Source organism: Streptomyces sp. NPDC017676 (assembly GCF_044329325.1).
Classification (GTDB): Bacteria; Actinomycetota; Actinomycetes; order Streptomycetales; family Streptomycetaceae; genus Streptomyces.
In genome coordinates, this window is the sequence record NZ_JBIRJA010000001.1 from 510,452 (window position 1) to 611,736 (window position 101,285).

A 101,285-nucleotide genomic window follows, 5' to 3' on the forward strand; every position below is an offset into this window, starting at 1 on the left:
CCCGGTCTCATCCCCGGCGCCAGCCAGGGCCGCGGCCTGGGCCTTGAGTTCCTGCGGCACGTGGAGCGGTGCAGCGTGCTGGTGCACGTGCTGGACACCGCGACCCTGGAGTCCGACCGTGACCCCGCCTCCGACCTCGACGTCATCGAGGAGGAGCTGCGGCAGTACGGCGGCCTGGGCGACCGGCCCCGCATCGTCGTCCTGAACAAGGTGGACGTGCCGGACGGCAAGGACCTCGCCGAGATGGTCCGCCCCGACCTGGAGGCCCGCGGCTACCGCGTCTTCGAGGTGTCGGCGGTGGCGCACATCGGCCTGCGGGAGCTGACCTTCGCCCTCGGTGAGCTGGTGGCGGGCGCGCGTGCCGCCAAGCCGAAGGAGGAGGCGACCCGGATCGTCATCCGGCCCAAGGCCGTGGACGACGCGGGCTTCACCGTCACCCGTGAGGAGATCGGCGGCGAGCCGCTGTTCCGGGTGCGCGGCGAGAAGCCCGAACGCTGGGTCCGCCAGACCGACTTCAACAACGACGAGGCCGTCGGCTATCTCGCCGACCGGCTCAACCGCCTCGGTGTGGAGGAGCAGTTGATGAAGGCGGGTGCCCGCGCGGGTGACGGCGTCGCCATCGGTCCGGAGGAGAACGCGGTCGTCTTCGACTGGGAGCCGACGGCCATGGCCGGCGCGGAGATGCTCGGCCGCCGCGGCGAGGACCACCGCTTCGACGCGCCCCGGCCCGCGGCACAGCGCCGCCGGGACCGCCAGGCCGAACGGGACGAAGCCAGCCGGGAGTTCGACGACTTCGAGCCGTTCTAGCCCACCGGCAGGGCGGCGGCAACGCGAGAGGGCGGGCCGGAGGTTTTCCTCCGCCCGCCCTCTCGCGTTGCCCCGTCCCGGTGTCAGGCGTTGTCGTCCGTCAGCTCCTGGCCGACGTAACCGCGGAGCCAGGTCCGGAAGTCCGGGCCCAGGTCTTCACGTTCGCACGCGAGTCTGACAATGGCACGCAGGTAGTCGCCGCGGTCACCGGTGTCATAGCGGCGGCCCTTGAAGACGACGCCGTGCACCGGGCCGCCGACCTTCTCGTCCTGCGCGAGCTGCTGGAGGGCGTCGGTGAGCTGGATCTCGCCGCCGCGGCCCGGCTCGGTCTTGCGCAGTATGTCGAAGACGTGCGGGTCGAGGACGTAGCGGCCGATGATCGCGTAGTTCGAGGGGGCGTCCGCCGGGTCGGGCTTCTCGACCAGTCCGGTCACCTTGACCACGTCACCGTCGGCGGTGGCCTCCACGGCCGCGCAGCCGTAGAGGTGGATCTGCTCGGGCGCGACCTCCATCAGGGCGACGACGCTGCCGCCGTGCTGCTCCTGGACCTCGATCATGCGCGCGAGCAGCGGGTCCCGCGGGTCGATCAGGTCGTCACCGAGGAGGACGGCGAAGGGCTCGTGGCCGACGTGCGGGGCGGCGCACAGCACGGCGTGCCCGAGGCCCCTGGGGTCGCCCTGGCGCACGTAGTGCATGGTGGCCAGGTCGCTGGACTCCTGCACCTTCGCGAGCCGTTCGGCGTCGCCCTTCTTCTCCAGCGCCGATTCCAGCTCGTAGTTGCGGTCGAAGTGGTCCTCAAGGGGGCGCTTGTTGCGCCCGGTGATCATGAGGACGTCGTCGAGCCCCGCCGACACGGCCTCCTCGACCACGTACTGGATCGCCGGCTTGTCCACGACCGGCAGCATCTCCTTGGGAGTGGCTTTGGTGGCCGGCAGGAACCGGGTGCCGAGGCCGGCTGCGGGAATGACAGCCTTGGAGATGGTGGGGCGGGAAGCCATGTGGTGCTCTTCTCTCTTTCCGTGTGTCAGGCGCCGATGAGGCCGCGCTCGCCGGTCGGCTGCAGCGGGATGCGTGCCTTGGCGAGGGTGGAGGGTGCGGGCGCCGGAGTGCGCTCGTGCAGGGGCACCACCGCGGGGGCGGCATCCTGACCGAGGAACAGGTGGCGCACCACACGCTCCGCCGCGTTCCCGTCGTCGAACTGCACGAACCGCTCGCGGAACGCGGCGCGCAGCTCGGCGGCCTTGTCGCTGTTCCAGGCGCCGGAACGGAAGACCTCGATCAGCTCTTCCTCGCTGGTCGCCGTCGCGCCCGGCGTCTCGCCCGGCTTGCCCGAGAGAATGTCGAAGTAGACGCCGCGAGCCCGCCGGTAGACCTCCCAGTCGTCCGCGTAGGTGACGATCGGGCGGTCGAGGCACGCGTAGTCGAACATGATGGAGGAGTAGTCGGTGATCAGCGCGTCGGCGGCCAGGCAGAGGTCCTCCACCACCGGATACCTCGACACGTCCTTGATCAGACCGCGGTCCTGCAGCGCCTGCAGCTGGGGGTCGGCGCCGTAGAAGTAGTGGGTGCGCACGAGTACGACGTAGTCGGGGCCCAGCTCGCGGCAGAACCGCTCCAGGTCGATACGGGGCACGTAGCCCTTCTGGTAGTCGCGCACCGTCGGGCAGTAGAGGATGGCCGTCTTGCCCTCCTCGATGCCGAGTTCGGCGCGGATCCGCAGGACGTCCTCACCGGTGGCCCGGAAGAAGACGTCGTTGCGCGGGTAGCCGTACTCGACCGCCTCGAACGCGCAGGGGTACACCCGCTCCCAGATCTCCGTGGAGTGCTGGTTGGAGGTCAGGCTGAGGTCCCACTTGTCGGCCCGCTCCAGCATCTTGGCGAAGCTCATGTTCTTGGCGGCCGCGGGGTACCGCTGCTGGTCGATCCCCATCTGCTTGAGGGGGGTGCCGTGGTGGGTCTGCAGGTGGACCTGCTCCGGGCGCTTGACGAAGTTGTTCGGGAAGTTGACGTTGTTGACGAGGTACTTGGCACGCGCCATGACCTCCCAGTACCGCGGTGAGTTCGCCACGACGTAGTCCACGCCCTCGGGGACGGTCTCCACCGCGTCACGCCGCACGATCCAGACGCCGTGGACGTCGGGAGCGAGTTCTTTCGCCTTCTGGTAGATGGCCGCGGGGTTGCAGGCGACGCCACGGTTCCAGTAGGCCGAGTAGACAGCCAGCTTCTCGTCGACGGGGCGTCGCAGGTGCAGCTGGTAGAGGCGGTTGTAGGCGGTCTTGCCGAGCTTGGTCTTGACCTTGGTGGCCCGCTTGATCACCTGGCGGCGGGTCTTGGTGGCGGCCGTCACCGCCGCGTACGCCGTGTAGGAACCCCGCTCCAGCAGCTGGAACCTGACGCCCTGCGAGCCCTCCGGCAGGACGAAGCCCTTCGGCTTGAAACGCTTGTAGTGCGCGGCCGCCAGCTTGAAGAACTCGGCGCGGTCCTTGGGGACGATGCGGTCCTCACGGGCCAGGGTGAACAGGAAGTGGCTGGCCGCGCGCTCGAACAGCAGCGCCCGTACCGGCTCCAGGTGGGGGCGCTCGTCGAGGAACTCGAAGAGCCGCGTGTACTGCTCGAAGATCCCGAAGTGCTTGCGGCCAGGCGTGCGCATGGAGTTGCCCTGGCGACGCTGTCGGTACTCGACGCACACGTGGTCGGTGGCGGCGATGCGCTCCGCGGTCAGCATGGTCTTGTAGACCATGAGCGCGTCTTCGTAAATGCCGTCGGTGAAGATGAAGTTGTTGCCGACGTAGAACTCACGGCGGTAAGCGCGGTTCCAGACCACGGCGAACATGGTGAGGAACTCGGGGCGCTCCAGGGCCGTGAAGACGTCCGTCCCCGCGCCGGCGAGCATTTCGCCGGCCGCACTCGCCTGAACACGGTTGTTCCAGTAGGTGCGGACGTGGTTGAGCAGCAGGATGTCGGGGTTGCCCGTGACCTCGAGACGGTCGGCTATCGCCTGCAACGCGCCCTCGGCGAGGGTGTCGTCACTGTCCAGGAACAGGATGTACTCGCCGCGCGACTTCAGGGCGCCGGCGTCCCGCGCCTTTCCGATGCCCCGGTTCTCCTCGAAGTGCACGGGTATGACGCGGCTGTCCAGGGCGGCGTACTCATCCAGTATGCGGCCGCAGGCATCGGGGGAGTGGTCGTCGATGGCGACGATCTCGAAATTCTCGAAGGACTGGCTGAGTATGGAATCCAGGCATGCACGCAGGTACCCCTGAACTTTGTAGACTGGGACGACAACGCTTATTTTCGGCGAAGCGTTTCCATTCTCAACGGGCATGCTTGGGGCTCCTGGACTGTCGCTCAGACTCGAACGCGCCCCGCAGCCGGGCGTACGGTGGCGGGACGCGAGAGGCACAAGGAGTGCGAGGTTAACGTTTGTAGAAGCGTATCGTACGTCTCTGTGCGGATGGTTCTACCGTATGCCCGGCCGTGGCTGGTCGGCCGGGGTGTGGCAAGGGTCACGGATGGCCCCGGTGAGGGCTGGACCAGGACCGTCCGGTGGTACGGACCGCACCGGGTGCCGGCCGGGAGGCGGGGTGGCTGCCGCAGCCCGCGCAGTCAGGTGGAGGCCGGGTACGTGCCGGAAATGGTGAAATCGATCCCGGTATTCACGATGCGCCGGAATCCGCAGAGGCATACGGAAGTGCGGCCGGCCACAGATCCGGGCTGCCGGCCGAAGCCCGGCTTCCGTCGGAATTCCGGGCGCACACTCCTGGTGTTCCCTCAGGCCTTGAGGTCCGTCCTGTCTCCCATCACCACGACAGGGTGCAGCCGGGGATCGAGGGTGCGCAGCAGGTACCGCATCGCCGACTCGGACTGGCTCACGCACGCCGAAGTGCCGCTGCCGTGGTCCATGTGCAGCCAGATGCTGCCGCCCTTCGACTGGCCCTGCGGCCTCGTCGGGTCGTTGGGCGCGGTGCCCTTGACGCGGTTGTAGTCGATGGCTATGACGTAGTCGAAGTCGTGCCAGTACGACTTCTTCCAGTAGTGGGGCGCCTGGAAGGCGGAGGACCGGGTGTACGGCAGCCTGGTCCCCGGTGCGGCGAGGACGCCACCCGCGTCGCTGAGCGTGAACACCCCCACAGGACTGCGCAGATCACCCTCGTGATGGTCCGTCGTCCAGCCCTTCCGCCCGTTGTGCGCCGCCCAGGAGCGTTCCTGCTTCCAGACGGCGCCGTGCTTGGTGAAGAGGGCGACGGTGGAGTCGGGGGAGTTCTTCCCCGCGCCGTACACCGCGACCACCTGACGGGAGTCGGCCGGTACCTGCCGCCACAGCCGGTCCCCGATGCCGGGTACGCGCTTGAGGGCCGTCTTCCGCGGCTGCGTGTCGTCGTCGGACCGGTCCCGCTGGGCGGTACTCCCGTGGCCCGAAGTACCGCACGCCGCGACCGACATCACCAGCAGCCCACCGAGAACCCCGCCCAACCCTGCCCGTGCCGAACCTCTTCTCCGCATGGGGTCCATGGTCGCAGACCGCCGCGAACGCGGCCGTTCCGCCCTCTCCGCCACCGGCCGAAGCCGGCGTGCGGACGGGCCAGTTGGGGTGGGGCCGGGCCGGGACCCTGGACGAGGTGGTGCCGTACGGCCGGAGGGCGGCGCGCGGGCGGCACTCGGCCAGGGCGGCCCCGGTGCCGGCGCTGACGGCACCCGCGAGGGCTTCGACGGCGTCGCCGGACCGGCCGGAGGTGACGTGGCGTCTCCGAGGACCAGGGCGATCCAGGCTGGGCGGCCGTCCACGGGGAGGTGCCTCGTCGGGGTGACACCGGCGGGTCCCCGCCCGGGACTGTCCGGCGGTTGAGCAGCGCGGGCACGCCGTGCCCGGCTTCCCGTAGATTGAGGACGCCGGGAAGCACGGTGCCGGACGCGCACGTGAAGGAGACGGACCGCAGGTGGCAAGGGCAAGGCAGGCCGTGGGCGAGGCCCGCAGGATCGTCGTCAAGGTGGGCTCCTCCTCGCTGACCACCGCCGCGGGTGGCCTGGACGCCGACCGCGTCGACGCGCTGGTCGACGTCCTCGCCAAGATCCGCAGCGGTGGCGAGAAGGAGATCGTGCTGGTCTCCTCCGGCGCCATCGCCGCCGGCCTCGCCCCGCTCGGTCTGCGCCGCCGCCCCAAGGACCTCGCGCGCCAGCAGGCCGCCGCCAGCGTCGGCCAGGGCCTGCTCGTCGCCCGCTACACCGCCTCCTTCGCCCGCTACGGCGTCCGCGTCGGCCAAGTCCTGCTCACCAGCGACGACATGAGCCGCCGCGCCCATCACCGAAACGCCTCCCGCACCCTCGACCAGCTGCTCGCGATGGGTGCCTTCCCGGTCGTCAACGAGAACGACACCGTCGCCACCGACGAGATCCGCTTCGGCGACAACGACCGCCTCGCCGCCCTCGTCGCCCACCTCGTCCACGCCGACCTGCTGGTCCTCCTCTCCGACGTCGACGGCGTCTACGACGGCGACCCCAGCAGGCCCGGCACCTCCCGGATCGCGGAGGTGAAGGGCCCGGAGGACCTCGCCGGCGTCGAGATCGGCAGCGCGGGCAAGGCCGGCGTCGGCACCGGCGGCATGGTCACCAAGGTGGAGGCCGCCCGGATCGCCGCCGCCGCCGGCATCCCGGTGGTGCTGACCAGCGCTGTCCACGCGGCCGAGGCCCTGGCCGGCGGCGACACCGGCACCTATTTCCACGCCACCGGCAAGCGCTCCGCCGAGCGGCTCCTCTGGCTCCAGCACGCCTCCACCCCGCAGGGCGCCCTGATCCTGGACGACGGCGCGGTGGACGCGGTCGTCAAGCGGCGCACCTCGCTGCTGCCCGCCGGGATCGCCGCCGTCGAGGGCGAGTTCAGCGCGGGCGACCCCGTCGAGCTGCGGGACACCACGGGCCGCGCCGTGGGCCGGGGACTCGTCAACTTCGACGCCAAGGAGATCCCCCGGCTGATCGGGCGTTCGACCCGCGAGCTGGCACGTGAGCTGGGCCCGGCGTACGAACGCGAGGTCGTACACAGGGACGACCTGGTCCTCCTGCACCCCTGAGGCCCGCGGAAGGCCCGTGAAACGGGGCCTGTGGGACGCCCCCGGTGGGGGACGTTCCGTAAAACCGCCACGCGGAGCCCTGCGGCCTGCTCAACTTTGTCTGGGGGACATGTTGAAGGGACGGGTTCCGTCAAGGGGCCGAGCGAGCCATACGAGCATGCGAGCCGTGCGAGCCACGTGAGCCGTGCGAGCCATGCGTGAAGGAGGCCGTCGTGAGACGAGTGCGCCCGGGGGCGGCGTCCCGTGGTGCTCTGACGAGCGTCGCGGCCGGGGACACCTATGAGGAGCCCAAGGACCTGCCCAGGCTGTGGCACGTCACCCTCAGCGTCTCCGGGGAGAAGGTCCCGCTGCCCGAACTGCGGCGGGCCCTGGAACAGCTCGCCCACGACCATCCCTTCCTGCTGACCAGCAGATACGCGACCGACCACGCCGAGATCCGGTACTGGGAAGAGGCCCGCGACCTGCACGACGCCGCCGCCGTGGCGCTGCGCCTGTGGGGCGAGCACCGGCAGAGCGCCGGCCTGCCGCCCTGGGAGATCGTCGGCCTGGAGGTCATCGACCGCGAGACCTACCACCACCGCATCGCCGAGGGCTACGGCCCCGCCCCGGCGACACCGGTGGGGGTGCACCCGTTCTGAGCGGGGCGGGCCGGGGCGGGGCTGGTGCGGTGGGGCCGCTCGGGTGCGGGGAGCCCGGATCGGCTGTCGGCTGAGCGGGTGCCACGTGGGTGCACCGCGCCGGAGCGAGCGGTCCGGCCGTTCCCCCGCCCAGGAAGGTTCACCCCTTTTGGGGTGTCTCGGGGTGTGGGACGACCGCTGAACCGCCGGGCCCCGCGCACTACCCTTCCCTCATGACCACGCTCTCGCCGTACGACTCGATGTCCCCGGTCACCCAGGCCGCCTACCGGGCCAAGGCCGCCGCCGCCGACCTCGCGCCGCTCCCGCGCGCCGTGAAGGACGACGCGCTGCTCGCCATCGCCGACGCCCTGGAGGTCCGGACCGCCGAGATCGTCGAGGCCAACGCCAAGGACGTGGCCAAGGCCCGGGAGAACGGCACCAGCGAGGCCATCGTCGACCGGCTCACCCTCACCCCGGAGCGGGTCCGCGCCATCGCCTCCGACGTCCGCGACGTCGCGAAGCTGCCCGACCCGGTCGGCGAGGTCGTCCGGGGCTCCACCCTCCCCAACGGCATCGACCTGCGCCAGGTCCGTGTCCCGCTCGGTGTCGTCGGCATCATCTACGAGGCCCGCCCGAACGTCACCGTGGACGCCGCCGCCCTCTGCCTCAAGTCCGGCAACGCGGTCCTCCTGCGTGGCTCGGCCTCCGCCTACGAGTCCAACTCCGCCCTCGTCCGGGTGCTCCGCGACGCCGTCGGCGGCGCCGGGCTGCCCGCCGACGCCGTGCAGCTGGTGCCCGGCGAGAGCCGCGACTCCGTCCGCGAGCTGATGCGCGCCCGCGGCCTGGTCGACGTCCTCATCCCGCGCGGCGGAGCCTCCCTGATCCAGACCGTGGTCAACGAGTCCACGGTCCCCGTGATCGAGACCGGCACCGGCAACTGCCACGTCTACGTCGACGCCCAGGCCGACATCGACACGGCCGTCGAGATCCTGATCAACTCCAAGGCCCAGCGGGTCAGCGTCTGCAACGCCGCCGAGACCCTCCTGGTCCACCAGGACATCGCCGCCGAGTTCCTGCCGCGCGCCCTGGACGCCCTCGCCGAGGCCGGCGTCACCGTCCACGCCGACGAGCGGGTCATGGCCTACGCCAAGGACTCCACGGCCACCGTGGTCGAGGCGACCACCGAGGACTGGGAGACGGAGTACCTGTCGTACGACATCGCCGCCGCGGTGGTGGACTCCCTGGACAAGGCCGTCGAGCACATCCGGCTGTGGACCTCCGGGCACACCGAGGCCATCGTCACCACCTCCCAGCAGGCCGCCCGCCGCTTCACCCAGCTGGTCGACTCCACCACTGTCGCCGTGAACGCCTCCACCCGCTTCACCGACGGCGGCCAGTTCGGCTTCGGCGCCGAGATCGGCATCTCCACCCAGAAGCTGCACGCCCGCGGCCCCATGGGCCTGCCGGAGCTGACCAGCACCAAGTACATCGTCACCGGCGACGGACACGTCCGCCGCTGAGGATCACCCGTCCGGCCGCGGGCCGCTGTCCCGAGCCCCGTCCCGCGCCCGTCCTGCGGCCCGGCCCCGAAGGCGTCTCACCAGGCAGACGAATTTCCGTACCGTCTGCCCAAATTGACCCCCCAGGTCTACTCTGGACACGTGCCGGAGGACGTGGGGGGCACGCCGTTCCCTGACGGCTGGGAGCCCGACGACGACCACGACCACGGGGTGTCGGACGAAGAGTTCGCCTCCGTGGTCTTCGACGAGGCCTTCGTACAGGCGGCCACCTTCCACGAGCCGACCGCCGTGGAGCGCCTTCTGGCCGCGGCCCAGGCCAGAGCAGAGGCATCCGAGGCCGAGGCCCGCCGCGCCCGCGCCCGAGGCGAGCGCTACGACGACGGCTACGGCCCCGAGGGCACCGTATTCGGCCGGGATCACGACGATGACGAGCTGGACGACACCTACGGCCTCGGCGACCACCACGGCCCCTTCGGTGCCTACGGCAAGCAGGTCCGCTGGCACCGGCCCGTGGCCTGGGTCCTCGCCGTCGTGATGGGCATCGGCATGGTCGCCCTGGCCTTCGCCGCCGTCTACCGGGGCGGCTCCTCGGGCACCCGCGACCGCGTTCCCGCCCCCGCCTCCACCGGCCTCGAACAGGGCAGCGCGTCCGCCCCCGGCTCCGCCACCGACCGCTCCCGGCCGGCCGTCTCGGCCATTCCGCCCTCCCCCTGAGCGCCCCGCCCGAGCTTGGTGAGAACCTGTCAGAAGTTGTCGTCCGGCGGGGCGTTTACCCGGGGCTCACGAGACCTACTCTGAAGGTATGGGCGGGCCTGGAGACCCACCGGAGGGGACACCCGAGGGCGGCCCCGGCGGTGCGGAGGACGAATACCGATCCGTCGTCTTCGACGAGTCGTTCGTCCGTGCTGCCCGCCTCCAGGAGTTCTCCGCCGAGGAGCGGATGGCCGACCACGCCCCCGCCGTCCGCCGCCGCCCGCCCCTGCACCGGGGCCTCACCCGGCAGGTCCTCGTCCTGGTCCTGCTGATCGCCGTCGCCTTCGCCACCGCGATCTACATGGGCGTCCGCCACCCCTACGGCTCCCCGCAGACCCGGCGGCCCGTGGAATCCCTCAGGATGACCGTCATCCCGCTCGCCCCCCAGGGCAAGGTGCCCGGCGCCACGGACCCCGAGAGGCTCTACGCGCACAGCCCCGCCGCCCCGTACGAGACCGGCGCCGAGGGCATCCCCCTGCCGGCCTCGCGCGGCACCGCCCACTTCTCCGACAGCCAGGTGGTGACCGCCCTCACCACCGCCAAGGACTACATCGTCCGCTCCTCGCTCTACCCCGAGGTGCTCAGCGGCCGCGAGGTCAGCCCCGCCCGCGCCCTGATCGACTCCGACCAGCTCGCCCAGTTCGACCAGAGCTTCGACCACCCGGCGGCTGACGGCCGGCACGCGGCCACGGGCTGGGTGGTCCGCATCGACCCCGCCCGCGCCCAGCTCGCCGACGGCAGGATCCGCGTGTTCGGCAGCCTGCACGCGGCCGAAGCCGACTCGGCGACCCTGGAGGTCACCGCCGACCACACCTTCGTCTACGCCCTGCGCCCCATCGGCGCCGCCGCCGACGCCCCCGCCTCCCTCTTCACGGTCCGCCGCGAAGTGACCTTCCGCTTCGACCGCGACGACCTGCGCACCCACCAGGTCCAGCTGGTCACGTCCTACGTCCAGGCGGGCCCCCTCGCCTGCGCCGAGGACGCCTCGGCCTACCTGCGTCCCCTCCTGGCCGGCCAGACGGCCCGGTCGGGCGGCCCCGCGGGCACCAATCCCTACGAGACGGACAGCGCCACGGCCCTGTGCGGGACGCTGGCCACCGGGGCCCAGCCGAAGGTGTGAGGGGCGCGGAGGGGAAACGGCGCCGCGCCGAAGGCCGTGGCCCCCTCCGCCGGCCTGGCGGCTACTCCTCGCCGCCGCCCGGGGCGTCCCCCTTGGCCGGCGGCGGGCTCCGGAAGCCGTCGAAGCCCCGCCGGACCCGGCCGCCCAGGTCGCCCGCGCCGCCCGCGAGGTCCGTGACCAGCTTCATCAGCGGGTCCTTGGAGGTCTTCACATCGCTCGCGTAGCTGGCCGCCGACTCGCGGAAGGAGTCGCTGACGGAGGCGTCCCCGTCCTCGCTGCGCCGGGGGTAGTGCCCGTCCATGATCCGCTGGTAGTCCCGGGACTCGGCCCACTTCTTCAGCTCGGCGGCCCGCACGGTGGTGAAGGGATGCGAGCGGGGCAGCACGTTCAGGATCTTCAGCACCGAGTCGCGCAGATCGCCCCCGGAGTCGTACTCCTCGGCCTGCTCCAGGAACGCGTCCACGTTCATCTCGTGCAGATGGTTGCCGCCCGCTATCTTCATCAGCCCCCGCATCGAGGCCCGGACGTCCTGGCCCACCAGCAGGCCCGCCCGGTCGGCGGACAGCTCCGACTTGCGGAACCACTCCCGCAGCGCCGTGACGATCGCCATGATCGCCAGGTTGCCCAGCGGGATCCAGGCGACCTTCAGCGCGAGGCTCGTCAGGAACAGCAGGATGGTGCGGTACACCGAGTGCCCGGACAGCGCGTGCCCCACCTCGTGCCCGACGACCGCCCGCATCTCCTCCTCGTCGAGCAGCTCCACCAGCCCCGTGCTGACCACGATGATCGGCTCGTCCAGGCCGATGCACATCGCGGTCGGCTGCGGGTCCTGCGTGACGTACATCGGCGGAACCTTCTGCAGGTCCAGGATGTAACAGGCGTCCAGCAGCATGTCGTGCAGGTGCGAGAACTGCCGCTCGGAGACCCGCACCGAGTCGGACAGGAACAGCAGCCTGAGGCTCCGCTCCGGCAGCAGCCCGCTGAGCGCCTTGAAGACGGTGTCGAACCCGCTCAGCTTGCGCAGCGCGACCAGGGCCGAGCGGTCGGCGGGGTGCTCGTACGCGCGCGTGGAGATCCCCGGGAAGCGTCTGCGCTGCCTGCTCGGCACCCGCTCGTGCCCCGTGTGCTGGTGGCCGTCGTCGGACATGTCTTCCCCCATGTGCGTGTGAGTGCCCACTGTGCCCCCGAGGCGGGGCCCAGCCTAGGCGGAGATACCTTGGACGGGCAGTACACCCGAAGGAGTCCACGTCATGGAGCACCACCCCGCAGCCGCCTGGCTGACCGAGGCCGCCACGAGCGCCGTCCAGCAGCACGGGTCAGGGAACCTGCTCCGCGTCGTGCTGATCGTGATGGTCCTCGGCTGCGTACTGACCGCCTGGTTCCTCCTGCGCGGCTACAAGCGGAAGGACGACTGACGGGCGGCGAAGGTTCCCCGCCGCCGGGCACCGACCGCTCCCCGCCGCGCGTGAGCCGCCGGCGCCCTCCGGTCGCAACGGCGGAGTCGGCGTGATCGCCGCACGGCCGCCCGCTTACGATGGGCCGACATCTTTATTCCGCCCACACGCGATAGGTCCTGCCGAAGATGAGCCTCCACAGCGCAGCAGCCCAGTTGGTCACCCTTGCCGCCGAGGGCGAGCAGCACGGCGGAAACCACAACAGCCTGAACCCGGCCCTCACCGGCGGCGGCGCCCTGTTCATCCTGCTCCTGCTGCTGTGGATCACCACGCGCTTCAACCGCGACCGCTGAGCGGGGAACCCGTCCCCGGCCGGACGTCCGAGGCCGGGCCGGTAGGGTCTGCACGCATGGGAGAGCAGGACATGCCTACCGGTCCGGCGCACGAGACCGCCGACGACACGGTGAAGCACCCGCAGCACGGACCGGGCAACGGCCCCGCCCACACGGGCAAACGGCGTCTCGGCGTCATGGGCGGAACGTTCGACCCGATCCACCACGGGCACCTCGTGGCGGCCAGCGAGGTCGCCGCGCAGTTCCACCTGGACGAGGTGGTGTTCGTCCCCACCGGCCAGCCGTGGCAGAAGTCCCACCGCAAGGTCTCCCCGGCCGAGGACCGCTACCTGATGACGGTCATCGCGACCGCGGAGAACCCGCAGTTCTCCGTCAGCCGCATCGACATCGACCGAGGCGGTCCCACCTACACCGTCGACACCCTGCGCGACCTGCGCGCCCTCAACCCCGACACCGACCTCTTCTTCATCACCGGCGCCGACGCCCTCGCCCAACTGCTGACCTGGCGCGACTCGGAGGAACTGTTCTCCCTCGCGCACTTCATCGGCGTCACCCGCCCCGGCCACAACCTCACCGACCCGGGCCTGCCCGAAGGCGGAGTCTCGCTCGTCGAGGTGCCCGCACTCGCCATCTCGTCCACAGACTGCCGTGCGAGAGTCGCCAAGGGAGACCCCATCTGGTACATGGTGCCGGACGGAGTCGTGCGCTACATCGACAAGCGCGAGCTGTACCGCGGCGAGTGAGCCGAGAGGGGCACCGGTGAACGACCGATACGACGCGGGTGACGCAGGCTACGGAGGCGGCCCGTACGAAGTCGTCGGCTACGACGAGTACGGCCGGCCCGTGTACGGGCAGGTCCCGGCACAGCAGGCCCCGCAGTCCCAGCAGGCGGCCTACGACCCGTACGCCCAGCAGCAGGGTTACGGCTACGACCCCTACGCCACCGGCCGGCAGCCGCAGCCGCCCTCCTACGGCCCGGTCCAACAGCCGCACGCCTACGACCCCTACGGCACCCAGGCGCCGTACGACCCGTACGCCACCGGCACCCAGGAGGCCACGGGCTACGACCCCTACGGGCAGGCGGCGAGCAGCGGACAGCAGCCCCGGGTCGCCGAGCAGACCGCCTACATCCCGCAGCAGGCCGGCCCCGCGGAGAACATCCGCGTCCCGGAGGGCACCCCGGTCCAGCCGGACGCCCGGACGCCGGGGGACACCGATCCCGCCACGGCGGAAGAGGACCACCACACCGAGCAGTTCGCCTTCGTCGAGGAGCCCGACGGCGACTCCGAGGACGTCATCGACTGGCTGAAGTTCACCGAGAACCGCACCGAGCGCCGCGAGGAGGCCCGCCGCCGCGCCCGCAGCCGGATCATCGCCCTTCTCGTCGTCCTGGCCCTCGTCGCGGTCGGCGGTGTCGGCTACCTCTGGTTCGCCGGGAAACTGCCCGGTCTGTCGTCGTCCGACGGCAAGACCGGCACCGCCACGCCGGTCACCGCCCAGAAACGCGACGTGATCGTCGTCCACCTGCACAACACCGGCAAGAGCGGCACCTCCACGGCGCTGCTGGTCGACAACACCACCACCAAGCAGGGCACCACGGTTCTGCTGCCCAACTCCCTCGCGCTGACCGACGACGACGGCTCCACCACGACCCTCGCCAAGTCCGTGGACGACGACGGCGCCTCCGGCACCCGCGACCAGCTCGACACGGTCCTCGGCACCAGCATCCAGGGCACCTGGCGCCTCGACACGCCCTACCTGCAGAACCTCGTCGAACTCGTCGGCAACATCGAGATCGACACCAACACCGACGTGCCCGACCCGGACACCAAGAAGAAGGGCACCGCCCCGCTCGTCCACAAGGGCCGGGGTCAGACGCTCAGCGGCAAGATGGCCGTCGCCTACGCCACCTACCGCGCCGCCGGCGAGTCCCAGAACGCCCAGCTTGAGCGGTTCGGCCAGGTCATGCAGGGCGTGCTGCGCAAGATGTCCTCCGACCCGTCGTCCGCCACCACCACCGTGCAGACCCTCGCGCAGATCCTGGACCCGCCGCTCACCGACAAGGACCTCGGCGGCTTCCTCGCCAAGCTCGCCGACCTCGCCAAGAGCGGCGACTACCGGACCGCCCTGCTGCCCGTGCAGTCCGACGGCACCCTCACCGCGCAGACCAGCGACAGCGTGGTGAAGGACATCCTCGGCGGCACTGCCAAGAGCCCCGACGCCGGCTCCTCGGTCCGGGTCTCCGTCCAGAACGCCACCGGTGTGAAGGACGACACGGAGAAGGCGCGCGTGGTGCTCCTCAACGGCGGCTTCACCTTCCTGGAGGGCGGCACCGCCTCCGGTACCCAGGCCGCCTCGAAGGTGCTGTACGCGGACGCCGCCGACAAGGCGAACGCCACCGAGGTCGCCAAGACCCTCGGGCTGCCCGCCGGCTCCGTCACCAAGGGCAGCGTCTCCTCCGGCGCCGACGTCTCGGTGATCCTCGGCAGCGACTACGAGCCGTCCTCCTCCTGAGCCCGAGCCGCCCTCTTCCTGCCCTGGAGCCGCCTTCCGAACCGGGGCGCGGCCGGGGGCACCCCACGTGATGCCGTAATCACGTGGGGTGCGCCGGGCGGTCCGTGAGACCCTTGATGACAAAAGACCGCCGACGGAAAGCCATGTAGTGACCGCCACCGACCGTTCCCTTGAGCTCATCAACACCGCCGCCCAGGCGGCGGCCGACAAGCTCGCCCACGACGTCATCGCCTACGACGTGAGCGACGTGCTGTCGATCACGGACGCCTTCCTGCTGGCGTCCGCGCCGAACGACCGCCAGGTCAAGGCCATCGTCGACGAGATCGAGGAGCGCCTCCTGAAGGACCTCGGGGCCAAGCCGGTCCGCCGCGAGGGCGACCGGGAGTCCCGCTGGATCCTGCTCGACTACGTCGACATCGTCGTCCACGTCCAGCACAGCGAGGAGCGGGTCTTCTACGCCCTGGAGCGGCTGTGGAAGGACTGCCCCGAGCTGGAGCTGCCCGCCGACGCCAAGGCCACCCGAGGCAAGGCGGAGGAACACGCCAGGGCGCAGGCCGCCGAGGCCGACCAGGAACCGGGCGGGGCCTGGTGATGAGCGCCACCGGCGAGGTGACCGACCGCAAGGGACGGGGCCGCCGCATCATCCTGTGGCGGCACGGCCAGACCTCCTGGAACGTGGAGCGCCGCTTCCAGGGCACCACGGACGTCGAGCTGACCGAGACGGGCATCGGCCAGGCCCGCCGCGCCGCCCGGCTGCTCGCGTCCCTGAGGCCCGACGCGATCGTCTCCTCGGACCTGCAGCGGGCCGCGCACACGGCCGCCGAGCTGGCCGCCCTCACCGGCCTTGACGTCACCCGCGACGAGGGGCTGCGCGAGACCTACGCGGGCGTCTGGCAGGGGCTGACGCACGAGGAGATCATCGCCCGCCACGGCGAGGAGTACGCCGCCTGGAAGCGCGGTGAGGCCGTCCGCCGCGGCGGCGGCGAACTGGAGACCGAGGTCGCCGACCGCGCCGCCCCCGTCGTGCTGCGGCACGCCGAGAAGCTGCCCGAGGACGGCACGCTCGTCGTCGTCAGCCACGGCGGCACCATCCGCACCACCATCGGCCGACTCCTCGGCCTGGACGCCCGGCACTGGGAGAGCCTCGGCGGGCTCTCCAACTGCTGCTGGTCCGTGCTCGGCGAGGGTGCCCGTGGCTGGCGCCTGCTGGAGCACAACGCGGGCACCCTCCCGGAGCCCGTCCTCGGCGACGACGACTGACCGTCCCGAGCCCCCGACCCCGGATTTCACTTTCTGGCAGGTCACAGGCTAAAGTTCTTCTTGTTCGCCCCGCCGAGCGGGAAGAACGTGAGGGGCTATAGCTCAGTTGGTAGAGCGCCTGCATGGCATGCAGGAGGTCAGGAGTTCAATTCTCCTTAGCTCCACTGATCGACACTCTGTTGAGTTGTCAAAGATCGGTGATGAGGATCCCGTCCCCACAGGGGGACGGGATTTTCTGCGTCCGGCTGCCTTCAGTTCCGTGCGGCTGCCTCCAGTTCTTCAGTGCTCGGCGGCCACAGCCGCTCCCTTCGCTCCCGCAGCACCGCGATCTTCGCCCGCGTCTCCTCGTCCTCCGGCGTGTAGACCACGATCCGGCACTCGGGCATCCCGTCGATGGACAGTGACTGCGAGGTCATCCGCATCTCGCCCACGGCCGTGTGGCGGAACATCTTCACCCGAGGCCCTGGAGGCACCACCTCACCGCTCGCCCACAGCTCGGCGAACCAGGGGCTCGCCGCCGACAGCCCGCGTATGTACTCCTCCCAGGCCTGCTCGCCCACGTGTCTGCCGTAGGACGACCGCAGGGTCGCCACCATCCGCGGCAGCTCCTTCTCCCGGTGCACCAGCGGACAGACTTCGTCCGGCAGCGTGAACAGCGTCCACAGCACGTTCGGCACGCCGGTCGCGAGCGTCTTGGGGACCAGGAACAGGTCCCGGTAGGCGGCGTTGGTGGCCAGGACGTCGTACCGCGCGTTGTAGACCGTCGCCAGCATCGGGTCGAGGGCGTCGACGATGCCCTGCACCTCCGGGCTGATCCGTCGGGTCAGTCCCTCGGGCGCCGGCTCGAACGGGACCTCCGCGAGCCGGTACAGGTGCTCCCGCTCCGCCGGGTCCAGCCGCAGCGTCCGCGCGACCGCGTCCAGCACCTGCGGTGAGGCGTTGATCGGCCGGCCCTGCTCCAGCCACGTGTACCAGGTCACGCCCACGCCCGAGAGCTGGGCGACCTCCTCCCGGCGCAGCCCGGGAGTACGCCGCCGCAGGCCCGGCGGCATCCCCACGTCGGCCGGTGTGACCCGGGCCCGCCTGCTGCGCAGGAAGGCGGCCAGTTCGGGCCTGCGTCGCTGTGTCCTCGTCCCCATCGTCATCCCCCGTCGTCCCGCGTCGTTCCCCGTCGTCCCCGTCTCATGGTCGGCACCCGGTCCCGCCCCTGCCAGGTGCTGGCAGTACCAGCATCGGCAGGCACTCGGCACCGGTACCGGCCCGTCGTCACGCTCGACGCCATGACGACGACATCCCGTACCGGTCCGGGCCCCGGCCCCGTCCCGAACCCTGCGACCAGTGAAGCACTCGCCACTGACAGTGACGTCACGGCCGTGGATCAGGCCGCCTCACCCGTCATGGACAGTGAACCACCTGCCACCGACAGTGACGCCCCGACCGCCGGCCGGCCTGCCTCACCCATCACGGACAGTGAAGCACCCGCCACTGACAATCGGCCCCGGCTGCTGCTCGGCGTGCTGCTCGCCGCTCTGTTCATGGCGGCTCTCGACGTCTTCATCGTGAACGTCGCGGCCCCCACGATCGGTTCCGACCTGCACGCTTCCGGCGCCGACCTGCAACTGGTCATCGCCGGCTACACCATCACGTACTCCGTGCTCCTGATCACCGGGGCACGGCTCGGCGACCGGCTCGGCCACGGCCGGGTCCACTTCGCCGGACTGGCCCTGTTCACCGCGGCCTCGCTCGCCTGCGGGCTGGCGTGGGGCTCGACCGAGCTGATCGTGTTCCGGCTGGTGCAGGGCGCGGGCTCGGCCCTGATGATCCCGCAGGTGCTCAGCCTCATCCAGCGCGGCTTCACCGGGGAGGCACGGGCGCGGGCGCTGGGCGCCTACTCGGCGGTCCTGGCCGTGGGTGCGGCGGCCGGGCAGGTCGCCGGCGGGCTGCTGGTCAGCGCCGACCTGTTCGGTACCGGCTGGCGGCCGGTGTTTCTGGTCAACGTGCCGGTGGGCGCCCTGCTGCTCGTGCTGGGCCGGCGGGTCCTGCCGCTGGGCCCGGCGGTCGGTCGGGAGCGCTCCCGCGCGCTCGATCTGCCCGGACTGGTGCTGCTCGGCGCCGCCGTGTCGTTGCTGACGGTGCCGCTGGTGCTCGGGCAGGAGGAGGACTGGCCGCTGTGGGCCTGGCTGTCGCTGGCCGCCGCCGCTGTGCTGTTCGCCCTGTTCTGCGGCTACGAGTCCCGACTGGCCCGGCGTGGCGGCGCCCCCCTGATCGCGCCCCGCGTACTGCGGCATCCCGGCATCGGTCTCGCCGTCTTCCGCATCCTCGCCGTGATGTCGGTCAACGCTGGCTTCCTGTTCGCGCTGACCCTGCACGTCCAGGGCGGCCTCGGCCACAGCGCCCTGCGGGCCGGACTGGGTTTCGTGCCGACCGCGGCCGTCTTCGGCGCCGTCAGCCTCACCTGGCGGAAGTGGCCGGCGGCCTGGCAGCGGACCCTGGTGCCGGCCGGGTTCGCACTCACCGCGGTGTCCGTCGCGGTCGTCGGGCTCGCCTTCCACGGCGGCGGTGACGGGGGAGCGGTCCTGTACGCGGGGTACGCGGGCACGGGTGCCGGGCTGGCGCTCGCCTTCAGCCCGACGCTCACCGGGGCCCTGGCCACCGTGCGACCCGAGGACGCGGCGGACGCCAGCGGCCTGCTGGCGACGGTCGCGCAACTCGGTCAGCTGATCGGCGTCGCGGCATTCGGCACACTGTTCCTGAACCGGCTTGAGTCATTCGGGGCGCTGCGCGCGTATCCCTCCGCGGAGGCGTTCTCCGTGGTCGCCTGGGCGCTGGCCGCAACGGCCGCGGCGGGAGCCGTGTCCGGACTGGTACTGAGGCGTCGCTGACCGTATCGGTCCGGTCGTGGCAGAATCAAACGGCCGGAAGGGGGCGCGGCCCGACGGGAGGGAGTAGCGATGCCTGCGAGCATCCTTGAGGAGGTCGGCCACCTCCTCGGTGCGGCGTTGATACGGGACACGACCACCCGGCTGAGCTGCCCTTCCTGCGGTTCCGCGCATGTGGCGCAGGTCCTCGGCGACAACGGCGGAATCTCCTACGTGTGCACGGCCTGCGGCCACAGCTGGAGCTGATCGATGGGTGCACACAGGCGAAAGTGCGACTGGTGCGGGAGCGGTACCCCGATCGTGCGTGACATGGAGCCGATCAATCCCGATTACCAGTACTGGTGCGAGGAATGCGCGCGGGCGCTGATCATAAAAGGTGACCCGATCGAGACATACCGGGAGCTGGAGGGCGAGCCGATCTACGGTCGCCTCCTGGAGGAGCACTGCACGCTCAAGAGGTTCTACCAGTTCGTCACGGCTTGACGCGGAGCCCGCCCGGCCCGGCCTTCGGCAACGATGTCCGGGCCAGCGCGAGGAAGACCGCGCCGACGCCCCCGTAGACGGCCGACAGCGTCAACTCCGTGCTCGACTGGTGCAGTTCCGGCCGCCCGGTCCCGTGCGGCACCCACCACGGGGCGTACGAGCAGAACACCAGCAGGGTGCCCAGGGCCGCCGTCCGCTGCCCGCGCGTCCACAGCAGCAGCACCAGCGGCACGCACCACACCCAGTGGTGCGTCCAGGAGACCGGGCTGATCAGCAGGGCGGTGACCGCGCAGACGCACACCGCCCAGGCCCGCTGCCCCAGCAACTCCGCCCGGACGGCCACGGCGAGGCCCAGGACGGCCGTCGTGGCCACGCAGATCATCCAGAGGGCTCCCGGCTCGGGTGTGTGCAGTAGGCGGGCCAGGATGCCGCGCAGGGCTTGATTGGCGGTGTCCTCGGCACGCCCGACCCGGCCGGCGCGGAACAGCATCTCCGTCCAGAACCGCCAGGAGTCGTACGGCAGGACGGCCGCCGCCAGCAGCGTCGCCCCGGCGAACGCGACGGCCGCCCCGCGCGCGTGCCGCAGCCACGGCTCGCCGTGACCGCCCCTCAGGCGGGCCACCAGGCCCGTGGCCAGCAGGAACACCGGGAACAGCGCGGGCGTCAGCTTGACGGCCGCGGCCAGCCCTAGGCCCACCCCCGTCCAGCGGTCGAACCCGCCGGCGGGGCGGCGGGTCAGATCCCACAGCACCAGGACTGCCAGCAGCAGGTTGATCTGGCCGTAGCGCACGGTCGTCCACACCGGCTCGCACCACACGGCCGTCGCCGCGACCCACCACGCGGTCTCCACGCGCGCGTGGCCGACGAGTTTCAGCGAGAGCCGGACGAACACCACCAGCAGCGCGAGGTTCCCGGTCGTCGCCAGCGCCCGCAGGAGCGCGGTGTCCAGCAGAGGCAGCGGGGTGAACAGCAGGGCGGCGAACGGCGGGTAGGTGGTGGGCAGGTGTGCGGCCGTGGCGCGCAGCGCGTACAGGTCGCCGCCGGCGCGCACGGTGGCTCCCTCGGCGCGGTAGACCATCAGATCGATCATGGACACGTGCGCCGCCCGCTGAGCCGCCCAGAAGGCCGCGAAGGACGCCAGGCACACGCCCAGCGCGACCGGGACCCTGTGGTGGGCTGAGGGTGACACGATCATGGCCATGAAAACCGACATTAGCGGGCGAATCGGTGCGGAGCCGAAACCGATTTTGTGCTGCGCCCTCCGCCCTGTAATGTTTACGTCGTCGCCGGGGGAACCGGGCGAAACAACAGAACAAGGGGCTATAGCTCAGTTGGTAGAGCGCCTGCATGGCATGCAGGAGGTCAGGAGTTCAATTCTCCTTAGCTCCACAGAAGTCGAAGGCGGACCATCCCGACGGATGGTCCGCCTTCGGCGTGTTGCGGCACGGCGTGGCCGGGCGAAGGGGGCGGGTCACCCCGTACGGGTGACCCGTCCCCTTCGCGTGTGCTCAGCGGCCGAGCGCGCGCCGGCCGCGGCCCTGGGAGAGGACCGGCAGGTTGCGCGACGGCGCCTGCCCGCGCGTGTCCTCCTCGATGCGCAGGGCCAGTGCCGGGCAGCGGCGCACCGCGCGCAGTGCCTTGGCCTCCGCGTAGCGCGGCACCTGCGCCTGGGCCACCGTCGGGAAGCCGTCGGCGCCGAGCTCGAACACCTCCGGGAGGATGTCCGCGCACAGCCCGTGCCCCCGGCAGAGCGTCCAGTCGACGTAGATCTTCTGGCGGCTGGCGCCGGTCTCCGCGGGCTCTGCGCCGCCCGGCACGCCCGTGGGCGCCCTGCCTCCCTCGAAGAGCGGCAGGACGCCCTCCACGGGCCGTCCGCAGCCGTTCCCGAGGACGTGCGCGGCCAGGTCGTCGGTGAACGCCTTGATGGTCGACTCCAGGAACATCGCCGAGCCGTCCGGGTGCGAACACGCCCCGCGCCGCTTCACGTTCTTGGCGACCTGCTTCAGCGCCTCCAGGGCGGCCGGTCCGCCGCCGTTCAGGATGTCCTCCAGCCCGCGCGCGGCGGCGGGCAGTCCCAGGTAGCAGGGCCCGCACTGGCCCGCGCTCTCCTCGGCCAGCCACTGCGCGACCCGCAGCGACTCGCCCAGCGGGCACGTCTCCTGGCTGATCGGCAGGATCGCGCCCGCGCCCAGCGAACCGCCCACCGCGTCCAGAGAGTTACGGGAGACGATCGCCTCGTTGACGGTCGCCGCGTCGATCCACTTGCCGTGGTAGCCACCGGTCAGCACACCCTGCGGGACCGGCGGGGCGCCGGCCAGTTGCAGCACGTAGCGCAGCGGCACGCCCGTGGGGACCTCGATCACCATCGGACGGGCGACCGCGCCGGACACCGTGAGCATCACGGTGCCCGGTTCGTCGTACAGACCGGTGTTGCCGTAGCGCTCCGGGCCGATGCGGGCGGCGATGGCCAGCTGCGCGAACGTCTCCGCGTTCGACAGCAGCGTGGGCGCGCCGCCGACGCCGCTCTGCGAGGCGCTGATCTTGCGGCCGGGCGGGATGGCCGGGCCGCCGTCGACGGAGCGGATCAGCGAGGCGGCGGCGCCGGTGACCATGCGCACCGGATTGCGCTGCACCCACGCGCGCAGCGCGGATCTACGGCTGTTGCTCAGCCCGCGTTCGGCGAGCGCGGCCTCCATGGAGCGCTGCGTGGACTCCCGGGTGACGCCGATGACGAGCGTGCGGGCGCCGAGCGCCTCGGCGCACAGCAGCGCGCCGTCGAGGATGAGGTGCGGGGCGCGGTTGATCAGCACCGTGTCCTTGCGGCAGGCCGGTTCGTCCTCGCTGCCGTTGACCACGACGACCGGCCGCACCCCGCGCTTGATCGCCGACTCGGCGACCGAGCGCAGCTTCTTGTGGAAGGGGAAGCCGGCGCCGCCGCGGCCCTTGAGGTTGATGCTTTCGGCGAGCTGGGCGAGCTGCTCGCCGCCCAGCGGGTCGAGCGGCCCGTGCACCTTCAGGTGCATGGCCAGATCGAGCCGCTCCACAAGGTCGAAGCCCGACGTGAGCTGGGGAAGCCCGACCACGCGGACTTCGGGGACGTCGGGCAGGGCCTCGTTCACTTAAAGCCTCCGGAAGGCGTGTTCCAAGGTTCGCCCGAGCCCGGTGTCTCGTAGGACGAGCCGGGCAGCGTTTCGGTGGCGGGACCGCTGTTGAACGTGTCACCCGGGTTGTACGTGCCGTAGAGGCCGTTTGTCTCACCGGTGTCGTACACGTCACTTCCGCCGTATCCGGGTGTGTCCGGATTGCCGTAGACCGGGATGGTGTATCCGGTGTCCTGGAGCGGGTCGTAGGCGGACGGCGGGGCCTCGCCGACCGGTGGCGGGGACGGGATCGGCCAGCTGCCCGAGGTGCTGGAGGGGCCGTCGACGCGCGGGATGGCCTCCGTGGGCCGCAGGTCCGTCGGCAGGTCCATGCGGGCGGTCTGGTCGGCCATGTAGGGCTGCTGGGGGCGGCCCGGCGTGGAGACCGCGCGGTAGGCCGCCGCGAAGCCGGAGTCGGGCTCGGCGGCGGGGGCGACCGGGGTCTGGTAGAGCGGGGATGCCACCGTCTCGGCGGACGCCGTGCGGGGATCGCGACGGCTCTCGAAGCCGGGCAGCGCCGACTCGGCCACGCGCGAGCGGCTCGCGTCCAGCTCGTCGAGTCCGGGCCGCTCCGAGCTGCCGAACAGGGACACCAGCCGGTCGGCGACCTTCCGCTTGACCGGGCGCGGGGCGGCGCGCAGCGCCAGGGCGCCCATCACGCCGAGCAGGGACAGGCTGTAGAGGATCACGAAGACCGGCTTGGCCGAGCGACCCGCGTAGAGGCCGTGGATCAGCGCCGCGCACCAGGCCGGGTAGGCCAGCATGTGCATGGCCCGCCAGCGGGCGGCGACCGGGGCCGGGGTGGCGAAATTGCTGCGCAGGGCGCCGGTGATGCCCACGAAGATCATCAGCAGGCCCGCGAGCGAGCCCAGTCCGATCAGGCCGGCGATTCCGGAGACGCCGAGCGAGAAAGGAATGATCGCGGCGATCAGCTTCGTGTGACCGAGCGCGATCTTCGTGGTGATGTGCAGCAACAGGAACGCGATCGAGGCGACCGCGGTCGTCCGGTGCACCGCCTGGCCGATGATCCGCTGGCGCGTGTTGAGGAAGATCCGGTCCTGGGCGAACAGGCCCCAGATCACCGAGCAGCTCAGGGAGACGAGGGACAGCACGCCCGCGCCGAAGTTCAGGAACTCGCGGAACTGGCTGCCTCCGACCAGCACGACCACGGGTATGAGCAGCAGGACGACAGCGGACGCCACCCCATAGGCCGAGCGGCCCGGTTTGGGGAGCGAGCTGGTACTACGACGAGGGTTCATGGGGGCAACTCCGAGCAGTTTCGGGAAAGCGGTCCCGCTGCCGCACTCTAAGTGGCGCCATACCGATCAGTACGGGGTTTGAGTTATTGCGTTGTTATCAACGGACCATGCGACTGGGGGAGGTGTCCCATAGGGGACGTTACGCGAAGTAATCGTTTGACCTTCGTTCAGTTCTGGCGGGCTTCGTGACATGTCCACCAGGGATACGGAAGCGCCTCGCGGCTTGCTCAAGGGCTGCGGTACCCTAACGCCATGCGTGCCGTACGCCTTCTGCTTAGCGGGCCGCGCTGATCAGTACCGACCCCGGTCCACCCGTGAGGTCGGCATCGGCGCGGCGTCCCCTCCTGTGCGAGGGGTTTTTTCGTTTCTTTGGATGTCACAGCCGCAGGCAGAGACGATCGATGGAGCTTTGAGGATCATGAGCGAGACGAACCCCGCTGCCACCGCCGCGTCGGCGGAGGCCGCGCCGCACCGCTACACGGCCGCCATGGCTGCCGAGATCGAGGCACGCTGGCAGGACTTCTGGGACGCCGACGGCACCTACGCGGCGGCGAACCCCACGGGCGACCTGGCGGGCGATCCCGAGCTGGTCGCCAAGCCCAAGAAGTTCATCATGGACATGTTCCCGTACCCCTCCGGCGCGGGCCTGCACGTCGGCCACCCGCTGGGCTACATCGCCACCGACGTCTACGCCCGGTTCCAGCGCATGACCGGCCACAACGTCCTGCACACCCTGGGCTTCGACGCCTTCGGCCTGCCCGCCGAGCAGCACGCCGTCGCGACCGGCGAGCACCCGCGGATCACCACCGAGGCCGCCATCAACAACATGAAGTCCCAGCTGCGCCGGCTGGGCCTGGGCCACGACAAGCGCCGGTCGTTCGCCACGATCGACCCGGACTACTACAAGTGGACCCAGTGGATCTTCCTGCAGATCTTCAACTCCTGGTACGACGAGGAGGCGCGCAAGGCCCGCCCGATCTCCGAGCTGATCGCACAGTTCGAGTCCGGTGAGCGCGCGGTTCCGGGCTCCACGCGTGCGTGGAGCGAGCTGACCGCCACCGAGCGCGCCGACATCCTGGGCGAGTACCGCCTGGCCTACGCCTCCGACGCGCCGGTCAACTGGTGCCCGGGCCTGGGCACCGTGCTGGCCAACGAGGAGGTCACCGCCGACGGCCGCTCCGAGCGCGGCAACTTCCCGGTCTTCAAGGCCAAGCTGCGCCAGTGGAACATGCGCATCACCGCCTACGCCGACCGGCTGCTGGAGGACCTGGAGGAGCTGGACTGGCCCGAGGCCATCAAGCTGCAGCAGCGCAACTGGATCGGCCGCAGTGAGGGCGCCCGCGTCGACTTCCCGATCGACGGCGAGCGCATCACGGTCTTCACCACCCGCCCCGACACCCTGTTCGGCGCGACCTACATGGTGCTGGCGCCCGAGCACCCGCTGGTCGAGAAGTTCACCCCCGAGGCGTGGCCCGAGGGCACGCACGAGGTGTGGACCGGCGGCCACGCCACCCCGGCCGAGGCCGTCGCCGCCTACCGTGCGCAGGCCGCCTCGAAGTCCGACGTCGAGCGGCAGGCCGAGGCCAAGGACAAGACGGGCGTCTTCACCGGCGCGTACGCGACCAACCCGGTCAACGGCGAGCAGGTCCCGGTCTTCATCGCCGACTACGTCCTGATGGGCTACGGCACCGGCGCGATCATGGCCGTGCCCGCGCACGACAGCCGGGACTTCGCCTTCGCGCGCGCCTTCGAGCTGCCGATCCGCTGCGTGGTCGAGCCGACCGACGGCCGTGGCACCGACGCGTCCACCTGGGACGACGCCTTCGTCTCCTACGACGCGAAGATCGTCAACTCCGACAGCGACGACCTGCGGCTGAACGGCCTGGGTGTGGTCGAGGCCAAGGCGCGCATCACCGCATGGCTGGAGCGCGAGGGCATCGGCGAGGGCACTGTCAACTTCCGGCTGCGCGACTGGCTGTTCAGCCGCCAGCGCTACTGGGGCGAGCCCTTCCCGATCGTCTACGACGAGGACGGCGTCGCCCACGCGCTGCCCGAGTCGATGCTGCCGCTGGAACTGCCCGAGATCGAGGACTACAGCCCGCGCACCTTCGACCCGGACGACGCCGACACCAAGCCCGAGACGCCACTGTCGCGCAACGAGGAATGGGTCCACGTCACCCTGGATCTGGGCGACGGCCCCAAGAAGTACCGCCGCGAGACCAACACCATGCCCAACTGGGCCGGTTCCTGCTGGTACGAGTTCCGCTACCTGGACCCGCACAACGACCAGAAGCTGGTCGACCCGGAGATCGAGCGGTACTGGATGGGGCCGCGCGAGGGCCGGCCGCACGGCGGTGTCGACCTGTACGTCGGCGGCGCCGAGCACGCCGTGCTGCACCTGCTGTACGCGCGCTTCTGGTCCAAGGTCCTGTACGACCTGGGACACGTCTCCTCCGCGGAGCCGTTCCACAAGCTGTTCAACCAGGGCATGATCCAGGCCTACGTCTACCGCGACAGCCGTGGCATCGCGGTGCCGGCCGTCGAGGTGGAGGAGCGCGACGGCGCCTACTACTACCAGGGCGAGAAGGTCAGCCGGCTGCTGGGCAAGATGGGCAAGTCCCTGAAGAACGCGGTGACTCCGGACGAGATCGCCGCCGAGTACGGCGCCGACACGCTGCGCCTGTACGAGATGGCCATGGGCCCGCTGGACGTCTCCCGCCCGTGGGACACGCGCGCGGTGGTCGGCCAGTTCCGGCTGCTGCAGCGGCTGTGGCGCAACATCGTCGACGAGAACACCGGCGAGGTCACCGTCACCGACGCCGAGGCCGACGAGGAGACCCTGCGCGCCCTGCACAAGGCGATCGACGGCGTGCGCCAGGACCTGGAGGGCCTGCGCTTCAACACCGCCATCGCCAAGGTCACCGAGCTGAACAACCACCTGACCAAGGCCGGCGCCGCCGTGCCGCGGTCCGTGGCCGAGCCGCTGGTGCTGATGGTCGCCCCGCTGGCCCCGCACATCGCCGAGGAGCTGTGGCGCAAGCTGGGCCACACCGACTCGGTCGTCCACCGGGACTTCCCGGTCGCCGACCCGGCCTACGTCGTGGACGAGTCCGTGACCTGTGTCGTGCAGATCAAGGGCAAGGTCAAGGCCCGGCTGGAGGTGCCGCCCACCATCTCCGAGCAGGAACTGGAGAAGGTGGCGCTGGCCGACGAGAAGGTCGTCGCGGCGCTGGACGGCGCGGGCATCCGCAAGGTGATCGTGCGGGCGCCGAAGCTGGTCAACATCGTCCCCGCGTAACAACCGGAGGATTTTCACCGGCTCGGGGTAGTCCCCTACGGGCAGGTTCGGGGTTCTTCCGGAACTCCGGACCTGCCCGCTGCGTTTACCGTGGAGAGCACAGCGGCTTGCGCCGTGCCGGCCGGAGGAGGAGCGTCATGGAAGTCGTGCTGACCGTGTTCGCCCTGCTCTTCCTGCTGTTCGTCGCCCTGGGCGCGTACGCCACGGTCAAGGCGGTCGGCGCCGCCAAGCGCGGCGTGGACCGGACCATCGCGCAGGCCCGCCGCACCGTCGAGGACCACACCCTGCGCGCCAAGTCCTTCGCGCAGATCGGCCCCGCCGGCGAGATCGCCCAGCTGCGGCTCGCGCTGCGCACGTCCATGCGCGCCACACAGGACGCGCTGCACGCGGGCGTGGCGGAGGACGAGTCGCTGAAGGAGTCCCTCGGCCTCTTCGAACGGCTCAGCGCACACGGACACGAGCTGGACGCCGACCTCAAGCGTCTGGAGTCCGAGCCGGACCGGGCCACGCTCACCGCACGCCTGCCCGAACTGCGCAGCCGCACCGAGCGGATCACCAAGTCCGCCGACTCCCTGCGCTGGGCCGTCCGCGACCGGGCCCGCCGATTCGCCGACGACGATCTGGGCACCCTCAGCGCACAGATCGACATCGAAGCGGACGCCCTGCGCCACTGGACGCGGGCCGAGCCCGGCCAGGCGCCCCCGCCGTGGCCCGACGCACCCGCCACCGTCGACGGCCGGACCACGGAACAGACCTGGCCCAAGGCCGCCGGGGCTCCCGCCGCCGAGGAGCCGGCTCCCGAGGCGATCGCCCCGCCGTCCTGGCGCCCCACCGCCCCATGGCAGAAGAAGCCCCGCCCCGAGAGCACCACATGAGCGAGCCGCACCCGGGCCTCGGGACAGGGGCCGGGCTGCCGAGTGAGCACTACGCCAGGTAACCTCCAGCTCATGTCCCGCCATGTCGCGATCGTCACCGATTCAACGGCCTACCTGCCGCCCCGGGCGATGGAGCGTCATGGCATCACCGCGGTCCCGCTGACCGTGGTCCTCGGCGACCGGGCCCTGGAAGAGGGCACCGAGATCTCGACCCGCTCCCTGGCCCAGGCACTGCAGAAGCGACGCCCTGTCACCACGTCCCGCCCCAGCCCCCAGGTGTTCGCGGAGACCTACCGCAAGGTCGCCGAGTCCGGCGCGAGCGGCATCGTCTCCCTGCACCTGTCCGCCGAACTGTCCGGCACCTACGACGCGGCGGTCCTCGCGGCGCGCGAGGCACCGGTGCCCGTGCGGGTGGTGGACACCGGAATGGTCGCGATGGCGCTCGGCTTCTGCGCGCTCGCCGCGGCCCAGGCCGCGGAAGCGGGCGGCACGGTGGACGAAGCCGTCACGGCCGCCGAGAAGCGCGCGGACGGCACCTCCGCCTTCTTCTACGTCGACACCCTCGACTATCTGCGCCGCGGCGGCCGTATCGGTGCCGCGCAGGCACTGCTGGGCTCCGCGCTCGCCGTCAAACCCCTGCTCCAGCTGGACGGCGGCCGTATCGACCTGCTCGAAAAGGTCCGTACGGCGTCCAGGGCGATCGCGCGCCTGGAGGAACTGGCCGCCGAGCGGGCGGGCGGCGCCGAGGTCGACATCGCCGTCCATCATCTTGCCGCCCCCGACCGCGCCGCCGCGCTCGCCGACCGGCTGCGGGCGCGCGTCCCGGGCCTGGCGGACCTGCATGTCAGCGAGGTCGGAGCGGTGATCGGAGCGCACACCGGGCCCGGGCTGCTGGGCGCGGTCGTCTCGCCTCGCTGACAACGGCGATCCCGGGTACGGCCTGATTCCGTTGATGCCGAGGGCCGGCCCGTTTCACCCGTGTGAGTGGCGGGGTTTTCCACAACCGGGCGGTCGTCCACCGGAATTCACCAAGATCATCGCGATCGGGTGGAATGCCCCATCCTCGTCGCATGGCACTTCGATCTCGCTCACGCACAGCAACCGCGACCAGCGGCCCCGGCCGTGACCCCGCCTCCGACGGCCGTGTCCGGCAGCGCCGCCCCGCCGGCCGTCGCCATGTCCGCCGCCACCCGTCCGCGCCGGCGGAGGAACTGCGCCGCCGAGCAGAACTCCTCTTCGGCGAACGGGCCGTGCAGTGGCGGGAGTCGGGGAACGCGCCGCCGATCCGGGACGGCTCCGGGGACACACCGACGGCAACGGTGACCGGCCTGGCACCCGGCCTGAGTTCGCCTTCGGGTTCCAGGCGGACGGTGACAGCGGTCACGTCGGTGTCGGGCGGGATCCGGTCGCGGGCAGCGACTGTCACCGCGCCTGAACCGGGCGGTGCGGTGCGGTTGCCGGAGCGGGAGCGGGAGCCCGAATCGGAGCCGGTGTCGGTGTCGGAGGAGCCCAGGGCCCCTGGCTGGCGGCAGCGGGCCGGGCTGGCGCTGCGCGAGCGGATGCCGGTGTGGCTCCAGACCCGGTACGCAGTGGAGCGGCGGGGAGCCGTGGCGCTCGCGGTGGTGCTCGTGGCCGCCGCTGTCTTCGCCGTGCAGCACTTCTGGGCGGGTCGGCCCCAGCAGGTGAGTGCCCCTCAGGTGGTGCGTGCTCAGGCGCCCTTCACCAAGAAGGGTGAGGGAGCGACCGTCGCACCGGCCGTCGGCACGTCGGCGACACCCGGCGCGGAGATCGTCGTGGACATCAGCGGCAAGGTCCGGAAGCCGGGGATCCGGCGGCTGCCGGCCGGTGCCCGGGTGGCCGACGCGCTGCGGGCGGCGGGCGGGGTCCGGCCGGGCGTGAGCACGGAAGGACTGAACCGAGCCCGCTTCCTGGTCGACGGCGAACAGGTCGTCGTCGGCACCCCTGCCGAGGCCGCCGCTTCGCCTGCCCCGGGAGGAGGTTCGCTCACCGGAACCACCGGCACGGGCCCGCCGGCGCCGGTCTCCCTGAACACGGCCACGGCGGACCAGCTCGACACCCTGCCCGGAGTCGGCCCGGTACTGGCCCAGCACATCATCGATTACCGCACCCAGCACGGCGGCTTCCGCTCGGTGGACGAACTGCGCGAGGTCAACGGTATCGGCGACCGCCGGTTCACCGATCTGCGCGACCTGGTACGGCCATGAGCCGCGTGCTCGACGTGACCGGCCCGCGCTCCGAGCCCGAGCGGGATGACACCGCGCGCACCGACCGGAGCGGTCCCATGGACCTGCGCCTGGTACCGCCGGCACTCGCGGCCTGGGCCACGGCGGCCCTGACCGTGGACGCACCGGGGGCCTGGACCGCGGCGATCGCCGCCGTCTGCCTGGTCGGCGGGCTGCTCCTGCTGTCGGTGCGGAGGCCGGGAGGGGCGGGCGGCGCCGGACGGGCTGAGACGGATCTGCCGGCCGATGACGCGGTCGGTGCTCGGCGGACGGCGTCGACAGGGACGGCGGCGACGGAAAGGGCGGTGACGGTCAGGGCTGCGACAGGGACGGCGGTGACGGGGAGAGTTGCGACAGGGACGCCGGTGACGGGAAGGGCTGCGACAGGGAGGGCGGTGACGGGCACGGCGGTGGCGGGGCAGGGGCGCCGGACGGGGCTGGCCCGGTGGGTGCGCGCTCGGTTCGGATGGGCGCGTGCCGCCGTCGCCACGGTGTTGCTCTGCATCGCCGCGGCAGCCGCCTCCGCCGGGCTGCACGGGGCCGACGTGCGACGTGGGCCGGTGCCCGAGCTGGCCCGGCGGTTCGCGACCGTGACCGCCGAGGTCGAGGTGACCGGCGATCCCTGGCTGAGCAGGCCACACGTCCGTGGTGATCACGCGGCCCCCGCCGCGGTGCTGGCCCGGGCCGAGGTGCGCAGTATCGAGGAGGCTCACGGAAGACGTGCGCGGACGCGGACCCCCGTACTGCTGATCGTCGACCCGGATGTCCCAGCACCGGAGGAGAGCGCCGGGGGAAGACGGAGTTCCGGGCCGCCGCCGGACCGTGTCGAACGGAGCGTGGCGGCTGGGCGAGCCGCCTGGCTCGGGCTGCTGCCGTCCACGCGGCTGCGGGTGGCCGGGCGGCTGGCGCCAGGGCTGGCGGGCGGTGACCGGATCGCGGCCGTGCTGCGGGTGCGCGGCCGTCCGGAGCCGCGGATCGTAGCCGGGCCGAACGGGCCGCAGCGTTTGGCGGGACGGCTCCGAGCCGGCCTGCGGGACGCGACCGAAGACCTGCCGGAAGACGCGCGGGCGCTGCTGCCGGGGCTGGTCGTCGGGGACACCTCGCGGATCACGCCCGAGCTGGACCACGCCTTCCAGGAGACGGACCTGGCGCACACGCTCGCCGTCTCCGGCAGCAACCTCACCGTCCTGCTGGCGTTGCTCATCGGCCCGCCCGGCCTGGCCCAACGGGCCGAGCGCCGTGGCCTGGCACCACGCCTGGGACTCTCCCTGCGGGCGACGGCCCTGCTCGCGGGGGCGCTGACACTGGGCTTCGTGGTCGTCTGCCGGCCCGACCCCAGCGTGCTGCGGGCCGCCGCCTGCGGCGCGGTCGCGCTGCTCGCCCTGGCCACCGGGCGCCGGAGATCACTGGTGCCGGCATTGGCCACGGCCGTCCTGCTGCTGGTGCTGTACGACCCGTGGCTGGCCCGCAGTTACGGCTTCCTGCTGTCCGTGCTGGCCACCGGTGCGCTGCTGGTGCTGGCGCCGGGCTGGAGCGAGGCGTTGCGGCGGCGCGGAGTGCGTCCGCGGCTCGCCGAGGCCCTGGCGGCGGCCGCCGCCGCGCAGGCCGTGTGCGCGCCCGTCGTGGCGGTGCTGTCGGCCAGGGTGAGCCTGGTGGCGGTGCCGTGCAACCTGCTGGCCGAGGTGGCGGTGGCGCCGGCGACGGTCCTGGGATTCGCGGCGCTCGCGACGGCGCCGGTGGCGATGCCGGTGGCCAAGGTGCTGGCCTGGTGCGCGAGTTGGCCGGCGCGGTGGATCGCCGGCGTCGCCCGGACCGGGGCGGCGCTGCCGGGCGCGGGAGTGGACTGGCCCGGGAGCTGGCCGGGCGCACTGGCGCTGGCGGTGGTCACCGCGGCCCTCGTCCTGGCCGGCCGGAGACTGCTGCGGCACCCGGGCTGGTGCGCCCTGCTCGGCGTGCTGCTCATGCTGCTGGTCACGCGGCCGGCGCCGCTGACCCGGATGATCATCGGCTGGCCACCGCCGGGCTGGCGGTTCGCGATGTGCGATGTCGGGCAGGGTGACGCGACCGTGCTGGCGGCGGGCGAGGGTGCCGGCGTGGTGGTGGACGCCGGCCCCGATCCGGCGCTGGTCGACGACTGCCTGCGACGGCTGGGCATCACTCGTGTCCCCCTCCTCGTCCTCACCCACTTCCACGCCGACCATGTGGCGGGCCTGCCCGGCGTCCTGCGGGGCCGTGCGGTGGCCGCGATCGAGACAACGGCGTTCGCGGAACCCGCGGAGCAGGCCGAGTTCGTCCGGAGAGAGGCGGCCGAGCGGCACATCCCGGTCACGACCGCCGTCGCGGGAGAGGAGCGGCGCACCGGACCACTCACCTGGCGGGTGCTGTGGCCACCGCCACCGCCAGCACAGGGTCCACGTGTGCCTCCGGTGTGGCAGGGCGCGGGCGCCGGGTGGGAGCCGGAGGGCCCGAACGACGCCAGCGTCGCGCTGCTCGTGCGCACGGGCGGACTGCGGCTGCTGCTGCTCGGAGATCTCGAACCCCCGGCCCAGCAGGCGCTGGTGCGGTCCCCGGCGGGGGAGGAGCTGGCCGGAGTGGACGTCCTGAAGGTGGCCCATCACGGCTCGGCCTATCAGGAGCCGGAGTTGTTGCGCCTGGCGGCACCCAGGGTGGCGCTGGTGTCCGCAGGTGCCGGCAACCCCTACGGTCACCCGGCCCCGGCGACCATGGCCGCGCTGCGGGCCGGCGGCGCGGTGGTCCTGAGCACCGACCGGGACGGCGCGCTCGCCGTCACCGGGACCGGAGGGAGGCACGGGCGGATAGGGGTGACGAGAGAGGACTGACGACGAAGTCAGACGCAGGGAGACGACGGAGGGGACGGAGACGACGGAGGGGACGGAGAGGACGGAGAGGACGGAGGACTGAGAGGAAGGAGAGGAGGCAGAGGACGGAGACGACGGCGAGGACTGGGGACAGGGCGGCGGCGAGCCCCGGAAAGGGCCGGCCCGGGGAAGGGGGGAAAGTAAGGAGGGCCAGGAGAGACGTCGGAGAAGGGACGGCCCGGTGAGGACGGGAAGAGGCTGGAGCAGACTGGGCCCATGACCTCCGTACAGATCGACGCCTATCTCCGTCGACTCGGCCTCGCGCGCCCACCGCAACCCACCAGCGAGGCGCTGCGCGAGCTGCACCTGCGCCATCTGCGGACCGTTCCCTTCGAGAACCTGTCCGTCCACCTCGGAGAGGAGATCACCCTGGAGGAGAAGCGGCTGCTGGACAAGGTGACCGAGGCCCGCCGGGGCGGCTTCTGCTACGAACTGAACGGCGCGTTCGGGACGTTGCTCGCCGCCCTCGGCTACGAGGTGGAACTGCTCGCCGGACGCGTGTACGGGGACGAGGGGCGGCTCGGGATCCCGTACGACCATCTGGCGCTGCGGGTGCGGGCGGCGGACGGGGACACCTGGCTCGCCGACGTCGGGTTCGGGGCGCACAGCCACTGGCCGCTCGCCTGTGCGGAACGCGGGGAGCAGGACGACCCCGGTGGCAGGTTCCGGGTGGTGGACGCGGGACCGGACCCGGCCGGGGTGCGTGGTGGTGCCGCGCCGGGTACCGGGGATGTGGACGTCCTGCGGGACGGCAGGCCGCAGTACCTGCTGGAGACCCGCCCCCGGGCGCTCGGGGACTTCGCGGCCGGCGCCTGGTGGCACAGCACGTCGCCGCGGTCGCACTTCACCCGGTCGCTGGTCTGTTCGCGGCTCACGGAGGACGGCGGGAGGATCACGCTCAGCGGGCGCAGGCTGAGGACGACCACCGTGGACGGCACGCAGGAGACGCGGGAGCTGGAGACGGACGAGGAGGTGCTGACGGTCTACCGGGAGCGCTTCGGCATCGAGTTGAGCTGTGTGCCGACGGTGCGCGACTTCGACCTGAAGGGCTGACGTGCCGAGGGTGCCGAGGAGTCGAGGCGCCGCCCAGCCGGGCTGCCGAAGCCTCGTCGTACGCCTCGTACCTGGTACCTCGTAGGCCTCGTACGCCTCGCTCCCGGGGACCGACCTGCCCCTTCGTCTCACCCCCGGTGCCGGAGAATGGCCCCGTGAGTGATGTGAGACATGTGCTGGTGCTGCCCGATCGCGACGCCGCCGAGGAGGCGGCCGAAGCGCTCGGGGAGAGGTTCGGGATCGACGAGGAACCCCGGCTGGTCCGGGACGCGCTGGCCGGCGAGGACGACGCCGAGGACGCCCAGTGGCTGGTGGTGCTGCGGGACGAGGGCAAGCGGCTCGACCCGGCCGAGCTGGACGCGTTCGCGGGGGAGTGGGACGGCTGGCGCGAGGAGCCGTGACCCCGGAGCCCGGCGCGGCGCTCGCGTCGGGGCCGGCCCCGAGACGTACTCAGGGTCCGCTCCGGGACCGGTCAGGGTGCCGGGAGCGCTTCGTTGTCAGTACCGCGTGGGATGCTGTAAGCGATGGCCAGGAAGACTGCGAATGACGACCCTCTCGCCCCGGTGACCCTCGCCGTGGGCCAGGAGGACCTCCTGCTCGACCGTGCCGTGCAGGAGGTGGTGGCCGCCGCCAAGGCCGCCGACGCCGACACGGACGTACGCGACCTGACCCCGGACCAGCTGCAGCCCGGCACACTCGCCGAGCTGACCAGCCCGTCGCTCTTCGCCGAGCGCAAGGTCGTGGTCGTACGCAACGCGCAGGACCTGTCCGCCGACACGGTCAAGGACGTGAAGGCGTACCTCGGTTCGCCCGCCGAGGAGATCACGCTGGTGCTGCTGCACGCCGGCGGCGCCAAGGGCAAAGGGCTGCTGGACGCCGCGCGCAAGGCGGGGGCGCGGGAGGTGGCCTGCCCGAAGATGACCAAGCCGGCGGACCGGCTGGCCTTCGTGCGGGGGGAGTTCCGTTCGTCCGGGCGGTCGGCCACGCCCGAGGCGTGCCAGACGCTCTGTGACGCGATCGGGAGCGATCTGCGGGAGCTGGCCTCGGCGGTCTCGCAGTTGGTCGCCGACGTGGAGGGGACGATCGACGAGGCGGTCGTCAGGCGGTACTACACCGGGCGTGCCGAGGCGTCCAGCTTCACGGTCGCCGACCGGGCCGTGGAGGGCCGGACGGCGGAGGCGCTGGAGGCGCTGAGATGGTCGTTGGCGACGGGCGTGGCGCCGGTGATGATCACCAGTGCGCTGGCGCAGGGCGTGCGGGCGATCGGGAAGCTGTCCTCGGCCCGGGGCGGCCGGCCGGCCGATCTGGCGCGTGAGCTGGGCATGCCGCCGTGGAAGATCGACCGGGTACGGCAGCAGATGCGGGGCTGGACGCCGGACGGGGTCGCGGTGGCGCTCAGGGCGGTCGCCGAGGCGGACGCCGGTGTGAAGGGAGGCGGGGACGACCCCGAGTACGCGTTGGAGAAGGCGGTCGTGACGATCGCCCGGGCCGCCCGCTCCCGCGGACGCGGATAGCCACAGCCGGGACCAGCTCCGCGAGGAGCGTGGAGAAAGGCGACTTCCTCCGGGCCCGATCCCGGAGGAGGCGGCCAAACCCCTGGGTCCCGGCCCGCGAGGGAGTGGTCAAACCCCTGGGCCCCGGCCCGTGAGCGAGAGCGGCCGACCCCTGGCCCCACTGCCGGGGGGGAGGGCCCCCAGCCCTGGAGCTGCGCCCCGAACGCTCCGCATACCCCGCATACCCAGGCCGGCCTCGCCCCGGAACAGCCAGCCGACCGCCCCGGGGCAGGCTCCCCCTGAGCCCCGCCCCCGATCCGCTGAGCTCCGCCCCCGATCCGCGCCCTAGATCCCTGTGCCCGACCTCCGCCTCTGATCCTCTCCCCGAAGCCCCCGACCCCCGCCCCGAAAAGGGAAGCCACCCACCCCCTGGGCTTCCGTTCCGGCAGAGGCAGGAGACAGCCGAAAACCCCGGCCCCCGCCCTGGGGAAGGGCGAGGGGACCGGGGTTCTCGGGTCAAAGCTGGTGAGCCCGTTCCCGCGTGGCGAACGCAGGCCGCGAACAGGCTCGGGGTGCCGGGCGGGAGCGGATGAGAGAGGGCCCGCTCTGGGTCCTTCCGGCGGTCAGATCAGAAAGGGGTTCAGCCCTTGAGGGACGCGACCTTGGAAGCAAGCGCCGACTTCTTGTTGGCGGCCTGGTTCTTGTGGATGACGCCCTTCGAGACGGCCTTGTCGAGCGCACGCGCGGCAGCGCGCTGCAGCTCGGTGGCCTTCTCGACGTCACCCGCGGCAGCGGCCTCACGGGCCTTGCGGATCGCGGTCTTCAGGGAGGACTTGACGGCCTTGTTGCGCAGCCGAGCCTTCTCGTTGGTCTTGATCCGCTTGATCTGGGACTTGATGTTCGCCACGAAGGAGCCTTTTCAGGTTCAGGCGCGGGGCCGCGGGGGTCCCGTACCGGTGATCCAAAATTATCTGTCGTGCCTCGCGCTGAGAGGGCATGAGGCACAGCCATCTACAGTACCAGTGGCCCTCCGGACGGCCCAAAACGGCCCCCGGTCCCTGCGCGTGGGACCATGGAGACTACGTAACGATCCGACCCGAGGCATAAGGCGCCTCAAGAGACAGGACCCTGCGTGCCCGCGACCCCTAACCATGTGCCCGAGCCGAGCCGTACCGACCCGGCTCTGATCCGCAATTTCTGCATCATCGCGCACATCGACCACGGCAAGTCCACTCTCGCCGACCGGATGCTCCAGCTGACCGGTGTGGTCGAGCAGCGGCAGATGCGTGCTCAGTACCTCGACCGGATGGACATCGAGCGCGAGCGCGGCATCACGATCAAGTCCCAGGCGGTGCGTCTGCCCTGGGCCCCGACCGAGGGCCCCGACCAGGGCACGACCCACATCCTCAACATGATCGACACCCCGGGGCACGTCGACTTCACCTACGAGGTCTCGCGGTCGCTCGCCGCCTGCGAGGGGACCATCCTCCTCGTCGACGCCGCCCAGGGCATCGAGGCGCAGACCCTCGCCAACCTCTACCTGGCGATGGAGAACGACCTCACGATCATCCCGGTGCTGAACAAGATCGACCTGCCGGCCGCCCAGCCGGAGAAGTTCGCCGAGGAACTGGCGAACCTGGTCGGCTGTGACCCGGCGGACGTGCTCAAGGTCTCCGCGAAGACCGGGCTCGGCGTGGACGCGCTGCTGAACAAGGTCGTCAAGGAGATCCCGGCGCCGGTCGGGGTCGCCGACGCCCCCGCCCGCGCGATGATCTTCGACTCGGTCTACGACTCCTACCGGGGTGTCGTGACCTACGTCCGTGTCATCGACGGCCAGCTCAACAAGCGCGAGCGCATCCGGATGATGTCGACCGGCGCCACGCACGAGCTGCTGGAGATCGGTGTCAACTCGCCGGAGATGCTGCCGGCGGACGGCCTGGGCGTGGGTGAGGTGGGCTACCTCATCACCGGTGTGAAGGACGTCCGGCAGTCGAAGGTCGGTGACACCGTCACCAGCCAGCACAAGGGCGCGACGGAGGCGCTCGGCGGTTACAAGGACCCGAAGCCGATGGTCTTCTCGGGTCTGTATCCGCTGGACGGCTCCGACTACCCGGAGCTGCGCGAGGCGCTGGACAAGCTCCAGCTCAACGACGCCGCGCTGGTCTACGAGCCGGAGACCTCCGCCGCCCTCGGATTCGGCTTCCGCGTCGGCTTCCTCGGCCTGCTGCACCTGGACGTGATCCGGGAGCGGCTGGAGCGGGAGTTCGGCCTCGACCTGATCGCCACCGCCCCCAACGTGGTCTACCGCGTGATCATGGAGGACGGCACCGAGCACACGGTCACGAATCCGAGCGAGTTCCCCGAGGGGAAGATCGACGAGGTCTTCGAGCCGGTGGTGCGGGCGACGATCCTCGCGCCCACCGAGTTCATCGGCGCGATCATGGAGCTGTGCCAGACCCGGCGCGGCACGCTGCTCGGCATGGACTACCTCTCCGAGGACCGGGTCGAGATCCGCTACACGCTCCCGCTCGCGGAGATCGTCTTCGACTTCTTCGACCAGCTGAAGTCCAAGACGCGCGGATACGCCTCGCTGGACTACGAGCCCACGGGCGAGCAGTCGAGCAGCCTGGTCAAGGTCGACATCCTGCTGCACGGCGACAAGGTGGACGCGTTCTCGGCGATCACCCACAAGGACCAGGCGTACGCCTACGGCGTGCGGCTCGTCGCCAAGCTCAAGGAGCTGATCCCGCGGCAGAACTTCGAAGTGCCGGTGCAGGCCGCCATCGGTTCCCGGGTGATCGCCCGCGAGACCATCCGCGCCATCCGCAAGGACGTCCTCGCCAAGTGCTACGGCGGTGACATCTCCCGTAAGCGGAAGCTGCTGGAGAAGCAGAAGGAAGGCAAGAAGCGGATGAAGATGGTGGGTTCCGTGGAGGTTCCGCAGGAAGCCTTCATCGCCGTGCTGTCCAGCGATGACAGCGCGGGGTCGGCCAAGGGCAAGAAGTAACCAGGGGTAACTACTGGTGACGCCCGTAAACCGGGCATGTGGGGGCCCGTCGTGCGAAAGTGCGGCGGGCCCTACGCGTGCGTAACGTCGCTCTGAGTGGAAAGTGACAGGCCGAGGCCCCTTACGCAGCGGGCGGTCGCCCCTTACCCTGATGCCTGCTCGATAGTTACTCGCGAGTTAAACAACAGCCCGAAACCCCACCGTGAGTTAACCCAGCCGCACCGAGTCAGCCGCACCGTCGCGGGCCCCCGGAGGATGTCGTGAGCGACACACAGACCCTGATCGAGAACCGTCCGCCGTCCGTGGCGGCCCTCTTCCTGGAGCGCGTGGCGGCGACACCCGACGCCGAGGCCTACCGCTACCCCGTCCCGCCGTCCGCCGGGCAGGGCCCCGACGACTGGCAGTCGCTCAGCTGGGCGCAGGCGGCCGACCGGGTGTACGCGATCGCGGCCGGGCTCATCGACCTGGGCGTCGAGCCCGAGCAGCGGGTGGCGCTCGCCTCCTCCACCCGCGTCGAGTGGATCCTGGCCGACCTCGGCATCATGTGCGCCGGCGGTGCCACCACCACCGTCTACCCGCAGACCAACGCCGACGAGTCGGCGTTCATCCTCTCCGACTCCCAGAGCCGGGTGCTGATCGCCGAGGACGCGGCCCAGCTCGCCAAGGCCGTCGAGAAGCGCGCCGAGCTGCCGGACCTGACGAAGGTCGTCGTCATCGACCCGGCCGGCGTGGAGACGGACGACTGGGTGATCACCCTCGCCGAGCTGGAGCGGCGCGGTGCCGCCTACCTGGAGCAGCACCCCCAGCTGATCAAGGAGCGGGTCGGCGCGATCGGCAAGGACCAGCTCGCCACCCTCATCTACACCTCCGGCACCACCGGCCGCCCCAAGGGCGTGCGGCTGCCGCACGACAACTGGGCCTACATGGCGAAGGCCATCGCCGCGACCGGTCTGATCAGCGGCGAGGACGTGCAGTACCTGTGGCTGCCGCTCGCGCACGTCTTCGGCAAGGTGCTCACCTCCGGGCAGATCGAGGTCGGGCACGTCACCGCCGTGGACGGCCGGGTCGACAAGATCATCGAGAACCTTCCGGTGGTGCAGCCGACGTACATGGCGGCCGTGCCGCGCATCTTCGAGAAGGTCTACAACGGCGTCGCGGCCAAGGCCCGTGAGGGCGGCGCGGCCAAGTACAGGATCTTCCAGTGGGCCGCCGAGGTCGCCCGCGAGTACGCCAAGGCCAGCCAGGACAACTTCCGGCGCACCGGCACCGCCTCCGTGCCGTTCGGGCTCGCCGCCAAGCACAAGGTCGCCGACACCCTCGTCTACGGCAAGCTCCGCGAGGCCTTCGGCGGGCGGCTGCGGGCCTGCGTCTCCGGCGCCTCCGCGCTCTCCCCGGAGATCGGCTACTTCTTCGCCGGCGCCGGCATCCACATCCTGGAGGGCTACGGCCTCACCGAGACCTCCGCGGCCTCCTTCGTCAACCCCGGCGAGGCCTACCGCACCGGCACGGTCGGCAAGCCGCTGCCCGGCACCGAGGTTCGCATCGCCGACGACGGCGAGATCCTGCTGCGCGGCCCCGGCGTCATGGAGGGCTACCACAAGCTGCCCGAGAAGACCGCCGAGGTGCTGGAGTCCGACGGCTGGTTCCACACCGGGGACATCGGCGAGCTCTCGCCCGACGGCTACCTGCGCATCACCGACCGCAAGAAGGACCTCATCAAGACGTCCGGCGGCAAGTACGTCGCCCCGGCCGAGGTGGAGGGGCAGTTCAAGGCGGTGTGCCCGTACGTCTCCAACATCCTCGTGCACGGCGCCGACCGGAACTACTGCACCGCCCTCATCGCCCTGGACGAGATCGCGATCCAGGAGTGGGCGAAGGAGAACGGGCTGGAGGGCAAGTCGTACGCCGAGATCGTCGCCGCGCCGCAGACGGTGGAGATGGTCGACGGGTACGTGCGGGAGCTCAACTCCGGGCTCCAGCGCTGGCAGACCATCAAGAAGTTCCGGCTGCTGCCGCGGGACCTCGACGTGGAGCACGGGGAGATCACGCCGAGCCTGAAGCTGAAGCGGCCGGTGGTGGAGCGGGAGTACAAGCACCTCATCGAGGAGATGTACGCCGGTACGAAGGAGGCGTAGCGCGGTCCCGGAGGGGTGGCTCGGGGGCCGTCGGCCGCCGCGTGCGCGTCGTGGTTGTCCGCGCGGTTCCCCGCGCCCCTTTTCCTGCTCGCCCGCGCCCGAAACGTTCCGTCTTCTGGTCACTTCCGTGACTCAGTGCTTATAGGTGCCCCCTGTCTGTCACCCTGACCGCATGGATATGGCGGCCATACCCACGCAACGGGACAGCGGCACCCAGCCCGGTGAGACGCGGGGGCGGGCCACGCTGCCCGGGAGCCCCCTCGCTCCGGGCACGGCCCGCGCGCTCGTGCGGGCCGCGCTGGACGCGATGCCCGGGGTCTGCGCGCGGCTCGCCGACGACGCCATGGCCGTCGTCAGCGAGCTGGTCACCAACGCCGTCGTGCACGCCGGCACCGAGGTGCAGGTCGAATGGCGGCTGGAGGACACCGGCGCGCTCGTGGTCGAGGTGCGCGACCAGCACCCGTCCCGCGCCCCGCGGGACGCCACGAGCGGCGAGGCGCCGTACGACACCCCTGAGTACGGGCGCGGACTGCGCCTCGTCGCCACGCTCGCCGAGTCCTGGGGCGTCACCTACCGCACCGGCGCCAAGACCGTCTGGGCGCGGCTGCCCCCGGGCGGCAGCGAGGCCCTGGACGGACCCGGCCCCGACCCCGCCCTGGAGGTCGCCGAGGACCTGGCCCCGCAGCCGCACCGCGCCGAGGGCGACCGCGACTGGCTCGGCCGGGGCGCCCTGTCCTTCCTCGCCGAGGCGTCCGACCTGCTCGCCGGACAGCTCGACGAGAACCTGGTCGCCGCGCTCACCGGCCAGCTGATCGTGCCCCGGCTCGCGGACTGGTGCGCGGTCTGGCTGGAGGACGAGGCGACCGTCCGGGGCGGCGCCGGTGGCGGACCGGCCCGGGTCTGGCACGCCAGCGAGACCCGGATCGAGGAGCTGCGGTGCGCCCTGGAGAAGGAGCCGCCGTGCCCGCCGGGCGGGCTGCGCTCCGGCCCCGAGCCCTACCCCTGGCCCGGCCACGCGCTCGGCCCCCAGGGCGCCCACGGGACGGCGCTGTCGTACCGGCTCATCGCGGGCGGCCGACCGCTCGGCACGCTGGTCATCGGCCGGTGCGGGCTGATGGGCTTCCCGGACGAGATCACCGGGCTGGTGGAGGACCTCAGCCGCAGGGTGGCCCTGGCCATCGGCGCGGCCCGCCAGTACGCCCGCCAGGCCACCATCAGCGCCGTCCTCCAGCGGGGCCTGCTGCCCGGCGCCGTCGCCGAGATCCCCGGCGTGCGCAGCGCGCTGGTCTACGAGCCCTGCGACAAGGGCGGCCCCAGCGGCGACTTCTACGACCTGTTCCCGGCGGGCGACGGCCGCTGGTGCTTCGCGGTCGGCGACGTCCAGGGCAAGGGCCCGGAGGCCGCCGTGGTGATCGGCCTCGCCCGCCCCTGGCTGCGCCTGCTGGCCCGCGAGGGCTACCGGGTCGCCGATGTCCTGGACCGCCTCAACCAGCTCCTCCTGGACGACGCCACCGAGGCCGCCGACGCCGCCGCCCGCGCCCTGGTCGCCGTCGGCGGGCGGCCGCTGGCCACCGGGGAGGGCCCGCAGACCCGCTTCCTCTCCCTCCTCTACGGCGAGCTGACGCCGTACGACGGCGGGGTCCGCTGCACCCTCGCCTCGGCCGGCCACCCGCTGCCGCTCGTCCTCAGCCCCGACGGCACCGTGCGCACCGCCGCCCGCCCGCAGACCCTGCTCGGCGTGGTGGAGGACGAGACCTACACCAGCGAGACCCTCGACCTGCGCCCCGGCGACAGCCTGCTGTGCGTCACCGACGGCGTGACCGAGCGGCGCTCCGGCACCCGCCAGTTCGACGACGGCGACGGCCTCGCCCGCGCCCTGTCCGGCTGCGCCGGGCTCGGCGCCGAGCTGATCGCTGAAAGGATCCGCCGCCTGGTCCACGACTTCGGCGGCGGCCTGCCCGAGGACGACCTGGCCCTGCTGGTGCTGCAGGCGGAGTGACGCCCACGGTCGCTCCAGGCGGAGCAACGCCCACGGTGCTGGACAATGGAAGGCATGCCTTCCGCACTCCCCGACGGCGAGCCCGTCCCCACCGACGGCGCGCTGCCCGCGCACGCGCTCGCCGGGGCCGCCGACCGCCCGCTCGGTTTCTACCTGCACGTCCCGTACTGCGCGACCCGCTGCGGCTACTGCGACTTCAACACCTACACCGCGACCGAGCTGCGCGGCACCGGCGGAGTGCTCGCCTCCCGCGACAACTACGCGGACACGCTGACCGACGAGATCCGGCTGGCCCGCAAGGTGCTGGGCGACGACCCGCGCGAGGTCCGCACGGTGTTCGTCGGGGGCGGTACGCCGACGCTGCTGGCCGCCGACGACCTCGTACGGATGCTGGGGGCGATCCGGGACGAGTTCGGGCTGGCACCGGACGCGGAGATCACCACGGAGGCGAACCCGGAGTCCGTCGACCCCGCCTACCTCGCCACCCTCCGCGCGGGCGGCTTCAACCGGATCTCCTTCGGCATGCAGAGCGCCAAGCAGCACGTGCTGAAGGTCCTGGACCGCACGCACACCCCCGGCCGCCCCGAGCGGTGCGTCGCGGAGGCGCGGGCGGCGGGCTTCGAGCACGTCAACCTCGACCTGATCTACGGCACGCCGGGCGAGAGCGACGACGACTGGCGGGCCTCCCTGGACGCCGCCCTCGGTGCCGGCCCCGACCACATCAGCGCCTACGCGCTCATCGTGGAGGAGGGCACCCAGCTCGCCCGCCGCATCCGCCGGGGCGAGATCCCGATGACCGACGACGACGTCCACGCCGACCGGTACCTGATCGCCGAGGAGATGCTGGGCGCGGCGGGCTTCGACTGGTACGAGGTCTCCAACTGGGCCATCTCCGAGGCGGGCCGCTGCCTGCACAACGAGCTGTACTGGCGGGGCGCGGACTGGTGGGGGGCCGGGCCGGGGGCCCACTCGCACGTCGGCGGGGTCCGCTGGTGGAACGTCAAGCACCCGGGCGCCTACGCGGCGGCCCTGGCCTCCGGCCGCTCCCCGGGCGCGGGCCGGGAGCTGCTGTCCGACGAGGACCGGCGCGTGGAGCGCATCCTGCTGGAGCTGCGGCTGCGGGAGGGGGTCCCGCTGTCCCTCCTGAAGGAGGAGGGGCTCGCGGCCTCCCGGCGCGCGCTGGCGGACGGACTCCTCCAGCAGGGCCCGTACGAGGAGGGGCGGGCCGCGCTGACCCTGCGCGGGCGGCTGCTGGCGGACGCGGTGGTGCGGGACCTGGTGGACTGATCACCCCGGCGGGTGAATCCCCCCGGAACGCCGGTTCGGTCCCTAACCTGGTTCGTAGGCTGCCGCCGATGGGACGCGGCGGATGTGGAGGCCACGGAGATGACCGCTGTGGACGAGCGTGGGATGGCCAGGTACCTCGACGAGTTCGAGCCTCCCGAGGGCGTCAAGGCCGAGCTTCTCCGAGGAGTCATCGTGATGATGGCCAGCCCCGATCTGGTGCACAACCTGATCGTGCTGCACACACAGCGGCAGATGCCCCTTGAGCGGTGGTACCCCCTTCAGACCCAGGACGTCGACATCGCCGGTGAGTCGAGCGAGCCGGTGCCGGACCTGGTGGTCCTCTCGCCCGACGTCCTGCCGAGTTCGGGGCGGCTGCTGCCCAGTCGGCTGATCACGATGGTGCTGGAGGTCGTCTCGAAGTACAGCGTCCACCAGGATTACGTGGTCAAGCGCTCGATCTACGCGGCGGGGAAGATCCCTGCCTACCTCGTCGTCGACCCGATCATGGCCCAGTGCGTTCTGCTGACGAAGCCGGCGGGCCAGGGGGAGGACGCCGACTACCTCAGCCAGGAGATCGTCAAGTTCGGCGATCCGGTGTCCCTGGAGGTTCTCGGGGTCGAACTGGACACGACCGAGTTCGGAACGTTCCCCGACGTCAGGCCCCACCGCTACCCGTGACGAAGTCGATCAGCTCCTCCACCCGCCCCAGCAGTTCCGGCTCCAGGTCCTTGTAGGACCCCACCCGCTTCAGGATCGCCTGCCACACCGCCCCGGTGTTCTCCGCCGGCCAGCCCAGCGCCCGGCACACGCCCGTCTTCCAGTCCTGCCCCTTCGGCACCGTCGGCCACGCCTCGATGCCCAGGGCCGCCGGCTTCACCGCCTGCCAGATGTCGATGAACGGGTGGCCGACCACCAGCGCGTGTTCGCTGGTCACCGACTGCGCGATGCGCCACTCCTTGGTCCCCGGCAGCAGGTGGTCGACCAGGACGCCCAGACGCGCGTCCGGGCCCGGGGCGAAGTCGGAGACGATCGACGGCAGGTCGTCCACGCCCTCCAGGTACTCCACGACCACGCCCTCGATCCGCAGGTCGTCTCCCCACACCTTCTCGACGAGCTCGGCGTCGTGCCGGCCCTCCACGTAGATGCGCCCGGCGCGGGCCACGCGCGCGCGTGCCTGGGGGACGGCGACCGAGCCGGAGGCCGTACGGGTGGGACGTACCGGCGCCGAGGAGGTGGGGCGGACCAGCGTCACCACGCGGCCCTCCAGCAGGAAGCCGCGCGGCTCCAGCGGGAACGCGCGGTGCTTGCCGAAGCGGTCCTCCAGGGTCACCGTGCCCGCCTCGCAGCGGATCACCGCGCCGCAGAACCCGGTGCCGGGCTCCTCCACCACCAGACCCGGCTCGGCCGGGACCTCGGGGACGGACTTCTGCTTCTTCCAGGGTGGGGTGAGGTCGGCGGAGTACTGGCGCATTCGGATGACGATAGGAGAAGCCGGTTCCGAAGGCCCACGACACGCCGGGAACCGATGGGAAGAGCCGCTCAGATCACGCCGAACCGCGTTGCCAGGGCGTCCCGTTGGCGGCGGACGAACCCCGCGTCCACCACCGCGCCGTGACCGGGCACGTACAGCGCGTCCTCGCCGCCGAGCGCCAGCAGCCGGTCCAGGGCGTCCGGCCAGCGGGACGGGACCGCGTCGGGGCCCGCCTGGGGCTCGCCGGACTCCTCCACCAGGTCGCCGCAGAACACCACCTCCGGATCGCCCGGGACCAGCACGGCCAGATCGTGCGCCGTGTGGCCGGGACCCACGTTGGCCAGCAGCGCCTGGCGGCCGTCGCCGAGGTCCAGCGTCCACTCGCCGGAGACCGCGTGGCGGGGCGGGACCAGCGCGTCCACCGCCTCGTCGGCGTCGGCCGCCGGCAGCCCGTTGCGGATCGCGTCGAGCCGCAGGTCCGCGCGCTCGTACGCGAACACCGCGTCCAGGCCCACCGCCCCGTACACCTCGGCCCCGGCGAACACGGCGGCGCCGAAGACGTGGTCGAAGTGGGGATGGGTGAGCGCGAGATGGGTCACACGGCCGCCCGCCAGCTCCTCGGCCCAGCCGCGCAGCCGCGCCCCCTCCGCGAGGCTCGAACCGGCGTCCACGAGCAGTGCCGTACCCTCCCCGAGGACCAGTCCCGCCGTGCAGTCCCAGCCCGGCAGCCGGCACCGGCCCACCCCCGCGGCCAGCCGCTCCCACCCCAGCTCTTCCCAAGTCACGGTCATACCCGCGACGCTAGCGGTACGAGCCGGTACGGCGGCACGACCTTGCCCAGGGTGTACCCGGCAGCCGTACACTGGGCCGGGGAACGCTGGCACTCGCGAGGGAAGAGTGCCAGGCGGACGACCCGCAGGGACGAGGGGACGACGTGCTGGAGGTGCGCGCGAATGCTGAGTGAACGCAGGCTTCAGGTTCTGCGCGCCATCGTCCAGGACTACGTGGGCACCGAGGAGCCGGTCGGTTCCAAGGCGCTCACCGAGCGACACAACCTCGGCGTCTCCCCGGCGACCGTCCGCAACGACATGGCGGCCCTGGAGGAGGAGGGGTACATCGCCCAGCCGCACACCAGCGCGGGGCGGATCCCCACCGACAAGGGCTACCGGCTGTTCGTGGACAAGCTCGCGGGCGTGAAGCCGATGACCGCGCCGGAGCGGCGGGCCATCCAGAACTTCCTGGAGGGCGCCGTCGACCTCGACGACGTCGTGGCAAGGACCGTGCGGCTGCTCGCGCAGCTCACCCGGCAGGTCGCCGTCGTGCAGTACCCGTCCCTGACCCGGTCCACGGTCCGGCACGTGGAGCTGCTGTCGCTGGCTCCCGCGCGCGTGATGCTCGTGCTGATCACGGACACCGGCCGGGTCGAGCAGCGGATGGTCGACTGCCCGGCGCCGTTCGGCGAGGCCTCGCTGGCGGATCTGCGGGCGCGGCTCAACAGCCGGGTCGCCGGCCGCCGGTTCACGGACGTGCCGAAGCTGGTCGAGGACCTCCCGGACGCCTTCGAGCCGGAGGACCGCGGTACGGTCTCCACGGTGCTCTCCACTCTTCTGGAGACACTCGTGGAGGAGAACGAGGAGCGGTTGATGATCGGCGGCACCGCCAATCTGACCCGCTTCGGACATGACTTCCCCCTCACGATCCGGCCCGTCCTGGAGGCCCTGGAGGAGCAGGTCGTGCTCCTCAAGCTCCTGGGCGAGGCGAAGGATCCGGGCGTGACCGTGCGCATCGGCCACGAGAACGCCCATGAGGGACTCAACTCCACCTCCGTCGTGTCGGTCGGCTACGGTTCGGGCGGCGAGGCGGTTGCCAAGCTCGGCGTGGTCGGACCGACCCGCATGGACTACCCGGGAACGATGGGAGCGGTACGCGCAGTGGCACGGTACGTCGGACAGATCCTGGCGGAGTCGTAAGTGGCCACGGACTACTACGCCGTTCTCGGCGTGCGCCGCGACGCGTCGCAGGATGAGATCAAGAAGGCGTTCCGCCGGCTCGCGCGCGAGCTGCACCCGGACGTCAACCCGGACCCGAAGACCCAGGAGCGGTTCAAGGAGATCAACGCCGCTTACGAGGTGCTGTCGGACCCGCAGAAGAAGCAGGTCTACGACCTCGGCGGCGACCCGCTCTCCCAGTCGGGCGGCGCGGGCGCGGGCGGCTTCGGGGCCGGCGGCTTCGGCAACTTCTCCGACATCATGGACGCGTTCTTCGGTACGGCGTCGCAGCGCGGGCCCCGCTCGCGCACCCGGCGCGGCCAGGACGCGATGATCCGGATCGAGGTCGAGCTGGACGAGGCGGCCTTCGGGACGACCAAGGACATCCAGGTCGACACGGCCGTCGTCTGCAACACCTGCAACGGCGAGGGCGCGGCGCCCGGCACGTCCGCCCAGACGTGTGACATGTGCCGCGGCCGGGGTGAGGTCTCCCAGGTCACCCGGTCCTTCCTGGGCCAGGTCATGACCTCCCGGCCGTGCCCGCAGTGCCAGGGCTTCGGCACGGTCGTCCCGACCCCGTGCCCGGAGTGCGCCGGCGACGGCAGGGTGCGCTCGCGGCGGACGCTCACCGTCAAGATCCCGGCCGGTGTCGACAACGGCACCCGGATCCAGCTCGCCGGTGAGGGCGAGGTCGGCCCCGGCGGCGGCCCGGCCGGCGACCTGTACGTCGAGATCCACGAGCTGCCGCACCCGACGTTCCAGCGGCGCGGCGACGACCTGCACTGCACGGTCACGATCCCGATGACGGCGGCGGCCCTCGGCACGAAGGTGCCGCTGGAGACGCTGGACGGGCTGGAGGAGGTCGACATCCGGCCCGGCACCCAGTCCGGCCAGTCGATCCCGCTGCACGGCCGGGGCGTCACGCATCTGCGCGGCGGCGGCCGGGGCGACCTGATCGTGCACGTCGAGGTGACCACGCCGACCAAGCTGGACCCGGAGCAGGAGCGCCTGCTGCGCGAGCTGGCCAAGCTCCGGGGCGAGGAACGGCCACAGGGCCAGTTCCAGCCTGGTCAGCAGGGCCTGTTCTCGCGGTTGAAGGACGCGTTCAACGGGCGCTGACGTGGGCCGCGGGAGTGGCTGGGGGTCCGGGGGTGTCCCCCGGGCAGGCCGCTGAGCGGGGTCGTGCGGGGTGCTTCGGCGCCCCGTATGCCGTGGGCATGTGCCAGGGGATGCCCGGATTCGGACTTGTCCGGAGGACGTGACAACATGCGGTCATGTCCTCCGCGCTGACCGATCTCTTCCCCCACCCGATCGTGCAGGCCCCCATGGCGGGCGGTGTCTCCGTCCCGCAGCTCGCCGCCGCCGTCTCCGAGGCCGGTGGCCTCGGGTTCCTCGCCGCCGGGTACAAGACCGCCGACGGCATGTACCAGGAGATCAAGCAGCTGCGCGGGCTCACGAGCCGCTCCTTCGGCGTGAACCTCTTCATGCCGCAGCCCGAGCACGCGGAGTCCGGGGCCGTCGACCTCTACGCGCACCAGCTGGCCGGCGAGGCCGCCTGGTACGAGACCGAGCTGGGCGACCCGGACAGCGGCCGGGACGACGGCTACGACGCCAAGCTGGCCGTCCTGCTCGACGACCCGGTGCCGGTGGTCTCCTTCCACTTCGGCGTGCCGCGGCGCGAGGTGTTCGACAAGCTCCACCGCGCCGGCACCTTCACCCTGGTCACCGCCACCACCGCCGAGGAGGCCCGCGCGGTCGAGCGGGCCGGGGCCGACGCGGTGATCGCGCAGGGCGTGGAGGCCGGCGGACACCAGGGCACCCACCGGGACCTCCCGGAGAACGACGGCGCCGGCATCGGGTTGCTGTCGCTGGTCGCGCAGGTCCGGGAGGCCGTGCGCATCCCGGTCGTCGCCGCCGGCGGCATCATGCGCGGCGGCCAGATCGCCGCCGTCCTCGCGGCGGGCGCGAGCGCCGCCCAGCTGGGCACCGCGTTCGTCGCCACCCACGAGTCCGGCGCGCACCCCCTGCACAAGCGGGCGCTGACCGACCCGCTGTTCCCGCGCACCGAGCTGACCCGCGCCTTCACCGGCCGCCCGGCCCGCGCCATGGTCAACCGCTTCCTGCGCGAGCACGGCCCGTACGCGCCCGCCGCCTACCCCGAGGTCAACCACCTCACCGCGCCGCTGCGCAAGGCCGCCGCCAAGGCCGAGGACGCGCAGGGCATGGCGATGTGGGCCGGGCAGGGCCACCGGATGGCCCGGGAACTGCCCGCGGGCCGGCTGGTGGAGGTGCTGGCGGCCGAACTCGCCGAGGCCCGGACAGCGTTGTCGGCCGGGGGTGGTCCCCGATGACCGCGCCGGTGTTCGTCGTCGACTCGCTGGACGGCGTGGGCCCCGGCTCGGTCGTCGACGTCCAGGGCCCCGAGGGACGGCACGCGGTCTCTGTACGGCGGTTGCAGCCGGGCGAGAACGTGGTGCTCACCGATGGCAGGGGCCGGGGCGCGGCCGGCGTCGTCGTCAGCGTGTCGGGGAAGGACCACCTGGTGGTCGAGCCGTTCGAGTTCCCGGTGGAGCCCGAGCCCAGCCCCCGTATCACCGTCGTACAGGCCCTGCCCAAGGGCGACCGCGGCGAGTTGGCCGTGGAGACGATGACGGAGACCGGCGTCGACGCGATCGTGCCCTGGCAGGCCGCGCGCTGCATCACCCAGTGGAAGGGCGACCGGGGGGCGAAGGCGCTCGCCAAGTGGCGTGCCACCGCGCGGGAGGCCGGCAAGCAGTCCCGCCGGCTGCGCTTCCCGGAGGTCGCCGACCTGGCGGCCACCAAGCAAGTCGCCGCGCTGCTCGGCGCGGCGGACTTCGCCGCCGTGCTCCACTCCGACTTCGACCACGCCGGCGAGCCCCTGGCCACCGCCGAACTCCCCACCGAGGGCGAGATCGTCCTGGTCGTGGGTCCGGAAGGCGGTGTGTCACGGGACGAGTTGGCGCTCTTCGAGGAGGCGGGCGCGAGGGCCTGCGTCCTCGGCCCCACCGTCCTGCGCACCTCCACCGCCGGCACCGCCGCCGTGGCCCTGCTGCTGGGCCGCACCGGCCGCTGGTCCTGACCGCCTGGGGGCACCGTGGAACTCGCCCAGGTCCGGCTCCTGGTCACCGACTTCGCCGCCTGCTACCGCTTCTACGCCGATGTCCTCGGCCTCAAGCCGCAGTCCGGCGCGGTGGAGGGGCCGTACGAGAAGTTCAGCCCGCACGCCGGTTCCGCCGGGATCGCGCTCCAGGACCGCGCGATGATGGCCGAGCTCCTGGCCGAGCTGGGCGACACCGCCACCGGCCACCGGTCCCTGGTCGTCCTGCGCGTCGACGACCTCGACGCCTACTGCGCTCAGGTCACCGCCCGGGGCGCGACCCTGCTGCACGGACCGGCCCCCATGACCGACCGCATGCGCGTGGCCCACCTCAAGGACCCGGAGGGCAACCTGGTGGAACTCCAGGAGTGGCTGCTGCTGCGCGGCTGACGGCGGGCAGCAACGCCCACCCGTCCACGTCACCGGTCACCGGCCCGCGGCGACCCCGCAGTTCGTCGACGAAGGCCCGGACGACGCGAGGTTCATGCAGGTTGACGGTGTGTCCGTGCCGGTCGAAGACCAGACCGGAGTGTCCGTAACCGCCTTCGACCACGCCGGGGAACACGATGCGTGTCACGGTCCCGTCCCGCTGCAGCGAGAGCACCTCCGTGCAGGGTCCGCCGTGGACGTGCCGGTGCCGGACCCTCCACCGGTACTCGGTTCCGTCGGGCAGAACGAGCCGTCTGAGTCTGCGTTCACTGCGCATCGGGCCAGAGTAGACAGCGGCCCCCCGAACGGGTGAGTGGCCGTATCCGGGCTTCCCCGCGGCGGGGGCCGGTGGCACGCTGCCCCGCATGGGGGTTTCGAGGCGGATACGGCGTCGGGCGCGAGTGGTGGCCGTGGCGGGGCTCGTCGTGGTGGGCGGCGGGGCAGTCGTGGCCTGCCGGCCCGGTGGGGGGCTCGGGTCGGCGAGCGTCGCCTACACCACCGACCAGACCGCGACCGCCGCGCTGGAACACCGGCACGTGAACGTCAACTGGCTCACGTGCACCGGCGGTTACCGCGACGACGGTGCGCGCGGCGGCACACCCGCGCCGAGCGAGACCACCGTCGTCTCCGTCGACTGCCGGGGCGAGACGGACGACGGGCGGAAGATCGTCGTCGCCGGGCTGGTCACCAGGGCCGTCGACGGTGCCTGTGTGCGCGGGGACCTGACCGCCGAGGTCGACGGCAGACGGGTGTTCCGCGTCAGCGGGCTCGGCAACTGCTCCGCCCCCTCCGGGCCGACGTACCGGCCGACCACCGGGGGACGGCCGACCGTGCCGTCACCGTCACCCGCACCGTCTGGCCCGTGCCGGGCAAGTGACCCGAAACCGGGAGCGGAGGTACCCGGTCGCTGCGTAGAGTGACGGCGTGACTCAGGGTGCTTCGACGGGAACCACGGCAGACTCCGCCTATCTCCGCTTCCCCCATCTGCGCGGCGACCTGGTGACCTTCGTCGCCGAGGACGACGTCTGGCTCGCGCCGGTCGACGGCGGCCGGGCCTGGCGGGTCAGCGCCGACAACGTGCCGGTGACCAGGCCCCGCGTATCGCCGGACGGCCGGCACCTCGCCTGGACCTCCACCCGGGACGGCGCCCCCGAGGTGTATGTCGCCCCGCTCGACGGGGGCCCCGCCCAGCGGCTGACGTACTGGGGCAACGGCCGTACCGAGGTGCGCGGCTGGACCCCGGACGGACGGGTGCTCGCGCTCGGCGCGCAGGGCCGGCACAGCTTCCGGCACACCTGGGCGCACGCCGTCCCGCTGGACGGCGGACCCGCCGAGACCCTGCCGTACGGCCCGGTCGGCGATGTGGCCCTCGGCCCGGCCACCGTGCTGCTGTCCGCGCCGATGGGCCGTGAGGCAGCGCACTGGAAGCGCTACCGGGGCGGCACGGCGGGCAAGTTGTGGATCGACCGCGAGGGCAGCGGCGAGTTCGTCCGGCTGCACGAGGACATCGACGGGAACATCGAGTGCCCGGTGTGGGCCGGGGACCGCATCGCCTTCCTCTCCGACCACGAGGGCACCGGCGCGCTCTACTCCTCCCTCGCCGACGGCTCCGACCTGCGCCGGCACACCCCGCATGGGGGCACCTCCCGCGCGAGCGAAGCCGAGCGTGGGGGAGGTTTCTACGCCCGCCACGCGGCCGGTGACGGCACCCGCGTCGTCTACAGCTCGGCCGGTGAACTGTGGCTCCTGGACGACCTGGAGGGCGCCGAGCCGCGCCGGCTGGACGTACGGCTCGGCGGACCCCGCGTCGACCTGCGGCCGTACCCCGTCAACGCCTCCCGCTGGTTCGGCGAGGCGGCCCCGGACCACACCGCGCGCGGCAGCGCCGTCTGCGTGCGCGGCGGCATCCACTGGGTCACCCACCGCTCCGGTCCCGCCCGCGCCCTGGCCGCCACCCCCGGCGTGCGCGCCCGGATGCCGCGCGTCTTCCGCGCCGACGGCGAGGAGTGGGTGGTGTGGGTGACGGACGCCGAGGGCGACGACGCCCTGGAGTTCGCGCCCGCGACCGGCACCGTGCCCGGCGCCCCGCCGCGCCGGCTCGCCGCCGGACAGCTCGGCCGGGTCCTGGAGCTGGCCGTGGCACCCGACGGCAGCCGGGCCGCCGTGGCCGCGCACGACGGCCGACTGCTCCTGGTCGAACGCGAGACCGGCGAGGTCCGCGAGGTCGACCGCAGCGACGACGGCGAGGTCTCCGGCCTCGCCTTCTCCCCGGACTCAGCCTGGCTCGCCTGGTCCCACCCCGGCCCCCGCCCGCTGTCCCAGCTGCGCCTCGCCCACACCACCGACCTGTCGGTGACCGAGGCGACCCCGCTGCGCTTCCAGGACTACGCGCCCGCCTTCACCCTGGACGGCAAGCACCTCGCGTTCCTGTCCAACCGCGCCTTCGACCCGGTCTACGACGAGCACGTCTTCGACCTCGCGTTCGTGGTGGGCGCCCGCCCGCACCTGATCACGCTGGCCGCCACCACCCCCTCGCCGTTCGGCCCGCAGCGCCACGGCCGCCCCTTCGAGACCTCCGACAAGGACGAGACCCCCGACGGCGAGGGCACGCCGACCACCCGCGTCGACCTGGAGGGCCTGGCCGACCGCATCGTCCCCTTCCCGGTCGAGGCCGGCCGCTACTCCACGCTCCAGGCCGCCAAGGACGGCGTCCTGTGGCTGCGCCACCCCGTGCAGGGTGTCCTCGGCGCCTCCCGCGCCCACCCCGAGGACCCCGATCCGCACACCGAGCTGGAGCGCTACGACCTCGCCCAGCGCCGTCTGGAGCACCTCGCCTCCGACGCCGACCACTTCGAGGTCAGCGGCGACGGCAAACGCGTCCTGCTGTGGGCCGACGGCCGGCTCCGGGTCGTACCGAGCGACCGCCGCACCGGCACCGACGACGACGGTGACACCAGCGTCACCGTCGACCTCGGCCGGGTCCGGCAGACCGTCGACCCGGCCGCCGAGTGGCGGCAGATGTACGACGAGACCGGCCGCCTCATGCGCGACCACTTCTGGCGCCCCGACCTCGGCGGCACCGACTGGAACGGCGTCCTCGCCCGGTACCGTCCGCTGCTGGCCCGCCTCGCCACCCACAGCGACCTGGTCGACCTGCTCTGGGAGGTGCACGGCGAACTGGGCACCTCGCACGCCTACGTCATCCCGCGCGGCGGTTCCGGCCGCCGCGCCCGGCAGGGCCTGCTGGGCGCCGACATCTCCCGCCACGAGGACGGCAGCTGGCGCATCGACCGCATCCTGCCGTCGGAGACCTCCGACCCGCAGGCCCGTTCCCCGCTCGCCGCGCCCGGTGCCGCGGTCCGTCCCGGTGACGCGATCATCGCGGTCGCCGGTCACCAGGTCGACCCGGTGACGGGCCCGGGCCCGCTGCTCGTCGGCACGGCCGGCCAGCCGGTGGAGCTGACCGTCTCCCCGGCCGGCGGCGGCGAACCCCGGCACACGGTCGTCGTCCCCATCGCCGACGAGGAGGCCCTGCGGTACCACGCCTGGGTCGCCGATCGCCGTGCCCATGTGCACGCGGCCTCCGCGGGCCGCCTCGGCTACCTCCACGTCCCGGACATGCAGGCCCCCGGCTGGGCCCAGATCCACCGTGACCTGCGCGTCGAGGTGGCCCGTGAGGGCCTCGTCGTCGACGTCCGCGAGAACCGCGGCGGCCACACCTCCCAGCTCGTGGTCGAGAAGCTGGCCCGCCGGATCATCGGCTGGGACCTCCCGCGCGGCATGCGCCCCACCAGCTATCCGCTGGACGCCCCGCGCGGCCCGGTCGTCGCCGTCGCCAACGAGTTCTCCGGCTCCGACGGTGACATCGTCAACGCGGCCATCAAGGCCCTCGGCATCGGCCCGGTCGTCGGCACCCGCACCTGGGGCGGCGTCATCGGCATCGACAGCCGCTACCACCTGCTCGACGGCACCCTGGTCACCCAGCCGAAGTACGCGATGTGGCTGGAGGGCGTGGGCTGGGACGTGGAGAACCACGGGGTGGACCCCGACGTGGAGGTCGTACAGAGGCCCCAGGACTGGGTGGCGGGCCGCGACGCCCAACTGGACGAGGCGATCAGGCTCGCGCTGGAGGCGCTGGAGACCAGTCCCGCGAAAACACCGCCGGGTATGCCGACCTGACCGACTACGATGCCCACCGTATTGATCACAGGAGGCACACCCATGGCCGGAGAGCCGCAGAACGACTGCCTGTTCTGCAAGATCGTCGCGGGCGAGATCCCGGCGACGATCGTCCGCGAGACCGAGACGACCGTGGCCTTCCGGGACATAAACCCCCAGGCCCCGACGCACGTCCTGGTGATCCCCAAGGCCCACTACGAGAACGCGGCCGAGCTGGCCGCGGGCGCCCCGCAGCTCGCGGCCGACGTGCTCGCCGAGACCAAGGCCGTCGCCGACGAGGAGAAGCTGGACAGCTACCGCCTCGTCTTCAACACGGGCAGCGGCGCCGGCCAGACCGTCTGGCACGCCCACGCCCACGTCCTCGGCGGCCGTGGCCTGCAGTGGCCGCCCGGATAGGCAGCCGTGTCCGTCCGTGAACTGGTGGTCCTCGGCACCGCCAGCCAGGTCCCGACCCGGCACCGCAACCACAACGGCTACCTGCTGCGATGGGACGGCGAGGGCCTCCTGTTCGACCCCGGCGAGGGCACGCAGCGGCAGATGCTGCGCGCCGGGGTCGCCGCCCACGACCTGAACCGGATCTGCGTCACGCACTTCCACGGTGACCACTCCCTCGGCCTCGCCGGGGTCATCCAGCGGATCAACCTCGACCAGGTGCCGCACGAGGTCACCGCGCACTACCCGCGCTCGGGGCAGCGCTTCTTCGACCGGCTGCGTCACGCGACCGCCTACCGCGAGACCGTCGGCCTGACCGAGGCCCCGGTCGCCGCCGACGGCATCCTCGCGGTGACCCGGTCGTACACCCTGGAGGCCCGCAGGCTCTCGCACCCGGTCGAGTCCTACGGCTACCGCCTGATCGAGCCCGACGGCCGCCGCATGCTGCCCGACCGGCTGGCCGCGCACGGCGTCAGGGGCCCGGACGTGGGCCGCCTCCAGCGCGAGGGGCGGCTCGGGGACGTGACGCTGGAGGACGTCAGCGAGGTGCGGCGCGGGCAGCGGTTCGCGTTCGTCATGGACACCCGGCTCTGCGACGGCGTGCACGCGCTCGCGAAGGGCTGCGACCTGCTCGTCATCGAGTCCACCTTCCTCGACGAGGACGTGGAACTCGCCATCGAGCACGGACATCTGACGGCGGGGCAGGCCGCCGCCGTCGCCCGGGACGGCGGCGTGCGGCATCTCGTGCTCACCCACTTCAGCCAGCGCTACACCGACCCCGGGGAGTTCGAGCGGCAGGCGCGGGCAGCCGGGTTCGAGGGGGAGCTCACCGTGGCCTACGACCTGCTGCGGGTGCCGGTTCCGAAACGGCGGTAAAACACCCGTACGATGCTTTGATGCCCCTCCCGAAAGCAGAATTGCACCTCCATATCGAAGGCACGCTGGAGCCGGAGCTGGCCTTCGAGCTGGCCGCCCGCAACGGCGTGGCCCTCCCGTACGCGGACACCGACGCACTCCGCGAGGCCTACCGGTTCGAGGACCTCCAGTCCTTCCTGGACCTCTACTACGAGCTGATGGCCGTCCTGCGCACCGAGCAGGACTTCGCCGACCTGGCGAACGCGTACCTCGCGCGGGCCGCCGCGCAGGGCGTGCGGCACGCGGAGATCTTCTTCGACCCGCAGGCCCACCTGGCCCGGGGCGTGGCGATGGGCACGGTCGTGGAGGGGCTGTGGCGGGCGCTCGGCGGCAGCGAGGCCGCCCACGGCGTCTCCACCAAGCTGATCATGTGCTTCCTGCGGGACGAGTCCGCCGAGTCGGCGCTCGCCACCCTGGAGGCCGCGAAGCCGTACCTGGACCGGATCACCGGGGTCGGCCTGGACTCCGCCGAGGTCGGGCACCCTCCGCTGAAGTTCCGGGAGGTGTACGAGGCCGCCGCCGCGCTCGGGCTGCGCCGGGTCGCGCACGCCGGCGAGGAGGGGCCGCCGGAGTACATCACCGAGGCGCTGGACATGCTCGGCGTGGAGCGCGTCGACCACGGCCTGCGCTGCATGGAGGACCCCGCGCTGGTCGAGCGGCTGGTGCGGGAGCGGGTTCCGCTGACGCTGTGCCCGCTGTCCAACGTCCGGCTCCGGACCGTCGACACGCTCGCCGGCCATCCCCTGCCCGCCATGCTCGACGCCGGCCTGCTGTGCACGGTCAACTCCGACGACCCCGCGTACTTCGGCGGGTACGCGGGCGACAACTTCGCGGCCGTGCACGAGGCCCTGGGACTGTCGCGGGACCGGCTGCGCGACCTGGCCCGCAACTCCTTCCTCGCCTCCTTTCTGGAGGACGACGAGGAGCGCAGGGCCCGCTATCTCGCGGAGGTCGACGCGTACGAGTTCGGGGACGCCGTCTCGTAGGCGCGCTGAGCGGGTACAGCGGGCGTGTCCACCGGGACTTCGACGACCGGGACATCGGTGACCGGGGCTCCGGCGGCCGGGGCTCCGGCGGCCGGGACGTCCACGGCCGGCAGGGGGCGCCTGCCCGTCCGCAGCGCGACCGCCGTCATCGGTACGGCGATCAGCAGCAGCCCGGCGCCGAGCACCCGCCCCATCGCCGGGAAGCCCGCCCCGGCCGCCAGCACACTGCCCGCGAGCGGTCCCGCCGCGGTGCCCAGCGAGGACGCCGAGCCGACCAGGACCGTCCAGCGGCCGCGCGGGTCCAGGGACGCGGCCAGGGCGATGACGTAGGACAGCACGACCGGGTAGAGCAGGTTCCAGGCGATCTCGCCCGCCGCGAACGCGGGCAGGTCCGTGGCCGCCGCGCTGAGCGCGACGCACCCCGCGATGAGGGCGGTACCGGCGCCGATGGGCAGGGCCCGGCCCAGCCGCGGGCCGAGCGCGCCCGCGCCCACCACGCCGAGGAGTCCGGCGCCGAGCGCGACCGCGAAGACCGCGCCGACCGTGACCTCGCTGAGGTGGGCCTGGTCGAGGCCGATCCGGCCGCTGACGCCCCACAGGGCGTTCTGGGCGAGGGACCAGCAGGGCATCGCGGCGGCCAGCAGCAGGCCGGCGCGCCGGTGGGGGAGGCGGTCGTACCCGACGGCCGGGCGGGCCGGGGCGGTACGGCCGGACAGGCGGCCGGTGAGCGGCCAGACGGCGAGCGCGGTCAGCGCGAGGGCGGCGAGCGGGAGGCCGTGTCCCGGGCCGAGGTGAGGGATCGTCAGGTACAGCGCGCCCGCGAGGGCGGAGACGCCGAGCAGGCCGAGGGTGGTGACCCGGTGCGGGTCGCGCTGTCCGGCGATGCCGCTCGCGGCCACCGCCGTGACCGTGCCGGAGCCCAGGCCGCCGACGACCGCGCCCGCGACGACGGCCGGTACGGCGCCGGTGAGGGCGGCGCCGCCGTAGCCGAGGGCGGCGAGCGCGAGGCCGGCGCGAGCCAGGACGCGGGGCCCGGTCCGGTCGACCCGGGAGGCCAGCAGAAAGCCGGAGGTCGCCGAACTCAGCAGCAGGGCGCTGCCGGTGGCCCCCGCCTGGGTCGCGGTGAGCGGGAGTCCGCTGTCGAGTCTGCCGACGGTGGTGGGCAGCAGGTACGGGGCGAGGTACCCGGCCGCGAACAGGGCGACGAGGGGCCGGGGCAGGGTGCGGGGGGCGGACACGGGCGTTCCCAGGGCAGGCGGAAGTGCGGCTCGGTGAAGGGGAGATGGCTGCGGCCGTCGACGGACAGGAACGCGCGAGCAAGTTGTATCAAGCACGCGGTTCCGGAAGAAGTCCGGTGGGTGTGATCCGGACCACGGTTGTGTTTGGGGGTGGTGCGCGGGGGTAGGAGCTTCTAGCCTCTGTTCTCATATGTGGATGTCATTCACAAGAGGAGATGGCCAGATCGGCGGTGCCCGGCCCCGCCCGACGGCTTCCGCGTCGTCGGCCTGAAGGCCCTCCTCGCCGCCGGACCCGACCTCGTAGGAGCCTCCCCGTGACCCGTGACCTGACCATCGCCGAGGTGCGGCTGACGCCGATCCTGGTCGCCGACCCGCCGCTGCTCAACACCCAGGGCGTGCACCAGCCGTACACCCCCCGGCTGATCGTGGAGATCGTCACCGCCGACGGGACCACCGGGCTCGGCGAGACCTACGGCGACACCAAGTACCTGGAGCCGGCCCGGTCGCTGGCCGAGCGGCTCACCGGACGGTCGGTCATGGACGTGAACGGGCTCTTCGGGATCGATCTCGCCGTGGACGCCTCCCGGATCGAGGGCCAGGCGGACGCGGGCGGGCTGCGCGGGGTGCAGACCGCCGACAAGCTGCGGCTGTCCGTCCTCTCCGCCTTCGAGGTCGCCTGCCTCGACGCCCAGGGCAAGGCGCTCGGGCTGCCCGTGCACGCGCTGCTCGGCGGCAAGGTGCGGGACGCGGTCGAGTACAGCGCCTACCTCTTCTACAAGTGGGACGGGCACCCCGCGGGCGTCCCCGCCGAGCCGGACGAGTGGGGCGCCGCGCTCGACCCGGCCGGTGTGGTGGAACAGGCGCGCCGGCTCCAGGAGCGGCACGGCTTCGGCTCGTTCAAGCTCAAGGGCGGGGTGTTCCCGCCCGACGAGGAGATCGCCGCCGTCCGCGCCCTCGCCGCGGCCTTCCCCGGCCACCCGCTGCGGCTCGACCCCAACGGCGCCTGGTCGGTGGAGACCTCGCTGAAGGTCGCGAAGGAACTCGGCGACGTCCTGGAGTACCTGGAGGACCCTACGCTGGGCACGCCCGGCATGGCAGAGGTCGCCGCCGGCACCGACGTTCCCCTCGCCACCAACATGTGCGTGACCACCTTCGGCGAGATCAAGGAGGCGTTCACGAAGGACGCCGTGCAGGTCGTCCTCTCCGACCACCACTACTGGGGCGGACTGCGCAACACCCAGCACCTCGCCGCGATCTGCGCCGCCTTCGGGGTCGGGGTGTCCATGCACTCCAACACCCATCTCGGCATCAGCCTCGCCGCGATGACCCAGGTGGCGGCCACGGTCCCCGACCTCCACCACGCCTGCGACTCCCACTACCCCTGGCAGTCCGAGGACGTCCTCACCGAACGGATCGCCTTCGACGGCGGCCGGGTCGCGGTGTCCGACGCGCCGGGCCTCGGCGTCGAACTGGACCGGGACGAACTGGCCCGGCTGCACCGGCGGTGGGCCGAGGACGACGGCTCGCTGCGCGACCGTGACGACGCGGCGGCGATGCGCGCCGCCGAACCGGACTGGAGGACACCGGCGATGCCCCGGTGGTGACCCGGCGCCGCACGGCATCCCGGTGCGTGACCTGGTGCACACTGGCCAGAACCGCACCACGCCAGGGAGCGCACCGTGACGCCGTCGCACACCCTCACCGGAGAGGAACCGGAACACCTCACCCAGGCAGCGCGCTGCCAGACCCAGGTCGACCCGCTCGCCGCGCTGCGCGCCCCCGGTGACCCTCCCTGGGACGTCTACCTCACCGGCACGGTCTTCCTCGACATCATCTTCACCGGCCTGGAGTCGGCGCCGGTGCGCGGCACCGAGTCCTGGGCCCGGGGGATGGGCTCCAGCCCCGGCGGGGTCGCCAACATGGCCGCCGCCCTGGCCCGGCTCGGCCTGCGGACCGCCCTCGCGGCGGCCTTCGGCGACGACCACTACGGCGAGTACTGCTGGGACGCGCTGGAACAGGGCGAGGGCATCGACCTGTCCGCCTCGCAGACGGTGCCCGGCTGGCACTCGCCGGTGACCGTCTCCATGGCCTACGAGGGCGAGCGGACCATGGTCTCCCACGGGCACGAGCCGCCGGCGGAGGCGGTGCTCCTCCAGGAGGAGGCCACCGCCCGGCCGCCCCGCGCGCGGGCCGCCGTCGCCTCCCTCACGCCCGGCCGCAGCGCGCCCTGGATCGCGCAGGCCGCCCGCGCCGGCACCCGCATCTTCGCCGACGTCGGCTGGGACGAGACGGGAGCGTGGGACCTGTCCGGGCTGGCCGACCTGGAGCACTGCGAGGCCTTCCTGCCCAACGCGGAGGAGGCCAAGCGGTACACCGGCACCGACTGTCCGCGGCTCGCCGCGCACGCCCTGACCGAGTACGTGCCGGTCGCCGTGGTCACGCTGGGCTCGGACGGCGCCTACGCGGTGGACCGGCGGACCGGGGAGACGGCGGAGGTGCCGGCGATCGAGGTGGAGGCGCTGGACCCGACCGGGGCGGGGGACGTGTTCGTCGCCGGGTTCGTGACCGGGTCCCTGGCGGGGTGGCCGCTGGCCGACCGGCTGGCCTTCGCCGGGCTCACGGCCGCGCTGTCGGTGCAGGAGTTCGGGGGGTCCCTGTCGGCGCCGGGGTGGTCGGAGATCGGGGCGTGGTGGCGGCGGGTGCAGTCCCTGCCGGGGCAGTCGCCTGCGGCGCTCCGGCGGTACGAGTTCCTGGAGGGCCTGGTGCCGGAGGAACTGGACCGGCCGTGGCCGCTGCGGCGGGCCGTGCCGACCATCGGGTTCCGCCGGTCCGGCTGACGTACCAGGGGGCTCCGCCCCCTGGACCCCCGTCTGCCCACCCACCCACCCGACTCGGCCGACTGGGAGGTGACCCACGGGCGTGCGGCTCGGTGGGCTGGAAGGCCGGCGGGGTGTGGCTCGGATGGCGGAGAGTGGGGCCAGGGCGACTCGACCGGCCCGGGGCGAGGCTCGTCGGGTGTGGCTCGGGCGGCTGCGGCGTCGCCGACGTGTGGTTCGGGTGCGCCGTGTGCGGGCTGTCGGGGGGTGGTCGTATGAAAAGCCCTACGGTGTTGTCAGCCCCCCGTCGTACTCTTGGGAGTGCGAGGCCGCCCTCAGCTACGCGGCCGTGACGAGGAGGAAGCGCAGGCCTTAAGAGCCGGCCCATGACACAGACACCCACAGCTCACACCCCCGCGCAGGAGCAGGCGAGAGCGCAGTTCACCGTCCCCGCCCAGCACCCCATGGTGACCGTGCTGGGTTCCGGCGACTCCCTCCTGCGTGTGATCGAGAGGGCCTTCCCGGCGGCCGACATCCACGTCCGGGGCAATGAGATCAGCGCGGTCGGCGACCCGGTCGACGTCGCCCTCATCTCGCGCGTGTTCGAAGAGATGATGCTGGTGCTCCGCACCGGGCAGCCGATGACGGAGGACGCAGTGGAACGCTCGATCGCCATGCTGAAGGCGAGCGAGGCAGGGACGAGCGACGGCCTGGAGACCCCGGCCGAGGTGCTGACGCAGAACATCCTGTCCTCGCGTGGCCGTACGATCCGCCCGAAGACCCTCAACCAGAAGCGGTACGTCGACGCGATCGACAAGCACACGATCGTCTTCGGCATCGGACCCGCCGGTACCGGCAAGACCTACCTGGCCATGGCCAAGGCCGTGCAGGCCCTCCAGTCCAAGCAGGTCAACCGGATCATCCTGACCCGTCCGGCGGTGGAGGCGGGCGAGCGGCTCGGCTTCCTGCCCGGCACGCTCTACGAGAAGATCGACCCGTACCTGCGCCCGCTGTACGACGCGCTGCACGACATGATCGACCCGGACTCGATCCCGCGGCTGATGGCGGCCGGGACGATCGAGGTCGCGCCGCTCGCCTACATGCGCGGCCGCACGCTCAACGACGCCTTCATCATCCTGGACGAGGCCCAGAACACGAGCCCCGAGCAGATGAAGATGTTCCTCACCCGCCTCGGCTTCGACTCGAAGATCGTGATCACGGGTGACGTGACGCAGGTCGACCTGCCGAACGGGCAGAAGTCGGGCCTGAGGCAGGTGCAGGAGATCCTGGAGGGCGTCGAGGACGTCCACTTCTCCCGGCTGTCGTCCCACGATGTCGTACGGCACAAGCTGGTGGGCCGTATCGTCGACGCGTACGAGAAGTACGACAGCAAGTACGGCACCGAGAACGGCGCCCCCAAGGGCGTGCGTGGCAAGTCCGGCGCCAAGGGCACCAAGGGGAAGTAGACCAGCACGACCATGTCGATCGACGTCAACAACGAGTCCGGCACCGAGGTAGACGAGCAGGCGATCCTGGACATCGCCCGCTACGCGCTCGCGCGGATGCGCATCCACCCGCTCTCCGAGCTCTCGGTGATCGTCGTGGACGCCGACGCCATGGAGCAGCTCCACATCCAGTGGATGGACCTGCCCGGCCCCACCGATGTCATGTCGTTCCCGATGGACGAACTGCGCCCGCCGTCCAAGGACGACGACGAGCCGCCGCAGGGGCTGCTCGGCGACATCGTGCTGTGCCCGGAGGTCGCCGCTAAGCAGGGGGCGGAAGCCCCGACGCGGCACTCCATGGACGAGGAGCTCCAGCTGCTCACCGTCCATGGCGTGCTGCACCTGCTCGGGTACGACCACGAGGAGCCTGACGAGAAGGCCGAGATGTTCGGGCTCCAGGCCGCCATCGTGGACGGATGGCGGGCCGAGCGCGGTCTGACCGGGCCGTCCCCGGCCCCGACCGTCTCGTAAGCGGGCCGTATGTCTCCGCAGATCGTGATCGGCGCGATCGCGCTGGTCGTCGTGGCCTGGCTCGCCGCCTGCGCGGAGGCGGGCCTCGCCCGCGTCTCCAGCTTCCGCGCCGAGGAGGCCGTGAAGTCCGGCCGGCGCGGCAGCGCCCGGCTCGCCCAGGTCGCCGCCGACCCCACCCGCTATCTGAACGTGGCCCTGCTGGTCCGCGTGGCCTGTGAGATGGCCGCCGCGGCCCTGGTGACGTACGCCTGCCTCCAGGAGTTCGCCGCCACCTGGCAGGCCCTGCTGGTCGCCATCGGCGTCATGGTCCTCGTGTCCTACGTCGCCGTGGGGGTGTCCCCGCGCACGATCGGCCGCCAGCACCCGGTCAACACCGCGACCGCGGCGGCCTACGTGCTGCTGCCACTGGCCCGGATCATGGGCCCGATCCCCTCCCTGCTGATCCTCATCGGCAACGCCCTCACGCCCGGCAAGGGCTTCCGGCGCGGGCCCTTCGCCTCCGAGGCGGAGCTGCGCGCGCTGGTCGACCTCGCCGAGAAGGAGTCGCTGATCGAGGACGACGAGCGCCGGATGGTGCACTCGGTCTTCGAGCTGGGCGACACGCTGGTGCGCGAGGTCATGGTGCCGCGGACCGACCTGGTCACCATCGAGCGCTTCAAGACCATCCGGCAGGCCCTCACCCTCGCCCTGCGCTCCGGTTTCTCCCGCATCCCGGTCACCGGCGAGAGCGAGGACGACATCGTCGGGATCGTGTACCTGAAGGACCTGGTCCGCAAGACGCACATCAGCCGGGACGCGGAGGGCGACCTGGTGTCCACGGCGATGCGCCCGGCCGTGTTCGTGCCCGACACCAAGAACGCCGGCGACCTGCTGCGCGAGATGCAGAAGGAACGCAACCACGTCGCCGTCGTCATCGACGAGTACGGCGGCACCGCCGGGATCGTCACCATCGAGGACATCCTGGAGGAGATCGTCGGCGAGATCACCGACGAGTACGACCGGGAACTCCCGCCCGTGGAGGATCTCGGCGACAACCGCTTCCGGGTCACCGCCCGCCTGGACATCACCGACCTCGGCGAGCTGTACGGCCTGGAGGAGTACGACGACGAGGACGTGGAGACCGTCGGCGGGCTGCTCGCCAAGGCACTCGGCCGCGTTCCCATCGCCGGGGCCTCCGCCGAGGTCGAACTGCCCGACGGGCGCAGCCTGCGCCTGACGGCGGAGGCCGCGGCCGGCCGCCGGAACAAGATCGTGACGGTGCTGGTGGAGCCCGTGCCCGTGCCCGTCGTCGAGGAGGAGCCGGCCGAGTGACGCCCCAGGAGCTGCGCGCCTTCTGCCTGTCCTTCAACGCGGCCGTGGAGGACTTCCCGTTCAGCCCGGAGATCTCGGTCTTCAAGGTGCTGGGCAAGATGTTCGCCCTGACCCACCTGGACGCGCGGCCCCTCACGGTCAACCTCAAGTGCGACCCGGAGGACGCCATCCGGCTGCGCGGCGAGCACGAGGGGCTGATCGTCCCCGGCTGGCACATGAACAAGCGGCACTGGAACACCGTGACGGTCGACGGGGAGTTGCCGGACCGGCTGGTCCGGGAGCTGATCGAGGACTCGTACGACCTGGTGGTGGCCGGTCTGCCCCGGGCCGAGCGGCTGCGGCTCGACCGTCCGTGAGCGCACCCGTGCCGGGCGGGCCTCCCGGGGCTTCGTATGCTCGGGGCATGACCGAGAGCAACGCGCTTGATCCCGAGGACCGCAAGATCGTCACCCTGGCCCGTTCCGCGCGGGCCCGCAACGGCGTGCCCGAGGGCGCGGCCGTGCGGGACGAGACCGGGCGCACCTATGTCGCCGGGTCGGTGGAGCTGGCCTCGCTGCAGCTGAGCGCGCTGCGTACGGCGGTTGCCATGGCGGTGGCCTCGGGGGCGCGGTCGTTGGAGGCAGCGGCGGTGGTGAGCGACGCGGATTCCGTGCCGGGCGAGGACAGGGCCGCCGTCGCCGACCTGGGTGGTCCCGAGACGCCGGTCTTCCTGGCCTCACCCGACGGCACTGTGCGGGGCACCGTTTCCGCCGGCTGAGCGATTTCCCAAACGCCTGCCCGCTGTCGGCTGACAGGCCGCCGCCGGGGTGCTGACCGGGACGCTGCTGGTCAGAGCGCGTCGGGTCCGCGCTCGCCGGTCCGTACCCGGACGACCGTCTCCACGGGAACGGCCCACACCTTGCCGTCCCCGATCTTCCCGGTCCGCGCGGCCCTGACGACCGCCTCGATCACGTCGTCGGCGGTGGCGTCCTCCACCACGACCTCGATGCGCACCTTCGGCACCAGGTCGACGCGGTACTCGGCCCCCCGGTAGACCTCGGTGTGGCCGCGCTGCCGGCCGTAGCCGCTCGCCTCGGTCACGGTCAGCCCGTGCACGCCCAGTTCCTGCAGGGCGGTCTTGACCTCGTCCAGCCGGTACGGCTTCACGATCGCGGTGATGAGCTTCATGCCTCAGGACTTACCTTCTGGGCGGAGAGGGAGAGGACGGACGAGCTGACCGGGGCGCCATGACCCAGGACGCCGTGATCGTATGCGGTCTCGGCGTGCACCGTAAGGTCCAGGCCGGTGTGCTCCTGCTCCTCGCTCGCCCGGAGGCCCAGCGCCTTGTCGAGCAGCTTGCCCAAGCCGTACGTCACGGAGAAGGCGTACACCGCGACGACCACCACGGCGAGAAGCTGCTTGCCGAGCGGGGCGAGCCCGCCGCCGTAGAACAGGCCCTCCGCCCCGCCGGTCATCGCCTTCTCGGCGAACAGGCCGATCAGCAGGGTGCCGATGACGCCGCCGACCAGGTGGACGCCGACGACGTCCAGGGAGTCGTCGTAGTTCAGCTTGAACTTCCAGCTCACCGCGTAGGAGCAGACGACACCCGCGGCGAGGCCCACGACCAGGGCGCCGAGCAGGGAGACCGTGCCGCAGGACGGGGTGATGGCGACCAGGCCGGCCACCGCGCCGGAGGCGGCGCCCAGGGTGGTCGGGTGGCCGTCGCGCCGCTGCTCGACGAAGAGCCAGCCGAGCAGGCCGGTGCAGCCGGCGGCGAGCGTGTTGAGGAACGCGGCGGCGGCCAGGCCGTTCGCGCCGAGCGCGGAGCCGGCGTTGAAGCCGAACCAGCCGAACCAGAGCAGACCGGCGCCGAGGACGACCATCGGCAGGTTGTGCGGGCGCATGGCGTCCTTCTTGAAGCCCAGGCGGGGGCCGAGGACGAGGCACAGGGCCAGTCCGGAGGCGCCGGAGGTGATCTCGACGGGCAGACCGCCCGCGAAGTCCAGGGCGCCCAGCTTGTCGAGGATCCAGCCACCCGGGCCCCACACCCAGTGGGTGACCGGAACGTATACGAGGAGCGTCCAGAGCGGTACGAAGACCAGCCACGCCGAGAACTTGGTGCGGTCGGCGACCGCGCCGCTGATCAGGGCGGCCGTGACGACCGCGAAGGTGAGCTGGAAGGTGGCGAACAGGAGGGCCGGGACCGTGCCGTGCACGCTGTCCGGGCCGAGCCCGCGCATCCCGGCCTGGTGGAGACCGCCGATCAGCCCGCCGCCGATGTCGTCGCCGAAGGCGAGGGAGTAGCCGGCCGCCAGCCACACCACCGTGACCAGGGCGATCGACACGAAGCTCATCATCAGCATGTTGAGGACGCTCTTCGTGCGGACCATGCCGCCGTAGAACAGGGCCAGGCCCGGGGTCATGAGCAGGACGAGGGCGGTGGCGGCGAGCAGCCAGGCGGTGTCGCCGGTGTTCACATGGTCTGCGGCGAGGGTCACGGGCGTCTCCAACGGGTGGGGGCTGCGTCAGAGGGTCACCGGTGTGCGTTTCCGGTCGCGTACGGGTGTGTTTCCGTGACGTTTCGTTGCGTGCGGGTTTCCGGAAGCTCACCGCCCGGGGTGCGCGGTGGGCGTGGTGCCGTGCCGCTCTGTGGATCAGGGAGAATGGGCGGCATGAGCGTTCGCACCCAGACTTCCGAGCAGCCGGCCGAGACCGCCCACCGCGCCGGCTTCGCCTGCTTCGTGGGCCGCCCCAACGCGGGCAAGTCCACCCTCACGAACGCTCTGGTCGGGCAGAAGGTGGCGATCACCTCCAACCGGCCCCAGACCACCCGGCACACGGTGCGGGGCATCGTGCACCGGCCCGAGGCCCAGCTCATCCTGGTCGACACCCCCGGGCTGCACAAGCCGCGCACGCTGCTCGGCGAACGCCTCAACGACGTCGTGCGCACCACCTGGGCCGAGGTCGACGTGATCGGCTTCTGTCTGCCGGCGGACCAGAAGATCGGCCCGGGCGACCGGTTCATCGCTAAGGAACTGGCGGGGATCAGGAAGACCCCGAAGGTCGCCATCGTGACGAAGACCGACCTCGTCGACTCCAAGACCCTCGCCGAGCAGCTCATCGCCATCGACCAGCTCGGCAAGGAGCTGGGCATCGAGTGGGCGGAGATCGTGCCGGTGTCCGCGGTCGGGTCCAAGCAGGTGGACCTCCTGGCCGACCTCCTGATCCCGCTGCTGCCGGAGGGGCCCGCCCTCTATCCCGAGGGCGACCTGACGGACGAGCCCGAGCAGGTGATGGTGGCCGAGCTGATCCGGGAGGCCGCGCTGGAGGGCGTCCGGGACGAGCTGCCGCACTCCATCGCGGTCGTCGTCGAGGAGATGCTGCCGCGCGAGGACCGGCCCGCCGACCGTCCGCTGCTGGACATCCACGCCAACGTCTACATCGAGCGCCCCAGCCAGAAGGGCATCATCATCGGCCCCAAGGGCAAGCGCCTGAAGGAGGTCGGCATCAAGTCCCGCAAGCACATCGAGGCGCTGCTGGGAACGCCCGTCTTCCTGGACCTGCACGTGAAGGTGGCCAAGGACTGGCAGCGGGACCCGAAGCAGCTGCGCAGGCTCGGGTTCTAGCCGACGGCTTCCGTGGGGGTCATGTCCTGCGTCCCCACCACCCGCAGCAGTTGCAGCCTCTCGTGCGACTCGGTGCCGGGCCGGGCCGTGTGGATGATGAGGTGGTGGTGGCTGTGGTGGCTCAGCAGGACCTCGCAGTCCAGTTCCAGCAGGCCCACCACCGGGTGCCGGAAGCGCTTGGTGCCCGGGCGGCGCAGGGACACCTCGTGTGCCTCCCAGAGCCGGGCGAACTCCTCGCTCTCCGCGCGGAGTTCGGCCACCAGAGCCGCCGGTTCCGGGTCGTCGGGGCGGGCCGCGGCCACCGCACGGAGGTTGGCCACGTGGTCCCGGGCGTGTGCCGGAAGGTCCTCCGGCGGGAACAGCGCGCGAGCCGTGGGGTCGAGGAAGAACCGGCGGGTGAGGTTCCGCTCGCGCGGCGGGCGGGCGAGCATGTCTCCGACCAGCGCCTTGGCCAGCGCGTTCTGCGCCAGAACCGCCCCCAAGTCCGTGACCACCTGCGCCGGTGAGTCGTAGAGCCGGTCCAGGACCAGCAGCAGTCCGGGCCGGACATGGGCCGAGGCCGCGTCCCGACGCGGCGGCTCCTCGCCCACCAGGTGGAACAGGTGGTCCCGTTCGTCGTCCGTCAGCCGCAGCGCCCGGGCGAGCGCCGTGAGCATCTGCCGGGACGGGCGCGGACCCCGGGACTGCTCCAGGCGCGTGTAGTAGTCGACCGACATCCCGGCCAGCGCCGCGACCTCCTCCCGGCGCAGTCCGGGGGTGCGGCGGCGGGCGCCGGGCGCCAGGCCCACGTCGGACGGTTCCAGACGGGCGCGGCCACGGCGCAGGAAGTCGGCGAGTTCGGCTCGGTTCACCCCTCCAGGCTGCGGCAGACCGGCCGGCTTATCCAGGGACTGTCGATCCCCCGATCAGGAGGTCTCTCCCGTCGGCGCCGCCCGCCGCCGAGGCTGGGCGCACCGAACGAGACGCGATCGAGAAGGAGCACCACCATGCTGACCCTGGTCACCGGAGCCACCGGACAGGTGGGCCGTGGATTCGTCCCCCGCCTGCTCGCCCAGGCCCGGCCCGGCGAGCGGGTGCGGGTGATCGTCCGCGACGAGGCCCGCGCCGCCGCCCTCACCGAGCGCGGCGCCGAGGTCGTCGTCGGCGACCTGCGCGACACCGACGTCCTCGGCAAGGCGCTCACCGGAGTGGACGCCGTCGTGAACGTCGCGGCCTCCTTCCGGGGCGTGACCGACGAGGAGATGCGGGCCGTCAACCGGGACGCCGCGCTGGAGCTGGGCCGGGCGGCCGTCGCCTCCGGGGTACGGCGGTTCGTGCAGACCAGCACCATCCTGGTGTACGGCGCCGGACGCGGCCGGCCGCACGTCGAGGACGACCCCACCGTGCCCGGCGGCCCGATGTGGATGACGTACCCCGAGTCCAAGCGGGAGGCCGAGCAGGGGCTGCTGGCGCTGGACGGGCTGGACGTCCGGATCGGCCGCCTCGCCTTCGTCTACGGCGAGGGCGACCCGCACCTGCCGGGCATCACCCGCTGGACCGCGACCCAGCCGGCCACCAAGCGGCACCACCTGGTGCACGTCGCCGACACCGCCCAGGGCCTGCTCCGCCTGCTGTACGCCCCCGGCGCCGACGGCCGCGTCTACAACATCGCCGACGACGTCCCGGTCACCGCTCTGGAGATCCACCAGCTCCTCGGCGAGGAACCGCCGGCGGACGGACCCGACCCCGACCCCTGGTACGGGATCGCCTCCACCGACCGCATCCGCCGCGAGCTGGGTTACCGGCCCTCCTTCCCGACCCTGTGGTCCGCGCGGGACGCCGGAGCCCTATGAGGGCGGGCGCTGGTCCCTCAGCAGCTCCCGGAACCAGTGGTAGGAGGCCTTGGGCGTGCGCTCCAGCGTCTCGAAGTCGACGTGGACCAGGCCGAACCTGCGGGCGTAGCCCTCGGCCCACTCGAAGTTGTCCATGAGGGACCACACGAAGTACCCGCGCACGTCGACGCCGGCCTCGATCGCCCGGTGCAGGGCCCGTACGTGGGCGTCCAGGTAGGTGATGCGGTCCTGGTCGTCGACGCCCTCGTAGGAGCAGCCGTTCTCGGTGATGACGACGGGCGGGAGCCGGTCGCCGTAGCGCTCACGGAACCCGGTGAGCAGTTCCGTCAGCCCTTCCGGTACGACCGGCCAGCCGAAGTCGGTCACCGGCCGGCCCTCGATCTCCCGTACGGAGAAGGGGAGTCCGGCCGGCACCGTCAGCCCGCCGAACTCGGTGTCGGTGCCCTGCGGGGCGCCCACCCGGGTCGGGGCGTAGTAGTTGACGCCGTACCAGTCGACCGGCTCGGCGATCACCTTCAGATCGGCCTGGACGTCCCCCGGCATCAGCTCGCCCATGCCCTCGGGGTACGTCCCCAGGATGACCGGCTCGGCGAACAGGCGGTTGAGCAGGAGGTCGTAGAAGCCGGCCGCCTCCACGTCCGCCGGCTCCGGTGAGGCGGGCCAGGCCGGGCCGTGGGAGTTGGCGATGCCGATGTCCGTGGCGCCGGCCGCGCGCAGGGCCCGTACCGCGAGGCCGTGGGCGAGGAGCTGGTGGTGGGCGACCGGGAGGGCGTCGAAGAGGAGTCGCCGGCCGGGGGCGTGGACGCCGATCGCGTGCCCCAGGAGGGTGTGTTCGGCGGGCTCGTTGAGGGTGATCCACGTGTGCACCCGGTCGCCGAGCCGGTCCGCCACCACCGACACGTGGTCGGCGAACCGGGCCGCCGTGTCCCGGTCCAGCCAGTCCAGGTACGCCGGCAGGTCCCAGTGGAAGAGGGTCGGGACCGGTCGTACGCCGGCCGCGCACAGCTCGTCCACCAGGCGGTCGTAGAAGTCCGCGCCGCCGGGGGAGTTCACCCGGGGCCAGGAGACGGAGAAGCGGTAGGCGTCCACGCCGAGACCGGCGAGGAGGGCCACGTCCTCGCGATAGCGGTGGTAGTGGTCGCAGGCCACCGCAGCCGTCGAGCCGTCCTTGACCCGCCCGGGCTCGGCCGTGAACACGTCCCAGACGGACGGTTCCCGCTCCTCGGCCGCGCCCTCGATCTGGTGGGCGGAGGTCGACACGCCCCACAGGAAGCCGGGCGGGAACCGGGGGATCGCCGTGCCTGCGTCAGTCGCCATGGCCGGATCATCCGTACCGGCGGTAACGGAAGTCAACGCCCTTGCGCCGGACGGCCGTTACGCGCCCTCCTTCAGCACCCGGGAGACCAGCTCCCGCTGGGCCTCGGTCAGCCGGGGATCCGCCGCGTACACCGTGCGGCCGTCCACGGTGATCTCGTAGTGGAAGCCGTCCGGGACGCCCGGCTCGGGCGCGCCCCGGCCGGACGCGAGGGCGCGTTCGGCCAGGGACTGCCACTCGTGGGCGTCGGGCCGGCCCGAGGTGTCCACCTCGGCCCGGCGCTCGATGCCCGCGAAACCGCCCGTGCGCCGCACTCGAATACGCATGGGTCCCTGTGTAGTACGGAACTACAGCGTCCGCACCCCCACCTGTTCCCACGCCTTCTGCACGGCCTGGAGTTCGTCCCCGGCGCCGTACCGCTCCCGGGCCGCCTTCACCGTCAGCGTGGCGAAGTCGGCGAAGAGGGCGTCCTCCTTCAGCTCGCCGCCGGTCAGCACGTCGTACCAGATCTGCCCGGCCTTCTCCCAGGCGTAGCCGCCGAGGGCGGTGGCGGCCAGGTAGAAGGCGTGGTTGGGAATGCCGGAGTTGATGTGCACGCCGCCGTTGTCGCGGCCGGTGCGGACGTAGTCCTCCATCTTCGCCGGCTGCGGGTCCTTGCCGAGGACGTCGTCGTCGTACGCGGTGCCCGGGGCCTTCATCGAGCGCAGGGCGGTGCCGGTGACGCGCGGTGCGAGGAGCCCGGCGCCGATCAGCCAGTCGGCCTCGGCGGCGGTCTGGCCGAGGGTGTACTGCTTGATCAGCGAGCCGAAGACGTCCGAGACCGACTCGTTCAGGGCGCCCGACTGGCCGTAGTACTCCAGGTTCGCGGTGTGCTGGGTGACGCCGTGGGTCAGTTCGTGCCCGATGACGTCGACCGGGAGGGTGAAGTCGAGGAAGATCTCGTTGTCGCCGTCGCCGAACACCATCTGCTCGCCGTTCCAGAAGGCGTTGTCGTAGTTCTCGCCGAAGTGCACGGTGGCGTCGAGCGGCATCCCGTTGTCGTCGATGGAGTGCCGGCCGTAGATCTTGAGGTACAGCTCGAAGGTGGCGCCGAGGCCCGCGTAGGCGCGGTTGACCGTGGCGTCGGAGCCGGGCTCGGAGCCTTCCTCGCGGACCTTGGTGCCGGGCAGGTCCTGGGTGTGCCCGGCGTCGTAGACGGTGCGGTGCGGCTTGTCGGCGGCGGCACCCGCGGGCGGGGCGGCGGAGGTGGCACCGATCACCGTGGTCAGGCGGCGCTTGGTGCGCTGGTAGGCGTCGTGCTCCAGGGACCGGCGGGCCGGGCCGGAGAGCGCGGGGTCCTCGTTGCGGGCGATCCTGTCGAGGACGTGCGGCGGCACGATCGTGCAGAAGACGGGCTGGAAGCCCCCGTTGGTCGTCATGTTCCGCACCATTGCACTGTGTGACCTGACTGTCACTACCTGCCACCATGATTGGTGAAATACCAGGACACGAAACGCAACAGACTGTGACGGTGTGGTAGGGCGATGTGGTGCGGCGCACGTTTTGTCCCTTTTTGCCGCGCGGTCCCGCATACTGGGACAGGCCCGCGCGCCCGGAACGGCTCGGCTAGGCTGCGGAACATCATGCGTTCCTGGCTGCTTCTTCTTAGCTGCCGCGGCGAGGGCCTGTAGTCGAGGCCGACTCCCTCCCCGCGGAGCTTGGCGTTGCGTCGTCGGCCGTCCACTCGGATACCCGGACATCCTGAGGAGCCCACGCCATCATGGCCAACCGCCAGCAGCCCAGCCCCATGCCGATCCACAAGTACGGCCGCTACGCGCAGGTCGACATCCCGGACCGCACCTGGCCCGACAGGCGGATCACCACCGCCCCCCGCTGGCTCTCCACCGACCTGCGCGACGGCAACCAGGCCCTGATCGACCCCATGTCACCCGAGCGCAAGCGGCGCATGTTCGACCAGCTGGTCAAGATGGGCTACAAGGAGATCGAGGTCGGCTTCCCCGCCTCCGGCCAGACCGACTTCGACTTCGTGCGCTCGATCATCGAGGAAGAGGGCGCGATCCCCGAGGACGTGACGATCTCCGTCCTCACCCAGGCCCGCGAGGACCTGATCGAGCGGACCGTGGAGTCCCTGAAGGGCGCCCGCCGGGCCACCGTCCACCTGTACAACGCCACCGCCCCGGTCTTCCGCCGGGTCGTCTTCCGCGGCTCCAAGGACGACATCAAGCAGATCGCCGTCGACGGCACCCGGCTGGTGATGGAGTACGCCGAGAAGCTGCTGGGCCCGGAGACCGAGTTCGGCTACCAGTACTCCCCGGAGATCTTCACAGACACCGAGCTGGACTTCGCGCTGGAGGTCTGCGAGGCGGTGATGGACGTCTACCAGCCGGGTCCGGGCCGCGAGATCATCCTCAACCTGCCCGCCACCGTGGAGCGTTCGACGCCGTCCACGCACGCGGACCGCTTCGAGTGGATGCACCGCAACCTCTCCCGCCGCGAGTACGTCTGCCTGTCCGTCCACCCGCACAACGACCGCGGTACAGCCGTGGCCGCCGCCGAGCTGGCCCTGATGGCCGGCGCCGACCGCGTCGAGGGCTGCCTGTTCGGACAGGGCGAGCGCACCGGCAACGTCGACCTGGTCACCCTGGGCATGAACCTGTTCTCCCAGGGCGTCGACCCGCAGATCGACTTCTCCGACATCGACGAGATCCGTCGTACGTGGGAGTACTGCAACCAGATGGAGGTCCACCCGCGCCACCCGTACGTGGGCGACCTGGTCTACACGTCCTTCTCCGGCTCCCACCAGGACGCCATCAAGAAGGGCTTCGACGCCATGGAGGCCGACGCGGCGGCCCGCGGGGTCACCGTGGACGACCTCGAATGGGCGGTGCCGTACCTGCCGATCGACCCCAAGGACGTCGGCCGCTCCTACGAGGCCGTCATCCGCGTCAACTCGCAGTCCGGCAAGGGCGGCATCTCCTACGTCCTGAAGAACGACCACAAGCTCGACCTGCCGCGCCGGATGCAGATCGAGTTCTCGAAGATCATCCAGGCGAAGACCGACGCCGAGGGCGGCGAGATCACGCCGAAGGAGATCTGGGCGGTCTTCCAGGACGAGTACCTGCCGAACCCCGAGAACCCGTGGGGCCGCATCCAGGTCAGGACCGGCCAGTCGACCACCGACACCGACGGCGTGGACACCCTCACCGTCGAGGCCACCGTCGACGGCGAGGACCGGGTCCTGACCGGCTCCGGCAACGGTCCGATCTCGGCCTTCTTCGACGCCCTCCAGTCCGTCGGCATCGACGTACGCCTGCTGGACTATCAGGAGCACACGATGAGCGAGGGCGCCTCCGCGCAGGCCGCCTCCTACATCGAGTGCGCGATCGACGACAAGGTCCTGTGGGGCATCGGCATCGACGCCAACACGACGCGTGCGTCGCTGAAGGCGGTCGTCTCCGCGGTGAACCGCGCGACCCGCTAGCGCTTCGCCGGCCGGCGGACCAGAGGCATCCGCCGTCGGGCGGGTGCGGTGCCGTCGAGGCTGCTCGCGCCCGCGCGGCGGAGCCGCATGTCAAGCAGGGGACCGCGCCCCGTCGGGGCGCGGTCCCCTGGTCGCTTTCCGGCCAATGGTCGGTGCAGGTCACAGAAAGGTCTCTTACGGGGTACTGACTCCACCTCGGTGATGTGGCTAACATCACGCCAGCACGGCGATGTTGCCGTGCGGTTACGGAGGTGCGACGTGCTGCCAGTACGGGGACGAGACGGCCGTGCCGCCAGGGCTGTGCGCATCCTGGGCACCCGCACCGCATGGACACCCGTGGGAGACGGCGAGTTCTTCTGCCCCGGCTGCGGCGGAGACCGCAACTACCAGCGGCTCACCGGACGACGCCGGCTCACCCTGCTCGGGGTGCCCGTGCTGCCGCGGGGGACGGCCGGACCGGTGGTGGAGTGCGCGGCCTGCGGGCACCACTTCGGCACCGAGGTGCTCGACCACCCCACCACCCGCCGTTTCTCCGCGATGCTCCGCGACGCCGTGCACACCGTCGCCCTCGCCGTGCTCGCCGCGGGCGGCACCTGCTCCCGTACGGCCCTGGAGACGGCCGCCGCGACGGTCCGCGCGGCCGGCTTCGCCGAGTGCACCGAGGACCAGCTGGCCGCCCTGGTCGACGCCCTCGCCGCCGACACCGGCCGGTACTTCGAGCAGCCGTGCGGGGCCGGGCTGACCATAGAGCTGCACGAGTCCCTGGACCCGCTCGCCCCGCACCTGGCCCCGGCCGGACGCGAGTCCCTGCTGCTCCAGGCCGCCCGCATCGCCCTCGCCGACGGCCCCTACACCCCCGCCGAACGCGACGCCCTCGCCACGGTCGGCGCGGCCCTCACCATCTGCTCCGACGACGTGACCCGGCTGCTGGCCGCGGCCCGGACCCCGTCCTGACCACCTGTCCCGGCCACCCGTCCCGACCATCCCTCCTGATCATCCGGACGGAGTAAGGCCGCGCCGGTGATCGTGGGCAGCATCAGGGCGTGACCCCGCGCAGCCGCTCCCTCCTCACCAGCCTGGCGCTCCTCGCCTCGCTCACCACCGGGCCGCCCGCCCACGCGGCGCCCGCCGGCTGCGTCTCCTCGGTGCCGTACGTGTCCGGGCGGGGCGGGTACGCCGTCTACCGCATCCCGGCCGTGGTGACGACCCGGCACGGCACCGTCCTGGCCTTCGCCGAGGGCCGGCGCGACGGCGCGGGGGACACCGGTGACATCGACGTCGTCCTGCGCCGCTCCACCGACGGCGGCTGCACCTGGGGCCCGCTGACCGTGGTGGCCGCCGGGCGGGGTCACACCCGGGGCAACCCGGCGCCCGTGGCCGACCCGCGCACCGGCGCGGTCGTCCTGGTCACCTGCGCCAACGCCGGGAACGTGACGGAGGCGCAGATCATGCGCGGCGAGGTCACCCCGGAACAGGGCCGCCGGGTCTTCGTGCAGCACAGCCTGGACGACGGCCGCCGCTTCACCGCCCCCCGGGACATCACGGCCCGGGTGACCCGGCCCGGCTGGCGCTGGTACGCCACCGGCCCCGGCCACGCCGTCGCCCTCACCCGCGGCCCGCACTCCCCCAGAGGGGGCACCCCCAGCCGTCTGCTGGTCCCCGCCGACCACTCGGCGGCCCCGCCCCCCGGCTCCCGGGACACCGGCCAGGAGCCCAGGTACTACGGCGGACACGCCCTCTACAGCGACGACTCCGGCCGCACCTGGCACCTGGGGTTCGTGGACGCGGGCTACGACGGCGTGACCGACGCCAACGAGACCAGTGCCGCCCAACTCCCGGACGGCCGCGTCTACTTCAGCTCCCGCGACCAGAACGGCACCGCCCCCGGAAACCGCCTCGACACCTACTCCGGCGACGGCGGCCTGACCCTGGACCGCCCCTACGCCGTCCAGCCCGCGCTGAACGCCGTCCCGGTGGTCCAGGGCAGCGTCCTCCAGCCGCGTGGCCCGGGCGCGCCCCTGCTGTTCTCCGCGCCCTCCGTGCCGACCGCACGCCGCGCCCTGGCCCTCTGGGCGAGCACGGACGCCGGCCGCACCTTCCGCAGGCTGCTCACCCTCTCCGGCCGCCCGGCCGCCTACTCCGACCTGGTCCAGCTCGCCCCCGACACCATCGGCGTGCTCTACGAGACCGGCGTCCGGGACCCGTACGAGTCCCTGGAGTTCCGCAGACTCCGCCTGCCGTGAGGGGTGCGGGCCGGCCGGTGACCGAGGCCGCGTCCGGCCGGGCGCCGGGCCGGGTGGCGGGGTCCGCCAGCACCCCGCCTAGGCGTCGAGGCCGAGCAGGCCCGCCGCCGCCAGCAGCTTGCCGATCTGTTCGACCTCCGCGCCGGACAGCGGTACCTGCGGCTCGGCGGTCACCGGGCAGTCGATGATCCCGCGCAGATGCAGCGCCGCCTTGAACGCGCCCAGCGCGGCCGAGCTCCCGCCCATCCGCGCGGGGTCCCCGACGCCGGTGATCCGGAACAGCGCGCACAGCCGCTCCTGTTCGCTCCGCGCCCCCTCCGCGTCGCCCGCCCGGCACTGGCGGTAGAGGCGCACATAGCCGTGCGGGTCGACGTTGGCCAGGCCCGGCACGGCCCCGTCGGCGCCCAGCGCCAGCGCCGCGTCGGTGATCAGTTCCGAGCCGGTCAGCACGCTGAACCCGGGGTGGGCGCGGGCGCCGGTGACCACCTCCCGGAAGGCCGCCAGGTCCCCGCTGGAGTCCTTGACCCCGGCCAGTACACCGTCCCCGGCGAGCCCCAGCAGCAGGTCGGCGGGGAGCTTGGTGTGCACGGCGACGGGGATGTCGTAGGCGATCACCGGGACCGGGCTGGCGGCGGCGATCCGGCGGTAGTGGTGGACGAGCTCGGACGGGTGGGTGCGGGCGTAGAAGGGCGCGGTGACGACGACGGCCCGCGCGCCCGCCGAGGTGACCGCGGCGACGTGCTCCAGGACACGCGGGGTGGTCATGTCGATGGCCCCGGCGAGCACGGGCAGCTGACCGCCCACGTGCGCGGTCACGGCCGCCACCACCCGCTCGCGCTGCGCGTCCGTCAGGAAGGCCGCCTCCGAGGTCGAGCCCAGCAGGAACAGCCCGTGCACCCCGGCCTCCACCAGGAAGTCCACCAGGCGCAGCAGCGAGGGCACGTCCACCTCGCGTTCCGGCGTCAGGGGTGTGCAGACGGGCGGGACGACACCGGTGAGCGGGGTGGGGAGGGTCATTCACGGCTCCTGCGCGCTAGGTCTCTGGTCGGCTGGTCCTCCTGAACAGGATGGTGGCACCGGTAGCGGTGTCCGGGCCGTGACGCGGCCGAGAAGTCCGGCATCGACGCGGCGCAGACCTCGTCGGCCTTCCAGCAGCGGGTACGGAACGGGCAGCCGCTCGGCGGGCGGGTCGCCGAGGGGACCGGCCCGCTCAGCGGGATCGGGTCGAGGGGGTCCAGCAGGCCCGGCGTGGCCGAGAACAGGGCGCGGGTGTACGGGTGCCGGGCCGCGTCGGTGACCCGGTCGGCCGGGGTCTCCTCCACGATCCGGCCGAGGTACATGGTGATCACCCGGTCGCTCATCCGCCGGACCGTCTGGATGTCGTGCGAGACGAACACCAGGGCGAGACCGAGGCGGTCCTTCAGGTCGAGCAGCAGGTTGAGGATCTGCGCGCGGACCGAGACGTCCAGGGCGCTGGTCGGCTCGTCGGCGACGACGAGGTCCGGGTCCAGGGCGAGCGCGCGGGCGATGGCGACGCGCTGCCGCTGCCCGCCGGAGAGCTGCCCGGGCAGGGCGTCGGCGAGCGCCCGGGGCAGCCCGACGAGGTCCATCAACTCCCGCACCCTGCCCTCCCGTCCGGCCCGCGTGCCGCGCCGGTGGACGTCCAGCGGGTCGCGCAGGATCCGGCGGACCGTCAGCCGGCGGTTCAGCGCGGTCGACGGGTCCTGGAAGATCATGCCGGTTCCCGCGCCGACCGTGGTCCTGCGCTCGGCGGCCGGCATCGCCCACAGGTCCCGGCCCCCGAACGCCACCGTCCCGGACACCGGCCGCTGGATGCCCACCAGCACCTTCGCCAGCGTCGACTTGCCGCACCCCGACTCGCCGACCACCCCGACCGTCTCGCCGGGCGCGACGGAGAGATCGGCGCCGGTCAGGGCGTACACCCGGTCCCGCCGGAACAGACCGCCAGCGCGCGCCCGGTGGACGACGTGCGCGTCCCGCACCTCCACGACAGCGGTCACCGCAGGGCCTCCTCACTGTCGGCCGAGGCCAGTTCCACCGCCGGGTGGTGGCAGGCGGCCGTGTGGGCGGGGGTGCCCGCGAGAACCGGGGCGGTGGTGTGGCACACCTCGGTGGCGAGCGGGCACCGGTCGGCGAACCGGCAGCCCGCCGGGAAGTCCGCCGGGGCCGGTACGGCCCCCTTGATCTGGGTCATCCGCTCCTCGGCCGACTCCAGCGAGAGCACGTTGCCGAGCAGCCCGCGCGTGTAGTGGTGGGCCGGTGCCGCCACCAGGTCGGCGGTCACCCCGCTCTCCACGATCTGCCCGCCGTACATCACCACCACCCGGTCGGTGACGTCGGCGACCAGCGCCAGATCGTGCGAGACCAGGATCAGCGCGAAGCCCAGCTCGGCCCGCAGCCGGAGCAGCAGCTCCATGACCTGGGCCTGCACGGTGACGTCCAGGGCGGTGGTCGGCTCGTCGGCGACGATCAGCCCCGGGTCGCGGGAGAGGGCCATGGCGATGAGCACACGCTGGCGCTGCCCGCCGGACAGCTCGTGCGGATAGCTGCGCAGGGTGCGGTCGGGGTCCAGGCCGACCAGCTCCATGAGCTCGCGCGGACCGCGCCTGCCCCCGCGCCGGACGAGCTGCTTCAGCTGGGCCCGGACGGTCATGGCCGGGTTCAGGGAGGACAGGGCGTCCTGGTACACCATGGCCATCTCGTGGCCGAGGAGCCGCCGCCGCACCCGCGCCGGCTCGGCCAGCAGGTCCCGCTCCCGGAACCGGACCCGGCCGCCGACCCGGGCGCCCTTCGGCTGGAGCCCCATGACGGTCAGCGCGGTCAGCGACTTCCCGCAGCCCGACTCGCCCACCAGCCCGAGCACTTCACCGGGGTACACCTCGAAGCCGACCCCGGCCACGATGTCCACGCCCCGGTGCCGGTCCGGGAAGCCGACGGCGAGGTGCTCCACGGCGAGCACCGGCCGCCCGCTCCGGTCCGGCAGCGGCCGGGCCCGGGAGCGCAGCCGTCGGGCGGCCTCGGTGAGACCGGGCAGTGGCAGCACCTCGCCGGTGCCGGGCTCCGGGGTCCGGAGCCGGTCCGCCGGCGGTGCCCCCTCCGGGGGAGCCCCCACCTCGCGGGGCGCGGGCGCCGCCCACGCGTCCGAGACGCCCTCGGAGAGGATGTTCAGCGCCAGCACGGTGAGCAGGATCAGCAGCCCGGGGAAGACGGTCGCCCACCAGCCGCCGGTCAGCACCATGTTCTTGCCGTCGGCGATGACACTGCCCCAGGACGGGTCCGGGGGCCGCACGCCCGCGCCGATGAAGGACAGCGACGCCTCGAACACGATGGCCTCGGCGACCTGGACCGTGCAGAACACCAGTACCGGCGCGGCACAGTTGACGGCCACGTGCCGCAGCACGATGTGCGGGGTGCGGGCGCCGATGACCCGTTCGGCGGTGACGTAGTCCTCGCCGTACTGGTCGAGCACATTGGCCCGCACGACCCGCGCCACGGGCGGGGTGAACAGGAACGCGATGGCACAGATCAGCACGCCGATCCCGCCGCCGAACACGGCCACCAGCACGGCCGCGAGCGCGATGCCCGGGAACGCCATCACCACGTCCAGGCAGCGCATCAGCGTCTCGTCCACCGCCTTGCGGGAGGTGGCGGCCAGCACTCCGACGAGGGCGCCGACGGCGAGCGCCAGCGCGGTCGCGCCCAGCCCGATGGCGAGGGACCAGCGGGCGCCGTACATCAGCCGGCTGAGGACGTCCCGGCCGAGGCTGTCCTGCCCCATCCAGTGCGCGGCCGACGGCGCCCCGGTCCCGCCGACCGGGTCCTGCTGGTCGAGCGGATCGTGCGGGGCGAGGACGGGGGCGAGGACGGCGACGACGATGACGACGGCCAGGAAGCAGACGGCGGCCCTGGACAGCGGCGGCAGCCGGCGCCACCTGCGCAGCCGGACGCCGCCGGGCCGGGAGAGCCGTTTGCCGAGGTTCGCGCGCGTGACCATCAGGCCGCCCTCAAGCGTGGGTTGACCAGCAGATACAGGATGTCGATGACGAGGTTCACTACGACGAATCCGGTGGCGGTGGTCAGCACGACCCCCTGCACGACGGCCGGATCGCCGTTCTGCACGGCGTCGATCATCAGCTTCCCCATGCCGGGCAGCGAGAAGATCGTCTCGATGACGACGGCACCGCCGAGGAGGTAGCCGACCCGCAGGCCGAGCACGGTGAGGGGATTGACGAGCGCGTTGCGCAGCACGTTCCGGCCGACGACGACCCGGGGCGGCAGCCCGCTCCCGATCGCCGTCCGGACGTAGTCCTTGTCCAGCTCCTCCACCACGGAGGTCCGGACGATCCGGGTGAGCTGGGCGGCGACCGGCAGGGACAGCGCGAACGCGGGCAGGGCCATGGTCCTCAGCCAGCCGGTGAGGGAGTCGGCGGGGTTGACGTAGCCGCCGGTCGGGAACCAGCCCCGGTCCACGGCCAGGTACTGGATCATCAGCAGAGCCAGCCAGAAGCCGGGCGCGGCCACCCCGACCAGTGAGACCACCCGGATGACCTGGTCCGGCAGCCGGTCCCGGTACACCGCCGCCGTCACTCCGCCCGCCAGCGCCAGCACGACCGCGAGCGCGAGACCGAGGAAGGTCAGCTGGAGGGTGAGCGGCAGCGCGGTGGTGACCTGGTCGACCACGGGCGCGCGGGTGAGGGCGCTGGTGCCGAGGTCGCCGTGGAGCAGGTCGCCGACGAAGTGGACGTACCGCAGGGGCAGCGGGTCCAGCAGCCCGTTGCGCTCCCGGAAGTCGTGGAGCTGCCCGGGGGTCGGGTTGGCGCCCTGGAAGAACGCGGACGCCGGGTCGACGTCCGAGAACCGCATCACCAGGAACACGAAGAGCACGATGCCGAGGAGCAGGGGCACGAGCAGGGCGATGCGGCGCAGGAGGATCCGTACGACGGCCGTCATGCCGTCAGGCCCACTTGGCCTGGAGCAGGTTGACGCCCGGGTACGGCTGCGCCCTTATCCCGCTGAGCTCGCGCGGGTCCCAGGCGGTCATCAGCTCGTTGTGGACGACCGGGTAGAGCACGGCCTGCTCGGCGACGACGTCGATGTAGTCCTGGATCATCGCCTTCTTCCGCGCGGGGTCCGGCTCGCGGGTCGCCCGGTCCATGTCCTTGAAGAGCCGCTGGGCGACGGGGTGGCCTTCCCACCGCGTGTACCGCATCCACAGGTTCCCGGGCCCGTAGTTGTAGTGCATGATCAGGTCGGCGTCGCGCCCGAACTGGTTGGGGTTGGAGGCCGCCGCGACCACCTGGTAGTCCTGCTTCTGGTCCATCTTGGTGAAGACGGCCGTGGTCTCCTGCGGTGCCAGGGTGGTCCGCACGCCGATCGCGTCCCAGGAGGACTTGATGGTCGGCAGGCAGTCCACGATCCAGCTGACGTTCACCGCCAGGACGGTGACCCTGAGGCCGGTGACCCCGGCGGCCTTCAGCAGGGCCCTCGCCTTGTCCGGGTCGTGGTCGTAGACGGTCCTGGCCCGGCGGTAGCCGGGATTGCCCTCGTTGAGGAACGAGGACGCGGGCCTGCCGTGGCCCTTCAGCGCGACCCGCACCATCTTCTCGGTGTCGATGGCGTAGTGCAGGGCCTGGCGGACGCGGACGTCGTCGAAGGGCTTGTGCCGGGTGTTGAACATCAGGAAGAGGTTGTTCATCCCGGCACCGCCGGCGACCTTCAGCCCGCCCTGTTCCAGCCGGGGGATGTTGGCGTAGGGGATGTTGTCGGCGATCTGCGCACCGGCGCCGGTCCCGGAGATCTTCGCGACGCGTGGTGCCGCGTCCACGATGGTCAGCCAGTTCATCCTCCGGAACGCGGGCTTGCGGGGACCGTTGTAGGCGGCGAACGCCTCGAAGGTGGTGTTCGACTTCGGGTGGTGCGCGGTCTGCCGGTACGGCCCCGAGCCCACGGCCAGCCCCTTGACGGCGTCGTCCCAGGCGCCGGGCCGGGAGAAGACGTGCCGGGGCATGATCTTGGCGAGGGTGAGCCGGGACAGACCGTCCGGGAAGGGGAACTTGAGGACGAGTTCGACGGTCCGGGCGTCCACCTTGCGCACGGAGTCCAGCCAGGAGGCGAAGAAGCCCTTGGCGAGCGTCTGGGTGTCCGGATCGAGAATCCGGTCGAAGACGAACACGACGTCGTCGGCGGTGACGGGCCTGCCGTCGTGGAAGGTGGCGCCGGAGCGGAGCGGGAACCGCCAGGCGGTGGCGGACGGGTCGGCGGGGATCGCGGTGGCCAGCGCCGGATACGGCTCCCGGGTGATCGGATCCGTGTCCAACAGCCCCTCGTAGATGTGGTTGTTGGCGGCCATCGCGAACGCCGACGCGGTCTGCGTGGGGTCCCAGCTGCCGTCGTTGCCGTACCCGATCACGGCGGTCAGCGTCCGGTCCTTGCCGCTGCCACCACCTCCGGTGTCGTTCGTCGACTCGGGACCGGTGGAACAGGCGGCCAGTGCGGGGGACAGGGCGGCGGTCGCGCCGAGCGCGCCCGAGTACTTCAGGAAATGCCGGCGAAGCGGTGCCGGTACGCCGGGGTTCACGTCGTCGTCGCGCACGGGTCCTCCAACGGGTGGGTGGGGGAGGGGAGGTGAGATACGACGTCCTACGTCCTACGTCCGGTCGGTAGCGCGACCATAGGAGGGGCCCCGGGGGCGGTCAAGACGGCACACACGAATGGCGTATCCGCCAGAGGTCGCACCAATGGGGGTTGCCGGCGGCACGGGGACACGACGCGGCAGACCGACAGCGCCCGTCACGGGTCGCTGCCGGTCTGCGGTGGACGGTGGGCGGCTCGGTGGTCAGACCGCCTGGGTCTCCCGGGCCTCCCGGGCGCGGCGCGCCTCGGTGTGGGGGAAGACGTGGCGGTTGTCGACGCTCCACCGGATGGACTCGTCACCGCGCGCGGTGGAGCCCGAGAAGCGCGGGGCGACCTGCTCGGCCAGCAGCGCGTAGCTCTGCTTCGTCTTCTCGAAGGACGCCCAGTTCATGGCGTAGACGAGGAACGTGCCGAAGCCGCCGGTCTGCTCCTGGAGCCGCTCGATCGCGGCGACGGCGTCCTCGGGGGAGCCGACGATCGCCAGGCCCTGCTCCACCCCCGCCTCCAGCTCCTGGGAGGACGTGACGCCCTGCATGCTCGCGGCGACGTCGAAGCCGGCGGCCCTGCCCCAGTAGCCCCACAGCCACTCGGAGAAGCCCTGCCGCACGTCCTGGTAGGCCTGCTCCCGCGTCTCGGCGATGTACAGCGGTACGACGACCCGCCACTTGGCCCGGTCCATCGTGTTGCCGTGCTCCTCGGCGGACTCCTCGGCGTAGCGCCACTGCTGGGCCAGGTCCACGGCCGGCAGTCCGGGCGGCGGGGCGCCCCAGGACACCAGGCTCAGCCCGAACTGCCCGGCCACCTTGGGGCTGTTGGGGGTGCCGATGCTGGAGATGGCCATCTCGATGCCCGGCTTGCTGTAGCGGGGCAGCTGCATCTTGGCGTCCTGGAGCACGAACCAGTCGGTCTTGGCGCTCACCCGCTCCTCGCCGTTGACCAGTTCCCGCACGGCGGGGATCGCCTCGCTCGCCATGCGCTTGAGGTCGTCCTGCGCCACCCCGAACTGGTGCGAGTCGTTCGGGGTGGCGCCGGGGCCGACGCCGAGGATGTAGCGGCCCCGGGTGAGGTGGTCGAGCATCAGGGCCCGGGTCGCGACGTTGTAGGGGTGGTGGAAGGGCAGCGGCACGACGCCGTTGGCCAGCTTGATCTGCCGGGTCCGCTCGGCGGCGGCCGCGATGATCGTCTCGGGGGCGCCGATCGTCGGCCAGGCCAGGGAGTGGTGCTCGCCGAACCAGCACTCGTCGTAGTTCAGCTCGTCGAGGTGCTCGACGAGCTGGAGGTCACGCCGAATGGTCAGGTGGGGGTCCTGACCCGGGGCGTGGAGGGGGGAAAGGAACACTCCGATTCCGCTGTGCACGGTGCTCTCCTTGCCGTGAACGGGGGCAGCCAAGGGGGAGGGGGGAACGGGGGCGTCGCCCGGAGGCGGACGGAGGTGGACGACGCCGGCGGTGGGCCTGCGGGCGGCCGGTCCGCTACGCGGTCTGCGGCAGACCGGCGATCTTGAGGACCTGCTCGATCCGCTCCTCAAGACTTCCCGTGACGATGTGCAGCGGGACGTCGAGCGTCTTGACGATCTCCAGCATCAGCTCGTCGGACAGGGTGCGGAAGCGCTCGCTGATCGGGTCGACGCCCTTGGGCAGCGGGAACTCCACCGGGCAGTGGATGATCACGTCGTAGTTCGCCGTGGCGTGCTCCTTGCCCAGCAGGGCGAGCTGGTCCACGACCTCCTCGTAGGGGCTGGTCGAGGCGTGCACGTCGGCGAGCGTGACCGACGGCTCGGGGTAACGGCCCACGGCGAGCCGCACCTTGCTGTAGACCCACTCGTGGAGCGCCGAGCCGTCCGAGAGGAAGCCGTCCTGGAGCCGGGCCTCGTCGACGGCGCGCTCCGTGAAGCGGCGCACCGCGAGCTGGATCAGCTCGGGCTCGTTGGTCTCCTCCAGCGCCTTGGGGGTGCCGCCGGCCGGGTCGCGCATGGCGCTGCCGTGGACCCGCTCCAGACCGAGCCGCTCGGACAGTTCGGTGGTGAGGGTCGTCTTGCCGTTTCCGTAGGCGCCGACGAATGCGATTCTCACGTGGTCTCTCTCCTTCTTCTGCGATGCGCTCTGCGACGCGCTCTGGGACGCGCTCTGCGATGCGGCGGTGCCGGGGTGGTGACGCGCTTCCGCGCGGCGCGGCCTACGCGGCGACGTCGGCCAGCCGCTCCAGCTCGTTGCGGGTGTCGATCTTGGAGTACTCGTCCTCGGCCCGGTCGATGGCCTCTTCGATGCTCATGACGGGCGTGAACCCGAAAATGTCGACGATCTTGGCCAGCCGCTCCGGAATGGTTCCGCCGACCACGTGCACCGGGATTTCCAGTTCCTCCAGCGTCTTCAGCAGGAGTTCCTCCGCGAGCTGCCGGAAGCGCTCGTTCACCGGGCGGTGGCCGTCCTCGACGATGGGGAATTCGATCGGCAGGTGCACGAATGCGTCGTACGACTGCTTGGTGTGCTGCTTCGCGGGAATGGCGATCTGCTTCATCACCTCGGCGTAGAACCGGACCTCGTCGGTCATCTCGACGTTGTCGAGGTCCACGGACTCGTTCGGGTTGATGCCGACCTTGACGCGCACGGTCGCGTAGGACCACTCGTGCAGGGCGGACCCGTCCGAGATGAATCCGTTCGGCAGGTGGCTCTCAGCGACCGCCCGGCCCTGGATCCGCCGTGTGATCAGCATGATCAGCTCGGCGCCGTTGCACTCCTCCAGGGTCTTGCCGGGGAGCGAGACGGGCAGCAGCTCGCGCATGGTGGGGGCGGAGGTGCGCGGAATGCCGGTGAGATGCGCGAGCGCCATGCTGGTGAGCGTCTTGCCGACGGAATAGGTACCGGAAATGGACAGATTCATCTCTGTCTCCTCGTGGGAATTCGGGTCGGGGTGAGCGGGACAGAAGAATCATGGCAACAGTCGCCGGAATGACCCAGACTCCAAATTCAACAGCGTCGGCGAGCCCATCACCACAAACACGATTGCTGTCACCAACAAGCAGCCGGGCCGGACTGTGGCCGGGCCGGAGCCGGAAAAGGGGGAAGCCGCGGTGGCGTGGAGCCACCGCGGCTTCCCGGGTGTGGGTGCGCTGTGCCCGGTGTCAGCCGGCGACCGTTCCGGTCCGCCCCACGTGGGGGAGGGGTGCCCGGTCCGGGACGATGCTGGTGATCAGCGTGGTGAAGGCGGTCTGCCCGTCCTGGACGCCGCTGATCCGCCGGCGCCGCCGGCCCGGCCCGTCCGTACCGGGGTCGTCCGTACCGGGGTCGTCCGTGACGGGGTCGTCCGTGACGATGGCGCACGGCAGGTCGAACTCGACGTAGCGGTGGAAGACGGTGTCGAGTTCCACCGGGACGGCCGGCCGTGGGGCCGCGTCGGCGTGGGCGGCCTGGATCACGGCCTCCAGCAGGACCATGCCGGGTATGTGGTCGTGGGGGTGGTCGAAGAGGATGCGGTGACTGGTGTCGCTGCGCAGGGCCCAGCGGCGCGGTGTGCCGCCCGGACCGGCGCCGGTGTCCGGGCCCGCGGAGGTGTCCGGGGCGAGCGTCACGTCCCGTGCGTCGGTACGGCCCACCAGCGCGGGGTCGACGGCGGGCCCCGGCGGCAGGGCGCGGGCGAAGGCCGCCCGGGCGTCGGCGCGAGCGCCGCGCAGTCTGTCGTAGAGGGCCGGTGGATAGGCGGTGTAGCCGATGTGGGCGGTGCCGAGCGGCAGTCCGTTCCGGGTGGCATGCACCCGGGCGGTGAGCCGGCACACGCCCGACTTGCGGCGTACGACGTCGTCGTGGGTGATCGTCAGCTGGACGACGGACGGGTCCGGGCCGGTGGCCAGGGCCTCCGGCGAGGCCGAGCAGGTCAGCCTCTCCCAGCCCATGCGGTAGCCGCGGGGGACGCCGAGTCCGAGATGACTCGCCACGGCCAGGGCCTGGCGGACGCTCTCGATGAAGAACAGCAGCCCGTGCCGCTGCGGAGTGGTGGTGTAGAACGGGTGGTGCGCGGGCCATTCGACGGTCACCGCGTGGGTGCGATCGGTCACCGGGTGCCAGTCGGCGACCAGTACTTCGGTGAGGTCGACCTTGCCTGCGTACTGCTTGACGTCGGAGGCAGAGGAGCGGGATGAAACGATTCTCTGCCTGGTGGGCGTAGCCATCGGAGTCCCCCGAACAAGGTGTCGGCGCGAGGTTGCGCAAAGGTGGGTGACAGCGTGGTGCCTGCCGGAGCCACGTCGTAAGATAGAGATAGTTCTTTTTTTTGTCGAGGGTGACTTCGGAGGGCTGGTCGATGGCTGAACTCACGGGCAAGCGGGAGGTCAAGCAGGAGCGTGCGGTGCGCACCCGCGCGCTCGTCGCGCGTGCCGCCGCCGAAGTGTTCGCGGAGAGCGGGTTCGCCGGCGCGAGCGTCACCAAGATCACGCAGCGGGCCGGGCTGACGCTCGGGGCGATGTACTTCCACTTCGAGAACAAGGAGGCCCTGGCCCGGGAGATCGTACGCAGCCAGCCGGACCGCGTGACACCGCCGCACGAGTCCCGGGGCCTCCAGCACGCGATCGATATCACCTTGACATGGGCACACAAGCTCCTTGACGATCCCTTCCTGCTGGCCGGCGCTCGCCTCGTCATGGAGCAGGACCTGTTCATCGGTCCGGAGGAGAACTCGCACCAGCAGTGGACCGAGGTGATGGCGCAGGACCTGGCCCTCGCCCAGAAGGAGCGTGAAGTTCGCGCCAGCGTCGACGTGAACGCGGTGGCACGCCTGGTCGTCAACGCGTGCACCGGCGCACAGATGCATGCCCACCTGGAGAGCGGTCGTCGGGACCTGCCCCAGCGAGTGACGGAGATGTGGAACGTGCTGCTGCCCACCATCGCCACCCCGAGCGCGCTGAACCGCATGCGACTCGACGAGTCGCGCGGGAAGTCCGCGTGAGGGCGCCGGGTGCGCCCGCCCCGTCGCGCACCGGCGAACCCGCCACCGGGACCGCCGGCCCGGGGATCGTCGTCACCGGTGCCACCGGAGCCGTCGGACGTCACGTGGCGCGGCTCCTCGCGGAGCGCGCGGGGGTACGGCACAGCCTGTTCGTACGGGACCCCGGCAAGGCCGCGGCGCTCGGACTGCCCGGCCCGGCCGTCCGGGGCGACTACACGGACCCGGAGTCGCTGCGCCGCGCGCTCGACGGCGCCGACGCCGTCTTCGTGGTCACGGCGAACCCGCTGCGGCCGGAGGACGACGAGCGCCTCCTGGCCGCCGCCCGCGCCGGTGGGGTGCGGCACGCAGTGAAGCTCTCCTGGTGCGGGGTCGCCGACCCGGGCGCCGACGACCTGGTCGCCCGCTGGAACCGGCGGAGCGAGGAAGTGCTGCGCGACAGCGGGCTGTCCTGGACCGTCCTGCGCATCCGCACGCCGATGTCGAACGCGCTCGCCTGGGCGCCGTCCATCCGTGACCGGGGCGTCGTACGGGCCTTCGGCGGCGCGGCACGCACGGCCTGTGTCGACCCCAGGGACGTCGCCACGGCGGCGGTGGCCGCACTGACGGACCCTCAGCACGTGGGCCGGACCTACGCCTTGGCCGGCCCGGAGGCGCTCTCGCCGCGTGAGCAGACCGGTGTCCTCGCCGAAGTCCTCGGCAGGCACCTGGTGTTCGAGGAGATCACGGAGGAAGACGCCCGCGCCGGCTGGAGCCGCCGGTACGGCGAGCGGATCGCCGACGCCCTGGTGTCCGGCGCACGGCGGCGGGCCGGGGGAGCGGCCGCCGCGTGCGACGACGGCACGCTGGCGCGGCTGCTCGGAGGACCACCGCGGACCTTCGGGGAATGGGCCACCGATCACGTCCGGGAGTTCGTCTGACTCGGGCATGACGGGGAGGGACCGGTTCGGCGGGGACCGAACCGGCTGTCCGGAGACAACGGGGAGGGGAACAACGTGTTCACGGGCAAGACGGTCATGATCACGGGGGCGTCCAGCGGCATCGGCGCCGCGACGGCCCGCCACCTCGCGGCGCAGGGGGCGGCGGTCGTCCTCATGGCGCGGCGCGAGGAGAAGCTGGAGAAGCTGGCGGCGGAGATCGGTGCGGAGGGGGGCCGGGCGCTGCCGTGCCCGGGGGACGTCACCTCGGCGGAGGACGTGCGCCGCGTCGTCGACACCGCCGTCTCCTCGTTCGGTTCCCTGGACGCGGCGTTCAACAACGCCGGCTGGGGGACGGCGGGCGTGCGGCTGCACGAGCTGCCCGACGACGTCTACGACCAGATCATGGACGTCAATGTGCGCGGCGGGTGGAACTGCATGCGCTACCAGATCCCGGCGATGCTGGCCCACCAGGGCGGCACCATCCTCAACACCTCCAGCACGGCGGGGCAGTTCGCCACCGGTGCCGCGGCCCCGTACGTCGCCGCCAAGCACGCGCTGATCGGTCTGACGAGGGCGGCCGCGGCCGAGTACGGCGACCAGGGCATCCGGATCAACGCCCTGGTCGTCGGCACCACCCGGACGGAACTGATGGAGGCGGTGATCGAGCGGCACCCCGAGGTGGAGACCCAGGGCGTCTCGCGCGCCATCCAGCGGCGCATGGCCGACCCCCTGGAGATCGCCCGGGCCGCCGCCTGGCTCCTCAGCGACCAGTCGTCCTTCGTCACCGGCGCGGCCGTCCCCGTGGACGGAGGTTGCAGCGCGGTCTGACGGACCCGACCCCGGCTCGTCCGACGAGTGACGTGCAACGAGCGTCCCGCGAACGGCGGTTGACCGGCCGATGACCGGACGACGGCCGTGCGCGGGGCGCCGGCCGACTGCGGTCGCGGTGGGCGGACCGCCGGGGTGCGGGTGCCGGGTGCCGGGCGACAGGTGCCGGGCGACAGGTGCCGGGGGACCGGGGGACGGAGGACCGGGGACGGGTGCCGGGTGCCGGGTGCCAGGTATCGGGTGCGGCGGGCAGCGTGGCGTTGTCGGGTACCGGATGTCCGTCAGGAGGCTCGGTGTCCCGTGTCCCTCACCGGGCTTGGAAGCAGGGCGGTGGTGACCGGGTCGGCGGGTGGCCGTGGCGGCATCGTGTCCGGCGCGTCAGCCGGCCGTTCAGACCGCGCCGTTCAGGCCGTGCCGTCCCCCGGCTGTGCCGAGTCCACCGCGGTGCCGATCAGGCCGGTCAACAGGACGGCCCAGACCGCGTTCAGCTGGGACAGGTGGGAGGCGCAGCCCTCGGTGGGCTGGGGGGAGTCCAGCACGCCCAGGACCAGGTACCGCAGGAGCAGCGCCACGATCTCGGGGTCGACGCCGGTGCGCAGTTCCTTCTCCCGGCTCGCCCGGTCCAGCAGGTCGCGCACGTCGGGCAGCCAGGAGTCGGTCCAGTCCGCCGGCCCGGGCGCCCGTTCCCGGGTCAGCCGGCCGGCGGCCCGCACGGTCGGCTCCTCGCACAACAGGGCCGCCACGGCGTGCGCGATGCGGATGACGCGTTGCAGGAGCGGGTAGCCGGATTCCTCCGCGGGCTCCGCGCCGGTGCGGGCCACCGCCTCGCGGGTGATCTCGGACCCCCGGGCGTGCACGGCTTCCGCCAGGGCCGGTTTGGTGGGGAAGTGGAAGGTGAGGGCGCCCATGGTGACGCCCGCGGACCTGCTGACGCGCTGGAGCGACGTACCGCTGTACCCCTGGAGGGAGAACTCTCTGGCGGCAGCCTCCAGCAGACGCCCTCGCGTCCGCTCGGCCCGCTCCTGACTGACCATGCTCCCCGGCCTCCGCACGTTCGGTGGGCTGTTCCCGCGGCTGCGGAGACCCGCACACCCGTCGAACAATGATAGCGCTCGTTATCTTTATGCCTGGTACGTCCGCCCGCAACCCCATGGTCAGCAAGGTGGCGCGAACCGGGCGGGTCGGACCCCCTCGCTCGATGGTCAAGGATGAGTAAAAATAAAAAATATTACTCTCTTCAGGCGGCAAGAAAAATAACGGTACCTATTATGTTGTGAGCGCACCGAGACGGGGGGCGCGAACGTTGTACACGGAGGAGGGGCACCATGATGACTGGTACTGGATCTCCGGCATCCGGCGTCGCGTTGTCAGTGATCCGCCGCAAGCGCCGGGAGGCGGTGCCCGTCCCACGGCGGGACGCCGTCCAGGCTCCGGCGGCCAAGCCGGCCGACCTGAGGTTCGCCGAACTCGGCAGCTTCCTGGCGGCCCGGCGTGCGGAGGTCACTCCGGAGCAGGTCGGACTGCCGGGCGGCGGATCCCGCCGGCTGAGCGGTCTGCGCCGTGAGGAGGTGGCCATGCTGGCGGGTATCGGGGCGTCCTGGTACGCGTGGATCGAGCAGGGGAGGGCCAAGAACGTCTCCCCGGAGATCCTCGCGGCCATCGCCGGTGTCCTGCGGCTGGACGAGGCGCAGTGTCTGTACGTGATGCGGCTGGCGGGCTACACCGCGCCGCGCCGCCCCCGAGCCGGCGTGGAGGACGACGACCCGCTCGGCGCGGAGATCGTCGACGACTTCCTGCCCAGCCCGGCGTACTTCCTCGACCGCTACTGGGACGTCACGGCCGCCAACACCGCCGCCGAGCGTCTGCTGGGCGTGGAAGGAGGAGACGCCAACTACCTGGAGATGCTCTTCCTCGACCAGGGCGCCCGGAGCCGGTTCCCCCTGTGGGAGCGGGACGCGGCCGACGCGGTGGCCCGGTTCCGCACGCAGAGCGGTGAGTTCCTGGGTGATCCCCGGCTCGCCTCCCTCGTGCGCCGCCTGCGGGAACGCAGCCCGTTCTTCGCCGACCTGTGGGACCAGCACCGCATCAGCGACGGCTCGGGCATCACCCAGGTGGTGCGGCATCCGGGGCTGGGGCAGGTGTCCCTGAACCAGGTCTGTCTCGACCTGTCCTGCCGCCCCGGTCGTCAGCTGATCCTGCTCCGGCCGGACTCGGGCGGTGACGCCGAACGGATCGGCAACTGGATCCGGGAGGTGTCACCGGCCTTCACCGTCTCCACGGTGCCTGCCTGACCGGTCGGCCGAGCGGCTGTCGCCGGTGGTGCCCGCCCGGGCGCCGGTGCGCGGTCGCTCAGTCGGCCGCCCGGGCCAGCAGGTCGCGCAGGGTCGTCTGCTCCTCGTCGGTGAGCCGCCCGATCGGCGAGTCCACCTGGAGCTGCTTGACGACCTTCCTGCGCAGCGCGGCCCCCTCGGGTGTCAGGTGCAGCAGCTTGGCGCGCCGGTCGGTCGGGTGCGGCCGGCGCTCCAGCAGGCCCATGGCCTCCAGCCGGTCCGCGACGAACGTCGCGTTCGACGCCTCGCAGTGCATCCGCCGGGCCAGCTCGCGCAAGGTCCGCGGCTCGGGCAGCTCGCGCAGGGCGACCGCCTGCGCCGAGGTGAGGCCGAACCGGTCGGAGACCTGCCGGGTGTGCCGTTCGATCGCCTGTGACAGGGCGTTGACCAGGCTGCACACGTCGCCGTCTGCGAGCCGGCCGGGGGTGTTCGAGTGCGCCATGTCGTCATCGTACCCGGCGGCTTCGCACACCCGGCCGGTCAGATCGTGCGAGTTGGAAACATTTGAACTCGGCCTTCCCTTGCGGAGGTCGCCAACCAAGCCCTAGCTTCGGACTCGGATAGTTCGAGCTAGTAGTATCCGAGCTAGAAGTATCGCTGGCTCGGTGGCCCGCCGGACGGAAGCACCGTCCGGTCCGGCCCGTCCCTTCCCTGCCTTCCGCTCTAATCAGAGAGGTACACAGAGCCATGACTTCGTCTGGTTCCGCGCGTCACAAAGGGCTCATCCTGGCGGCCCTGGCGCTGGCCCAGCTGATCATCGCCCTGGACTACAGCATCGTGTTCGTCGCCCTTCCGGACATCGGTTCCGGCGTGGGCTTCTCGGACCAGCAGCTCCAGTGGGTGATCGGCGCGTACGCCGTCGCGTTCGGCGGCTTCCTGCTGCTCGGCGGTCGCATGTCCGACCTGCTCGGCCGGCGCCGGATGTTCCTGACCGGCCTGGCGCTCTACGCGCTCGCCTCCGTGCTCGGAGGACTGGCCTCGGACCCCTGGGTCCTGGTCGCCGCCCGAGCGGTGCAGGGCATCGGCGGCGCCTTCCTCGCGCCGGCCACCCTGTCCCTGCTCACCAGCAACTTCGAGGAGGGGCCCGAGCGCAACCGTGCCCTGGGCGTGTGGGGCGCCACCGGCAGCAGCGGCATGGTGGTCGGCTCGCTGCTGGGCGGTGTGCTGACGCAGGCGTTCGGCTGGGCCGCGGTGTTCTTCGTCAACGTCCCCCTCGCCCTGGGCGTCGCCCTGCTCGGACTCCAGGCGATCCCCGCCGACCGGCCGACCGAGCGCCGTCAGGGCTTCGACCTGCCCGGCGGCATCACCGTCACCGGCGGTGCCCTGCTGCTGGTCTTCGGTCTGGTGCAGGGTCCGGAGATCGGCTGGGCCGCGCCCGTCACCCTGGTCAGCTTCGTCGCCGCGGCGGCCCTGATCGTCGGCTTCGTCGTCATCGAGTCGCGCACCGCCGACCCGCTGGTGCCGCTGCGGGTGTTCTCCTTCCGCAGCCTGCGCCTCGGCTCCATGATCACGTTCGCGTTCATGGCGACCTTCGGGGCGAGCGCGTACTTCATCACGCTCGCGCTGCAGACCGTGCGCGGCTGGAGCGCCCTGGCCACCGGCCTGGCCTTCATCCTGCCGTGCGCCTGCATCCTGGTCGGCACCGTGATCGGCGGCAGGATGTCCACCGCGATCGGCGTGCGCAGCACCCTGGCCCTCGGCCTGGTCGTCGGCGCGATCGGTACGGCCGTGTTCGCCGCCTTCCTCGGCAACGGCTCGACGTACGCGCAGATGGTCCCCGGCATCGTGATCTTCAGCATCGCGCAGGGCGTCATCTGGACCGCCATGTTCTCCGCGGCGACCACGGGCGTCGAGGAGAAGCTCCAGGGCCTGGCGTCCGGCCTGGCCACCAGCGGCCAGCAGGTCGGTGCCGCCGTCGGCCTGGCCGTGCTGGTCGCCGTCTCCAACGCGGTCAGCGGCTCCGACCCGGCCCCTGCCGAGCTGTCCGACGGGCTCCAGGCGGCCACCTTCACCTCGGCCGTGCTGATCCTGCTCACCGTCGGCCTGGCGCTGGCCCTGCCGAAGCCGGCCGCGGCCGTCAAGGAGACGCCGGTACCGGCCGAGACCCCCGTCCGGGCCAACGAGGCGGTCTGACGGTCCGCCCGGGGAGGCCGGACACCGGTTCCGGCCTCCCCGGGCGGCCCCGACGACGTCACCCACCGAAGGATCACCATGCCGCTCCCCACGGGGCTCAACTCACCGCTCGGCGCGCTGCGTTCACTGCGCCTGGGCGACCACACCGTCACGGTCGTCCCCGACGGCGCGGTGCAACTGCACCCGCGGCGCTGGCTGCCCGACTCGACGGACCGCGACTGGACGGACGAGCACGCCGGCCTCCTGGACGACCAGGGCTACCTCGCGACGTCCGTGGCAAGCCTGCTCGTGGAGCACGACGGCCGGGCCCTGCTCCTCGACGCCGGGTTCGGGCCGCACGACATCCCGGCCGAGGACACCATCGACACCATCGGCGCCCTCCACGGCGGACGGCTCCCCGACGCCCTCGCACGGGCCGGCCGTGACCCCGCCGACATCGACGCCGTCGCCTTCACACACCTGCACGACGACCACATCGGATGGGCGTTCCGGCCCGGCCCGGACCGTCCCACCCCGTTCGCGCGGGCCACGCTGCTGGCCTCCGCGGACGAATGGGCCGACTGGCCGGCGCCCCCGGAGGCCGCCGGCCCCCCGGTGACCCCGGGGCAGGAGATCTTCCCCGGCGTCACCGCATGGCCCGCCCCCGGACACACGCGCGGCCACACGGCGTACGTCCTCTCGGCCGGCGGACGGCGGCTGATCGCGTTCGGCGACGTCTTCCACAGCCCCGCCCAACTCGCCCGACCCGACTGGCGGGTGTCGATGGACGCCCTGCCGGAGCAGGCGGTGCGCACACGGCAGGAGATGCTGGCCGAGCTGGCGCGCCCGGACACCCTGGCCTTCGCCAACCACTTCGCGCGGGGACAGCTCGGACGCGTCGCGCACGGCGAGGGCGGGGCGCGCTGGGAGCCGCTGTCCGAAGGAACCGCATAACGCGTCCCGGCCCGGAATGCGGGCCCGGCACCGGGTAATTCCCGTGCCGGGCCCGCTTTTTCGCGTATGAGGTGGTGAAGTGCCGCGGGCGAACGTGTTGGTGCGGGCGGCAGCATCTTCGGTGATGGCGTCGGGGAAGCCGGTGACATTGAAGTCTGGGGCCGGAAGGCCGCCGGTGAAATGATTCCTGACACGAGCCGGAACATCGCCGCGGACGGTGCCCAGGGAACCGGCGGAACCCAGGCCGACTCGCCCGGCGGCAGGCCGGAACGGCCCACGGCGTCTTCCTCCGCGTGCCGGCCGAATTCCCGTCCGGCCGAGGACGGCCGGCTGGTCGAAGGAAATGTGAGCGGAGCCCCGGAAAGCGGGTGGAGGACATCTCGGCGCGCGGCCGGCCCATTCGCCCCCAGACCTCAGGAGCGTACCGACCCATGAACCGCACGCGAGTCGCCTTCTTCGACGTGGACGGCACCCTGACCACGTCCGGCAGCATGTTCCGCCTCCTCGCCTTCTACCTCGCCGCCATGGGCCACCCGCCGCGGGTGTACGAGGAGCGGCGCCGCGAGCTGAAGGCCATGGCCGCGATCGGCTGCCCGAGGGAGGCCACCAACCGGGCCTACTTCAGCGGACTTCAGGGTGTGGACGCCGCCGTGCTCGCCGGCGTGGCGGACGCGTGGTTCGCGGCCGAGCTGTCCACCGGCGGCTACTACCACGAGCCGGCCCTGGCCGCGCTGCGCCGCCACCAGGAGCGGGGCGACCACGTCGTCCTGGTGTCCGGGTCGTTCCCGGCGCCGCTCCGGCCGATCGCCGCCGACCTGGACGTCGAGGAAGTCTGGTGCACCGAGCCCGAGATCGTCCACGGGCGCCACACCGGCGACCTCAAGGGCCCGCCGATGCTCGGCGCCACCAAGGCCGAGGCCGTCCGGACCGTCCTCGCCCGGCGCGGCGCCACCCCGGACGACTGCGTCGCGTACGGCGACCACGTCTCCGACGTGCCGATGTTCAAGGCCGTCGGCTCCGCCGTGGTCGTCGGCGGCGACGAGCGGCTGCGCACCTCGGCGCGCGCCCACGGGTGGCGCCTGCTGCCCGGCACCCTCCCCCCGCCCGCGCTGCCGCTGCCGCGGACCGGCCCCGGTGCCGCACGGGCCCGACCGGCCTTCCACTCCCCTCACTCGTCCTTCGCCCCCACCACACCCACCCGCTACGAGATGCCGGAGACCGCATGACTGCCTGGTTCTTCGAACGGATGCACAGCTTCGGTGACGCCGACGCGATGGTCTTCGACGGCCGGAGCCACAGCTACGCCCAGTTGCTGACACTGACCGACCGGTGGAAGGCCTTCCTCGACGCGCGGCAGGTGCGGCCCGGACAGGTCGTCGCCCTGGAAGGGGCCGGCAGCGTCGAGGTCTGCGCCGGGCTGCTCGCCCTGATCGACCGCGGCGCCGTCGTCGTACCCCTGACCCGGCTGCCCCCGGCCAAGCGGTCCGAGTTCCTGGACATCGCCGAGGTCGAGGCCGTCGTCACCGTCGACGCCCTGGGCGGCCGGCACCGGTTCGAGGCCACCGGCCGCACGGCCGACCACGAACTGTACGGCCGGCTGCGCGCGGCGCGGACCCCCGGCCTGGTGCTGTTCAGCTCCGGCACCACCGGCCGCAGCAAGGCGACGGTCCTGGACTTCGCCAAGGTGCTGGGCAAGTACGGCGAGGCCCGCAAACCCAAGCGGACCCTCGGCTTTCTGAACCTGGACCACATCGGCGGCATCAACACGCTGCTGCACACGCTCAGCCAGGGCGGAGCGCTCGTCACCATCGACGACCGCACCCCCGACACCGTGTGCGCCGCGATCGCCGCCCACCGGATCCAGGTGCTGCCCACCACGCCCACGTTCCTGAACATGCTGCTCATCTCGCGCGCCTACACACGCCATGACCTCAGCACCCTCCAACTGATCACCTACGGCACCGAGCCGATGCCGCTCGGCGTGCTCCAGCGGCTCGACGCGACGCTGCCCGGCGTCCGTCTGAAGCAGACCTACGGCCTGTCCGAGCTGGGCATCCTGTCCACCCGGTCCCGCGACAACGACAGCCTCTGGGTGAAGCTCGGCGGCGAGGGCTTCGAGTACCAGATCCGCGACGGCGTCCTGTGGATCCGCTCCGACATGGCCATGCTCGGCTACCTCAACGCGCCCGCGCCCTTCGACGAGGAGGGGTACTTCAACACCCAGGACGCGGTGGAGACCGACGGCGACTACGTCCGCATCCTCGGCCGCAAGTCCGAGATCATCAACGTGGCCGGGGAGAAGGTCTACCCCAGCGAGGTCGAGAACGTCCTGCTGGAGATGGACATCATCGCCGACGCCACGGTCTCCGGCCGGCACAGCCACATCACCGGCCAGGTGGTGCAGGCCACGGTGAAGCTCACCGAGCCGGCGGACCCGCGGGAGGTGGCCCGCCGCGTCCGCACGTACTGCAGCCGGCGGCTGGAGGCCTACAAGGTGCCGCTGCTGGTCGAGGTCACCGACGACGACCAGCACTCCGACCGCTTCAAGAAGATCCGGAGCGCGGCGTGAACCCGGCCACCGGCCCCGCCGGGCCCGCGCCCGGCGGCCCCGACGACCGCGGCGCCCCCGTCGCCGTCGTCAGCGGCGGCAGCCGGGGACTGGGCCGGGTCCTGGTCGAACGGCTCCTCGCCGACGGCCGGCGCGTGGCCACCTTCAGCCGCAGATCCAACGAGTTCACCGAGGCGATGGCCGGCAAGCACCCGGACTCCTTCCACTGGGCCGCCGCCGACCTGACGGACTTCGCCGGGCTGCGGGAGTTCGCCCGCGACAGCGCGCGCCGCTTCGGCCGGATCGACCTGCTGGTCAACAACGCGGGCGTGCTCCACCAGGAGCTCTTCCTGACCGGTGCCCCGGCCCGCATGAACGACCTGGTCGGCGCGAACCTCCTGGCTCCCATGCACCTGGCCCAGGCCTGCGCCCGCGTCATGACGCGCACGGGCGGCGGCACCATCGTCAACGTCTCGTCCATCAACGCCATCCGCGGCTACCGGGGCGTCGCCGTGTACGCCGCGGCCAAGGCCGGCCTCGAAGGGCTCGGCCGCGCCCTGGCCCGCGAACTCGGCCCCCTGGGCATCCGGGTCAACACCGTCACGCCCGGCTTCTTCGACAGCGACATGACCGCGGACGTCACCTCGCGCAACCGCGAGAAGATCCAGCACCGCACCCCGCTGGGCCGCCTGGGAACCGTGGAGGAGATCGCCGAGGCGGTCCTCTTCCTCGCCTCGCCCGGGGCCCGGTTCATCACCGGACACACCCTTGTCATCGATGGAGGCATCACATGCTGAACAACACGCGGACGTCCGACATCAGGGCAGCCGTCCAGCGCGAGATCGACAGCGTCCTGCTCGACGAGGAGGGCGGCACCGGCTACTCCCTGGACGACCCGCTGCTGACGGCCGGTCTCAACTCCCTGCTGCTGGCCCAGCTGTTGCTCCAGCTGGAGGCCGAACTGGGCGTCGACCCGTTCGGCGAGGACCGCTCGATCACCGACGTCCGCACCGTCGGCGAGCTCATCGACGTCTACGAAGAGGCGATACGCGCCGCCTCGGCGGGGGTGTGACCGTGGGAACCGGCCGGCAGCTGTCGCTCACGTCCATCGACGACTACCTCGGCCCGAGCGAGACCCGGTTCTTCTCCCGCGGCTACCAGCGCGCCGGATACCGGGTCAGGGACGTCGTCGTCACCCCGGCCGACGCCCCCGACGCGGGCGTGCGGGCCACGGTGGACGTCACCTATCCCGCCGACTGGTCCCGCAAGAAGGACGGCACCGACCTGCGGCCCCACCTGAGCACCGTCGACGCGCTCGTCCTCGGCGTCCAGCTCGCCGAACTCCACCTCGCCCACGGCTACGGACTCGACGGCGCCGCCCGCACCCGGATGCGGCTGCGCAAGGTCGTCCTGCGGGCCGGCGGCGCGCCCCAGGAGGAGCTGACGGACATCCCGCTCGCGACCCGCCTGGTGCGGACCGAGGAGCTCCCCGGACCGTCCGCCCGGCACCTGTCCGTGCACGACTGCACCGTCGGCAATCTGCGCGTGCGGTGCGAGATCGAACACGGCATCGCCACCCGCACCGTGGAGGAGGCGCGCCACGAGAGCCTGGAGAAGGCGCTCGGCCCCGGTACGGAACGCTTCTGGGGCGAGGGGTTCAAGAACCGGCGGCACTTCGTCCGTGACGTCCGCGTCGACCTCGACGCCCTCGCCGCCCGGGCCGACGTGCACTTCGCGCCGGAGCCGGACGCCGGCCGGGAGGGGATCGAGGGCGACACCCAGCCGTCCGTCTCCCTCATCGACGCCTTCGTGGTCAACCTCCAGCTCGTCCAGGTCCTGATGTACGAGCTGGACTCGATCAGCCGGGCCGAGAGCAACACCCTGTGGATGATGCAGACGGTCCTGGAAGCGCCCGAGGACGGCGCCCCGGTGCCCGACCGCCCGGACACGCCGGTCGTCGCCGAGGCCGCCCTCACCGGCAAGCGGCTGCTGCCCCTGCGCGGCGGCATCTGGCGCAGCGTCGAGATCAAGGCGGGCCTGGCCGGCGTCCGGCTGCGCTGCGGCTTCGCCCACGAACTGCCCGCGCAGGCCGCCGCGACCGCGGCCTGACGCGCGGCGGCACCCCCCGGACGCGGGGGGGGGGGGGGGGGGGGGGGGGGCGCGGCCCCCCCCCCCCCCCCCCCCCCCGGCCCCCCGCCCCCCCCGGGGGGGAGGACGCCACGCGGGGGGGGGGGCC

89 protein-coding genes, 2 tRNA genes and 1 pseudogene (1 of these 92 cut by a window edge) are annotated in these 101,285 nt (G+C 72.1%); 63 read left to right on the top strand and 29 right to left on the bottom strand.

The genetic code is table 11. The annotated features are described in order from the left end of the window. A protein-coding gene (gene obgE / locus ACH4LD_RS02255) for a GTPase ObgE (protein WP_398053298.1) crosses the window boundary here: on the top strand, positions 1-807 show its 3' portion. The gene continues 639 nt to the left of window position 1, outside the view; the window shows 807 of its 1,446 coding nt (coding positions 640-1,446); the start codon falls outside the window, past its left edge; its stop codon occupies positions 805-807. A gap of 83 nt (positions 808-890) precedes the next feature. On the opposite strand, the gene galU is transcribed toward obgE, so the two are convergent. The 3 genes from galU to ACH4LD_RS02270 all read right to left on the bottom strand — a co-directional run bounded on the left by galU (position 891) and on the right by ACH4LD_RS02270 (position 5,310). Further along, the gene (galU, locus tag ACH4LD_RS02260; protein WP_398106153.1) at positions 891-1,805 is read right to left on the bottom strand and encodes a UTP--glucose-1-phosphate uridylyltransferase GalU; all 915 of its coding nucleotides are present in this window, start codon (positions 1,803-1,805) and stop codon (positions 891-893) included. A 26-nt stretch (positions 1,806-1,831) separates the two neighbouring features. Then, a complete protein-coding gene (locus tag ACH4LD_RS02265) occupies positions 1,832-4,132 on the bottom strand; it encodes a CDP-glycerol glycerophosphotransferase family protein (protein WP_398053301.1) in 2,301 nt (766 codons plus the stop codon). Positions 4,133-4,578: 446 nt separating this feature from the next. Beyond that, positions 4,579-5,310, bottom strand: a complete 732-nt coding sequence (locus ACH4LD_RS02270; RefSeq protein WP_398053302.1) for a hypothetical protein — start codon at positions 5,308-5,310, stop codon at positions 4,579-4,581. Positions 5,311-5,765: 455 nt separating this feature from the next. On the opposite strand from ACH4LD_RS02270, the gene proB reads away from it, so the two are divergent. From proB to ACH4LD_RS02295, 5 genes are all read left to right on the top strand, one after another. Then, on the top strand, positions 5,766-6,872 hold the full coding sequence (gene proB / locus ACH4LD_RS02275; RefSeq protein WP_398053598.1) for a glutamate 5-kinase: 1,107 nt from the start codon (positions 5,766-5,768) through the stop codon (positions 6,870-6,872). Positions 6,873-7,084: 212 nt separating this feature from the next. Continuing rightward, positions 7,085-7,510, top strand: coding sequence for a hypothetical protein (locus tag ACH4LD_RS02280; RefSeq protein WP_103810746.1), 426 nt, complete (start codon positions 7,085-7,087; stop codon positions 7,508-7,510). Positions 7,511-7,722: 212 nt separating this feature from the next. Next, positions 7,723-9,009 (top strand): glutamate-5-semialdehyde dehydrogenase, encoded by a 1,287-nt coding sequence (locus ACH4LD_RS02285; protein ID WP_398053303.1) that lies wholly within the window; start codon positions 7,723-7,725, stop codon positions 9,007-9,009. A 114-nt stretch (positions 9,010-9,123) separates the two neighbouring features. Then, positions 9,124-9,723 (top strand): hypothetical protein, encoded by a 600-nt coding sequence (locus tag ACH4LD_RS02290; protein ID WP_398053305.1) that lies wholly within the window; start codon positions 9,124-9,126, stop codon positions 9,721-9,723. Between the two features lie 88 nt (positions 9,724-9,811). Continuing rightward, complete coding sequence (locus ACH4LD_RS02295) at positions 9,812-10,882, top strand: hypothetical protein (RefSeq protein WP_398053306.1); 1,071 nt, start codon at positions 9,812-9,814, stop codon at positions 10,880-10,882. A gap of 61 nt (positions 10,883-10,943) precedes the next feature. Here ACH4LD_RS02295 and ACH4LD_RS02300 read toward each other — a convergent pair whose 3' ends face one another. Then, positions 10,944-12,029 carry a M48 family metallopeptidase gene (locus tag ACH4LD_RS02300; RefSeq protein ID WP_398053307.1) on the bottom strand — a complete coding sequence of 362 codons (1,086 nt, stop codon included), beginning with the start codon at positions 12,027-12,029 and terminating at the stop codon, positions 10,944-10,946. 103 nt (positions 12,030-12,132) lie between these two features. Here ACH4LD_RS02300 and ACH4LD_RS02305 point away from each other — a divergent pair, with 103 nt between their 5' ends. From ACH4LD_RS02305 to ACH4LD_RS02335, 7 genes are all read left to right on the top strand, one after another. Next, complete coding sequence (locus tag ACH4LD_RS02305) at positions 12,133-12,297, top strand: hypothetical protein (RefSeq protein WP_132783503.1); 165 nt, start codon at positions 12,133-12,135, stop codon at positions 12,295-12,297. 167 nt (positions 12,298-12,464) lie between these two features. After that, a complete protein-coding gene (locus ACH4LD_RS02310) occupies positions 12,465-12,629 on the top strand; it encodes a hypothetical protein (protein ID WP_165951521.1) in 165 nt (54 codons plus the stop codon). A gap of 56 nt (positions 12,630-12,685) precedes the next feature. Then, positions 12,686-13,372 (top strand): nicotinate-nucleotide adenylyltransferase, encoded by a 687-nt coding sequence (nadD, locus tag ACH4LD_RS02315; RefSeq protein WP_030990853.1) that lies wholly within the window; start codon positions 12,686-12,688, stop codon positions 13,370-13,372. A 16-nt stretch (positions 13,373-13,388) separates the two neighbouring features. Further along, positions 13,389-15,143, top strand: a complete 1,755-nt coding sequence (locus ACH4LD_RS02320) for a LytR C-terminal domain-containing protein (RefSeq protein WP_398053308.1) — start codon at positions 13,389-13,391, stop codon at positions 15,141-15,143. A gap of 148 nt (positions 15,144-15,291) precedes the next feature. Next, positions 15,292-15,735, top strand: coding sequence for a ribosome silencing factor (gene rsfS / locus ACH4LD_RS02325; RefSeq protein ID WP_014672675.1), 444 nt, complete (start codon positions 15,292-15,294; stop codon positions 15,733-15,735). Next, on the top strand, positions 15,735-16,403 hold the full coding sequence (locus ACH4LD_RS02330) for a histidine phosphatase family protein (protein WP_398053309.1): 669 nt from the start codon (positions 15,735-15,737) through the stop codon (positions 16,401-16,403). Before rsfS ends, ACH4LD_RS02330 begins: the two co-directional genes overlap by 1 nt. A gap of 91 nt (positions 16,404-16,494) precedes the next feature. Then, positions 16,495-16,567: transfer RNA gene (locus ACH4LD_RS02335), tRNA-Ala, on the top strand. 87 nt (positions 16,568-16,654) lie between these two features. On the opposite strand, the gene ACH4LD_RS02340 is transcribed toward ACH4LD_RS02335, so the two are convergent. Further along, the gene (locus tag ACH4LD_RS02340; protein ID WP_398053310.1) at positions 16,655-17,548 is read right to left on the bottom strand and encodes a helix-turn-helix transcriptional regulator; all 894 of its coding nucleotides are present in this window, start codon (positions 17,546-17,548) and stop codon (positions 16,655-16,657) included. A 372-nt stretch (positions 17,549-17,920) separates the two neighbouring features. Between ACH4LD_RS02340 and ACH4LD_RS02345 the strand changes: the two genes are divergently transcribed. The 3 genes from ACH4LD_RS02345 (at position 17,921) to ACH4LD_RS02355 (ending at position 19,765) form a co-directional block, all read left to right on the top strand. Beyond that, positions 17,921-19,285 (top strand): MFS transporter, encoded by a 1,365-nt coding sequence (locus tag ACH4LD_RS02345; protein ID WP_398053599.1) that lies wholly within the window; start codon positions 17,921-17,923, stop codon positions 19,283-19,285. A gap of 69 nt (positions 19,286-19,354) precedes the next feature. Beyond that, positions 19,355-19,528: a hypothetical protein gene (locus tag ACH4LD_RS02350; protein WP_014672673.1), complete on the top strand. Its 174-nt coding sequence runs from the start codon at positions 19,355-19,357 to the stop codon at positions 19,526-19,528. A 3-nt stretch (positions 19,529-19,531) separates the two neighbouring features. After that, on the top strand, positions 19,532-19,765 hold the full coding sequence (locus ACH4LD_RS02355) for a hypothetical protein (protein WP_030653820.1): 234 nt from the start codon (positions 19,532-19,534) through the stop codon (positions 19,763-19,765). Here ACH4LD_RS02355 and ACH4LD_RS02360 read toward each other — a convergent pair. After that, a complete protein-coding gene (locus ACH4LD_RS02360) occupies positions 19,755-20,966 on the bottom strand; it encodes a glycosyltransferase 87 family protein (RefSeq protein ID WP_398053311.1) in 1,212 nt (403 codons plus the stop codon). The two genes, ACH4LD_RS02355 and ACH4LD_RS02360, sit on opposite strands and share 11 nt — an antisense overlap. 115 nt (positions 20,967-21,081) lie before the next feature. Between ACH4LD_RS02360 and ACH4LD_RS02365 the strand changes: the two genes are divergently transcribed. Beyond that, positions 21,082-21,154 (top strand) — tRNA-Ala (locus ACH4LD_RS02365). Between the two features lie 119 nt (positions 21,155-21,273). Here the strand turns inward: ACH4LD_RS02365 and ACH4LD_RS02370 are convergent. After that, positions 21,274-22,884, bottom strand: a complete 1,611-nt coding sequence (locus ACH4LD_RS02370; RefSeq protein ID WP_103810755.1) for an NADH-quinone oxidoreductase subunit NuoF family protein — start codon at positions 22,882-22,884, stop codon at positions 21,274-21,276. Next, positions 22,881-24,164 carry a cytochrome b/b6 domain-containing protein gene (locus tag ACH4LD_RS02375; protein ID WP_398053312.1) on the bottom strand — a complete coding sequence of 428 codons (1,284 nt, stop codon included), beginning with the start codon at positions 24,162-24,164 and terminating at the stop codon, positions 22,881-22,883. The genes ACH4LD_RS02370 and ACH4LD_RS02375 overlap by 4 nt, the downstream gene beginning before the upstream one ends. Positions 24,165-24,582: 418 nt before the next feature. On the opposite strand from ACH4LD_RS02375, the gene leuS reads away from it, so the two are divergent. The 8 genes from leuS to holA all read left to right on the top strand — a co-directional run bounded on the left by leuS (position 24,583) and on the right by holA (position 36,026). Then, positions 24,583-27,462 (top strand): leucine--tRNA ligase, encoded by a 2,880-nt coding sequence (gene leuS, locus ACH4LD_RS02380; RefSeq protein ID WP_398053313.1) that lies wholly within the window; start codon positions 24,583-24,585, stop codon positions 27,460-27,462. 137 nt (positions 27,463-27,599) lie between these two features. Further along, positions 27,600-28,337 (top strand): hypothetical protein, encoded by a 738-nt coding sequence (locus ACH4LD_RS02385; protein ID WP_398053314.1) that lies wholly within the window; start codon positions 27,600-27,602, stop codon positions 28,335-28,337. Between the two features lie 72 nt (positions 28,338-28,409). Then, a complete protein-coding gene (locus tag ACH4LD_RS02390; RefSeq protein ID WP_132783510.1) occupies positions 28,410-29,255 on the top strand; it encodes a DegV family protein in 846 nt (281 codons plus the stop codon). Positions 29,256-29,833: 578 nt separating this feature from the next. Then, positions 29,834-30,562 carry a helix-hairpin-helix domain-containing protein gene (locus ACH4LD_RS02395; protein ID WP_398053315.1) on the top strand — a complete coding sequence of 243 codons (729 nt, stop codon included), beginning with the start codon at positions 29,834-29,836 and terminating at the stop codon, positions 30,560-30,562. A 77-nt stretch (positions 30,563-30,639) separates the two neighbouring features. Beyond that, positions 30,640-33,420: a ComEC/Rec2 family competence protein gene (locus ACH4LD_RS02400; protein WP_398053600.1), complete on the top strand. Its 2,781-nt coding sequence runs from the start codon at positions 30,640-30,642 to the stop codon at positions 33,418-33,420. Positions 33,421-33,675: 255 nt separating this feature from the next. After that, on the top strand, positions 33,676-34,512 hold the full coding sequence (locus ACH4LD_RS02405) for an arylamine N-acetyltransferase (RefSeq protein WP_398053316.1): 837 nt from the start codon (positions 33,676-33,678) through the stop codon (positions 34,510-34,512). Between the two features lie 155 nt (positions 34,513-34,667). Beyond that, positions 34,668-34,913 carry a hypothetical protein gene (locus tag ACH4LD_RS02410; protein WP_103810761.1) on the top strand — a complete coding sequence of 82 codons (246 nt, stop codon included), beginning with the start codon at positions 34,668-34,670 and terminating at the stop codon, positions 34,911-34,913. Between the two features lie 123 nt (positions 34,914-35,036). Then, on the top strand, positions 35,037-36,026 hold the full coding sequence (gene holA / locus ACH4LD_RS02415) for a DNA polymerase III subunit delta (protein WP_059261617.1): 990 nt from the start codon (positions 35,037-35,039) through the stop codon (positions 36,024-36,026). A gap of 619 nt (positions 36,027-36,645) precedes the next feature. On the opposite strand, the gene rpsT is transcribed toward holA, so the two are convergent. Continuing rightward, on the bottom strand, positions 36,646-36,912 hold the full coding sequence (gene rpsT / locus ACH4LD_RS02420; protein ID WP_004001350.1) for a 30S ribosomal protein S20: 267 nt from the start codon (positions 36,910-36,912) through the stop codon (positions 36,646-36,648). A 225-nt stretch (positions 36,913-37,137) separates the two neighbouring features. Between rpsT and lepA the strand changes: the two genes are divergently transcribed. The 5 genes from lepA (at position 37,138) to ACH4LD_RS02445 (ending at position 45,111) form a co-directional block, all read left to right on the top strand. Beyond that, positions 37,138-39,012 carry a translation elongation factor 4 gene (gene lepA / locus ACH4LD_RS02425; protein WP_103810762.1) on the top strand — a complete coding sequence of 625 codons (1,875 nt, stop codon included), beginning with the start codon at positions 37,138-37,140 and terminating at the stop codon, positions 39,010-39,012. Between the two features lie 260 nt (positions 39,013-39,272). Next, positions 39,273-41,147 (top strand): AMP-dependent synthetase/ligase, encoded by a 1,875-nt coding sequence (locus tag ACH4LD_RS02430; protein ID WP_398053317.1) that lies wholly within the window; start codon positions 39,273-39,275, stop codon positions 41,145-41,147. 178 nt (positions 41,148-41,325) lie between these two features. Beyond that, on the top strand, positions 41,326-43,146 hold the full coding sequence (locus tag ACH4LD_RS02435) for a SpoIIE family protein phosphatase (RefSeq protein ID WP_398053601.1): 1,821 nt from the start codon (positions 41,326-41,328) through the stop codon (positions 43,144-43,146). A gap of 54 nt (positions 43,147-43,200) precedes the next feature. After that, a complete protein-coding gene (gene hemW / locus ACH4LD_RS02440; protein WP_398053318.1) occupies positions 43,201-44,433 on the top strand; it encodes a radical SAM family heme chaperone HemW in 1,233 nt (410 codons plus the stop codon). Between the two features lie 99 nt (positions 44,434-44,532). Beyond that, complete coding sequence (locus ACH4LD_RS02445) at positions 44,533-45,111, top strand: Uma2 family endonuclease (protein WP_398053319.1); 579 nt, start codon at positions 44,533-44,535, stop codon at positions 45,109-45,111. Here the strand turns inward: ACH4LD_RS02445 and ACH4LD_RS02450 are convergent. Together ACH4LD_RS02450 and ACH4LD_RS02455 are read right to left on the bottom strand one after the other, a co-directional pair. Continuing rightward, complete coding sequence (locus ACH4LD_RS02450; RefSeq protein WP_398053320.1) at positions 45,089-45,904, bottom strand: DUF3097 domain-containing protein; 816 nt, start codon at positions 45,902-45,904, stop codon at positions 45,089-45,091. The two genes, ACH4LD_RS02445 and ACH4LD_RS02450, sit on opposite strands and share 23 nt — an antisense overlap. Before the next feature lie 68 nt (positions 45,905-45,972). Beyond that, positions 45,973-46,695 carry an MBL fold metallo-hydrolase gene (locus ACH4LD_RS02455; RefSeq protein WP_398053321.1) on the bottom strand — a complete coding sequence of 241 codons (723 nt, stop codon included), beginning with the start codon at positions 46,693-46,695 and terminating at the stop codon, positions 45,973-45,975. A 162-nt stretch (positions 46,696-46,857) separates the two neighbouring features. Between ACH4LD_RS02455 and hrcA the strand changes: the two genes are divergently transcribed. The 10 genes and pseudogenes from hrcA to ACH4LD_RS02505 all read left to right on the top strand — a co-directional run bounded on the left by hrcA (position 46,858) and on the right by ACH4LD_RS02505 (position 57,951). Further along, positions 46,858-47,874 carry a heat-inducible transcriptional repressor HrcA gene (hrcA, locus tag ACH4LD_RS02460; protein WP_103810768.1) on the top strand — a complete coding sequence of 339 codons (1,017 nt, stop codon included), beginning with the start codon at positions 46,858-46,860 and terminating at the stop codon, positions 47,872-47,874. After that, a complete protein-coding gene (gene dnaJ / locus ACH4LD_RS02465; RefSeq protein WP_030653759.1) occupies positions 47,875-49,011 on the top strand; it encodes a molecular chaperone DnaJ in 1,137 nt (378 codons plus the stop codon). 155 nt (positions 49,012-49,166) lie between these two features. After that, a complete protein-coding gene (locus tag ACH4LD_RS02470; protein ID WP_398053322.1) occupies positions 49,167-50,243 on the top strand; it encodes a nitronate monooxygenase in 1,077 nt (358 codons plus the stop codon). Further along, complete coding sequence (locus ACH4LD_RS02475; RefSeq protein WP_398053323.1) at positions 50,240-50,992, top strand: 16S rRNA (uracil(1498)-N(3))-methyltransferase; 753 nt, start codon at positions 50,240-50,242, stop codon at positions 50,990-50,992. Before ACH4LD_RS02470 ends, ACH4LD_RS02475 begins: the two co-directional genes overlap by 4 nt. A gap of 15 nt (positions 50,993-51,007) precedes the next feature. Beyond that, positions 51,008-51,400, top strand: coding sequence for a VOC family protein (locus ACH4LD_RS02480; protein ID WP_103810772.1), 393 nt, complete (start codon positions 51,008-51,010; stop codon positions 51,398-51,400). Positions 51,401-51,840: 440 nt separating this feature from the next. Further along, positions 51,841-52,316, top strand: a pseudogene (locus ACH4LD_RS02485) (hypothetical protein). Positions 52,317-52,363: 47 nt separating this feature from the next. Then, a complete protein-coding gene (locus ACH4LD_RS02490; protein ID WP_398053324.1) occupies positions 52,364-55,618 on the top strand; it encodes a S41 family peptidase in 3,255 nt (1,084 codons plus the stop codon). A gap of 42 nt (positions 55,619-55,660) precedes the next feature. Next, a complete protein-coding gene (locus tag ACH4LD_RS02495) occupies positions 55,661-56,014 on the top strand; it encodes a histidine triad nucleotide-binding protein (RefSeq protein WP_132783521.1) in 354 nt (117 codons plus the stop codon). Positions 56,015-56,020: 6 nt separating this feature from the next. Then, on the top strand, positions 56,021-56,926 hold the full coding sequence (locus tag ACH4LD_RS02500; RefSeq protein ID WP_398053325.1) for a ribonuclease Z: 906 nt from the start codon (positions 56,021-56,023) through the stop codon (positions 56,924-56,926). A gap of 20 nt (positions 56,927-56,946) precedes the next feature. After that, positions 56,947-57,951 carry an adenosine deaminase gene (locus ACH4LD_RS02505; protein WP_398053326.1) on the top strand — a complete coding sequence of 335 codons (1,005 nt, stop codon included), beginning with the start codon at positions 56,947-56,949 and terminating at the stop codon, positions 57,949-57,951. Here ACH4LD_RS02505 and ACH4LD_RS02510 read toward each other — a convergent pair. Next, a complete protein-coding gene (locus ACH4LD_RS02510; RefSeq protein ID WP_398053327.1) occupies positions 57,903-59,189 on the bottom strand; it encodes an MFS transporter in 1,287 nt (428 codons plus the stop codon). The two genes, ACH4LD_RS02505 and ACH4LD_RS02510, sit on opposite strands and share 49 nt — an antisense overlap. A 314-nt stretch (positions 59,190-59,503) precedes the next feature. Here ACH4LD_RS02510 and ACH4LD_RS02515 point away from each other — a divergent pair, with 314 nt between their 5' ends. The 7 genes from ACH4LD_RS02515 (at position 59,504) to ACH4LD_RS02545 (ending at position 66,049) form a co-directional block, all read left to right on the top strand. Further along, complete coding sequence (locus tag ACH4LD_RS02515) at positions 59,504-60,793, top strand: glucarate dehydratase family protein (protein ID WP_398053328.1); 1,290 nt, start codon at positions 59,504-59,506, stop codon at positions 60,791-60,793. 75 nt (positions 60,794-60,868) lie between these two features. Next, positions 60,869-62,026 carry a carbohydrate kinase family protein gene (locus ACH4LD_RS02520; RefSeq protein WP_103810779.1) on the top strand — a complete coding sequence of 386 codons (1,158 nt, stop codon included), beginning with the start codon at positions 60,869-60,871 and terminating at the stop codon, positions 62,024-62,026. Positions 62,027-62,391: 365 nt separating this feature from the next. Continuing rightward, the gene (locus ACH4LD_RS02525; protein WP_030657027.1) at positions 62,392-63,471 is read left to right on the top strand and encodes a PhoH family protein; all 1,080 of its coding nucleotides are present in this window, start codon (positions 62,392-62,394) and stop codon (positions 63,469-63,471) included. A gap of 12 nt (positions 63,472-63,483) precedes the next feature. Further along, positions 63,484-63,981, top strand: coding sequence for an rRNA maturation RNase YbeY (gene ybeY / locus ACH4LD_RS02530; RefSeq protein WP_132783526.1), 498 nt, complete (start codon positions 63,484-63,486; stop codon positions 63,979-63,981). A gap of 9 nt (positions 63,982-63,990) precedes the next feature. Then, positions 63,991-65,292 (top strand): hemolysin family protein, encoded by a 1,302-nt coding sequence (locus tag ACH4LD_RS02535; protein ID WP_398053329.1) that lies wholly within the window; start codon positions 63,991-63,993, stop codon positions 65,290-65,292. Then, a complete protein-coding gene (locus ACH4LD_RS02540) occupies positions 65,289-65,648 on the top strand; it encodes an MmcQ/YjbR family DNA-binding protein (RefSeq protein WP_103810781.1) in 360 nt (119 codons plus the stop codon). Before ACH4LD_RS02535 ends, ACH4LD_RS02540 begins: the two co-directional genes overlap by 4 nt. Positions 65,649-65,695: 47 nt before the next feature. Beyond that, positions 65,696-66,049 (top strand): cytidine deaminase, encoded by a 354-nt coding sequence (locus ACH4LD_RS02545; protein ID WP_398053330.1) that lies wholly within the window; start codon positions 65,696-65,698, stop codon positions 66,047-66,049. A gap of 71 nt (positions 66,050-66,120) precedes the next feature. Here ACH4LD_RS02545 and ACH4LD_RS02550 read toward each other — a convergent pair whose 3' ends face one another. Together ACH4LD_RS02550 and ACH4LD_RS02555 are read right to left on the bottom strand one after the other, a co-directional pair. Beyond that, the gene (locus ACH4LD_RS02550; protein WP_132783530.1) at positions 66,121-66,459 is read right to left on the bottom strand and encodes a P-II family nitrogen regulator; all 339 of its coding nucleotides are present in this window, start codon (positions 66,457-66,459) and stop codon (positions 66,121-66,123) included. Next, a complete protein-coding gene (locus tag ACH4LD_RS02555) occupies positions 66,456-67,769 on the bottom strand; it encodes an ammonium transporter (protein WP_398053331.1) in 1,314 nt (437 codons plus the stop codon). The genes ACH4LD_RS02550 and ACH4LD_RS02555 overlap by 4 nt, the downstream gene beginning before the upstream one ends. A gap of 174 nt (positions 67,770-67,943) precedes the next feature. Between ACH4LD_RS02555 and era the strand changes: the two genes are divergently transcribed. Beyond that, positions 67,944-68,897 carry a GTPase Era gene (era, locus tag ACH4LD_RS02560; RefSeq protein WP_181140230.1) on the top strand — a complete coding sequence of 318 codons (954 nt, stop codon included), beginning with the start codon at positions 67,944-67,946 and terminating at the stop codon, positions 68,895-68,897. Here era and ACH4LD_RS02565 read toward each other — a convergent pair. Next, complete coding sequence (locus ACH4LD_RS02565) at positions 68,894-69,748, bottom strand: helix-turn-helix transcriptional regulator (protein WP_398053332.1); 855 nt, start codon at positions 69,746-69,748, stop codon at positions 68,894-68,896. The two genes, era and ACH4LD_RS02565, sit on opposite strands and share 4 nt — an antisense overlap. A gap of 135 nt (positions 69,749-69,883) precedes the next feature. Here ACH4LD_RS02565 and ACH4LD_RS02570 point away from each other — a divergent pair, with 135 nt between their 5' ends. After that, positions 69,884-70,729: an NAD-dependent epimerase/dehydratase family protein gene (locus ACH4LD_RS02570; protein ID WP_398053333.1), complete on the top strand. Its 846-nt coding sequence runs from the start codon at positions 69,884-69,886 to the stop codon at positions 70,727-70,729. Here the strand turns inward: ACH4LD_RS02570 and ACH4LD_RS02575 are convergent. The 3 genes from ACH4LD_RS02575 to ACH4LD_RS02585 are packed head-to-tail and all read right to left on the bottom strand — an operon-like array spanning position 70,724 to position 73,462. Next, entirely contained in the window at positions 70,724-72,046 is a 1,323-nt protein-coding gene (locus ACH4LD_RS02575) for a GH1 family beta-glucosidase (RefSeq protein WP_398053334.1), read from the bottom strand. The two genes, ACH4LD_RS02570 and ACH4LD_RS02575, sit on opposite strands and share 6 nt — an antisense overlap. Before the next feature lie 57 nt (positions 72,047-72,103). Beyond that, entirely contained in the window at positions 72,104-72,370 is a 267-nt protein-coding gene (locus ACH4LD_RS02580) for a protealysin inhibitor emfourin (protein WP_398053335.1), read from the bottom strand. A gap of 21 nt (positions 72,371-72,391) precedes the next feature. Beyond that, positions 72,392-73,462 (bottom strand): M4 family metallopeptidase, encoded by a 1,071-nt coding sequence (locus ACH4LD_RS02585; protein ID WP_398053336.1) that lies wholly within the window; start codon positions 73,460-73,462, stop codon positions 72,392-72,394. Positions 73,463-73,803: 341 nt separating this feature from the next. Here ACH4LD_RS02585 and leuA point away from each other — a divergent pair, with 341 nt between their 5' ends. From leuA to ACH4LD_RS02600, 3 genes are all read left to right on the top strand, one after another. Next, the gene (gene leuA, locus ACH4LD_RS02590; RefSeq protein ID WP_398053337.1) at positions 73,804-75,525 is read left to right on the top strand and encodes a 2-isopropylmalate synthase; all 1,722 of its coding nucleotides are present in this window, start codon (positions 73,804-73,806) and stop codon (positions 75,523-75,525) included. Positions 75,526-75,783: 258 nt separating this feature from the next. Next, a complete protein-coding gene (locus ACH4LD_RS02595) occupies positions 75,784-76,479 on the top strand; it encodes a TerB family tellurite resistance protein (RefSeq protein ID WP_398053338.1) in 696 nt (231 codons plus the stop codon). 89 nt (positions 76,480-76,568) lie between these two features. Next, entirely contained in the window at positions 76,569-77,768 is a 1,200-nt protein-coding gene (locus ACH4LD_RS02600) for an exo-alpha-sialidase (RefSeq protein ID WP_398053339.1), read from the top strand. Between the two features lie 78 nt (positions 77,769-77,846). Here ACH4LD_RS02600 and ACH4LD_RS02605 read toward each other — a convergent pair whose 3' ends face one another. The 9 genes from ACH4LD_RS02605 to ACH4LD_RS02645 form a co-directional block, all read right to left on the bottom strand. Next, on the bottom strand, positions 77,847-78,785 hold the full coding sequence (locus tag ACH4LD_RS02605) for a dihydrodipicolinate synthase family protein (protein ID WP_398053340.1): 939 nt from the start codon (positions 78,783-78,785) through the stop codon (positions 77,847-77,849). Further along, positions 78,782-79,789: an oligopeptide/dipeptide ABC transporter ATP-binding protein gene (locus ACH4LD_RS02610; RefSeq protein ID WP_398053341.1), complete on the bottom strand. Its 1,008-nt coding sequence runs from the start codon at positions 79,787-79,789 to the stop codon at positions 78,782-78,784. The genes ACH4LD_RS02605 and ACH4LD_RS02610 overlap by 4 nt, the downstream gene beginning before the upstream one ends. Next, positions 79,786-81,783: a dipeptide/oligopeptide/nickel ABC transporter permease/ATP-binding protein gene (locus tag ACH4LD_RS02615; protein WP_398053342.1), complete on the bottom strand. Its 1,998-nt coding sequence runs from the start codon at positions 81,781-81,783 to the stop codon at positions 79,786-79,788. The genes ACH4LD_RS02610 and ACH4LD_RS02615 overlap by 4 nt, the downstream gene beginning before the upstream one ends. Further along, positions 81,783-82,739, bottom strand: a complete 957-nt coding sequence (locus ACH4LD_RS02620; protein WP_132783545.1) for an ABC transporter permease — start codon at positions 82,737-82,739, stop codon at positions 81,783-81,785. Before ACH4LD_RS02620 ends, ACH4LD_RS02615 begins: the two co-directional genes overlap by 1 nt. 4 nt (positions 82,740-82,743) lie before the next feature. Continuing rightward, complete coding sequence (locus ACH4LD_RS02625) at positions 82,744-84,381, bottom strand: ABC transporter substrate-binding protein (protein WP_398053343.1); 1,638 nt, start codon at positions 84,379-84,381, stop codon at positions 82,744-82,746. Positions 84,382-84,624: 243 nt separating this feature from the next. Next, on the bottom strand, positions 84,625-85,779 hold the full coding sequence (locus tag ACH4LD_RS02630) for an LLM class flavin-dependent oxidoreductase (protein ID WP_398053344.1): 1,155 nt from the start codon (positions 85,777-85,779) through the stop codon (positions 84,625-84,627). A gap of 115 nt (positions 85,780-85,894) precedes the next feature. Next, positions 85,895-86,494 (bottom strand): ATP-binding protein, encoded by a 600-nt coding sequence (locus ACH4LD_RS02635; protein ID WP_398053345.1) that lies wholly within the window; start codon positions 86,492-86,494, stop codon positions 85,895-85,897. Between the two features lie 103 nt (positions 86,495-86,597). Next, the gene (locus ACH4LD_RS02640) at positions 86,598-87,302 is read right to left on the bottom strand and encodes an AAA family ATPase (RefSeq protein WP_132783549.1); all 705 of its coding nucleotides are present in this window, start codon (positions 87,300-87,302) and stop codon (positions 86,598-86,600) included. Positions 87,303-87,543: 241 nt separating this feature from the next. Continuing rightward, complete coding sequence (locus ACH4LD_RS02645; protein ID WP_398053346.1) at positions 87,544-88,587, bottom strand: ScbA/BarX family gamma-butyrolactone biosynthesis protein; 1,044 nt, start codon at positions 88,585-88,587, stop codon at positions 87,544-87,546. Positions 88,588-88,718: 131 nt separating this feature from the next. On the opposite strand from ACH4LD_RS02645, the gene ACH4LD_RS02650 reads away from it, so the two are divergent. The 3 genes from ACH4LD_RS02650 to ACH4LD_RS02660 all read left to right on the top strand — a co-directional run bounded on the left by ACH4LD_RS02650 (position 88,719) and on the right by ACH4LD_RS02660 (position 91,105). After that, entirely contained in the window at positions 88,719-89,360 is a 642-nt protein-coding gene (locus ACH4LD_RS02650; RefSeq protein ID WP_398053347.1) for a ScbR family autoregulator-binding transcription factor, read from the top strand. After that, entirely contained in the window at positions 89,357-90,277 is a 921-nt protein-coding gene (locus ACH4LD_RS02655) for an NAD(P)H-binding protein (RefSeq protein WP_398053348.1), read from the top strand. The genes ACH4LD_RS02650 and ACH4LD_RS02655 overlap by 4 nt, the downstream gene beginning before the upstream one ends. Positions 90,278-90,352: 75 nt before the next feature. Further along, the gene (locus ACH4LD_RS02660; RefSeq protein WP_132783552.1) at positions 90,353-91,105 is read left to right on the top strand and encodes an SDR family oxidoreductase; all 753 of its coding nucleotides are present in this window, start codon (positions 90,353-90,355) and stop codon (positions 91,103-91,105) included. Between the two features lie 404 nt (positions 91,106-91,509). On the opposite strand, the gene ACH4LD_RS02665 is transcribed toward ACH4LD_RS02660, so the two are convergent. Continuing rightward, positions 91,510-92,139 carry a TetR family transcriptional regulator gene (locus tag ACH4LD_RS02665; protein WP_398053349.1) on the bottom strand — a complete coding sequence of 210 codons (630 nt, stop codon included), beginning with the start codon at positions 92,137-92,139 and terminating at the stop codon, positions 91,510-91,512. Positions 92,140-92,430: 291 nt separating this feature from the next. On the opposite strand from ACH4LD_RS02665, the gene ACH4LD_RS02670 reads away from it, so the two are divergent. Continuing rightward, positions 92,431-93,396, top strand: coding sequence for a helix-turn-helix domain-containing protein (locus ACH4LD_RS02670; RefSeq protein WP_258055536.1), 966 nt, complete (start codon positions 92,431-92,433; stop codon positions 93,394-93,396). Between the two features lie 58 nt (positions 93,397-93,454). On the opposite strand, the gene ACH4LD_RS02675 is transcribed toward ACH4LD_RS02670, so the two are convergent. Further along, positions 93,455-93,877, bottom strand: a complete 423-nt coding sequence (locus ACH4LD_RS02675) for a MarR family winged helix-turn-helix transcriptional regulator (protein WP_030657095.1) — start codon at positions 93,875-93,877, stop codon at positions 93,455-93,457. Positions 93,878-94,122: 245 nt separating this feature from the next. Here ACH4LD_RS02675 and ACH4LD_RS02680 point away from each other — a divergent pair, with 245 nt between their 5' ends. The 7 genes from ACH4LD_RS02680 to ACH4LD_RS02710 all read left to right on the top strand — a co-directional run bounded on the left by ACH4LD_RS02680 (position 94,123) and on the right by ACH4LD_RS02710 (position 101,158). Then, positions 94,123-95,568, top strand: coding sequence for an MFS transporter (locus tag ACH4LD_RS02680; protein WP_132783554.1), 1,446 nt, complete (start codon positions 94,123-94,125; stop codon positions 95,566-95,568). Positions 95,569-95,646: 78 nt separating this feature from the next. Beyond that, positions 95,647-96,501, top strand: coding sequence for an MBL fold metallo-hydrolase (locus ACH4LD_RS02685; protein ID WP_398053350.1), 855 nt, complete (start codon positions 95,647-95,649; stop codon positions 96,499-96,501). Between the two features lie 431 nt (positions 96,502-96,932). Further along, entirely contained in the window at positions 96,933-97,727 is a 795-nt protein-coding gene (locus tag ACH4LD_RS02690) for an HAD family hydrolase (protein ID WP_398053351.1), read from the top strand. Further along, positions 97,724-99,070 (top strand): class I adenylate-forming enzyme family protein, encoded by a 1,347-nt coding sequence (locus ACH4LD_RS02695; RefSeq protein ID WP_398053352.1) that lies wholly within the window; start codon positions 97,724-97,726, stop codon positions 99,068-99,070. The genes ACH4LD_RS02690 and ACH4LD_RS02695 overlap by 4 nt, the downstream gene beginning before the upstream one ends. Then, complete coding sequence (locus tag ACH4LD_RS02700; protein ID WP_398053353.1) at positions 99,067-99,846, top strand: SDR family NAD(P)-dependent oxidoreductase; 780 nt, start codon at positions 99,067-99,069, stop codon at positions 99,844-99,846. Before ACH4LD_RS02695 ends, ACH4LD_RS02700 begins: the two co-directional genes overlap by 4 nt. Continuing rightward, positions 99,840-100,121, top strand: coding sequence for a phosphopantetheine-binding protein (locus tag ACH4LD_RS02705; RefSeq protein WP_103810811.1), 282 nt, complete (start codon positions 99,840-99,842; stop codon positions 100,119-100,121). Before ACH4LD_RS02700 ends, ACH4LD_RS02705 begins: the two co-directional genes overlap by 7 nt. Then, entirely contained in the window at positions 100,118-101,158 is a 1,041-nt protein-coding gene (locus ACH4LD_RS02710) for an AvrD family protein (RefSeq protein WP_398053354.1), read from the top strand. Before ACH4LD_RS02705 ends, ACH4LD_RS02710 begins: the two co-directional genes overlap by 4 nt. Positions 101,159-101,285 lie beyond the last annotated feature (127 nt).

Excerpts from the sequence above, each read along its gene's own strand:
- galU (WP_398106153.1), bottom strand. The coding sequence starts at position 1,805 with ATGGCTTCCCGCCCCACCATCTCCAAGGCTGTCATTCCCGCAGCCGGC.
- ACH4LD_RS02265 (WP_398053301.1), bottom strand. The coding sequence starts at position 4,132 with ATGCCCGTTGAGAATGGAAACGCTTCGCCGAAAATAAGCGTTGTCGTC.
- ACH4LD_RS02270 (WP_398053302.1), bottom strand. The coding sequence starts at position 5,310 with ATGCGGAGAAGAGGTTCGGCACGGGCAGGGTTGGGCGGGGTTCTCGGT.
- ACH4LD_RS02285 (WP_398053303.1), top strand. The coding sequence starts at position 7,723 with ATGACCACGCTCTCGCCGTACGACTCGATGTCCCCGGTCACCCAGGCC.
- ACH4LD_RS02295 (WP_398053306.1), top strand. The coding sequence starts at position 9,812 with ATGGGCGGGCCTGGAGACCCACCGGAGGGGACACCCGAGGGCGGCCCC.
- ACH4LD_RS02300 (WP_398053307.1), bottom strand. The coding sequence starts at position 12,029 with ATGTCCGACGACGGCCACCAGCACACGGGGCACGAGCGGGTGCCGAGC.
- ACH4LD_RS02305 (WP_132783503.1), top strand. The coding sequence starts at position 12,133 with ATGGAGCACCACCCCGCAGCCGCCTGGCTGACCGAGGCCGCCACGAGC.
- ACH4LD_RS02310 (WP_165951521.1), top strand. The coding sequence starts at position 12,465 with ATGAGCCTCCACAGCGCAGCAGCCCAGTTGGTCACCCTTGCCGCCGAG.
- nadD (WP_030990853.1), top strand. The coding sequence starts at position 12,686 with ATGGGAGAGCAGGACATGCCTACCGGTCCGGCGCACGAGACCGCCGAC.
- ACH4LD_RS02330 (WP_398053309.1), top strand. The coding sequence starts at position 15,735 with ATGAGCGCCACCGGCGAGGTGACCGACCGCAAGGGACGGGGCCGCCGC.
- ACH4LD_RS02340 (WP_398053310.1), bottom strand. The coding sequence starts at position 17,548 with ATGACGATGGGGACGAGGACACAGCGACGCAGGCCCGAACTGGCCGCC.
- ACH4LD_RS02350 (WP_014672673.1), top strand. The coding sequence starts at position 19,355 with ATGCCTGCGAGCATCCTTGAGGAGGTCGGCCACCTCCTCGGTGCGGCG.
- ACH4LD_RS02355 (WP_030653820.1), top strand. The coding sequence starts at position 19,532 with ATGGGTGCACACAGGCGAAAGTGCGACTGGTGCGGGAGCGGTACCCCG.
- ACH4LD_RS02360 (WP_398053311.1), bottom strand. The coding sequence starts at position 20,966 with ATGGCCATGATCGTGTCACCCTCAGCCCACCACAGGGTCCCGGTCGCG.
- ACH4LD_RS02375 (WP_398053312.1), bottom strand. The coding sequence starts at position 24,164 with ATGAACCCTCGTCGTAGTACCAGCTCGCTCCCCAAACCGGGCCGCTCG.
- leuS (WP_398053313.1), top strand. The coding sequence starts at position 24,583 with ATGAGCGAGACGAACCCCGCTGCCACCGCCGCGTCGGCGGAGGCCGCG.
- ACH4LD_RS02385 (WP_398053314.1), top strand. The coding sequence starts at position 27,600 with ATGGAAGTCGTGCTGACCGTGTTCGCCCTGCTCTTCCTGCTGTTCGTC.
- ACH4LD_RS02390 (WP_132783510.1), top strand. The coding sequence starts at position 28,410 with ATGTCCCGCCATGTCGCGATCGTCACCGATTCAACGGCCTACCTGCCG.
- ACH4LD_RS02400 (WP_398053600.1), top strand. The coding sequence starts at position 30,640 with ATGGACCTGCGCCTGGTACCGCCGGCACTCGCGGCCTGGGCCACGGCG.
- ACH4LD_RS02405 (WP_398053316.1), top strand. The coding sequence starts at position 33,676 with ATGACCTCCGTACAGATCGACGCCTATCTCCGTCGACTCGGCCTCGCG.
- holA (WP_059261617.1), top strand. The coding sequence starts at position 35,037 with ATGGCCAGGAAGACTGCGAATGACGACCCTCTCGCCCCGGTGACCCTC.
- ACH4LD_RS02435 (WP_398053601.1), top strand. The coding sequence starts at position 41,326 with ATGGCGGCCATACCCACGCAACGGGACAGCGGCACCCAGCCCGGTGAG.
- hemW (WP_398053318.1), top strand. The coding sequence starts at position 43,201 with ATGCCTTCCGCACTCCCCGACGGCGAGCCCGTCCCCACCGACGGCGCG.
- ACH4LD_RS02445 (WP_398053319.1), top strand. The coding sequence starts at position 44,533 with ATGACCGCTGTGGACGAGCGTGGGATGGCCAGGTACCTCGACGAGTTC.
- ACH4LD_RS02450 (WP_398053320.1), bottom strand. The coding sequence starts at position 45,904 with ATGCGCCAGTACTCCGCCGACCTCACCCCACCCTGGAAGAAGCAGAAG.
- ACH4LD_RS02455 (WP_398053321.1), bottom strand. The coding sequence starts at position 46,695 with ATGACCGTGACTTGGGAAGAGCTGGGGTGGGAGCGGCTGGCCGCGGGG.
- hrcA (WP_103810768.1), top strand. The coding sequence starts at position 46,858 with ATGCTGAGTGAACGCAGGCTTCAGGTTCTGCGCGCCATCGTCCAGGAC.
- ACH4LD_RS02470 (WP_398053322.1), top strand. The coding sequence starts at position 49,167 with ATGTCCTCCGCGCTGACCGATCTCTTCCCCCACCCGATCGTGCAGGCC.
- ACH4LD_RS02475 (WP_398053323.1), top strand. The coding sequence starts at position 50,240 with ATGACCGCGCCGGTGTTCGTCGTCGACTCGCTGGACGGCGTGGGCCCC.
- ACH4LD_RS02495 (WP_132783521.1), top strand. The coding sequence starts at position 55,661 with ATGGCCGGAGAGCCGCAGAACGACTGCCTGTTCTGCAAGATCGTCGCG.
- ACH4LD_RS02505 (WP_398053326.1), top strand. The coding sequence starts at position 56,947 with ATGCCCCTCCCGAAAGCAGAATTGCACCTCCATATCGAAGGCACGCTG.
- ACH4LD_RS02525 (WP_030657027.1), top strand. The coding sequence starts at position 62,392 with ATGACACAGACACCCACAGCTCACACCCCCGCGCAGGAGCAGGCGAGA.
- ybeY (WP_132783526.1), top strand. The coding sequence starts at position 63,484 with ATGTCGATCGACGTCAACAACGAGTCCGGCACCGAGGTAGACGAGCAG.
- ACH4LD_RS02535 (WP_398053329.1), top strand. The coding sequence starts at position 63,991 with ATGTCTCCGCAGATCGTGATCGGCGCGATCGCGCTGGTCGTCGTGGCC.
- ACH4LD_RS02545 (WP_398053330.1), top strand. The coding sequence starts at position 65,696 with ATGACCGAGAGCAACGCGCTTGATCCCGAGGACCGCAAGATCGTCACC.
- ACH4LD_RS02550 (WP_132783530.1), bottom strand. The coding sequence starts at position 66,459 with ATGAAGCTCATCACCGCGATCGTGAAGCCGTACCGGCTGGACGAGGTC.
- era (WP_181140230.1), top strand. The coding sequence starts at position 67,944 with ATGAGCGTTCGCACCCAGACTTCCGAGCAGCCGGCCGAGACCGCCCAC.
- ACH4LD_RS02570 (WP_398053333.1), top strand. The coding sequence starts at position 69,884 with ATGCTGACCCTGGTCACCGGAGCCACCGGACAGGTGGGCCGTGGATTC.
- ACH4LD_RS02575 (WP_398053334.1), bottom strand. The coding sequence starts at position 72,046 with ATGGCGACTGACGCAGGCACGGCGATCCCCCGGTTCCCGCCCGGCTTC.
- ACH4LD_RS02580 (WP_398053335.1), bottom strand. The coding sequence starts at position 72,370 with ATGCGTATTCGAGTGCGGCGCACGGGCGGTTTCGCGGGCATCGAGCGC.
- ACH4LD_RS02585 (WP_398053336.1), bottom strand. The coding sequence starts at position 73,462 with ATGACGACCAACGGGGGCTTCCAGCCCGTCTTCTGCACGATCGTGCCG.
- leuA (WP_398053337.1), top strand. The coding sequence starts at position 73,804 with ATGGCCAACCGCCAGCAGCCCAGCCCCATGCCGATCCACAAGTACGGC.
- ACH4LD_RS02605 (WP_398053340.1), bottom strand. The coding sequence starts at position 78,785 with ATGACCCTCCCCACCCCGCTCACCGGTGTCGTCCCGCCCGTCTGCACA.
- ACH4LD_RS02615 (WP_398053342.1), bottom strand. The coding sequence starts at position 81,783 with ATGGTCACGCGCGCGAACCTCGGCAAACGGCTCTCCCGGCCCGGCGGC.
- ACH4LD_RS02620 (WP_132783545.1), bottom strand. The coding sequence starts at position 82,739 with ATGACGGCCGTCGTACGGATCCTCCTGCGCCGCATCGCCCTGCTCGTG.
- ACH4LD_RS02640 (WP_132783549.1), bottom strand. The coding sequence starts at position 87,302 with ATGAATCTGTCCATTTCCGGTACCTATTCCGTCGGCAAGACGCTCACC.
- ACH4LD_RS02645 (WP_398053346.1), bottom strand. The coding sequence starts at position 88,587 with ATGGCTACGCCCACCAGGCAGAGAATCGTTTCATCCCGCTCCTCTGCC.
- ACH4LD_RS02650 (WP_398053347.1), top strand. The coding sequence starts at position 88,719 with ATGGCTGAACTCACGGGCAAGCGGGAGGTCAAGCAGGAGCGTGCGGTG.
- ACH4LD_RS02665 (WP_398053349.1), bottom strand. The coding sequence starts at position 92,139 with ATGGTCAGTCAGGAGCGGGCCGAGCGGACGCGAGGGCGTCTGCTGGAG.
- ACH4LD_RS02670 (WP_258055536.1), top strand. The coding sequence starts at position 92,431 with ATGATGACTGGTACTGGATCTCCGGCATCCGGCGTCGCGTTGTCAGTG.
- ACH4LD_RS02675 (WP_030657095.1), bottom strand. The coding sequence starts at position 93,877 with ATGGCGCACTCGAACACCCCCGGCCGGCTCGCAGACGGCGACGTGTGC.
- ACH4LD_RS02680 (WP_132783554.1), top strand. The coding sequence starts at position 94,123 with ATGACTTCGTCTGGTTCCGCGCGTCACAAAGGGCTCATCCTGGCGGCC.
- ACH4LD_RS02685 (WP_398053350.1), top strand. The coding sequence starts at position 95,647 with ATGCCGCTCCCCACGGGGCTCAACTCACCGCTCGGCGCGCTGCGTTCA.
- ACH4LD_RS02690 (WP_398053351.1), top strand. The coding sequence starts at position 96,933 with ATGAACCGCACGCGAGTCGCCTTCTTCGACGTGGACGGCACCCTGACC.
- ACH4LD_RS02695 (WP_398053352.1), top strand. The coding sequence starts at position 97,724 with ATGACTGCCTGGTTCTTCGAACGGATGCACAGCTTCGGTGACGCCGAC.
- ACH4LD_RS02705 (WP_103810811.1), top strand. The coding sequence starts at position 99,840 with ATGCTGAACAACACGCGGACGTCCGACATCAGGGCAGCCGTCCAGCGC.